Below are 113,907 nucleotides of genomic sequence, written 5' to 3'. Positions count from 1 at the left end.
ATCGACCAGCCGGCCCTTGATGTCGACGGCGCGGCCGAGTTCGTGCGCGACCAGGGCGCCGAAGCTGCCGTACTGCGCCGCTGTGTCCTGCTCCATGTCCAGGACCGGGGCCTGCAGCGCCGCGGCGGAGACGATCAGGCGGTTGTGGGCGATGTCGTAGGCCAGCGCCGGGTCCTGCGGCTGCACGCCCCAGCGGCGCTGCGCGTTGGTGCGGCCGATGCGGCGCATCTCCTCGCGGTGGTGCCAGCTCGAGGCGATCAGCATGTTGCTGCCGAAGCTGCTGCGGCCCATCGGCTGGACGCTGAAGTCGACGTCGTAGGCGGGGGCGCCGATCTCGATCCGCAGCGCGGCGAGCTTGGCTTCGGCCTCGGTGCGGGCTTCGGCCGACATCCACGTGCTGCGCGCGACCGCGCGTGCCAGCGCGTCGCGGACCTGGCCGGCGATGGCCTCGGCGCGCGAGCGGGTGGCCTCGGGCAGGTAGCGGGCGACGTACTCGCGCGCCAGCATCGGCCCGGCGGCGCGGTTGATCGCCTCCAGCACCTGCACGTCGCGCTGCGGCGGGGTGGACTGGCCGCGCAGCACGCGGCCGTGGAACGAGAAGTGGGCGTCGCGGAAGGCCTGGTTGAGGTAGGGCGCCATCGCGTTGCCGATCTGGTAGCGCAGGTAGGTCTTCCACTGGCCCGGCTTGAGCGTGCGCACCAGGTCGTCGACCTCGGTGAAGTACTCGACGTGGGCCATCGACACCTGGTCGGCGCTCACGCCCTGCGCCTGCAGGAACTGGTCGAGCTGCAGGTTGCGGAACTGCTTGGCGAAGCCGGCGGTGGATACCAGGGCGTAGTTCGCGCGCGGATCGCGCAGGGTGTCGATCGGGCGCGAGGCGCGGGCCAGCCGCGTCTCGAGGTCGAGCACCATCGCCATCTCTTCCTTGAGCTTGTCCTGCGGCGTGCCGGTGAGGGCGAGGATCTTCTCGACGTACTCGGTGTAGCGGCCGAGCAGGGCGCGGGTGTCGGCGTCCTCGCGGGTGTAGTAGGCGGGGTCGGGCAGGGCGATGCCGCCCTGGGTGAAGTACCCGACGTAGCGGTCGAGGTCGCCGAGGTCGAGGTCGGCGCTGAAGTTGAACGCCACCGGGATGCCGACCTGGTGCAGCGCGGCGATCGCGGGCGGGATGTCGCGGGCGCGGCGGATGGCGTCGATGCGCGAGAGCAGGGTGGCGATCGGCTGGGCGCCGTCGCGCTCGACCGCGGCCTCGTCGATGCCGCTGGCCCAGAAGTCGCCGAGCAGCTTCTGCACGTCGTTCTGCGGCGACAGGACGGCGTCGTCCAGCAGCGCGCGCTGCTGCAGGAGGGTGCGCTGCTGCAGCTGGCCCAGGGCAGAGACCGAGCCGGTGCCGTCGACCACGGTGTTGGCCGCGAGCCAGTCCTTGTTGACGAAGGTGTAGAAGTCGGTGCACGCGGTGAGCGCCGGTTGCGCCGGGGCCTTGCGGCGCTGGGCGTGGGCGTCGGGCGCGGCCAGGACCAGGAGCAGGCAGGTGGCGAGGGCGGCGGCAAGCGGCTTCTGCATCGGCATGGAGCTCGTCCGGGGTGGCTGGGATCGGGCCCGGATTCTAGCAAGGGGGGCGCGGGCGGCCTTCACCGCCGGCGCGGCCCCGGTCACGGATCCGGGCGGTGTCGCAGCCGGCGCTCGACGACAGGTGCCGGGATGTCGGCGAGGCTGATCCGCGTGTCCCGTCGGGGGGCTTGGCGGCGGACGGGCCGCGCCGCGGCTCAGCTTCGGTCGGGGCACGTCTTGCTTCGATGATCTGTCCGGGTGGACCGGCTCCGAGACTTGCGGCGGCGGCTGCTTTTAGGTCCTTGGCGGAGGACGGGCCACGCCGCGACTGGCGGCCCCGCTCCGCGAATGTCCTCCGGCGTGCGCACGGCGCGCGCCTCCCCCTGTAAGTTCGCTGCGCGGGACCACCAGCCGCGGCGTGGCGCGTCTCCGGTGACGTCGGCGGGGCGCAAGCCCGCATGCTTCCGAAAGAAAAAGCCCGGCGTTCGCCGGGCTTTTCCGTATGGCGCGGTTGCGCCGGATTACCAGATGATCACACGGTCGTCGCCGTCGCGCACCATCGGGTCGCCGGGCTTGCAGTCGAACGCCTCGGCGAAGGCGGGCAGGTTGGACGGGGCGCCGATGGCGCGGAACTGCGCCAGGGCGTGCTCGTCGGTCACCAGGCGCTTGCTCAGCTCCTCCGGGGTGAAGTTGCGGCGCCAGACCGTGGCCCAGTTCAGGAAAAAGCGCTGGTCCCTGGTCAGGCCGTCGGTCATCGGGTCGGGCTGGCCCTGCGTGGCCTTCTTCATCGCGTCGTAGGCCGTGGCCAGGCCGCCGAGGTCGCCGATGTTCTCGCCCAGGGTATGGGTGCCGTTGAGCGTGCGGCCATCGGGGAGCTTGTAGGCGTCGAACTGGGCGATCAGCTTGGCGGTGCGTTCCTTGAACGCGGCCGCGTCGGCTTCGGTCCACCAGTTCTCGAACTTGCCGGTCGGTCCGAAGCGGCTGCCCTGGTCGTCGTAGCCGTGGCTCATCTCGTGGCCGATCACCGCGCCGATGCCGCCGTAGTTCATCTCGTCCGGCGCGTCGGGGTCGAAGAACGGCGGCTGCAGGATCGCGGCCGGGAACACGATCTCGTTCTGCAGCGGGTTGTAGTAGGCGTTGACCATCTGCGGCGGCATCGCCCATTCGGTGCGGTCCACCGGCTTGCCGATCTTGTTGATCATCCAGCGATAGTTGAACTCCTGCGCCGCCAGCACGTTGCCCAGGTAGCTGTCGCGGCTGGTCTCAAGGCCGGTCCAGTCGCGCCACTTGTCGGGGTAGCCGATCTTGGTGGTGAACGCGGCCTGCTTTTCCAGCGCCTTGGCCTTGGTCTCGTCGCTCATCCACTCCAGGTTCCGGATCCGCTCCTTCAGGGCCTCGCCGAGGTTGGCGACCAGCGCTTCCATCCGCTCCTTGGACTCGGGCGGGAACGCGACCTTGACGTACATCTGGCCCATGGCCTCGTCGATCTGGTTGTTGATCGTGGCGAGCACCCGCTTCCAGCGCGGCTTGATTTCCTTCTGGCCGCTCAGGGTCTTGTTGTGGAACTCGAAGTGTTGCTGCACGAACTCGTCGGACAGGTACGGCGAGGCGTTGTCGACCACGTGGAAGCGCAGGTAGCTCTTCCACTGCTCGACCGGCACGTCCACCAGCATCGCGTCCACTTCGCGGAAGAAGTCGGGGACCGAGACCGAGAACAGCTTCGGCTGCTCGATGCCCTGGACCTCGAAGAACTTCGTCCACGGGAAGTTCGGGGTCAGCTTGTCGGCGTCGGCCACCTGCATCGGGTTGTAGTACAGCGACACGTCGCGCGAGAACTCGGCGCGCGACTTCGACACCTTCGCCAGGCGGGTCTCGAACGCCATCACGTCCTTGGCCTGCCGCGCGGCTTCGTCGGCCGGCACGCCGGACAGCTCCAGCACCTTGGCGATGTGGGCGACGTAGGCCTCGCGGATCGCCGCATGCCTGTCGTCGGTGTAGTAGGGCGTGTCGGGCAGGCCCAGGCCACCCTGGCCGGTGGCGGCGATGTTGATCGAGGAATCCTGGAAGTCGGGCATCGCCGCGACGCCGAGCAGGAAGCCCTGGCCCCGGGCGGCGGTGCGCTGCAGCCAGTCCACGAGGCCGGCGGTGTCGGAGAGCGCGTCGATCGCGGCCAGTTCGTCCTTCAGCGGCTCGATGCCCTGGGTGTTGATCTTCGCCTCGTCCATGCCGGTGGCCCAGAAATCACCCACCAGCTTTTCGACGCCGGTCGCATCCTCGAGGCTGGCCGCGTGCTGCGCGAGCTGGTGTTGGATCGCGGTGGAGCGCTCGTCGAGCATCTCGAACGCGCCCCAGTTGGTGCGGTCGGCCGGCACCGGGTTGGCCGCGAGGAACTTTGCGTTCACGTAGCCGGCGAAGTCGACGCAGGCGTTGATCGTGTCGTCGAGGTCGGACGGCTGGAAGCGGTTGACCGGCGGCAGGCTGGCCTCGTCGAGAACGAAGGACGGCTGCGCGGCGGTGGAATCGGTGGCGGGGGCCTGGTCCCTGCCGCAGGCGGTCACCGCGAGGGTGACGGCGAGGGACAGGAGCAGCAGGCGGGGTGCGGGTGCACGCATGGAATTCTCCGTGGAGCGGCGGAAGCGGCGGCCACGGCGGTGGCCGTGGCCGGTTGTGCGCCGCACTGTACGCCTGCGTCCTGTCCGGGAAGGGTGTCGGAGGTCATAGGCGCCCGCGGCGGCCCGGCTGCGGGAACGCGCGCGCGCAGGCAAAATCGGGACCTGTCCAGGGTGGAGGCACGGCATGCGGGTCCATTTCCACGGCGCGGCGGGCGAGGTGACCGGTTCGATGCACCTGGTCGAGGCCGCGGGCCGGCGGATCCTGCTCGACTGCGGGATGATCCAGGGCGGCCGCGAGATGGAGGCGCGCAACTTCGAGCCGTTCCCGTTCGACCCGGCCTCGATCGACGCGCTGGTCGTCAGCCACGCCCACATCGACCACGTCGGCCGCATCCCGCGCCTGGTCTGGCAGGGCTTCCGCGGCCCGATCTACATCCAGGACGCCGGCGCCGACCTGCTGCCGGTGATGCTGCTCGACGCCGCCTCGCTGGCCGAGAACGATGCCGAGCGCGAGAACCGCAGGCGCCGGCCCGGCGAGCCCGAGGCCATGCCGCTGTTCACCCGCAAGGACGTCGAGGACGTACTCGAGCGGGTGCGCCCGCTGCGCTACGGCGCGCGCACCACGATCGCACCCGGCGTCGAGATCGCGTTCCGCGACGCCGGCCACATCCTCGGCTCCTCGATCGTCGAACTGTGGGCGGAGGGCCGCAAGCTGGTGTTCTCGGGCGACCTCGGGCCGCAAGGCACGCCGATCCTGCGCGATCCCGAACTGGTCCGCAACGCCGACCTGGTGCTGATGGAATCCACCTACGGCGACCGCAACCACCGCGACCGGCTCGACACCATCCACGAGTTCGGCGACCTCCTCGAGCAGGCGTGGAACGCGCGCGGCAAGGTGCTGATCCCGGCCTTCGCCGTGGGCCGCTCGCAGGAGCTGCTGTACTGGTTCGCGCGCTACTGGGACGAATGGCAGATCTCGCGCTGGCGCATCTTCCTCGACAGCCCGATGGCGGCGAAGGTGGTCGCGGTCTACGACCGCCACCGCACGCTGTTCGACGAGGAGGCGCGCGAGGTCTGGAAGCGCCGCCCCAATCCGTTCACCCTGCCGAACCTGCACCTGACCGACAGCACTGAGGCCTCGATGGCGATCAACCGGATCGAGAACGGCGCAATCGTGATCGCCGGCAGCGGCATGGCCAACGGCGGCCGGATCCTGCACCACTTCCGCCACAACATCGAGCGCCGCGCCACCCACGTCGTGTTCGTCGGCTACCAGGCCGAAGGCACGCTCGGGCGCCGGCTGGTGGACGGTGCAGCCACGGTGCGCATCCACGGCGAGGAGTACCGGGTCAACGCACGGATCCACACCATCGGCGGCCTGTCGGCGCATACCGACCAGTCCGGGCTGCTGGCCTGGTACGGGCACTTCGAGGGCAACCCACCGGTGGTGCTGGTGCATGGCGAGGATCGCGCGCGCGAGCCGCTCGCGCGCGAGCTGCGCCGCCGCGGCGCGGGCGAGGTGACGCTGGCGCGGCCCGGGACGGCGGTCGAGGTCTGAGCGCTCAGGCCGGCGGCTTGTCCGCCGGGTCCTGCGTCGGCGCCTGCGGCGTGGCCGCCTGCTCGGCGCCGGCGTTGAGCGCCACGGAGGGCCGCTTGGGCGGCACGAACGGCGTCGGCTTCGGCGCTGGCGCGCCGCCCTGGCGCCGATTGCCGATGACCAGCCGCGCGCCGGCGCGCGAATCGTTGCTGGCCACTTCCATCTCGAAGCGCTCGGCGTCGAGTTTGCGGATCTGGGTGGAGATCGCCGCGGCCTCGTCGGCGGGCACGCCGAGCGCGCGCAGGGCCGCCTCGCCGAAGGCCACGGCCGAGCCGAAGGTCTCGCGCACCTGCACGTCGACCCCGGCCTTGACCAGCTGCAGCGCATGCTGGCGGTCGTAGGCGCGCACCAGCAGCTTGGCCTGCGGGAAGTGCCGCCGCGCCAGTTCCACGATCCGGTTGGCGGCGGCGCGGTCGTTCACGCACACCGCCAGCGCACGCGCCGTCCCCGCGCCCGAGGCGCGCAGCACGTCGAGCCGGCGGCCGTCGCCGTAGTACACCTTGAAGCCGAACTCCGACGCGCTGCGGATCATGTCGATGTCGTTGTCGATGATGGTCACGTCGACATCGCGCGCCAGCAGCGACTGGCTCATCACCTGCCCGAAGCGGCCGAAGCCGATGATCAGCACGCTGCCGGTCTGGCCGCCGGCCACGTCCACCCCGTCCAGCGACGGGGTCGTCGTCTCGCGCAGCAACGGCCGCACCGCGAGCGTGGCGAGCGGGGTCAGCACCATCGACAGCACCACGGTCGCGGTGAGGGTGTCGCTGGTCGGGCCGTCGATCACGCCCGCGGCCTCGGCCGCCGCGTACAGCACGAAGGCGAACTCGCCGCCCTGCGCCATCAGCACCGCGCGGTCGAGCGCGTCGCGGTGGCTGGTGCGCAGCAGCCGCGCGACGACGTAGATGCACGCGGCCTTGGCCAGCATCAGCGCCGGCACGGCCAGCAGCACCAGGGTCCAGCCGTCGCGCACCACCGCCAGGTCCAGCGACATGCCCACGGCGAGGAAGAACAGGCCGAGCAGGATGCCGCGGAACGGTTCGATGTCCGCCTCGATCTGGTGCCGGAACGTGGACCCGGACAGCAGCACGCCGGCCAGGAAGGCGCCCATGGCCATCGACAGCCCGCCCATCTCCATCAGCACCGCCGCACCCAGCACCACGAGCAATGCCGCGGCGGTCATCACCTCCCGCGCCTTGGCCGCCGCCAGCAGCCGGAACAGCGGATTGAGCAGGTACAGCCCCGCCACCACCAGGCCGAGCAGCGCGGCCGCGGCGATGCCCACGGCCACCAGCCCCGAGGGCGCGTCCGGATCCGCGGGCGCGTGCGACATCACCGCCACCAGCGCCAGCAGCGGCACGATCAGCAGGTCCTCGAACAGCAGGATCGACACCATGCGCTGCCCGCGCGGCAGCGCGATGTCGCCGCGCTCGCCCAGCACCTGCATCACGATCGCGGTCGAGGTCATCACGAAGCCGGCGCCGCCGATGAACGCGGCCTGCGGCGACAGGCCGAACAGCCGCAGAACCCCCACCAGGGCCGCGCCCGCGATGCAGATCTGCAGCGCGCCGAGGCCGAAGATCTGCCGGCGCAGGTTCCACAGCTGGGACGGGCGCATCTCCAGCCCGACCACGAACAGGAACATCACCACGCCCAGTTCTGCGAAGTGCAGGATCGCCTGCGGGTGCGAGAACCAGCCCAGCCCGAACGGCCCGATGGTGATGCCCGCGGCCAGGTAGCCGAGCACCGAGCCCAGCCCGAGCCGCCGGAACAGCGGCACGAAGACCACCGCCGCGCCGAGCAGGGCGACGGCGCCGACCAGCAGGTTATCGGCGCCCGCGTCGGCCGCCATGGCCTCAGCGCCGTCGCGCGGGCGCGGTCAGCGACAGCAGCAGGAAGCCGCCGACCAGGCCGGCGTTCTTCATGAAGTGCAGCAGCTGCGCACTGCGGGCCGGCTCGGCCAGGCCCCAGAACGGATGGTTCATCACAGCGTCGGCCACCAGCAGGGCGGCGGCGGCCAGGGCCAGCGCCCGGACCTTCCATCCCGCCGCCATCAGCACCCCCAGCAGCAGTTCGGCCGCGCTGAAGGTCAGGGTCGCGCCGCTGGTGGGCACGCCGCGCCAGGCGGCCCACAGGCGCCAGCTCCCCATCACGATGAACACGCTCGCCAGCAGCAGGCGGGCAAGGACGATTCCGGGACTCGGCGGGGTCGGACGGAAGGACATGCGGCGCTCGCGGGGCGGGGTCGCATGCAAGGGTGTCACAGCCGGCCGGCGGCTTTCCAGCGCGCCCGGCCGCGGGGATGGCCGGGAACGGGCGCAACGGGTACAATGACGGCGTTTGCAACACGGCTGCCCACCTGCATCCGCAGGCCACGATCCTGGCAGGCCGGCCCCGGGGGACCTCCCGGCGGCGCCTCTCCCGCACGTCTTTCGTCGCGCAGACACGGTTCCGGAAGCCTCCGGACGCCGCCAATCATTGCCCGCAACGCGGATCTGGATGGTTCCGGGCAAGCCCAGCCGAAGGCCTCGATCGATGCCCGTGCCCACGTCCGTGGCCGCATGGCGCGGCGGGACGCGGCTGCCGAGGAGCAAATCCCACATGACGCCTGACACCACCCCCTTCGCCGCGCTGGGGCTTTCGCCCGCGCTGCTGCGCGCCCTCTCCGAGACGGGCTACACCACGCCGACGCCGATCCAGGCCCAGGCCATTCCCTTCGCCCTGCAGGGCCGCGACCTGCTGGGCGCCGCCCAGACCGGTACCGGCAAGACCGCCGCCTTCGGCCTGCCGCTGCTGCAGCAGCTGGCCAAGGCCACGCCCGCCAAGGGGCCGCGCAAGCCGCGCGCCCTGGTGCTGGTGCCGACCCGCGAGCTGGCGGTGCAGGTCGCCGACAGCCTCAAGGCCTACGGCCGCCACCTGCGCCTGAACGTGACCATGGTCTTCGGCGGCGTCGGCATGCAGCCGCAGATCGACAACCTGCGCCGCGGCGTCGACGTCCTCGTCGCCTGCCCGGGCCGCCTGCTCGACCACCTCGACTCCGGCCACGCCAAGCTCGACGCGGTGGAACTGCTGGTGCTCGACGAGGCCGACCGCATGCTCGACATGGGCTTCCTGCCCTCGATCAAGCGCGTGCTCGCGCGCGTCCCGCAGCAGCGCCAGACGATGCTGTTCTCGGCCACCTTCGAGCCGCGGATCCGCGCCCTGGCGATGGAGCTGCTCAAGGATCCGGCCGAAGTGCAGGTCGCCGCGCAGAACACCATCGCCGACACCATCGTCCACCGCGTGCATCCGGTGGACGCCTCGCGCAAGCGCGACCTGCTGGTCGAGATCCTGTCGCGGCGCCACGCCGACCAGGTGCTGGTGTTCGGCAAGACCAAGCATGGCTGCAACCGCCTCGCCGAACAGCTCGGCAAGGCCGGACTGCCGGCGCTGGCGATCCACGGCAACAAGAGCCAGGCGCAGCGGCAGAAGGCGCTCGACCAGTTCAAGTCCGGCAAGGCGCGGATCCTGGTCGCCACCGACGTGGCCGCGCGCGGCCTCGACATCCCGAGCCTGCCGCTGGTGATCAACCACGACCTGCCGATGGTGGCCGAGGACTACGTGCACCGCATCGGCCGCACCGGCCGCAACGGCGCCAGCGGAGAAGCCCTGTCGCTGGTGTCGCCGGACGAGGCCGCGCTGCTGCGGCAGATCCAGCGCCTGCTCAAGGCGGGGATCGAGATGGAGGACGTGCCCGGCTACGCGCCGGCGCAGCCGCTGCGCCTCGACGGCAACCAGCCGGGCCGGCGCAACGGCGGCGGCAAGCCCGGCGGCGGGCAGCGTCCGCCACGCAAGCCCGGCCAGCGCGGCCACGGCAAGCCCGGCGGCCAGGGGGCGCACGCGCATGCCGGCAAGCCGGGTTCGCGCCCGTCCCGCGGCGGCAACCAGCGCCGCGACTCGCGCGCCTGAGGCCCGGCCGGGCACACGAAGGCCGGCCCCCGCGGGGGCCGGCCTTTTTCTTGCCCGCATTCCGCGCGCTCAGCGCGGCAGGCGCAGCCGGGTGCGGTGGAAGTTCCCGGGGGTGCCGGCGCTGCGGGCGAAATAGAGTTCGCCGCGTCCCCACAGCACGGTGGGGTGGTACTCGTCGGCGGCCGTGTTCACGCACGGGCCCAGGTTCACCGCTTCGGTGAACACGCCGTGGACCTGGCGGCTGACGTAGAGGTCGCCCCAGCCATGGCCGACGTCCTCGAGGCCGTCGTCGTCGCGGTCCAGGCGCACGAACAGCAGGGTTCGGCCGTCGGGCGAGATCTCCGGATTGAATTCCCAGCGCTCGGGCGTGTTCACGCCCGGGCCCAGCAGTTCCGGCGGACCGTAGCTGCCGTCGCGCCGCGGGCGGCTGCGCCAGATCTGCACGTCCCCGCCGGGCTCCGGTGCCTTGACCCGGGCGAAGTACAGGTTGCCGAGCAGGTCCGCGCTCGGATACAGCTCGTCGTAGCCCTCGGCGTTGACCTGGTCGCCGAGGTGCACCGGCTCGCTCCACCCGTGCGCGGTGCGGCGCACCATCCACAGGTCCATGTCCTGCCGGGGCCGGCCGTCCACCGGGCGCATGGACGAGAAGAACATCGCCGTCCCGAGCGGGGTCACGAACGGATCCATGTCGGCGTACGTGCCCGAGAACGGCACCACGGCCGGCGTGGACCAGCGGCCGCCCGGCAGGCGGCGCGAGGTGCGGATCTCGGCGCGCTCGCGCGTGCCGGGCCACCAGCCTTCGCTGTGCGACCAGTACGCCTCGGTGAGCAGCGGATTGAAGTTCAGCCGCCACTGCCAGCTGTCGGGAAGGGAAATGGTGCCGGGGGCGAACACCTCGGTCGGCGGGCAGGGCGGCGCGTGAGGGGAGGGCGACGCAGGGGAGGGAACGGGAGAAGGAGAAGGGGTCGGGGAGGGGCCGCCGCGCGCGTGCGCGCAGGCCGCGGCGAGCGCGGTGGTGAGTGCGGCGGCGAGCAGTCCGGCGGTCAGGGCATCGGGTCGGATCATGGCGCTTGCTCCGGCGACGGTGTGCCGAAGCAGAGGCCTTCAGGCGCGCACCACGCAACGACCTTGTGACGAAGCGTCCCGATCGCGGGGCGAACGCCACCTGGGCGCTTGCGGACGCAGCCGGCCCGTTCCAGCATGGCGTGCATATGCGCTTGCGTCCCTGGCCCACGCTGCTGCTGGTGACCGCCTGGTGGACGCTGTACGGCGTGGCCTCCACCAGCCAGGCACTGAGCATGGAAGGCGCCGACGGCCAGGTGATGCCGCTCGGGCGCGCGGCCACGATCGGCTTCGCCTCGGCCTGGCTGTGGATCCCGCTGACCCTGCTGCTGCTGTGGGGCGTGCAGCGTTTCCCGCTCGAGCGCGGCCGACTCGCCCGGCACCTGCCGGCGACCTTCGCCCTGGTGCTGGCGATCGTGGTGTTGCGCGCGTTGGCGGTGCTGGCGCTCAACCCGTGGGTCGGCTGGTACCACGGGCAGCCGGCGGTCGCCACGGTGCTCGCCGCGAGCCTGGCCAACAACCTGCTGCTGCTGTGGCTGATGGTCGGTGCGTGCCACGCCTGGCTGTACGCGGCGCGGGCGCGCGAGCGCGAGCGCCGGGCCGCGCGGCTGGAGGCCGACCTGGCCGGCGCGCGCCTGCAGCTGCTGGCCTCGCAGCTCAATCCGCACTTCATGTTCAACGCACTCAACTCCATCGCCGAGGTCGTGCACCTGGATCCGGATGCCGCCGACCGGATGCTGGTGGCGCTCGGCGCGCTGCTGCGCAGCAGCCTCGAGCGCCAGGCCACGCCGCAGGTGCCGCTGCGCGAGGAACTGGCGCTGCTGCGCCACTACCTCGACATCGAGTCGCTGCGCCTGGGCGACCGCCTGCGGGTGGAATGGCGGATCGGGGACGACGTGGGCGACGTGCGGGTACCGCCGCTGCTGCTGCAGCCGCTGGCCGAGAACGCGATCGTGCACGCGCTGGCGCGGCGCACGGGACCCGGGCGCCTGGTCGTCGAGGCGCGGCGCGAGGGCCCCGCCCTGCACCTGGCGGTGTGCGACGACGGCGGCGGGCCTGATCCGGAGGCGCGCCCCGGCCACGGCCTGGCCAACCTGCGCGCGAGGCTGCAGCAGCTGCACGGCACAGAAGCCTCCCTGCAGCTGCTGCCCAATGCGCTCGGCGGCACCACCGCACGGGTCGTGGTCCCGTGCGCGCCCGCGCGCGAGGTCGCGGCATGACCCCGTTGCGTGCGGCCATCGTCGACGACGAGCCGCTGGCCCGGCGGCGGCTCGAACGCATGCTCGGCGACCTGGGCGGCGTGGAGGTGGTGGGCAGTTATCGCGACGGCGCCGCGGCGCTGTCCGGGCTGGCGCAGGTGCGGCCGGACGTCGTGTTCCTGGATGTGCGCATGCCCGGGCTCGACGGATTCGAGCTGCTGGAGCGGATGCCGGCGCCGGCGCGGCCGCGGGTGGTGGTGGTGAGCGCATACGGCGAACGCGCGCTCGAGGCGTTCGCGGTGGATGCGGTCGATTACCTGGTCAAGCCGCTGTCGCCGGTGCGCCTGCGCGAGGCGGTCGAGCGGGTGCGTGCACGGATGGCGCCGGTGCCGCCACCCTCGGCGCCCCTGCGTGAACCAGCCCCGGCGGCCGGCGGATACCTCTCCCGCCTCGCGGTCCCGGACGGGCCGCGCCTGCGCGTGGTGGCGGTCGACGAGATCAGCATGCTGGTGGCACAGGGCAACTACGTCGAGCTTGTGCTCCCTGGTCGCAGCCTGCTGCTGCGCCAGCCGCTGGCCGCGCTGCTCGATCGCCTGGACCCGGCGCGCTTCGTGCGCGTGCACCGCTCGCGCGCGGTGCGCATCGACCTGGTCGAGCAGGTCGAGCCGCTCGGTGCCGGGCAGTACAGCCTGCGCCTGCGCGACGGCACCCGGCTCGCGTCCGGCCGTCGCTACCGCCAGGCGCTGCGCGCGGCGCTGGGGCTGGAGGGCTGAGTCCATCGGCCGCGGCGCGCAATGCGCGGCCGCACGCCCGCCGCGCCGTTCAGTCGAACAGCACCACCTGGCGGATCGCCTCGCCGCGGGCGAGCCGGTCGAAGCCGGCATTGATGTCGTCGAGCGCCAGCGTGTGGGTGAGAAGCCGCTCGACCGGCAGCCGGCCGGCGCGATGCAGGGCCACGTAGCGCGGGATGTCGCGGCGGGGCACCGCCGAGCCCATGTACGAGCCCTTGACCGTGCGTTCCTCCGCGACCAGGCCCACCGCCGGCACGCTGAACATGCGGTCGGGCGCGGGCAGGCCGACGGTGATCGTGCAGCCGCCGCGGCGGGTGGCGGCGTAGGCGGCGGCGAGCACGCGCTCGCTGCCCGCGGTCTCGAGCGCGTGGTCGACGCCGCCGCCGGTCGCCTCGCGCACCTGCGCGGCCACGTCGCCCTCGCGCGCGTCGATGCAGTGGCTTGCGCCGAGTTCGCGTGCCAGGGCCAGCTTTTCCGGCACCACGTCGACCGCGACCAGCGGCCAGGCCGAGCAGGCGGCGGCGCCCAGCACCGCCGAGAGGCCGACGCCGCCGAGCCCGAACACCGCCACCGATTCGCCCGGGCGCACCCCGGCGGTGTTCACCACCGCGCCGACGCCGGTCATCACAGCGCAGCCGAACAGGGCGGCGATGGAGGGCGGCAGGTCCGGATCGATGCGCACCGCGGAACGTTCGGACACCACGGCGTACTCGGCGAATCCGGACACGCCCAGGTGGTGGTGCAGCGGCGCGTCGTGCGCGTCGCGCAGCCGCACGTCGCCGTCGAGCAGGGTGCCGGCGGCGTTGGCGGCCGCGCCGGGTTCGCACAGCACCGGGCGGCCGCAGGCGCACGGACCGCAGTGCCCGCACATCGGCACGAACGAGAACACGACCTGGTCGCCCACCCGCAGGCCGGAGACGCCGTCGCCCAGTTCGACCACCTCGCCGGTGGCCTCGTGCCCGAGCAGCATCGGCATGGGGCGAGGGCGCGAGCCGTCGATCACCGACAGGTCGGAATGGCACAGGCCCGCGGCGCGCACGCGCACGCGTACCTCGCCCCGCCCCGGCGGCTGCAGCCGCACGGTTTCGATCGCGAGCGGGCGCGACCGTGCATACGGGGCCGGCGCGCCCATCGTGCGCAGCACCGCGGCGCGCATTGTGGTCATGGCGCCGCCTCCACCACCAGCGGCGCGAGGGCCGCGCGGATGCGGTCCGGGATCGGCGTGCTGCGCCGGCTCTCGCGGTCGACGAACACGTGCACGAACCAGCCTTCGGCGGCAGGCTCGTCCTCGCCGGCGCGAAACAGGCCGATGCCGTAGCGCACGCTGCTGTTGCCCAGCTTCTCCACGCGCATCCCGGCATCCACGCTGCCCGGGAAGGCGATCTCGCGCAGGAAGCGGCAATGCGATTCGGCGCACAGGCCGATCGCCGCGCCGCGGTGGATGTCGAGCCCGCCGGCGGTAATCAGATACGTGTTGATCACGGTGTCGAAGTAGCTGTAGTACTCGACATTGTTGACGTGGCCGTAGACGTCGTTGTCCTTCCAGCGGGTGGGGATGGACAGGAAGTGGCGATAGTCGGCGCGCGTGCTCATGCACGTTCCTCCGCGCTGGCGGTTGCCGTGGCCGGCTTCTGCTCGCGGCCCACCAGCAGCCACCAGCAGGCCAGTGCCGCGGCCAGCGCGATCCAGGGATCGAACAGCGACAGGGCCACGCCGCCCAGCACCGCGCTGCCGCGCTCGGCGTTGCTGCGCGGGATGCCCATGCCGATGTAGGCGCAGGCGAAGCCGGTGGTGACCAGGGTGATGGCCAGTGCGACCCCCAGCAGCGGCTGCAGCCCGGTCAGCAGAGGCAGCAGGAAGTAGATCACCGGCAGGCCCATCATGTAGTAGGAGATCAGCCCGCTGTGCAGGTCGCGCATGGCCTGCGGTCCCTGCCGCCAGCGCGACACCACCACCACGTGCACCCCTGCCCACAGCGCGCCCTGGGTGGTGAAGAACGGCGCGACCAGGCCCGCGGCGGCGTTGCGCACGGCCAGGGTCAGGTGCGAGCGGCGCGCGTCGATGCGGATCGGATCGTCCGGACGCGCGGGCTGCGCGTCTCGGATGACGGCTTCGGCGGTGACCCAGTCGCCGAACGTGATCACGTACGTCAGCAGGACCAGCGGCAGCACGTCCAGGTACATCGACAGGGGCGGCCAGCCGATGGCCAAGGGCGACATCTTCGCCAGCGCGTCGCCCACCGGCGGCAGCATCCAGCCCCACTGCACGTCGTAGCTCACTTCGCCCACCAGCGGCCCGACGACGGCGGCGGCCAGGAAGCCGGGCAGCAGGCCCAGCGCGACCAGGTGGCGCAGCCACGGCATGCGCCGCTGCAGCCGCTGCAGCGGCGCGGAGAACACGACGACCAGGCAGATCGCGCAGGCCAGCAGGATCGACACCGGCTGCTGGTGCAGGAAGCGCGGCGCGTCGGTCACGAACACCTGCCGGAACGCGGCCAGCGCCGAACCGATCAGGATGGTGGCGCGCAGCGTCGGCGGCAGCCAGGCGATCAGGCGCGGTCCGGCGCGGGTGATGCCGAGCACGAACACCAGCACGGCGAACGACAGCGACATGGCGGTCATCGCCTGGAAGCGCAGGTCCGGCGTGTCGTAGCGTGGCAGCACGAAGGCCAGCACCAGGGGCAGCGCCGGCGTGGTCCAGCCCGGCGCGTAGGGTTCGCCGAACACCCACAGCGCGATGACGATCAGGGTGCTGACCAGCAGCGAGGCGGCGATGGCCTCCTCGAACGACATGCCGAAATAGCCGACGAGGATCGGCACCAGGGCCAGGCCGGTCGCGGTGGCGACCAGCAGGCCCTGCGCGATCTCCGGCCAGTGCGGGCGCGTGTGCAGGAACGGCAGGCGGAAGGTGAACGGCCCCCAGCGCCAGCCGCTGTTCTCGACGACCGGCGGCCGCTGCGCGCCGCTCACCGCGCCCGCCCGTCTTCGGCTTCCTGCAGGGCCCGCCACTGCACCTTGCCGGTGGCGCTGCGCGGCAGCGAGGTGCGGAACTCGACCTCGTGCGGCACCTTGTAGGCCGCCATGCGGCCACGCGCCCATTCGATGATGTCCGCGGGCGTCACCTCATGGCCTTCGCGCGGCACGATCACCGCCTTGGCGCTTTCGCCGCGGTGCGGGTCGCGCACGGCGATCACGCAGGCCTCCTGGACCGCGGGATGGCCGTAGAGCATGGCCTCGACCTCGGCCGGCCAGATCTTGTAGCCGGACGCGTTGATCATGCGCTTGAGCCGGTCGACCATGAAGAAGTAGCCCTCGTCGTCGACGTAGGCCAGGTCGCCGGTGCGCAGGAAGCGCTTGCCGTCGATCTCGACGAAGGTCTCCGGATCGTCGGCGGGACGGCCGTGGTAGCCCAGCATCACCTGCGGGCCGTGGGAGACGATCTCGCCGACCTCGCCCGGCGGGAGTTCCTCGAAGGTCTGCGGATCGACCACGCGCGAATCGACGTCGAAGATCGGCAGGCCCAGGCATTGCGGCTTGGGCCGGTGCACGGGGTTGAGGTGGGTCGGGGCCATCGTTTCCGACAGGCCGTAGCCTTCCACGTAGTCGATGCCCCACAGCTGCCGGATGCGCTCGGCGACCGCCTTGGGCATCGCCGCGCCGCCGCCGGTGAGGATGTGCATCGAGGACAGGTCGAAGGCCGACAGGTCCTGGTGCAGGAAATCCATCAGCATGGTCGGGATCGCGGTCCAGGAGCCGCAGCGGTGGCGCTCGATCAGCCTGGCCGCGCAGGCCTTGTCCCAGCGCGTCATCACCACGATCGTGTTGCCGCGCCAGACCGGCGTGGTCACGCCGTTCTGCATGCCGGTGACGTGGAACATCGGCAGGTTCGCCAGCACCACGGTGTCCTTGGGGGCGAAGCACCACTCCGGCCCGGCCACGGTGGTGTGCATCACCGTGCGGTGCGTGTGCAGGCAGCCCTTCGGATGGCCGGTGGTGCCGGAGGTGTAGGGCATCACCGCGAGGTCGTCCGGTCCGGCCAGGTGCGGCGAGGGCGCCAGGCGTTCGCCCAGGGCGTCCGCCCAGGCGACGGTGCCGTCGAGGCGCTCGCGCGGCTGCGCGACCACGTCGGGCACGGGCAGGTCGGTGTCCGGATCGGCATAGTCGCAGTAGCTGGCGACGACGGCGTGGTCGAGGTGCTCGCCGCGCAGCGGCAGCATCTCGGCCGCGAGTTCCTGCGCCAGCACGGCCACGCGCGCGCCGCTGTCGCGGACGATGTGCCGCACTTCCTCGAGCCGGTTCATGCAGTTGACCGGCACCACCACCGCGTCGGCGCGCAGGATGGCATGGAAGGCGATGATGAACTGCGGGCAGTTCTGCATGAACAGCGCGACGCGGTCGCCCCGCGCCACGCCGCAGCGCTGCTGCAGGTAGCCGGCGAGCGCGTTCGCCTGGGCGTCGAGCTCGGCGTATTCGAGCGCGCGGCCGTAGTAGATCGTCGCCGGCTTGCGCGGGTAGCGGCGCGCGCTGACCGCGAGGTTGTCGTACAGCGAGGTCTGCGGCAGTTCGAGGTGGTGGGGCAGGCCGGGCGGCCAGTGCGGGGAACGTTGCATGGTCGGCTCCTGGATGGGTCGCTGGCCGGAGGCTCAGTCGGCCAGCTGCGGCAGGACCAGCAGCTTGCCCACCGCCTCGCGGGAGAGCAGGGCGGAGAGCGCGGCCGGCGCCTGCGAGAGGGGATAGCGCCGCGACACCAGCGGCCGCAGCGCGCCTTCGCGCAGCCACTGCAGCAGCTGGCGGGTGTTGGCGGCGCTGGCCGCGGGTTCGCGCCGCACGAAGTCGCCCCAGAACACGCCCAGCAGCGCGGTGCCCTTGAGCAGCAGCAGGTTGGCCGGGACTTTCGGGATCTCGCCCGCGGCGAAGCCGACCACGAGGTGGCGGCCGCCCCAGGCCAGGGTGCGCAGCGCGGTCTCGGTGAGTGCGCCGCCCACCGGGTCGTAGACGATGTCCACGCCGGCCTTGCCGGCGTGTGCGCGCACCTGGTCGCGGAAGTCCCCGGCGCCCGGGTCGACGGTCGCGTCGGCGCCGCGCGAGCGCGCCGCCTCGCGCTTGGCCTGGGTGGAGGCCGCGGCGATCACGCGCAGGCCCATGCGCTTGCCCAGCTCCACCGCGGCCAGGCCGACGCCGCCGCCGGCGCCGAGCACCAGCAGGGTCTCGCCGGCCTTCGCCTGCGCACGGTCCTTGAGCGCATGCCAGGAGGTGCCGTAGGTGAGCAGGAAGCTGGCGGCCACGGCCAGCGCTTCGTCGCCGGTGTCGGCGGGCAGCGCCACGAGGTGGCCGGCCTCGGCCACCACTTCCTCGGCGAAGGCCCCGTGGGTCGCGGTGCCGACGACCTTGTCGCCGGGGTGCAGCGTGTCCACGCCGTCGCCGACCGCGCTCACCACGCCGGAGAACTCCAGGCCCGGGGCGAAGGGCAGCTCGGGCCGGAACTGGTACTTGCCGGCCACCATCAGCGCATCCGGGTAGTTCGCCGCGGCCGCGTGCACGCGCACCCGCACCTGGCCGGGCCCCGGTTCGGGCAGGGGCAGTTCGCCGATGCGCAGTGATTCGGGTGGCCCCCATGCGTCGCAGACGACGGCTCTCATGTCCCGCTTCCTCCCCGTTGCTAGAAACGTCCCTCGGTGGCCTCGTACACGCGGTTGCGCAGCGCGACCAGCCGGGGCCCGAAGTCCTGCACCAGCTTCTCGCGCGTCATCACCGACACCCGGCCGCTGATATTGAAGGCGAAATGGCGGGTGCCGTCGGCCGAGACCATCGGCACGCCCACCGCGAACACGTCCGGGTTCCAGTCGCCCAGCGAGAACACGAAGCCGTAGGTCTCGTAGTCCTTGCGCGCGCGCTCGATGCCGGCGCGGATCTTCGGCCAGGCCTCGGGCGGCACGGTGCGCTCGAGTTCGGCCAGGCGCTGCTCGAACACCTCGCGCGGACGCGCGGCGAGGTCGGCGCGGCCCAGCGCGGTGGTGCCGTGGGGCACGCGCGCGCCCTTCTCCAGCCGCAGGTTGAACATCGCGTCGCCCTGGCAGACTTCGAGCAGCAGCATGCGCAGGCCCTCGGGCACGGCGAGCATCACCGCCGCCTGGGTGTAGTCGGCCAGCTCCTGCATCAGCGGCTGGGCGATGTCGATCACGTCGTGGCCGGCCATGTAGGCGTGGCCGAGGCCCAGCACCGCGGGCCCGAGCGCGTACTTCTCGCGCGACGGCGCGTACTCCAGGTAGCCCAGCGCGGCCAGGGTCTGGGTGAGCCGCGAGACGGTGGCCTTGGGCAGCTTGGTGCGCCGGGCGATGTCCTGGTTGCCCAGGTAGCGGCCGTCGGGGTTCCCCCGGCCGTGTTCGAAGCAGCGCAGGATCGAGAACGCGCGCACCACCGAATTGACCAGCGGCGGGCCGCCCTCGGCCGGCGCCAGCGACTTCGGATCGCGCTTTGGGTTGCCCATGTCAGGCCGCCTCCCCGCGGTACTTGCCCAGCTCGAGGCGGGCGATGGTCTCGTGGTGCACCTCGTCCGGGCCGTCGGCCAGGCGCAGGGTGCGGGTATGCGCCCAGGCCTTGGCGAGGAAGCTGTCCTGGCTGACGCCCGCGGCGCCGTGCGCCTGCACCGCCCAGTCGATCACCTGTTCGACCGCCTGCGGCGCGATCACCTTGATCATCGCGATCTCGGTGCGCGCGGCCTTGTTGCCCACGGTGTCCATCATGCGCGCGGCGCGCATCACCATCAGCCGCGCCTGATCGAGCAGGCAGCGCGAGCGCGCGATGCGTTCGCGCCAGACCGAGTGTTCGGCCAGCGCCCGCCCGAACGCGCGCCGCGACGCGAGCCGGCGGCACATCGCCTCGAGCGCGCGCTCGCCCACGCCGATCGCGCGCATGCAGTGGTGGATCCGGCCCGGGCCGAGGCGGCCCTGCGCGATCTCGAAGCCGCGGCCCTCGCCGAGCAGCAGGTTCGAGGCCGGCACGCGCACGTCCCGCAGGGCGACCTGCATGTGCCCGTGCGGCGCGTCGTCGTAGCCGTACACGTCCATCGCGCGCTCGACGGTGATCCCGGGCGCATCGGCCGGGACGAGGATCATCGAGTGGCGGTGGTGGCGGTCCGCGTCCGGGTTGGAGACGCCCATGACGATGTAGACCGCGCAGCGCGGATCGCCCGCGCCCGAGGCGTACCACTTGCGCCCGTTGATGACGTAGTCGTCGCCGTCGCGCCGGATCGCGCACTCGAGGTTGGTGGCGTCGGACGAGGCCACGTCCGGCTCGGTCATCAGGAAGGCGGAGCGGATGCGGCCGTCGAGGAGGGGGTCGAGCCAGCGCGCCTGCTGCTCCCCGGTGCCGTAGCGGGCCAGCACCTCCATGTTGCCGGTGTCGGGCGCGCTGCAGTTGAACACCTCGGGCGTCCAGTGCACCCGTCCCATCAGTTCGCACAGCGGCGCGTAGTCGAGGTTGGACAGGCCCTCGGGGGCGCGCGGCGAGTCGGGCAGGAACAGGTTCCACAGGCCTTCGGCGCGGGCCTCGGCCTGGAGCCGGGCCACGAGGGCGCTCGGCTGCCATGGATTGCCGGCGGCGCGGGCGCGGGCCGCCTCCTCCTCGTAGGCCGCCTCGTTCGGCCACACCCGGCGCTGCAGGAAGTCGCGCAGCCGGCGCTCGAGTTCGCGGCTTCGGGGGGAGGGCGTCAGGTCCATAAGTTTCGCCTGATGGAACGAGATTCCATAAAGTGCATCGATCCTATGCGGGCTTTCCGCAAGACGCAACCCGCCTGTCCATACGCGAATTCATGCTGCAATGCGGCACGCCCGGGTGTTGCATGGCCGTACGCGCCCGTCTAGAGTGGTTCCGAACTACAGAATTCAGTTCCACGATACGGAATTATACTGGATGCAGTCCGCCAGCTCCGCGCCGTCGCTTCATGTGCTCGTCCGCCGGGAGGATGTCGACCCGGCGCGGCTGGCGGGGCGGGTCGTGGTCGTGATCGACGTGCTGTTCGCCACCTCGACCATCGTGCACGCGCTGGGCGCGGGCGCCGCCGCGGTCTACCCGGCGCGCGACGACGGCGACGCGAGAGCCGCGGCCGCGTGCCGCCCTGGCGTCGTCATCGCCGGCGAGTACATGGCGCGTACCCTGCCCGGGCACGCGCCGGCCACCCCGCTGGCGCTGGCCCTGCACCTGGTCCGCGGCGGGGACCTGGTCTACCTCACCACCAATGGCACCCGCGCCATCGCGGCGTGTGCCGGCGCCGCGGCCGTTTACGCAGGCGCGCTGGGCAATGCCACCGCGCTGGCGCGGCACGTCGTCGCGCACCATCCGGGGCAGCCGGTGCTGCTGCTGTGCGCGGGGTCGCTGGGGCGGTTCAGCCTCGAGGACTTCATCGGTGCCGGCCACCTGGCGCGTGCGCTGCGTGCCGCCGGCGACTACGCGCCCACCGACGCGGCGCTGGCGGCGGAGTTCGCCAGCATGGGCATCGACCCGGGCCGGGCGCTGTCGACGTCGCGGGTCGGGCGCATCCTGGCCGGCGCGGGGCTGGAGGCGGAAATCGCGCATGCCGCCGCCTGCGACACCTGCGACGTGGTGCCGGTGCTGCGCGACGGCGTGCTGGTGAGGGTGCAGGCATGAGCGGCGCCTTTCCCGCGGTGGAGGCCAATGTCGCGCGGCTGCAGGCCTGGCTGCGCGGCCATCTCGACGGTTTCGACGGCGAGCTGCACGTCGAGCGCCTTGCCGGCGGCCGCTCCAACCCGGGCTGGCGCCTGCGCACGGCCGCGCGCGACTGCGTGCTGCGCGCGCGGCCCGGCCCGCGCGAACTGCTGCTGCCGTCGGCGCATGCGATCGAGCGGGAATTCCGCGTACAGCGGGCGCTGGCCGGCAGTGCCGTCCCGGTGCCGGCGGTACACGTGCTGTGCGAGGACGAGTCGATCGTCGGCGCCGGCTTCTACGTCATGGACTTCGTCGACGGCGAGATCTTCCGCGACCCGGCGTTGCCGGAGCTGTCCGCGGAAGGGCGCGCAGCCCGCTACGACGCGATGCTCGCTGCGATCGCGGCGCTGCACCAGCTCGACGTCGACGCGCTCGGGCTGCGCGACTTCGGGCGTCCCGGCCGGTACTTCGCGCGCCAGATCGACCGCTGGACGCGCCAGTACCTCGCCAGCCGCGACGGCGACGTCCCGGCGATGGAGAAGCTGATCGCGTGGCTGCCCGGCGCGGCGCCGCGCGAGGACGACGAGCCGGTCGCGCTGGTGCACGGCGACTTCCGCATCGACAACCTGGTCTTCGCCCGCGGCGAGCCGCGGCTGCGGGCGGTGCTGGACTGGGAGCTGTCCACCCTCGGGCACCCGCTGGCCGACTTCGGCTACCACGTGATGACCTGGCACATCGTGCCCGGGTTCCTCGCCGGGCTCGGCGGGCTCGACCTCGACGCGCTCGGGATCCCCGGCGAGCAGTCCTACGTGCGCGAGTACGAGCGCCGCACGGGCCTGCGCGCCGGCGAGCACTGGGACTTCTGCCTGGCCTACAACCTGTTCCGCCTGGCCGCGATCCTGCAGGGCGTCGGCGCGCGCGCGCGCGCCGGCATGGCGACCGATCCGCAGGCGGCGCGCTTCGCCGCGCAGGTGCCGATGCTCGCCGAACTCGGCTGGGGCTTCGCCCTGCGCGCGGGAGCCACGCCATGAACCCTTCCCCTTTCCACATGCCACGGTGCTGACAACGACATGGCCGTAACCACGACACTGCGCGACGGCATCGCCGTCGTCACCTTCGACAACCCGCCCGTCAACGGCCTCGGCCTGGAGGTGCGCCGCGGCCTGGCCGAGGCGCTGGACGCCGCCAACGCCGACGACGCGATCCACGGCATCGTGGTCACCGGCGGCGGGCGCTTCTTCTCCGGCGGGGCCGACATCAAGGAGTTCAACACCCCGCGCGCCGAACAGGCGCCCAACCTGCACGACGTGATCGCCGCGGTGGAGTCGAGCGCCAAGCCGGTCTGCGCGGCCATCAACGGCACCGCGCTCGGCGGCGGGCTCGAGCTGGCGCTGGCCGCGCACTACCGCGTGGCCCGCCGCGGCATCGAGGTCGGCCTGCCCGAGGTCAAGATCGGCATCCTGCCCGGCGCCGGCGGCACCCAGCGGCTGCCGCGCGCGGTGGGGCTGGAAACCGCGCTGAACATGATCGTGTCCGGCGCCCCGGTGGCCGCCGAGCGGCTCGACGGGAGCGGGCTGTTCGACGCGCTGGTCGAGGACGACGCGGTCGAGGCCGCAGTCGTCCTGCTGCGCGAGCGGATCGCGGCCGGCGCCGCGCATCCGCGCTTGCGCGACCGCCAGGTCGAGCACGACGACGCGCAGGCCTTCCTCGCCTGGGCGCGCATGGGCGTGGCCGCGGCGTCCAGGCACTACCCGGCGCCGCTGCGCTGCGTGGACGCGGTCGCCGCTTCGCTGCGCCCGTTCGAGGAAGGCATCGCGGTCGAGCGCGAGGGCTTCACCGTGCTGGTCAACTCGCCCGAGTCGCGCGCGCTGCGGCACGCCTTCTTCGGCGAACGCGCCGCCAGCCGGATCGACGACGTCGGCCCGGACGTGAAGCCGCGCCCGGTGGCGCGTGTGGGCATCGTCGGCGCCGGCACCATGGGCGGCGGCATCGCCATGAACTTCCTCAACGCCGGCATCCCGGTGGCGATCCTGGAGACCTCGCAGGAGGCGCTCGACCGCGGCATCGCCGCCATCCGCCGCAACTACGAGGGCAGCGCGAAGAAGGGCCGGATCACGGCCGCGCAGGTCGAGCAGCGCATGGGCCTGCTCACGCCCACGCTCGACTATGCCGCGCTGGCCGACGCCGACCTGCTGATCGAAGCCGTCTACGAGGAGTACGCGGTCAAGCAGGCCGTGTTCGAGCAGCTCGACGCGGTCGCGAAGGACGGCGCCATCCTCGCCACCAACACCTCGACGCTCGATGTCGACCGCATCGCCGCCTTCACCCGCCGCCCGCAGGACGTGCTGGGGCTGCACTTCTTCAGTCCGGCCAACGTCATGCGCCTGCTCGAGGTGGTGCGCGGCGCGAAGACGGCCAGGGACGTGCTGGCGACGGCCATGGCGGTGGCCAAGGCGATCCGCAAGACCGCCGTGGTCTCGGGCGTGTGCGACGGCTTCATCGGCAACCGCATGATCGAGCAGTACTCGCGCCAGGCGACCTTCCTGCTCGAGGAAGGCGCGCTGCCGCAGCAGGTCGACCGCGCGATGGAGGCCTTCGGTTTCGCCATGGGGCCGTTCCGCATGGGAGACCTGGCCGGCAACGACATCGCCTGGGCGATCCGCAAGCGCCGCTACGTCGAGCGGCCGGACATGGTCTACGCGAAGAACGCGGACCTGCTGTGCGAGATGGGCCGCTTCGGCCAGAAGACCGGCAAGGGCTGGTACGACTACCAGCCCGGCGATCGCACCCCGCATCCGTCCGCCGAAGTCGAGGCGATGATCCTCGAACAGTCGAAGGCGCTGGGGATCACCCGCCGCGAGATCTCCGATCGTGAGATCGTCGAGCGCCTGGTCTACGCCCTGGTCAACGAAGGTGCGCGCATCCTCGAGGAGGGCATCGCCGCGCGCGCCTCGGACATCGACATCGTCTACCTCGCCGGCTACGGCTTCCCCGCCTGGCGGGGCGGGCCGATGTTCCACGCCGACCAGGTGGGCCTCTACAACGTGCTGGCGGCGATGCGCCGCTACGCCCGCGGCCACCGCGGCGAGGCCTGGGAGCCGGCGCCGCTGCTGGTCGAACTGGCCGGCTCCGGCCGCAACTTCAACGATCCGGTCGCGCGCCCGCGCGCTGCCGCCGCATGAGTCACGCCATGAACGAAGCCGTCATCGTTTCCACCGCGCGCACCGGCCTGGCCAAGAGCTGGAAGGGCGCGCTCAACCTCAGCCACGGCGCCACGGTGGGCGGACACGTGGTGCGTCACGCGGTCGAGCGCGCCGGGGTGGACCCGGCCGAGGTCGAGGACGTGGTCATGGGCTGCGCCTGGCCCGAGGGCGCCACCGGCAGCAACATCGCGCGCCAGATCGCGCTGCGCGCCGGCCTGCCGTCCAGCGTGCCCGGCGCGACCGTCAACCGCTTCTGCGCCTCGGGCCTGCAGGCGATCGCGCAGGCCGCGCAGCGGATCGTCGCCGGCGAGCCGGGCGTGTTCGTGGCCGGCGGCGTGGAGTGCATTTCCACGGTGCAGAACACGATCAACCAGCACATGCTGGAAGACACCTGGATGCGCCGCCACCACCCGGCGATCTACATGCCGATGCTGCAGACCGCGGAGAACGTGGCCAGGCGCTACGGCATCGACCGCGAGCGCCAGGACCGCTACGGGGTGGAAAGCCAGCGGCGTGCCGCCGCCGCGCAGGCCGCCGGGCTGTTCGACGACGAGATCGTGCCGATCACCGTGCGCCAGGCGGTGGCGGACCCGGCGACCAGGGCGATGGTCACGCGCGAGGTCACGCTCTCGGCCGACGAGGGCGTGCGCGCCGACACCACATATGAAGGCGTGTCGAAGATCCGCACGGCGCTACCCGGCGGCGTGATCTCGGCCGGCAACGCCAGCCAGTTTTCCGATGGCGCCTCGGCCAGCGTGCTGATGTCGGCGGCGGAGGCCGCGCGACGCGGGATCCGGCCGCTCGGCATCTTCCGCGGCTTCGCGGTCGCCGGCTGCGAGGCCGACGAGATGGGCATCGGCCCGGTGTTCGCGGTGCCCAAGCTGCTGCAGCGCGCCGGGCTCACGGTCGACGACATCGGCCTGTGGGAACTCAACGAGGCCTTCGCCGTGCAGGTGCTGTACTGCATGGACCGGCTCGGCATCCCGCACGAGCGGCTCAACGTCAACGGCGGCGCAATCGCGGTCGGCCACCCCTACGGGGTCAGCGGCGCGCGCCTGGTCGGCCATGCGCTGATCGAAGGCCGGCGGCGCGGCGTGAAGTACGTAGTGGTCACCATGTGCGTCGGCGGCGGCCAGGGCGCGGCCGGCCTGTTCGAGGTGGCCTGAGCCGATGACGGCCCTGCTGCTCTCGCGCGAGGACCTGCGCTTCCAGCTCTACGACTGGCTGCACGCCGAGTCGCTGCTGTCGGCGCCGCGCTTCGCCGCGCACTCGCGCGAGACCTTCGACGCGGTGATCGACAGCTGCGAGCGGCTGGGCGGGGACGTGCTCCTGCCGTGCCACGCGCTCTCCGACCGCGAGGAGCCCGGGTTCGACGGCGAGGCGGTGCGCCTGCCCGACGCGGTGGTCGAAGCCGTGCGTGCGCTGGCGGCCAGCGGCCTGGTCGCCGCCACCCAGGACGACGCGGTCGGCGGCCTCCAGCTGCCGGTGCTGGTGGAGAAGGCGGCGCAGGCCTGGCTGTCGGCCGCGAACATCGGCGCCTGCGCCTATCCGATGCTCACAGCCGGCAATGCCTCGCTGCTGCTGGCCCACGGAAGCCCGGCGCAGGTGGAGGCGTTCGCGCTGCCGCAGCTGCGCGGGGAATGGACCGGCACCATGTGCCTGTCCGAGCCGCAGGCCGGTTCGTCGCTCTCGGACATCACCACCCGCGCCGAGTACGAGCGCGACACGCCGCTCGGGCCCCGGTACCGGCTGTCCGGCCGCAAGATGTGGATCTCCGGGGGCGAGCACACGATCCTCGGCAACATCGTCCACCTGGTGCTGGCCAAGGTGCCGGACGCGGACGGGCGCCTGCCGCAGGGCACCCGCGGCATCTCGCTGTTCATCGTGCCGCGCACGCTGACCGCGGACGAGGGCGGAGAGCGCAACGACGTCAGCCTCGCCGGGATCAACCACAAGCTCGGCTACCGGGCCACGGTCAACTGCGCGCTCAACTTCGGCGAGGGCAGGTTCCGGCCGCAGGGCCGCGCCGGCGCGGTGGGCTACCTCGTCGGCAAGCCGGGCGACGGCCTGGCCTGCATGTTCCACCTGATGAACGAGGCGCGCATCGGCGTGGGGCTCGGCGCGGCTGCGTTGGGCTACACGGCCTACCTGCACGCGCTCGACTACGCGCGCAACCGGCCGCAGGGGCGGCTGCCGGGCCCGGCGGGCAAGGATGCGTCGCAGCCGCAGGTGCCGCTGGTCGCGCACGCCGACGTGCGGCGCATGCTGCTGGCGCAGAAGTGCTACGCCGAGGGCGGGCTGGGCCTCGTGCTCGCCTGCGCGCGCCTGGTCGACGAGCAGCGCATCGCGCGCGAGGCGGGCGACGGCGAAGCGGCCGCATCGAAGCAGCGCCTGCTCGACCTCCTGACCCCGGTGGTGAAGAGCTGGCCCTCGCAGTGGTGCCTGGCCGGCAACGACCTCGCCATCCAGGTGCATGGGGGCTACGGCTACACCCGCGACTACCGCGTCGAGCAGTTGTGGCGCGACAACCGGCTCAATGCCATCCACGAAGGCACCCACGGCATCCAGGGCATCGACCTGCTGGGGCGCAAGGTCGCGATGCACGACGGCGCTGCGTTCGAGGCCTACGTGCGGATGGTCGAGGCCACGCTGTCGCGCGCCGCCGGCGGTGGCTGCGCGGAGCTGGCGGACGCGCTGGCAGCGCGCCTGGCGCGGCTGCGCGAGGTGACCGCCGCGCTGCTGCGGGTCGATGACCCGGTCGCGCGCCTGGCCAATGCCAGTGCCTACCTCGAGGCCTTCGGCCACGTCACCGTGGCCTGGGTGTGGCTGGACCAGGTGCTGGCGCTGGGCGGCCGCGACGACGGCTTCGCCCGCGGCAAGCGCCAGGCGGCGCGCTGGTTCATGCGCTGGGAGCTGCCGCGCGTGGATGCGTGGCTCGACCGCCTGGCCGACAACGACGACACCGCGCTGGCCATGCGCGACGAATGGTTCTGAGGGAGCGCAGCATGACCGGCCACCGCCACCTGTTCGATCTCGACGGACGCACCGCACTCGTCACCGGCGGCTCGCGCGGCCTCGGACTGCAGATCGCCGAGGCGCTGGGCGACTTCGGCGCCGCGGTGATGATCGCCGCGCGCAAGCGGCACGAGCTCGACGAGGCGCTGGCGCACCTGCGCGGCCGCGGCATCCGGGCCGAGGCCAGCGCTGTGGACCTGGCCGGGGACGGCGCGGCGGAGGCTCTGGTCGAGGCGACGCTGGCCGCGTTCGGTGGCATCGACGTGCTGGTCAACAACGCCGGGGCGACCTGGGGCGCGCCGGCCGAGGACTACCCGCTCGAGGCCTGGGACAAGGTGTTCAACCTCAACGTGCGCGCCCTGTTCGCGCTGTCGCAGCAGGTGGCGCGGCGGGCCATGCTGCCGCGCGGCAGCGGGCGCATCGTCAACATCGCCTCGGTCGCGGGCCTGCGCGGCAACGCCGGCGCCCTGCTCAAGACCGCCGCCTACAACGCGTCCAAGGGCGCGGTGGTCAACCTGACCCGCGCGCTGGCGGCGGAGTGGGGCGGCCGCGGCATCACCGTCAATGCCATCGCGCCCGGATTCTTCCCCTCGAAGATGAGCCAGGGGGTGATCGGCGCTCTGGGCGAGGACGCGCTGATGGGCCACGCGCCGCTGCGCCGGCTCGGCGGCGATGAGGACCTCAAGGGCGCCGCGCTGCTGTTCGCCTCCGACGCCGGCGCGCACATCACCGGCCAGGTGCTGGCCGTCGACGGCGGGTACACGGCGGTATGAGCGCGACCATGGCCATGGGCGACCTGCGCGGCAAGGTGGCGGTGATCACCGGCGCCGGGTCGGGCTTCGGCCGCGAGTTCGCGCGGGTGGCGGCCGGGGCCGGCATGGCGGTGGTGCTGGTGGACGTGCAGGCAGACGCGCTCGCCGAGACCGCGGCCGCGCTCGAGGCGGGGGGCACCACGGTGATGCAGCGACGCCTGGACGTCGCCGATGGCCACGCCCTGCAGACCCTGGCGCACGACGCCTGGGCGCGCTTCGGCGCGGTCCACCTGCTGTTCAACAATGCCGGGGTCGGCACCACCGGGATGGTCTGGGAAGCCAGCGTCCAGGACTGGGAGTGGGTGCTCGGCGTGAACCTGTGGGGCGCGATCCACGGCGTGCGCGCCTTCGTTCCGCGCATGCTGGAGGCGGCGGCGGGCGATCCCGGCTACCGCGGCCACGTGGTCAACACCGCCTCGGTCGCGGGGCTGGTGGATCCGCCGTTGACCGGGCCGTACAACGTCGCCAAGCACGCCGTGGTGTCGCTGTCGGAAACGTTGTACCAGGACCTGTCCCTGGTCGGCGACCGCGTGGGTTGCTCGGTGCTGTGCCCGTCGTGGGTCGGCACCGGGATCGCCCGGGCCGACCGCAACCGCGATCCGCGTGCCGTGCGCACCCGCACCCGCGCCGCCGCCGTGGGCCAGGCGCTGGTCGACAAGGTGGTGTCGTCGGCGAAGACCACCGCCGCGGACGTCGCACGGCTGACCTTCGAGGCCATCGCCGAGCGCCGCTTCTGGATCCTGCCGCACCCGCAGGCGCTCGACGCCGTGCGCGCGCGCCACGAGGCCCTGCTCGCGCACGCGCCGCCGCCCGATCCCTATGCCGCGCTGCCGCAGCTGCGGCGCCAGATCCTCGACGCGCTGCACGCGCCCTGAGCCACCGGAGCCTCCATGGACCTGAACTTCAGTCCCGAAGAACTCGCATTCCGCGACGAGGTGCGCGCCTTCGTCGCCGCCCACCTCCCCGACGACATCCAGGGCCGCGTGCGCCGCGGCGACGAGAGCCAGGTGGCCGACGACATCCGCCGCTGGCAGAAGATCCTGCACGCGCACGGCTGGGGCGCGGTGATGTGGCCGCGCGAGTTCGGCGGCACCGGCTGGGACAAGACCCGCCAGTTCCTGTTCGAGATCGAATGCGCCGCGGCCGACGCGCCGATCCAGCTGCCGTTCGGCCTGAAGATGGTGGCGCCGGTGATCATGCGCTACGGCACGCCGGAGCAGCAGCAGCGCTTCCTGCCGCGCATCCTCGACGGCAGCGACTGGTGGTGCCAGGGCTACTCGGAGCCGGGCAGCGGCTCGGACCTGGCCTCGCTCAAGACCCGCGCCGAGCGCGACGGCGACCACTACGTGGTCAACGGGCAGAAGGCCTGGAACACGCTCGGCCAGCACGCCGACTGGATCTTCTGCCTGGTGCGCACCGACCCGGACGCCAAGCCGCAGCGCGGCATCAGCTTCCTGCTGATCGACATGCGCACGCCCGGCATCCGCCTGCAGCCCACGCGCCTGCTCGACGGCACGTACGAGGTCAACGAGGTGTTCTTCGACAACGTGCGCGTGCCGGTCGGGAACCTGGTGGGCGAGGAGAACGCGGGCTGGACCTGCGCCAAGTTCCTGCTCGGCCACGAGCGCACCAACATCGCCGGCATCGGCGCCAGCCGGCGCGAGCTGGCGCGGCTGCGGCGCATGGCCGCCGAAGCCGTGCGCGACGGCCGGCCGCTGGCCGAGGACCCCGTGTTCGCCGCGCGCATCGCCCAGGTGGCGCTGGAGCTGCGCGCGCTGGAGGTGACCAACCTGCGCGTGATCTTCGCCGAGGCGCGCCAGCAGGCGCCGGGGCCGGAAGCCTCGATGCTCAAGATCCGCGGCACCGAGATCCTGCAGCGTATCACCGAACTGCAGGTCGAGGCGCTGGGCGCGCGCGCGCTGGAATACGAGGGCGACGGCGAGGACGTGCCGCGCGCCGTCGGCCAGTACATGAACCTGCGCAAGCTGAGCATCTACGGCGGATCCAACGAGATCCAGCGCAACATCATCGCGCAGATGGTCCTGCAACTCTGAGGCAACGACACGATGGATTTCTCCTTCACCGAAGAACAGCAGATGCTGCAGGACTCGATCCGGCGCTACCTGGCGTCCGACTACCCGCTCGAACACCGCGCGAGGATCCTCGCCAGCGAGGCGGGCTGGTCGCCGGAGACCTGGCGGGCGCTGGCCGAGCTCGGCCTGCTCGCGCTCGACATCGACGAGGCCGACGGCGGCATCGGTGCCGGACCGGTCGGCACCATGCTGGTGTCGCAGGCGACGGGCGCGGGCCTGCTGCTCGAACCGTTCCACTCCAGCGCCGTGCTGGCCACGCGCGTGGTCTCGCTGCTGGCCCGGGGCGAGCAACGCGCGACGCTGCTCGGGGCGCTGGCCTCGGGCGAGGCGGTCGCGGTGCTGGCCCACGACGAGGACGGCGGATGGTTCGAGCCGCGCGCCACCACTGCCGAGGCCGATGGCGACGGCTGGCGCCTGCGCGGACGCAAGGCCCGCGTGTACCACGCGCCAATGGCGCGCTGGCTGCTGGTGAGCGCGCGCACGCAGGACGGATCCGGCGTGTTCCTGGTCGAGCGCGAGGCCGCGGGCGTGCAGCTGCGGCCGCTGCGCACGGTCGACGGCCAGCGCGCCGCCGATATCGAGTTCGACCTGCGCCTGCCGGCGGACGCACGGCTGGGCGGCGAGGCGTCCGCGGCGCTCGACGAGGCGCTCGACCTGGGACTCGCGGCGCTGTGCGCCGATGCGCTGGGCGTGCTCGACCGCGCCCTGGCCACGACCGTGCAGTACGCCCGCGACCGGGTCCAGTTCGGCACGCCGATCGGGCGCTTCCAGGCGCTGCAGCACCGCATGGCCGACATGTACATGCAGGTCGAACAGGCGCGTTCGATGACCTACCTGGCCACGTCCGCCTGCGAGGGCGGCGATCCGGCCGCGCGCCGGGAGGCGGTCTCGGGCGCCAAGGTCGTGGTCGGCCAGGCGGCGCGCCGGGTCGGCCAGGAGTCGGTCCAGCTGCACGGCGGCATGGGCATGACAGACGAGCTCGACGTCAGCCACTGCTTCCGGCGGCTGCTGGCGTTCGAGCTGCGCATGGGCACGACCGACGAGCACCTGCACGCGCTGCAGGCGCTCGCGCGGGCCGGGGCGGCGTAGGCGGGACGACGGCCGCCTGGCGTCGCGCGCATGCGGCGGACGGGCGGCCAGCGGGACGGAGCGGGGTGCGCAGGGGACGCGGGAGGAAGGAGCGGCACGCAGGACAGGGACACATTCGAGGTTTCCGGGCCGCCGCAGGGGGCGGCGGCCGACGAGGACCCAACGCAGGATTACGGGAGGGTAGACCCATGAACGGCAACACGATCCATCGCAATTTGCTCGCCGCCTCGGTGGCGCTCGCGCTGTGCGGTTTCGCCACGACCGCGCTCGCGGACGACGCCTTGCAGGAGGACGGCGGCCAGGTCCCGCCACCCGCATCCAGCGAGCGGGCGTCCACGCTCGACACCCTGATCGTCACCGCGCAGAAGCGCGAGGAGGCGCTGCAGGACGTGCCGATCACCCTGAGCGTGCTGCCCGAGCAGCTGCTGCAGGATGCCGGCGCGCGCGACATCAAGGAGCTCCAGCACCTGGTCTCGGGGATGAGCGTCACCAGCACCGCGTCGGAAAGCCAGACCACGGTGCGGCTGCGCGGCATCGGCACGGTCGGCGACAACCCGGGCCTGGAATCGTCGGTGGGCGTGGTGATCGACGGCGTCTACCGGCCGCGCAACGGCGTCGGCTTCGGCGACCTGGGCCCGGTCGAGCGGGTGGAAGTGCTCAAGGGCCCGCAGGGCACGGTGTTCGGCAAGAACACCTCGGCCGGCCTGGTCAACGTGGTCACCCGGGCGCCGTCCTACAACCAGAGCGTCGAAGCCGAGGTCACCGCCGGCAACTACGGCCTGTTCGGCGTCTCGGCCAGCTACAACGACGCGCTCAGCGACACCGCCGCCTTCAGCCTCTACGGCGTCAAGCGCTGGCGCGACGGTTTCCTCGACGTCGAGACCGGCGCCGGGCCGCGCACCAGCCGCGAGGACAACAACCTCGACTTCCACGGCCTGCGCGGCCAGCTGCTGCTCGAGCCGACCGACGGCCTGCGCATCCGCATGATCGCCGACTACGCCAGCCGCAGCGAGGAATGCTGCGCCTCGGTGACCACGACGCGCGGACCGACCGCGGACATTGTCGACGCGCTGGCCGGGGGCGAGGGCGTCATCCCGGTTCCGGATCCCTCGCGGCGCCTGGCCTACAGCAACGACATCACCCGCCAGTCGGTGGAGGACAAGGGCTGGTCGGTACAGGTCGACTGGGACACGCCGTGGCTGGGCGAGGCCACCCTGACCTCGATCACCGCGATGCGCGACTGGATCAACCTCAACTCCGGCGACCTCGACTTCACCACGGCGCCGATCTGGGTCCGCCACTACGGCGCCGGCGAGAACGACGTCGGCTTCGAGACCTTCAGCCAGGAGCTGCGCCTGACCGGCTCGACCGACAAGGTGGACTGGATGGTGGGCGCCTTCTACGCGGACGAGGACCTGGTGCGCAACGACAGCATCACCATGGGCAGCGCCTACGAGCCCTACCTGTCGATCGCGCTGCTGAGCAACATCGCCGCGGCGTTCCCGCCGGGGCTGGTGGATACCAGCAACCCGTTCCTGTTCCTGTCCCAGGCGGCCGGGCGGCCCTACGGCACCACCTTCGTCGGCGGCGGCAGCCACGACCATTTCGAGCAGAACGCGCGCAGCATGGCGCTGTTCACCAACAACGTCTGGCACGCCACCGACGCGCTCGACGTCACCATCGGCGCGCGCTACACCGACGAGCGCAAGCAGCTGCGTTCGCAGCTGAGCAACCCCAACGGCGGCATCGGCTGCGCCAACGGCCTGCTCAACCCGGCCCAGGTCGGGGCGGCGCTGGCCGGCCGCGGCGTGCCGGGGCCCTACATCGCCGACCTGGTGCCGACGGTGATCGGCTACATGTGCCTGCCGTGGAGCAACGTGATGCACCACGGCCGCGACACCTGGCAGGAGCGCGACGAGAAGGAATGGTCCGGGTCGCTGCGGGTGTCCTACCGCTGGAGCGAGGCGCTGATGACCTACGTGTCGGCGGCGCGCGGCTACAAGGCCGGCGGCTTCAACCTCGACCGCGTGCAGTCGTCCAACGGCCTGTCGTCGGGTGGTGCGGGTATCACCCCGGTCGACGACACCTCGTTCCCCGGCGAGTTCGTCGACAGCTACGAGCTGGGCCTGAAGTCGACCCTGGCCGGCGGCAACCTCCTGCTCAACGCCTCGCTGTTCCAGCAGACCTTCACCGACTTCCAGCTCAACAGCTTCCTCGGCACCAGCTACGTGGTGCGCTCGATCCCGGAGCTCAAGAGCCGCGGCCTGGACCTCGACCTGATGTGGCAGACGCCGGTCGACGGCCTGTCGGTGCAGGGCGGCGCGACCTGGCTCGACGCGCAGTTCGGCGACGACCTGCTGCCCGACGCCGACCTGGTGCTGCTGCCCGGCGCCACCCCGGGCTTCATGCCGCGCTGGCAGGCCAACGCGTCGCTGACCTACGAGTGGGATGTCGCGGACCGCATGCTCGCGCGCGTGTACCTCGGCGCGCGCTATACCGGGGAACACAACACCGGATCCGACCTCGACCCGCAGAAGCTGCAGGATGCCTACACCGTGGTCGATGCGAGGGTGGTGCTCGGATCGCGCGACCGGCGCTGGGCGGTGGAGCTGTGGGGCCGCAACCTCACCGACGAAACCTACAGCCAGGTGGGCTTCGACGCGCCGATCCAGACCGGTTCCTGGAACGCGTTCCTCGGCGCGCCGCGGACCTACGGCGTGACCCTGCGCATCATGTACTGAGCCCGGGTCCGGGTGGGTGCGTCGCGCCTGGAGTGTCGCGCGCGCCCACCCGGCACCCGTTTCCGGTGCGGAGGTGCCGGGGCGGTCCGGCCGGAGGGCGGCCGCTCAGGCGCCGGCCGCGGCCGCGCGCAGTTCCCGCGCGCGTTCCGGCCCCAGGTGGGCCGCGATGGCGCGGCGCATCAGGTACAGCAGCGGGATCAGCGCGATCGCGGCCAGCATCTTCCAGGCGTAGTTGACGCTGCTCACCGCCAGGAACAGCGAGGTCGGCCACTGCTGCGGACCGAGCACGAACGCGATCCAGATCACCACGAAGCTGTCCACCAGCTGCGAGACCGCGGTCGAGCCGGTCGCGCGCAGCCAGACCATGCGTTCGCCGGTGGCGCGCCGGATGCGGTGGAACACGGACACGTCGATCAGCTGGCCGACCAGGAACGCGACCACCGAGCCGGCGATCGTCCACAGTCCCTGGCCGAACACCGCGGCGAACGCTGCCTGGTAGTCGGGCACGCCCTGCGGCCGGGCCGCTTCCACCCACCAACCGGCCGGTGCCAGCGCGATCGCGATGAAGGCGAACACGAAGCCGTACACGATCAGCCCCACCGCGATCCACGAGATCATGGTCACGCCGCGGCGGCCGAAGTACTCGTTGATCACGTCGGTGAACACGAACACCACCGGCCACAGCAGCGTGCCGGCGGTGAAGCTGAGCGAGCCGGCCTGCCCGAACAGGTTCCACTCCAGCGGCGCGATGCCCAGGGTGTCCTCGAGCGCGAAGATCTTGACCCCGATGAATTCCGCGAGCACCGCGTTGACGCAGAAGAACGCCGCCAGGGCGATGAACAGGCGGGTGGCGCGGTCGTCGAGCGGCCCGCGCGCGCTCATCCCGGGCGCGGCTCCGCACCCCCGGGCGGCGGGGCGAAGGGGATGTCGTCCGGCGCCACCGCGCCGCCGCTGATGATGAAGCTCATCGCCTGGTCCACGGTCCAGTCGGTGGGCGTGATCTTCTCCACGGGCACGATCTCGAGGTAGCCCGAGGTCGGGTTGGGGGTGGTCGGCACGTACACCGCGGCCAGTTCCCGGCCGGTGCCCGACTCGCGGATCACGCGGGTGACGAAGCCGACCGACTTCATCTGGTCGTGGGGGAAGTCGATCAGGACCACGCGCTGGGTGCCGTCGGGCTTGGTCTGCAGGATGTCGAGCAGCTTGCGCGCGCTCGAATAGATGATGTTGGCCAGCGGGATGCGCCCGACCAGGGCCTCGAGCCAGCGCAGCAGCCGCTGCCCGACCACCCGCCGCGCCAGCCAGCCCACCGCCAGGATCAGCCCCAGGGTGGCGACCATGCCGATGGTGGCCTGCACCGAAGCGACGTTGACCCAGCCGAGCGTGTCCGGCGCCCAGGCGGCGATGCGCTGCGACAGCGGCGCGACCCAGGGCCGGCTGATGTCCGACAGCAGCACGAAGACGAACTTCACCACCACCCAGGTGAGCCAGATCGGCAGCAGGGTGAGCAGTCCGGTGAGGAACAGGCGCTGCAGGCGCTGCGCCGGGGTCGGGGGATGGGACATGTCCCGGATCTTACCGGTCCGGCAGGCCTACAGCTCGCGCACCAGGCGGAACGCCACGTCGTCGTAGCCGCGCCCGGCGTCGAGCAGCCGGGCCGAATCCTCGGTGCGCCAGCTGGCGCCGACGGCGCGGCGCTGGCCGCAGTCGCTGCCGCAGTCGGCGCGCCATTCCGAGAACGCGCGCCCTGCCGCCGGCGGCAGGCGTGCGGCCTCGGCCACGGTCGGAAGCCGGTAGCGGTGGCCGTCGCGCCGGCCCAGCCACTGCGCATAGGCCTCGGCGTCGGCCACCGACACGCACACCACCGGGTCGCCCGCGGACTGTTCGAACCCCGGCCGCATCCAGTCGCGCGGCGACACCATGCGCAGCAGCGAGGCGCGCTCGCGGCACAGCGTGGCGGTGCGGCCGGTGGCGTTGGCGAACCGTTCGTACTCGGCGCGCGAGACCGGGCGCCGGAACGCGGCGAGCGGGCGCGCGGTGCCCTCGAGCAGCTGCATGCCGTCCAGGTTGCCGGGGTCGCGGCCCTGCAGGTCGGGAATCTTCGCGGCCAGCGCCTCGAGCCGCGCCACCGCGGCGGTGGGCAGGCGCGCGTCCCGGGCCCGCTGCACCGCGCGCAGCGCCGACTCGCGGTCGACCTTCGTTGCCGCCGCGCCGATCCTCGCCCGCATCGCGGCCTCGACGCGTTCGCGCCACGCGGCGTGGGCCGCGTCGCCCCCGGCGCCGCTCTCGTGCAGGCGCGCGGCGGCGGCAAGGAGCGGGTCGATGTCCTGGTCGGACGCCACCGCCCTGGCCGTCGCCTCGGCCAGGGCGCGCATCACGTCGGCGGCGGTGGCGGCGAGCTGCGGATGCGCGGGGTCGGCGCGCGCCGCCTCGACCACGCTGTGGGTGGCGTTCTCGCCGGGCGGCAGCGACAGGCGCCCGTCCTCGAGCTGCAGGCGCGCCTGCTCCAGCCAGCGGTCGGCGTCCGAGAGCGGCGCGGCGGCATCCATCGCCGGCTCGGCCAGGCCCGCCACCGCGGCCGCCGGCGGAAGCGGCGACGCCGGCGGTGCACCGGTCGCGGCCTGCGGCGACGGGGTCGACGTGCCGGGCGTGCGGACGTGGTGCAGGCCCAGGCCGAGCGCGGCGGCGACCGCCAGCCCCAGCAGCACCCAGGCCGTGGCCGGCGCGCGGCGCAGCCACCCGTTCGCGGCCGCCAGCAGCCGTGCGGGCGCGGCGCGGCCCGGTCCGCCCTGCGGCACGCGCTCGAGCGCCTCGAGCATCTGCGCCGCGTCGGCGAAGCGCTTGCGCGGCGACTTGGCCAGCGCACGGTCGAAGAAGCGCTGCCAGTGGCGCAGCGAAGGCGGCAGCCTCGGGATCGGGTTCTGCGCGTGCTGGATCGCCATCGACAGCGCGTCGTCGGCCTTGTAGGGAAGCTCGCCGACGAGCATTTCCCAGGCCAGCACGCCCACGCTGTAGAGGTCGGCGCGATGGTCGACCTGTTCGCCGCGCGCCTGCTCCGGCGCCATGTACGCGGTGCTGCCCACCGCCAGTCCGGTCATCGTGACCCGGGTGCCGTGGCCGCGGCGCAGGGCGATGCCGAAGTCGGCCAGGAGCGGTCGGTCGGCTTCGTCGAACAGCACGTTCTCGGCCTTGACGTCGCGGTGGACGACGCCGCGCGCATGCGCGTAGGACAGCGCCGAGAGCAGCGCGCGCAGGATCTCGCGCACCCGCTGCGGGTCGCCGGTGAGGTCGCGCTGGCCGACGTGGCCGCGCGGCAGCCAGGGCATCGCGTACCAGGGCAGTCCGTCGGCGGTGCGCCCGACCTCGTGGATGCCGACGATGTGCGGATGTTCCAGGCGCGCGATGGTGCGCGCCTCGTTCTCGAACCGGCGCCGCGCCACCTCGTCGGCCAGCGCCTCAGGGCGCATCACCTTGATCGCGACCTCGCGCCCAAGCGACAGCTGGGTGCCCAGGTACACGGTCGACATGCCGCCCTCGCCAACCACGCGCGCCACGCGGTAGCCCGGTACCTCGGGCAGCGGTCCTCGCACCGGCTGGGTTGGCCAATCCGTCATCGATTCCCCCTGTCGCCGGGGGAGCATACACAGCGGCGGCGCCGGGCCGGATGAATCCGCCCGTGGCGGCGCGGGTCAGCGCCGCTTGCGGCGCACGTACAGCTGCTTGCGAACGCGCGCGACCACGTCGCCGTCGCGGTCGCGCACCTCGACCTCGAACCAGTGCAGGTACTTGTCGCCATCGGCGGTCGCGGCACGCATGCGCTCCAGGGTGTCGTCGTCGAGGTGGAACTCGGCCGCGACCACGCCCCGGCCGGGCTTGACGAACTCGATCTCCGCCGCCCGGTCCCAGACAATGTAGTCGCGTCCCAGCGACTGCAACGTCAGGAACATGTGGAACGGGTCGGTCATGGCGAACAGGCTGCCGCCGAAGTGGGTGCCGACGTAGTTGCGGTTCCACGGCCGCAGGCGCAGCTCGACCCTGGCCCGGCGCCAGTCGGGCGAGAGGTGGGTGATGTGGATCCCGGCCGCCACGAACGGCGGCCACAGGTTGAACAGGTGGCGGAACAGCCTGGGATAACGCGTCATGCGCGGGAGGAAGGGAGCTGCGACGGCATCGCCGCAGCTTACCATACGCTCTGGTATGGCCAGGCCCCGCCGCGCCCGGCGCGGGCTCAGACCAGCAGCAGCGACGCCATCCGGCGCCGGTAGCGGCCGACCAGCCCGGCGTCGTCGATGATCTGGAACGCGTCGATCAGGGCCTTGCGCGGCAGTCCGTCGCCGAAGGCGCGGTCGCGCTGCAGCATCTCGATGAACTGCTCCAGCCCGGCCTCGGCGTCGCCGGCGACGATCCGGTGCACGCCCAGCAGGTGGCGCGCGCGCAGGTCGCCCGGGTCGGCGGCGACCGCGGCCTCGAGCTCGGCCGGCGGCGGCGCGTCGGCGAGCAGGGCGGCGAAGCCCAGACGCGCGCGCGCCTTCACCGCGCGGTCGTCGGTGGCGAGGTTGGCGGGCAGCGCGTCGAGCAGGCGTTCGGCCTCCTGCGCCGCGCCGGTCTGGAGCAGGGCCAGGGCGAGGTCGAGCTTGAGTTCGTCCTTGTCGGGCTCGGCTTCGACCGCCGCGCGCAGGCGCGCGACCTCGGCCGCCGGATCGAGCGGTACGGGCTCCGCCTCCGCGGCGTCGCCGCCGCCCTCGGCCGGCTCGATGCCGTGGTGGCGCAGGAACTCGCGCAGCTGGCCTTCCGGCAGCGCGCCCTGGAAGCCGTCGACCAGCTGCCCGCCCTTGACCAGGAACACGGTCGGGATCGAGCGGATCTGGAACGCGGCGGCGATCTGCGGCTCGCGCTCGGTGTCGACCTTGGCCAGCAGGAAGGCGCCGTTGTACTGGCCGGCGAGCTTTTCCAGGATCGGGCCGAGGGTCCGGCACGGGCCGCACCATTCGGCCCAGAAATCCACCAGGACCGGCACCTCCAGCGACTTGCGCAGGACTTCCGCCTCGAAGCTGGCGGTCGTGGCGTCGAAGACGTGCTTGGCGGCGTCGGCGGTCATGGGCGGTTCCGGTGCGGGGGAGGGCAGGATGGCGGCAGCGCTCCGGGATTCCAAGCCGGAGCCGGGAAAAGTTGACGCCGCGGGGCCCGGATGTAACATCCGTTTTACATGAGCCCCGCCAGCATCCGCGTGCCGGTCGCCTCGCCTCCGGCCCGCACGCCGGTCGCGAACGCGATCCGCCGCCTGCGCACGGAACGCGGCATGACCCAGCAGGCGCTGGCCGATGCCTGCGGGGCGACGCGGCAGACGATCATCGCGCTCGAGGCGGCGCGCTACGCACCGTCGCTGGAACTGGCGTTCCGGATCGCCCGCGCCCTCGGCGCCGGGATCGAGGACGTGTTCCGCTGGGAGGGCCGGTGATGCGTCCCGACCGCGTCCTGGCCGGCGCGGCCGGCGCCACCGCGCTGGTCGCGGCCGTGGGCGTCGGCGCCGCGCTGCCCGGCTGCTCGCCGGCTTGGGTTCGCGCCCGGTTCGGCTGGACGTGGCCGGCCGCCGGGCCGCTGGCGGCAGCTGCGACCCCGCCGCTAGCCGTGGCGCAGCTTGAGCGCGAGGATCACCGCCGCGAGCACGAACGTCACCGCGTTGGCCAGGATCATCGGCCAGGAGCCGAGCACGATCCCGTAGCAGAACCAGCACACGATGCCGACGATGAACACCACGTACATCCCGAGCGAGATGCCGCTGGTGTCGCGGCTGCGGATCGTCTTCACCGCCTGCGGCACGAATGCCAGCGTGGTGAGCACGGCCGCCAGGTAGCCCAGCCACTCCAGGTTCATCGCTGCTCCCGCGCGGCCCCGGGCCTCATGGCTGCGCGTACACGCGCCCGTCCTTCATCACGAAGTCCACGCCGAGTACTGCGTTGATGTCGGCCACCGGGTCGCCGGGCAGGGCGATGATGTCGGCGCGCTTGCCGGCCTCGAGCACGCCCTGGTCGTCGACGCCGAGCACGCTGGCCGCGTGGATCGTCGCCGCCTGCAGCGCATAGGCCGCCGGGATCCCGGCCTCGACCATGTAGATGAATTCGCGTGCGTTGTCGCCGTGCGGGCCGACGCCCTGGTCGGTGCCGAAGGCGATCTTCACGCCCGCCTTCCAGGCGCGGCCGGCGGTCTCCTGGATGCGCGCGCCGATGGCGGCCGCCTTGGGCCGCACGATCTCGGGGAAGTAGCCCGGTTCCTTCGCCTTGTCGGCGACGAAGCGCCCGGCGTAGATGGTCGGCACGTACCAGGTGCCGTGCTGCTTCATGAGCCGGATGACCTCGTCGCTCATGTGGGTACCGTGCTCGATGCTGGTGACGCCGGCCACCACCGCGCGCCTCATGCCTTCCTCGCCATGGGCGTGGGCGGCGACGGTGTAGCCGTAGTCCTTCGCGGTCTCGACCACCGCGCGGATCTCGTCGATGGTGAACTGCGGCGCGTCGCCTGACTTCGCGTAGCTCAGCACGCCGCCGGTGGCGGTGATCTTGATGACGTCGCTGCCGTCCTTGTAGCGCTGGCGCACGGCCTGGCGCGCGTCGTCGACCGAATTGATCACGCCTTCGGTCGGCCCCGGCGGGCCGACCAGGTGCGAGAGCATCGAGTTCCAGCCGTTGGTGGGATCGGCGTGGCCGCCGGTGGTGGCGATCGACTTGCCGGCGGCGAAGATCCGCGGCCCCTCCACCAGCCCCTGGTTGATCGCGTCGCGCAGGTGCGGGGCGACCTCGCCGCCGAGGTCGCGCACGCTGGTGAAGCCGGCGCGCAGGGTCTTGCCGGCGTAGCCGACGGCGCGGAAGGCGTAGTCGACCGGATCGAGCCGGAACCCCTCGGAATAGCTCTGCGGACCCGACTGGCTGCCCAGGTGCACGTGCAGGTCGGTCCAGCCAGGCAGGCAGGTGCGGCCGGGCAGGTCGATGGCCTGGCCGCCGTCCGCGGGCGCGATCCGGCCCGGCTGCACCGAGCGGATGCGGCCGTCCTCGACCGTGATCGTGTGCGCGCCCAGCATCCGGCCCGCGCGGGCGTCGAACAGGCGCTCGCAGTGCAGGGTGACGGGATCGGCGGCGAGGGCCGGGGCGACGCAGGCGAGCAGGGCAAGGCAGGGCAGACGGCGCATGGTCGGCAGCGGGTGGTGACGGTGGTGGCCGATTGAACCACACCGCCGCGCCGCGCCGCGCCCGGCCCGCCGGCGCATGACGGCGCCTGCCCGCTAGGGTAGGCTTGCCGGTCCCCTCGCTGCCGTACCGACGCCGTGTCCCAGGATCCCGCCAGTCCCGATTCCGCCGCCTACCAGCCAGCCCGGGTCGAGGCCGCGGCGCGCCGGTTCTGGGAGACCACCCGCGCCTACGAGGTGGTCGAGCGGCCGGACCGGCCGAAGTTCTTCTGCCTGTCGATGCTGCCGTACCCGTCGGGCGCGCTGCACATGGGACACGTGCGCAACTACACCATCGGCGACGTGATCAGCCGCTACCAGCGCATGACCGGCAAGAACGTGCTGCAGCCGATGGGCTGGGACGCGTTCGGCCTGCCGGCCGAGAACGCGGCGATCAAGAACGGCACCGCGCCGGCGAAGTGGACCTACGCCAACATCGACCACATGCGCGCTCAGCTCAAGTCGCTGGGCTACGCGATCGACTGGTCGCGCGAATTCGCCACCTGCTCGCCGGACTACTACGTGCACGAGCAGCGCATGTTCGTGCGCCTGATGAAGAAGGGCCTGGCCTACCGCCGGAACTCGGTGGTGAACTGGGACCCGGTCGACCAGACCGTGCTGGCCAACGAACAGGTCATCGACGGCCGCGGCTGGCGCTCGGGCGCGCTGGTGGAGAAGCGCGAGATCCCACAGTGGTTCCTGCGCATCACCGACTACGCCCAGGAACTGCTCGACGGCCTGGACACGCTCGAGGGCTGGCCGGAGTCGGTCAAGACCATGCAGCGCAACTGGATCGGCCGCAGCGAGGGCCTGGAGATCCAGTTCCGCGTGGACGGCGAGGACGAGCCGCTCACCGTCTACACCACGCGCCCGGACACGCTCATGGGCGTGACCTTCATCTCGATCGCGGGCGAGCACCCGCTGGCGCTCAAGGCGGCGAAGGACAACCCCGAACTGGCCGCGTTCCTCGACGAGCTCAAGCGCGGCGGCGTGTCCGAGGCCGACCTGGAGACCCAGGAAAAGCGCGGCATGGCCACCGGCCAGTGGGCGATCCACCCCGTCACCGGCGAGGACGTGCCGATCTACGTCGCCAACTTCGTGCTGATGGGCTACGGCACCGGCGCGGTGATGGCGGTGCCGGCGCACGACCAGCGCGACTGGGAGTTCGCCAAGGCCTACGGCCTGCCGGTGCGCCCGGTGGTGGTGCCGGCGGCGGTGCGCGACGCGCTGGCCGAGATCGCCTCGCACGTGGCCGACGTCGACGACCCGATGTCCGTGGCGCTGGGCGGGCACGGCCCGATCGACGTGGTCGAGATCGACGCCGCGGTCGCCGTGGTGCGCGAGTACCTCGACGGCATCGAACAGCGCGAGGCCTTCACCGAACGCGGCTTCCTGATCAATTCGGGCGAGTACAACGGCATGGACTTCGATGCCGTGTTCAACGCCCTGGCCGAGCGCTTCGAGGCCGCGGGCACCGGCCGGCGCAAGGTCAATTTCCGCCTGCGCGACTGGGGCGTGAGCCGCCAGCGCTACTGGGGTTGCCCGATCCCGGTGATCTATTGCCCCGACTGCGGCGCGGTGCCGGTGCCCGAGGACCAGCTGCCTGTGGTGCTGCCCGAGGACGTCGCCGACGCCTTCGCCAACCCCGGCGTCGTCCACTCGCCGATCAAGGCCGACCCGGGGTGGCGCAAGACCACCTGCCCGGAGTGCGGCAAGCCGGCCGAGCGCGAGACCGACACCTTCGACACCTTCATGGAGTCGAGCTGGTACTACGCGCGCTACACCTCGCCGGGCGCCGCCGACATGGTCGACGAGCGGGCCAGGTACTGGACCCCGGTGGACCAGTACATCGGCGGCATCGAGCACGCGATCCTGCACCTGCTGTACTTCCGCTTCTACCACAAGCTCCTGCGCGACGAAGGGCTGGTGGACAGCGACGAGCCGGCCACGCGCCTGCTCACCCAGGGCATGGTGATCGCCGAGACCTACTACCGCGAGCACCCGAACGGGTCGCGCGAATGGTTCAACCCGGCCGACGTCGAGGTCGAGCGCGACGAGAAGGGCCGCGTGGTCGGGGCGAAGCTCAAGTCCGACGGCCACCCGGTGATGATCGGCGGCGTCGAGAAGATGTCGAAGTCGAAGAACAACGGCGTCGACCCGCAGGCGATGATCGACCGCTACGGCGCCGACATCGTGCGCCTGTTCTCGATGTTCGCCTCGCCGCCGGAGCTGTCGCTGGAATGGAACGAGGCCGGCGTCGAGGGCATGGCCCGGTTCCTGCGCCGGCTGTGGACCCAGGTACACCGCCACGCCGAGGGCGGGCCGGCCGGGGCGTTCGACCCGGCCGCGGCCACGCCGGCGCAGAAGGCCCTGCGCCGCCAGCTGCACGAGACGATCCAGAAGGTCGGCGACGACTACGGCCGCCGCCACGCGTTCAACACCGCGATCGCGGCGGTGATGGAACTGCTCAACGCGGTGGCCAGGTTCGACGACGATTCCGGCAACGGCCGCGCCCTGCGCCAGGAGGTGTTCGAGGCGATGGTGCTGCTGCTCAACCCGATCACCCCGCACGCCAGCCACGCCCTGTGGCAGGTGCTGGGCCACCCGGAGACCCTGCTCGAGGACGTGCCGTTCCCGCAGCCCGACCCGGCCGCGCTGCAGCGCGACGCGGTGACGCTGGCGGTGCAGGTCAACGGCAAGCTGCGCGGCACCATCGAGGTGGCGGTGGACGCGACCCGGGAGGCGATCGAGGCCCAGGCCCTGGCCGAGCCGAACGTGCAGGCCTTCCTCAAGGGCCTGTCGGTGCGCAAGGTGATCGTGGTCCCGGGCAAGATCGTCAATGTCGTCGCCGGCTGAACGCGCTGCCCGGGCGCGCTTGCCGGCGCCATCGGGCTCCTCCAGACTGCGCCCATGACCCGCCTCCTGACCGCCCTGCTGCTCGCCTTCGCGCTGTCCGCCTGCGGCTTCCATCTGCGCGACGCGCTGGTGCTGCCCGATGGCGTCGACACGATCAAGGTCACCGCACGCGATCCCTACAGCCCGCTGGCGCGCTCGCTCGAGAGCGCGCTCGAGCGCGCCGGCGCGCGGGTGGTCGATGCCCGTGCGAAGGAACGCGTGGCCACGCTGGCGCTGCGTTCCGAGCGCTGGGCGTCGACGCCGCTGAGCCTGGACCAGTTCGGTCGCGCCCAGGAGTACACGCTGCGCTACGCGGTGGTGTTCGCCCTGGTCGACGCCAATGGCGACGAGATCGTGCCGCAGCAGGCGGTGGAGATGTCGCGCGACTACATCTCGGTCCCGACCGACGCTACCGGCACCGACACCGAGACCGAATTGCTCGGACGCGAGATGCAGCGCGAAATGACCGCGGCGATCCTGCGCCGGATCGACGCGGCCACGCGCGAGCTGCGCAGCGCCCGTTGAGCAGGGCGGGCGGATGGAACTGAAGCCCGACCGCCTCGCCGCCCAGCTCGCCTCCGAGCCGCTGCGCCCGGTCTACCTGGTCGCCGGGCCCGAGCCGCTGCTGGTGCTGGAAGCGGCGGATGCGATCCGCGCCCATGCCCGCGCCAGCGGCTACGGCGAGCGCGAGGTATTCGACGCCGACGGCCGCGACTTCGACTGGAACGCGCTGGAAGCGAGCTTCCGCGCCCCGAGCCTGTTCTCGCCGCAGCGCCTGCTGGAACTGCGCCTGCCGGGGGGGCGGCCGGGCAAGGAAGGCGCCGAGGTGCTGTCCACCTACTGCGCGCAGCCGCCCGAGGGCATCGTGCTGCTGGTCACCGCCGGCGACTGGAGCCAGAAGCACGGCGGCAAGTGGAGCGAGGCGATCGCCCGCGCCGGCCACTTCGTGCACGCGCCGCTGGTGCGTCCACACGAACTCGAGCGCTGGCTCGAATCGCGCCTGCGCCAGCGCGGCGTGCGCGCCGACCACGGCGCCGTGCAGCGCCTGGCCGAGCGGGTGCAGGGCAACCTGCTGGCCGCGGCGCAGGAAGTCGACAAGCTGGCCCTGCTGGCCGACGGCACGCCGCTCGACGCCGCGAGGATGGAATCGCTGGTCGCCGACGCCGCCCGCTACGACGTGTTCCGCCTGGTCGACGCCGCGCTGAACGGGAACGCCGCCCAGGCCACGCGCATGCTCGCCGGCCTGCGCGCGGAGGGCGAGGCGGTGCCGGCGCTGATGGGCATGGTGGTGATGGAGCTCAACCGGGTCGCGGCGCTGGCCCGGGTGCAGGCGCGCGGCGGCAACCTCGCCGCCGAGTTCAGGGCGCAGCGGGTGTGGGACTCCAAGCAGGCCGTGTACCGGCGTGCGCTCGGCCGGCACCCGGCCCCGCGCTGGGAACGCTTCGTGGCCATGGCCGGCGGCGTGGACCGCATCGCCAAGGGCCGTGAACGGCCCGGCGAGGAGCCGGCGGACGCCTGGCTGGCCCTGGAGCGGCTGCTGGTCGCCGTGGCCGAGCCGAAAGCGGCGGCGCTGCTGGCCTGACGCCGTGGGCATCGAGGGCCAGCCCAGGGAGGCATCGCGGTCCGCCGGGCGCGATCCGGCCGACACCGGCCTGCATCTGGTCTACGGCGGCACCTTCGATCCGGTCCATCTCGGCCACCTGGCGATCGCGCGGGCCGCGCGCGACGCGCTGGGCGCCACCGTCCACCTCACCCCCGCCGCCGATCCGCCGCACCGCGCGCCACCCGGCGCGGACGCCGCGCACCGCGCGCGCATGGTCGCGCTGGCCGTGGCGGGCGAACCGGGCCTGCGCCTGGACGCGCGCGAGCTGCACCGCGACGGCCCCAGCTACAGCGTCGACACGCTGCGCGAGCTGCGCGGCGAACTCGGGCCGGACGCGCCGGTCGCGCTGCTGGTCGGCGCCGACAGCCTGCTCGGCCTGCCGGCCTGGCACGAATGGCAGGCGCTGCCCGGGCTCGCCCACCTGGTGGTTGCCGAGCGGGAGGGCAGCGACCTGGATGCGCGCCTGCCGTCCGGCCTTGCCGAGGCGCTGGACGGGCGCTGGACCACCGAGCCGGGCGACCTGCACCGGTCCCCGGCCGGCCGCGTGCTGCGCCTGCGCCAGCCGCTGCATCCGGGCTCGGCCACCGCGGTGCGCGACGCCATCGCCAGCGGCGGGGACTGGCGCGCGCTGGTCCCCGCCGCCGTCGCCGGCCACATCCTCCGCCACGGCCTGTACGGCGTGACGGCCCCGTGACCGCCCCCCCGCTATAATCGCCCCCAGCCTCCAGAGCCCTCGTCCTTTGACCAGTTCCTCCGCGCACGTCATCAAGACCCGTCTCCCCAGTCCGCCGCCGGCCGCCGACGTGCTGCTCAAGGCGATCCATGCCGCGGTGGACGAACTCAAGGCCAAGGACGTCACCGAGATCGACGTCCGCGGCAGGACCAGCGTCTGCGACTACATGGTGATCGCGTCGGGCACTTCGACCCGGCACGTGAAGTCGATCGCCGACGAGGTGGTCCGCCACGCCAAGCAGCTCGACTGCCAGCCGCTGGGCGTGGAGGGCGAGCGCGAGGCCGAGTGGGTGCTGGTCGACCTGGGCGACGTCGTGGTCCACGTCATGCTGCCGCGGGTGCGCGAGTTCTACGCGCTCGAGCGGCTGTGGACGGTGGGCGACCAGCCGCCGGCGGACGCGGGCGACGCCGACGGGGCGTGAGGCGCGTGGCGGCCCCGGCCTGTCACGCCCGTTTCCCCCTGGACCCCGTCGATCGCGCGCGGCCCGCGCCGTGCGTGCGCGGCATGCGCGCGCCTCGATGAAGGCCAGGCTGATCGCCGTCGGCGAACGCGCCCCGGCCTGGGTGGGCGAAGGCTTCGCCGAATACCGCAAGCGGCTCTCGCGCTGGCTGCCGCTGGACCTGGTCGAGATCGAGCCCGGCCTGCGCGGCAAGGGCCGCGACCCCGCGCGCGCGGTGCAGGACGAGGGCGCGCGGGTGCTGGCGGCGCTGCCGCGCGGCGCGCACGCGGTCGCGCTCGACGTGCAGGGCAGGATGCATTCCTCCGAAGACCTCGCCAGGCGCCTGGAGCACTGGCGCGGGCAGGGCCGCGACCTCGCCTTCCTCGTCGGTGGCCCCGAAGGGCACGCGCCGGACGTGCTGGCGCGCGCCGACGAACGCTGGTCGCTGGGGCCGCTGACGCTGCCGCACATGCTGGTGCGCCTGGTACTGGCCGAGCAGCTCTACCGCGCCGCGGCCATGCTCGCCAACCATCCCTACCACCGCGCCTGAGGCGCGGGCCCGCGCGCGGCGGCACCGCTTCGCGATGCCGCCGCGCCGTCATCAGCCGCGATCGAGGCGGAATTCGATCGGCACCACGCCGATCGCCTGCACCGGGCGCCCGTCGCGCATCGCCGGCCGGAAGCGCCAGGTGCGCTGCACGTGGCGCGCCGCCTCGCGATCGAGCAGCGAATGCCCGCTGCTGCGCTCGATGCTGACGTCCAGGGGGCGTCCGTCGACGTCGACCAGCACCCGCAGCAGCACCGTGCCCTGCCAGTCGCGCTGCATCGCCAGGCGTGGATAGGCCGGCGGCGGTGCGCTCCGGTACTCCAGCGCGATGCCGGCGACGGGACCGGGCGGGTCCATCGCCGGCGCCATGTCACCGGGCGCCGGCAGTGCGGACACGGGCTCGGCCTCGAACACGCCCTGTCCGGCCAGCACCGGGGCGTCGGTCGCCGGGGTCGGCCGCTCCGTCCTGCGCGACAGGTCGGGCGGCGTCTGCGGGCGGGGCGGAACGACATGGACGACCTCGGGCGGTTCGGGCGCCGGCGGCTTGACCGGCACGTAGTCGATGACGGTCATGCCGGGCGGTCGCTCGACCGCCGCCGGAGGCGGCATGAGGGCCATCGGCATCAGCAGGAACAACAGTGCGAGGACGTTCAGCGCCAGCGTGCTGCTGATGCCGAGGATGCGGCCGGGATCGAGTCCCTGGGCCTGTCCCGTGCGGGACGCCGGATGCGATTGCTGCAACCCCATGGTCCACCTCCGCGTCTGGCGGCCGCCACGGCCGCCCGTGTGGCATGGAACGCACCGGAGGGGTCGCCGGGGTTGCCCGGGCGGAGTCCGCTCCACGCTGGCGCGCGACCGGACTGCACGCCGAACCGACGCCCGCCGGCGGGGGGCGGCAATGCGACGCAGGCCGACGGTGGCATCCGGCCGACGGCCGGGCGGAGCGGGAGCCGTGCGCGGGCGCGGGGCGCGGCGCTCCCGCGGCCTGGCGCGCGCGGGGAGCCGGGGACCGGATCAGTCGTCCCCGTCGTGGGTCCCGTCCTGTTCCGGGTCGCGGTCGAGGCCGCCCGCGTCGGGATTGGGCTGCTTCTTCGCGCCCGGTTCGCGGGCATCGCGGCCGTCGCGCGGCAACTTCTCGCGGTAGCCGGAGCGGTCGTCGGACTTGCGCGGATCCTTGGGCATGTCAGTTCCCCAGTTCGAACACGACGTCGAGGTTGGCCGAGAGCGTGGTTTCGCCCGGGGCGACCGGCGCGGACTCCATCCGCGCGTCCATCGCCATGGTCTTCATCATCGGCACCGGCGGCTGGAAGCCGCCGCCCTCGCTGATGCTCACGATGCGGCGCACCTTCATGCCGAGCGACTTCGCGTACATCTCCGCCCGCGCCCGCGCCTGCTTCAGCGCTTCCTGGCGGGCCTCGTCGTACACCGCCTCGGGCTGGTCGATCTCGAAGCTCGGGCCGTTGACCTGGTTGGCGCCGCTGGCGACCAGCGCGTCGAGCACCTCGCCCAGGCGGGCGATGTCGCGGACCTTGATCGACACGGTGTTGCTGGCCTGGTAGCCGGTGATCACCGGCGGCTGGTTGTCGCCGTAGCGGTACTGCGGATGGACGCTGATGCCGCTGGTCTGGATGTCGCGCTCGGCGATGCCGGCGGCGCGGATCGCGGCCACCACCTTGGCCATCTGCGCCGAATTGGCCTTGAGCGCGGCGTTGGCGTCCGCCGCCTGGGTCACCACGCCGGTCGAGAGCGAGGCCACGTCGGGGACCCGGCTGGCTTCGGCGCGGGCCGAGACCGACAGCAGGGTGCCGTCGCCTGCGACGGCCGGATGGCCGGGAGTCTGGGCATGGACGCTGGTCATCGCGAGGGGTCCGGTGGCGAGGCTGGCCGCGAGCAGGAGGCGGGCGAAGGCGGTGCGCAACATGGTGGTCTCCGTGGGCTGCTGGGGGAAGGGTCGTCAGGATCTGGTGAACGGCCCGTGAGCCTGAACGGGGTTGACCGGCCCCCGCGGGCCGTCGCGCGGCGGGCCGCGGGTATCCTTGTCCGGATGCTGCATCTTGCTTCCAGATCCCCGCGCCGCCGCGCGCTGCTGGCGCGCCTGGGCGTCGATTTCGGCGTGCTCGACGTGCTTGTGCACGAGGAGCGCGCGCCAGGCGAACCGGCCGAGGACTACGTGCGCCGGGTGGCGCGCGAGAAGGCCGGCGCCGGCCTGCTCGCGGTCGCGGGCGTCCCGGGTGCGGTGGTGCTGGGCGCCGACACCGAGGTGGTCCTGGACGACGAGGTGTTCGGCAAGCCGGCCGACGCGGCCGATGCCGCCGGCATGCTGCGGCGCCTGTCCGGGCGCACCCACGAGGTGCTGACCGCGGTCAGCCTGGTCTCGGCCGGTCGCGAGGCGCAGCGGCTGTCGCGTTCGCGGGTCGCCTTCGCCGCGCTCGACGAGGCGCAGATCGCCGCCTACGTGGCCAGCGGCGAACCCATGGACCGCGCCGGCGGCTATGCCATCCAGGGCGGCGCCGAACGGTTCGTCACCCGCCTGGACGGCAGCTTCTCCGGGGTGATGGGCCTGCCGTTGCACGAGACCATGCTGCTGCTGCACGAATTCGGCGTGCGGACCGGGTTCCGGGCCGGGGGGACGGACTGATGTCGGAGGAGATCCTGGTCAACGTGACCCCGCGCGAGACCCGCGTGGCGGTGGTCGAGAACGGCATGCTCCAGGAGCTGCACATCGAGCGCGGCTGGCGTCGCGGCGTGGTGGGCAACATCTACAAGGGCCGGGTGCAGCGGGTGATGCCCGGGATGCAGGCGGCGTTCGTCGACATCGGCCTGGAGCGCACCGCGTTCCTGCACGCCAACGACGTGGTCCGGCCGGGGCAGCCCGAGGTCGAGAACGAGGCGCTGCCGCCGGTGCCGGCGCCGGTGCGCCCGGTGACCGAGCTGCTGCGCGACGGCCAGGAAGTGATCGTGCAGGTGGTCAAGGACCCGATCGGCAGCAAGGGCGCGCGCCTGACCACCCAGCTGAGCATTCCCTCGCGCTACCTGGTGCTGCTGCCGCAGTCGCGGGTGGTCGGCGTGTCGGCGCGGATCGAGGACGAGGCCGAGCGGGCGCGGCTCAAGGCGCTGGTGTCGGAACTCGCGCCGCCCGACTCCGGGCTGGGCTACATCGTGCGCACCAACGCCGAGGGACAGCCGCCCGAGGCGCTGGCCGAGGACCTGGCCTACCTGTCGCGGGTCTGGAACATCGTCGGCAAGCGCGCCCGCGAGGCGCCGGTGCAGACCTGCATCTACGAAGACCTCAGCCTGCCGCTGCGCGCGGTGCGCGACCTGATCCGCAAGGACGTGGAGAAGGTGAAGGTCGATTCGCGCGAGACCTTCGATCGCCTGCAGGCCTTCGTCGCCAAGTACATGCCGGTGCTCGCCGAGCGGATCGAGCTCTACACCGGCAACCGCCCGATCTTCGACCTGTACGGGGTCGAGGACGAGATCCAGCGCGCGCTGGACAAGGAAGTGCCGCTCAAGTCCGGCGGCTACCTGGTGATCGACCAGACCGAGGCGATGACCACGGTCGACGTGAACACCGGTTCGTTCCTGGGCCAGCGCAACCTCGAGGAGACGGTGTACCGCACCAACCTCGAGGCCGCGCAGGCGGTGGCGCGCCAGCTGCGGCTGCGCAACCTGGGCGGGATCATCATCATCGACTTCATCGACATGGTCGACGAGGAGCACCGCCGCCAGGTGCTGCGCACGCTGGAGAAGTCGCTGGCCAAGGACCACGCCAAGACCACGGTCTACGACTTCTCGCCGCTGGGCCTGGTGGAGATGACCCGCAAGCGCACCGTCGAGAGCCTGCAACGCCAGCTCAGCGAGACCTGCGAGGCCTGCGGCGGCCGCGGCATGGTGCGCACGCCCGAGACCGTGACCTACGAGATCTTCCGCGAGATCGTGCGTGCGGTGCGCCAGTTCGACGCCGAGCGGCTGCTGGTGATCGCCTCGCCCAAGGTCGTGGCGCGCATCACCGAGGAGGAGTCGACCGCGGTGGCCGAGCTCGAGGAGTTCCTCGGCAAGTCGATCCGCTTCCAGGCCGACGAGCAGTACCTGCAGGAACAGTACGATGTCGTCCTGCTCTGACCTCGCGCGCGGGGCGCCGCGGCCGTGACCACGCCGCTGCGTCGCCGCCTGCGGCTCGCGCGTCGCGGCGCGTGGTACGCGGCCGCCCTGCTGCTGGTGCTCACGGCGCTGGTCGTGGGCGCGGTCAGCCGCCTGCTGCCGCTGGCCGAGCGCCATCCCGACCGGGTCGCGGCCTGGCTCGGCGAACGCGCCGGGCGGCCGGTGGCCTTCGACCGCCTCGAGACCGAGTGGACCCGCCGCGGGCCGCTGCTGCGGCTCGACGGCCTGCGCATCGGCGAGGGCGGCGAAGGAGTGCACATCGGTGCGGCCGAGATCCTGGTCTCGCAATACGCCGGCCTGCTGCCCGGCCGTTCGTTCACCGAACTGCGCCTGCGCGGCCTGCAGCTGGAACTGCAGCGGGCCGACGACGGTCGCTGGCAGGTGCGCGGCCTGCCCGGCGAGGACCAGGGCGACGGCGATCCGTTCGACGTGCTCGAGCGCCTGGGCGAACTGCAGGTGATCGGTGGCCGGCTGACCCTCGACGCACCCTCGCTCGGCATCGGGCGCGCCACCCTGGAACGGATCGACCTGCGGCTGCGGGTGGACGCCGACCGCGTGCGCACGGCGGCGCGCGCCTGGATCCGCGCCGGGGCGGCGCCGGTGCAACTGGCGCTGGACGTCGACCGCCGCGCCGGCGACGGGCGCGCGCACGCCGCGATCCTCGACGCCGATTTCGCCGCCTGGGCCCCGCTGTTGCGCCACGCCGGCGTGGGCGTGGAGGCCGGTCGCGGAACGGCCCAGGTCTGGGCCGAACTGCGGCAACGGCGCGTGCACCAGCTCACGGTGGACGCGGCGCTCGCCGACGTGGCCCTGGTCGGCACGCCGGTCGAGCCCGGCCTGGACGCGCCGCGACAGCGCATCGGCGGGCTCGAGGCGCGCGCGCGCTGGCAGGTGGAGGACCAGGGCTGGCGTCTGGACGCGCCGCGCCTGCGCCTGGCCCGTGACGGCGCGACCCAGGTACTGGACGGACTGGCGGTCGCGGGCGGCCAGCGCTTCGCGCTGCGCGCCGGCCGCATCGACGCCGGCCCGCTGCTGGCGTTCGCGGCGCTCGGCGACCGGCTCCCGTCGCGGCTGCGCGGCTGGCTGCTGGCGGCGGCGCCGGACGCGCGGATCCATGAGCTGGCCGTGGCGCGCGACGCCGGTGGACGCGTGCGTGCGCACGCGCGGCTGGAGGCGATCGGCTTCGCCAGCGTCGGCGACACGCCGGGCCTGGCCGGCCTGGCCGGCACCCTCGACGGCGATGCCGACGGTTTCAGCTTCCAGCCCGACGCGGACGCGCGCGTGCGTTTCGACTGGCCGTCCGGCTTCGGTGCGCCGCACCTGGTGACCCTGGCCGGCGACATCGTGGGCTGGCGGGAGGGTGCCGGGATGCGGGTGGGCTCGCCGGCGCTGCGGATCGAGGGAGAGGGCTACGCCGCCCACGCGCGCGGCGGGATCTGGTTCCAGCACGACGGTACCCGCCCGGTGCTGGCGCTGGCGGCGACCATCGACGAGGCGCACGTGCCGGTGGCCAAGCGGTTCTGGGTGCGCCACCGGATGCCGGAGGCGGCGCAGCGCTGGCTCGACGAGGCCCTGGTCGATGGCCGCGTGCTCGACGGCCGCGCGCTGGTGGCCGGCGACCTCGACCATTGGCCGTTCAGCGAACTGGATGGCGGCGACCGCGTCGGCCTGTTCCATGCCTCCGCCCGCCTGGAGGGCGCGGTGGTGAAGTTCCAGCACGACTGGCCGGCGGTCGAGGCGCTCGACGCCGACGTCGCCTTCGTCAACGACGGGTTCCGCGTGCAGGGCCGCGGCCGCCTGGGCGAGGTGGAGGTGCAGGACCTGCATGCGTCGCTCGCGCACTACTCGCGCGCGACGCTCGACGCGCGCGCGCGGACCCGCGGCGACGCGGCCCCGCTGCTGGCACTGCTGTCCGCCAGCCCGCTGCGCCAGGGCCTGGAGGATACCTTCGACAACCTGTCCGCGAGCGGTCCGGTCGCGGCGTCGTACGCGATGTCGCTGCCGCTGGACGGCGATGCTCGGCCGGCGATCGGCGGCGAGGTCGAGCTGGCCGGGGTGGCGCTGGCGGACGCGCGCTGGAAGATCGGGTTCGAGCAGGTGCGCGGCAAGGCCCGCTACGACCAGCACGGCTTCGACGGCAACGACCTGCAGGCCGTGCGCGGCGGCCGACCGGGCACCCTGTCGCTGCGCGCCGGGCGCGGGCACGTGCGCGATGCGGCCGCGTCGTTCGAGGCCGACATGGACGCGGTCCTGGGCGCGGCCGAGCTGCTGCAGCACGCACCGCAGCTGGACTGGCTGGCGCCGCGGATCCGCGGGCGCTCGCGCTGGGACGTCGGGCTGGCGGTGATGCGCGCGCAGCGCGGCGCGCCGGCCGCGGCGCGGCTGCGGCTGCACTCGCGCCTGGAAGGCACCGAGCTCGACCTGCCCGAACCGCTGGCCAAGCCCGCCGATGCCACGCTGCCGGCCACGATCACCACCTCGCTGCCGCTGGGCGAGGGCGAGATCCTCGTCGACCTCGGCGGCAGGCTGGCGCTGCGCGCGCGCAGCGCCGGCAGCGGCACCGGAGTGCGGGTCGCGCTTGGCGCCTCGGCGGTCGACGAGGCCCCGCCGGCGAGCGGGCTGGCCGCCAGCGGACACGCCCAGGTGCTCGACGCGCTGGGCTGGGCCATGCTCGCCGGCGGCGCGGGCGGCAGCGAGGGCGGCATGCCCCTGCGCGGCATCGACGTGACCGCGGCGCGGCTGCAGCTGCTCGGCGCGGGATTCGACAACGTGCGCCTGCGCGCCGTGGACACCGGTGCCGCGACCGAGGTCCGGTTCGACGGTGACGCGCTTTCGGGCACGCTGGCGATCCCGCGCGAACGCGCGGCCGCGGTCAGCGGCCGCTTCGCGCGCCTGCACTGGCCTGCGCCACCGGTGCGGCCCGAGGCCCAGGCGGCGACCCCGCCGCCGGCGGACGATCGCGATGCGGTGGACCCCAGCCGGGTCCCGCCGCTGTCGCTGGACGTGGACGAGTTCCGCTTCGGCGCGCTGGGGCTGGGCAGGGTGGAACTGCGCACCCGCCAGACCGCGGAAGGCATGGAGATCGAACGGCTGCAGGCGCGCTCGGAGCGGCAGTCGATCGACATCAGCGGCAGCTGGACCGGGCGCGGCGCCGCCGGCATCACCCACCTGCGGGCGCGTGCCGACAGCCGCGATTTCGGCGAGCTCATGCAGGGCCTGGGCTTCGGCGGCAGCATCGACGGCGGCGCCGGCCTGCTCGAGTTCGACGTCCAGTGGCCGCGCAGTCCAGGCGACTTCTCCCTGCCGGCGCTGCACGGCGAGCTGTCGCTGGCGATCGAGCACGGGCGCCTGGTCGAGGTCGAGCCGGGCGCGGGGCGCGTGCTGGGCCTGCTCAGCATCGCCCAGCTGCCGCGCAGGCTGATGCTCGACTTCCGCGACTTCTTCTCCAGGGGATTCGCGTTCAATCGCCTCGGCGGCCGCGTGCGCATCGGCAGCGGCCTGGCCCACAGCGACGACATGGCGATCGACGGCCCCGCGGCCGAGATCCGCATGCGCGGGCGCAGCGACCTGCGCGCGCAGACCCACGACCAGACCATCGAGGTGCTGCCGCGCACCGGCAACCTGCTGCCCGCGGTGGGCGCGATCGCGGGCGGGCCGATGGGCGCGGCCGTCGGCGCGGTGGCCAACGCGATGCTGCGCAAGCCGCTGGGCGGGATGGGCGCCCGGACCTACCGCGTGACCGGGCCGTGGAAGGAACCGCGGGTCGAGGTGGTCGAGGACGCGTCCGGGCCCCAGGCCGCGGCGGCGCGCGATCGCGCCCCGGCGCGGGAACACTGAGGGCCGGGCCTCCGGGCTTGCGCTTCACCGCGCAGGCCCCAGACTTGCCGCATGGACACGCCCGCCAATCCGCTCTCCCTCGCCCGGTCGCGCCTGCTGCTGCCGGCCGGGCTCGACCCGTCCGGCCTCGACCGCATGTTCGGCACCCTGCTCGGGCCCGGCATCGACTTCGGCGACATCTACTTCCAGCATTCGCGGCGCGAGAGCTGGAGCGTCGAGGACGGGATCGTCAAGGACGGGGCGCACTCGATCGAGCAGGGCGTGGGCGTGCGCGCGATCAGCGGCGAGAAGACCGGCTTCGCGTACTCCGACGACATCAACGGCGAAGCGCTGCTCGAAGCGGCGCGCTCGGCAAGGGCGATCGCGCGCGACGGCGGCACCCGCACCCCGCGCGCGCTGGCGGTGGGCGGCGCGCGTCCGCTGTATCCGGCGGTCGATCCGGTGGACGCGCTCGACAGCGCCGCCAAGGTCGAGGCGCTGCGGCGCGTGGACCGCGCGGTGCGCGCGGCCGATCCGCGGGTGCGCCAGGTCATGGTGAGCCTCACCGGTGGCGTGGACACGGTGCTGGTGGCGCGCAGCGACGGCGTGCTCGCCGCCGACGTGCGTCCGCTGGTGCGGCTCAACGTGCAGGTGATCGTGGAGCAGGACGGACGCCGCGAGAGCGGCTACGCCGGTTACGGCGGGCGCTATTCCTACGACGAGCTGCTCGCCGGCGGCCGCCCGGAGTCCTTCGCCCGCGAGGCGCTGCGCCAGGCGCTGGTGAACCTCGAGGCGGTGGACGCGCCGGCCGGCAACATGCCGGTGGTGCTCGGCGCCGGCTGGCCGGGCGTGCTGCTCCACGAAGCGGTCGGCCACGGGCTCGAGGGCGACTTCAACCGCAAGGGCACCAGCACCTATTCCGGACGCATGGGCCAGCGCGTGGCCGCGCCCGGCGTCACCATCGTCGACGACGGCACCCTGGACGGCCGCCGCGGCTCGCTCAGCGTCGACGACGAGGGCACGCCCACGCAGTGCACCACGCTGATCGAGGACGGCGTGCTCGCCGGCTACATGCAGGACACGCTCAACGCGCGCCTGATGGGCGTGGCGCCGACCGGCAACGGCCGTCGCGAGTCGTTCGCGCACCTGGTGATGCCGCGGATGACCAACACCTACATGCTGCCGGGGCCGCACGAGCGCGAGGAGATGATCCGCTCGGTGAAGAGGGGCCTGTACGCGGTGAACTTCGGCGGCGGCCAGGTCGACATCACCAGCGGCAAGTACGTGTTCTCGGCGACCGAGGCCTACCTGATCGAGGACGGCCGCGTCACCGCGCCGGTCAAGGGCGCGACCCTGATCGGCAACGGGCCGGAAACCATGCAGCGGGTGTCGATGGTCGGCAACGACCTGGCGCTGGACGAGGGCGTGGGCACCTGCGGCAAGGACGGCCAGAGCGTGCCGGTGGGCGTGGGCCAGCCGTCGCTGCTGGTGTCGCAGATCACCGTGGGCGGGACCCGGGCCTGAGTACGATGCGGCCGGAGCGGGATCCTGCGTCGTGCGTGGCGCCGGCGGCGTCAGTCGTCGAGTGGATCCGGTCCGTCCGTGCCGTCGTCGCCGGCGTCGGCGCCGGCGGTGCCGGACAGCAGGTCGCGCAGGGCGCGGAACAGCTCGCGGAACGCGCGCGGCGGACGGTTGCGACGGCGCTCCTCGAGCGCGTTGCGCACCAGCTGGCGCAGCTTCTGGCGGTCGGCGTGCGGGTATTCGTCGAGCAGTTCGCCCAGCGCCGCGTCGCCGTCGTCGAGCAGGCGTTCGCGCCAGTGCTCGGCGCGGTGCAGCAGCGCGGTTTCCTGCTTCGCCGCCTCGCCACCGGCGTCGAGCGCGTCGCGGATCGCGTCCAGCACCTCGTCGTCCTCGCGCCGCATCTGCTTGGCCAGGAACGCGAGCTGGCGCTTGCGGGCGATGTGCGAGGTGATGCGCCGCGCCTCGGCCACGTGCGGCAGCAGGTGTCCGGGCACCGGCAGCTTCGCCAGGCGCCCCGGTTCCAGCCCCGCCAGCGTGGTCGCCAGCGCCAGCACGTCCAGCGCCTCGCGCCGCCGCTGGCTGCGGCTCGGCGCCAGGAATTCGCCGGTGTCTTCGTCCCGTCCTCTCATCGCCACAGGATAAGCCATTGAACAGCGTCGCCGTTCCCGCCACCGACGACAGCCAGGCCCGGCTCGACGAGCTGCAGGGGCTGGCGCTGCGCCTGCTCGAGGCCTGCCGCGCCCGGGGCGCCGACCAGGCCGAGGTCTCCTGCACGCAGGAGCGCGGCCTGAGCGTGAACGTGCGCATGGGCGAGGTGGAAACGGTCGAGTCCACCCGCGACCGCGGTATCGCGGTGACGGTGTACTTCGGCCAGCGCAAGGGCAGCGCCAGCACCGCCGACCTGCGCGCGGACAGCCTCGAGGCCACGGTGGCCCAGGCCTGCGCGATCGCGCGCCACACCGAGCCCGATCCCGCCGCGGGGCTGGCCGATCCGGAACTGATGGCGCGGCCCGGTCCCGACGGCTGGCCGGACTTCGACGACTGGCACCCCTGGGACCTGGACGCCGCGCGCGCGGTCGACATCGCCCTGGCCTGCGAGGCCGCGGGGCGCGAGGCCGACCCGCGCATCAGCAATTCCGACGGCGCGTCGGTCAGCAGCAGCGCCTCGCTGGGCGTGTACGCCAACTCGCACGGCTTCGTCGGCGCCGAACGCGGCACCCACCACAGCATCGGCTGCGCGCTGATCGCGGGGAAGGGCGAGGCGATGCAGCGCGACGGCTGGTACAGCTACGCGCTCGCCGCCGACGACCTCGAGGCGCCGGCCGCGATCGGCCGCCGCGCCGCCGGGCGGACCCTGGCCCGGCTGCAGCCGCGCCGGGTGGCGACCGGCAGCTACCGGGTGCTGTTCTCGGCCGAGGTGGCGCGGTCGCTGGTCGGCCACCTGCTGGGGGCGGTGTCGGGCGGTGCGCTCTACCGACGCGCCAGCTTCCTGCCCGACAGCGTCGGCACCCGCCTGTTCCCGGACTGGTTCTCGATCCACGAGGACCCGTTCCTGCGCCGCGGCCTGCGCTCGGCCGCCTGGGACGACGAGGGGGTGGCGACCCGCGCCTCGGCCCTGGTCGAGGGTGGCGTGCTGCAGCGCTACGTGCTCGGCAGCTACTCCGCGCGGCGCCTGGGACTGCAGACCACGGGCAATGCCGGCGGGGTGCACAACCTGCTGGTGGCGGCCAATGCCGGCGGGTTCGATGACCTGGTGCGCGGCATGGGCGACGGCATCGTGGTCACCGAGCTGATGGGACAGGGGGTGAACCCGGTCACCGGCGACTATTCGCGCGGGGCGGCGGGGTTCCTGGTCGAGGGCGGGCAGGTGTCCTGCCCGGTGGACGGGATCACGATCGCCGGCAACCTGCGCGACATGTTCCGGGCGATCGAGGCCGTGGGCAGCGACGTCGACCCGCGCTCGCACATCCGCACCGGCTCGATCCTGGTGGGCGCGCTGACCGTGGCGGGGTCGGATTGACCGCCCAACCCGGTTATGCTCTGGCCCGCACACGGCTGCGCCCACCGTCTGCACCGTTCCAGGGGGCGCGAGGGGAATCAAATGACTGAAGAACACAATGTCCAGCCGCCACCGGCCGAGGGTGCAGCTGGCGGGATCGCCGCCGAGGAGCGCCAGTGGGCGATGTTCGCGCACCTGTCGGCCCTGGCCGGTGGGCTCGTGACCGCCGGCTGGGCGTTCAGCATCGGCTGTTTCCTCGGCCCCCTGGTCATCTGGCTGATGAAGCGCGAAACGATGCCGTTCGTGGACGACCAGGCCAAGGAAGCGCTGAACTTCAACATCACCGTGGCCGCGATCATGCTGGTGCTGTTCCTGGTCGGGATCCTGACCCTGGGCATCGGCTTCCTCGTCGCCATGCCGCTGATGGCGCTGATCGGCCTGGCCGCGCTGGTGTTCATCATCATCGCGGCGATCAAGTCGAACGAGGGCAAGGCGTACCGCTATCCGTTCGCCATCCGCCTGATCAAGTAGCACCCGGGCCTGGATCCGGACGCGGCGCACCCGCGTCCGGGTTCCATCCCGGGCGGCGAGCGCGGCGTCGCCGGCGCACCAGGCCATCAGTTGGGTTGAGATCCGGCGCGGCGGGCGCATGATCGGGACAGGGCGGACGGTTTCCCGCCCGGGAGGAGCCGGATGCATGCGATGCCGCACCACGAAGACACCACCCTGGGCGAGCGCCAATGGGCCGCGGGTGCCCACGTCGCGGCGGTGGCGCTTGCGCTGCTGACCAGCTGGACCGCCGGCTTCGCGGGCATGCTCGCCGCGGGCGTGGTCTACCTGCTCAAGCGCAACGACAGTCCCTTCGCCGCGGAGCACGCGCGCGAGGCGTTCAACTTCAACCTCACCATGTTCCTGTACGCCTGCGCGCTGTGCGTGGTCGCGATCCTGCTGCTCGGGGCGACCGTGTTCACCCTCGGCATCGGCCTGGTCCTGACCCTGCCCGCGGGCCTGCTGCTGGGCGTGGCCGCGGTGGCGATCGCGGTGGCGTGGCTGGTGTGCAGCATCGTGGCCACGGTGCGCGCGCTCGACGGCGAACCGTACCGCTATCCGATGACCCTGCGCCTGCTGTGAGGCCGGGCGCGGCCACTCAGCGGTCGCGCTCGATCGCCAGCCGCGCCAGCGCCGCCAGCGCGGAAGTGTCGCCGGGCACCGTCCGCAGCGCCTCGTCCATGCCGGCCGCCAGCTCGCGCAGCCGCGCGTGCGAGGCGTCGGCGCCGATCAGGGCCGGGAAGGTGGCCTTGTCCTGGGCCAGGTCCTTGCCGGCGGTCTTGCCGAGCGTGGCGCTGTCGCCCTCGATGTCGAGCAGGTCGTCGCGGATCTGGAAGGCGAGGCCGAGCGCCCCGGCGTAGGCGTCCAGCGCGCGCCGCGCCGATTCCCCAGCGCCGGCCGCGATCGCGCCCAGCCGTACCGCCGCGCGCAGCAGCACGCCGGTCTTCATCGCGTGCAGCCGTTCCAGCGCGGCCAGCGGGATGCGGGTGCCGGTCGCCGCCAGGTCCAGCGCCTGGCCGCCGCACATGCCGGATGCGCCGCTGGCGGTGGCCAGCTCGGCCAGCATCGCCACCCGCGCGGCGTCGCCGGCCCGGGCCTGCGCCAGGGTGGCGAAGGCCAGCGCCTGCAGCGCGTCGCCGGCGAGGATCGCGGTGGCCTCGTCGAAGGCCACGTGCACGGTCGGCTGGCCGCGGCGCAGCGCGTCGTCGTCCATCGCCGGCAGGTCGTCGTGGACCAGCGAGTACGCATGGACCAGCTCGACCGCGGCGGCCGGCGCGTCGAGCGCCTCCTCGGCCGCGCCGCAGGCCACGCCGGTGGCGTAGGTCAGCAGGGGGCGCATGCGCTTGCCGCCGAGCAGAACGGCGTGGCGCATGGCCGACAGCAGGCGCGGCTCGGTGCCTTCCAGCCCGTCCAGCGCCGATCCCAGCGCCGCGTCCACGCGCGCGCGCCAGCGGGCCAGTGCGGGATGGGCGCCGTTGCCGCGGGGCTCAGGACTCGCCATCGTCCAGACCCGGGAACGGCTCCGCCCGCTCCGGGGCCTCGGGGTCGGTCAGCAGGCGCACGCGCAGTTCGGCCTGTTCGAGCGCCTCCTGGCAGCGCCGGTAGAGGCCCACGCCGCGCTCGTAGGCGGCCAGGGATTCCTCCAGGCTCATGTCGCCCTGTTCCATCTTCGCCACCAGCTGCTCGAGCTGGTCGAGCGAGGCTTCGAAATCGGCGACCGGCGAGGTGTCGTTGTCGGGGTTGCGGGCCATGGCTCCAGTGTAAGCCAGCGCGTGCGCGCGGGGTCAGTCGCCGTGCGTCCCGGTCCAGAGCAGGCGACGCCCGGTCGCGCGCAGCCAGCCGTCCAGCGCCGCCGACAGCACCAGGTCGCCCGCGGCCAGCAGGGTGCCGTCGGGGTGCGAGAGCAGGGGCAGGCGTTCGCGGACCCAGGGCGGCACGCCCAGCTCCTGCAGCACGTGCTTGAGCGCGTGCGAATGGGCGCGGCCCGGCAGGGTGATGCGCTCGCCGCCCGCGCGCGGATGCACGACGAAGGGTGGTGCGGGGGGATCGGCCGATCCATCGTCGCCAGGCGCTGGCGCCAGCCGCAGCGTGCCGCCGCCGGGCCAGGCCAGCGGCGTGCGCCCGTCCCAGTCCAGGCGGGTACCGCCAGGCGGAAGCGGTCGCCGGCGGCCGGCCCAGAGCAGGCCCCGCCAGCGCCGGACCTCGGCGTCGCGCCAGCCGAAGCGCGCGGCTTCGCCCGGCGCTTCGGCCAGCAGTTCGCGTTGGATGCGGGCCACGCCTTCGGCCGGCAGCGGCGGCAGTCCCGCTTCCGCGATCCAGCGGCGCAGCACGCGGGCCCGGCGTGGCGGCCCGAGGGCGCGCAGCGCGTCGGCGTCGAGGCAGGCCGGATCGAGGCTGCGCACCCGGGCCAGCGCCTCGGCGTCGCCCTGGTCCAGCAGTTCCGTCGCCTCGCGCTGCAGGGCCGCCGCCTGCGCCAGCGCGGCGGCCGCGCGCGGCCAGCGCGCCGCCAGGCGCGGCAGGACCTGGTGGCGCAGGTAGTTGCGGTCGTGCGCCTCGCAGGCGTTCGACGGATCCTCGATCCAGCGCAGGCCCACGCGCCGGGCGTGCGCGAGCAACGCGTCACGCGGCAGGTCGAGCAGCGGCCGCCACAGCCAGCCGCGGCCGTATTCGCGCCAGGGCCGCATCGCGCCGAGGCCGTCGCTGCCGGAACCGCGCAGCGCGCGCAGCAGGAACGTTTCGGCCTGGTCGTCGCGGTGGTGGGCCAGCGCCAGGACCTCGCCTTCTCCCAGCGCCGCGCCGAAGGCGTCGTGGCGCACCCGCCGCGCCGCGGCTTCCAGCCCTTCGCCGCCGTCGCGCGGGACCGTGGCGCGGACCATCGTGAGCGGGATGCCGAGCGCGGCGCATTCGGCGGCGCAGTGCGCGGCCCAGTCGTCGGCGCGGGGATCGAGTCCGTGGTGGACGTGGATGGCGCGCAGGCCGTGCGCGCGCAACCCGGCGTCCGCGGCCAGCAGGTGCAGCAGCACGGTGGAGTCGAGGCCGCCGCTGTAGCCGACCAGCAGCGGGGCGGCGCGCGGCGGTCGCGGCAGGACGGGAGTAGCGTCGGCCGGCATGCGGCGGGCCCCGCGCCTGCGTCAGCCGGCGTCGCAGGCCGGGGGCTTGCGCGCCACCAGCGCGATCGAGTCGTGGCGGGTGTCGCCGGACACGGGGCGGCCGTCGAGGTCCCAGGCCTCCGCGTCCGGGGCGAAGCCGGCGTCCACCAGCTGCCGGCGCTGCTGCTCGAGGGTGACGTAGTAGAGCATCGTGCCGTAGTCGTGGCATACGTCGTTGATCACCGCGTAGTCCTGCGCGTGCACTTCCATGGGGCGGAAGCGGCGGCGGTTGCGCAGCCGGCGGACCGTATCGCGGCCGAAGCGCGTCGCCCGCACCAGCAGGCGCAGCGGGTTGGGCGACCACTGCATCCGCGGGAAACGGAAACCGCGCCGGTATTCGGGCGAGTTGCGGTTGTGGGTGGAGAACACGAACGACCCGCCGGGGCGCAGCACGCGGTGCACCTCGCGCAGGATCCGCAGCCGGTCGGCGTGCGGGACCATGCCGATGCCGTTGCAGCTGAACACCGCGAGCTGGATCGAACCGTCGGCGAGCTGCGGCATCGCGCGTGCGTCGGCGTGCTCGAAGCGCACGCCCGGGAAGCGGCGGCGGCACGCCTCCACCATGCCGGGGCTGTAGTCGATGCCGAGGTAGTCGCGGCTGATGCCGAGCAGGGCCTGCACGGTGCGGCCGCCGCCGACGCCGATGTCCAGTACCGGCTGGTCCTTCGCTTCGGCGGCGACGCGGCGGAAGGTGGCTTCTTCGGCCGGGCTCAGGCCCCAGGGCCGCGCGTAGTGCGCGACCACGGCGGCGTCCGCCATGGTGCGCATGTTGATGCTGTCGATCGACTCGACCATTCCCCTTCCCCTGCCAGGCCGGTCGCGCGGCCGCGATCGCGCGCCCGTCAGGCGGCGGCGTAGGCGCCGTAGCCGCGCAGGCGCCGGTAGCGGCGTTCGAGCAGCTCCGGCAGCGGCACGTTCCGGAGCGCGTCGAGTTCATTCATCAGCAGGGTCTTGAGCCGGATCGCGGTCTGGCGCGGGTTGCGGTGCGCGCCGCCGATCGGCTCGCGCATCACCCGGTCGACCAGGCCCAGCTCGTGCAGCCGGCGCGCGGTCAGGCCCAGCTGCTCGGCGGCATCGCGCGCCTTGCCGGCGTCCTTCCACAGGATCGAGGCGCAGCCCTCGGGCGAGATCACCGAGTAGGTGCTGTACTCGAGCATGATCGTGCGGTCGCCGACGCCAATCGCCAGCGCCCCGCCCGAGCCGCCCTCGCCGATCACCGTGCACAGGATCGGGGTGCGCAGCTCGGCCATCTCCAGCAGGTTGCGCGCGATCGCCTCGGACTGGCCGCGCTCCTCCGCACCGATGCCGGGGTAGGCGCCCGGGGTGTCGATGAAGGTCAGCAGCGGGAGCCTGAACCGCTCGGCCAGCTTCATCAGCCGCAGGGCCTTGCGATAGCCCTCCGGGCGCGGCATGCCGAAGTTGCGGCGCACCTTCGACTTGGTGTCGCGGCCCTTCTGGTGGCCGATGATCACCACCGGGCGGCCGTCGATGCGGCCCAGCCCGCCGACGATGGCCGGGTCGTCGGCGTAGGCGCGGTCGCCGGCGAGCTCCTCGAACTCGTCGCACATCACCCGCACGTAGTCCAGGGTGTACGGGCGCATCGGATGGCGCGCCAGCTGCGAGACCTGCCAGGGGCTGAGGTCGCGGAAGATGTGGGCGGTGCGCTTGCGGAGCTTATCCTGCAGCGCCTGGATCTCGGCGTCGATGTTCACCGCCGGGCCGTTGCTGGCCTGGCGCAGCTCGTGGATCTTGGCTTCGAGGTCCGCGATCGGCTGTTCGAAGTCGAGGTAGTTCGGGTTCATGCTCGGACGACGGTCGGCGAAGGTCGCAGTCTAGCCGACCGGGACAGGCTGGACCGTACCCTTGCGTCCGGCGCGCCGGAGGCCCGGTCAGCGGCCGGGGCAGTCCACGGGCGCGGCCGGCGCCGCGCACACGCGGCCCGCGACGCCGGCCAGGTAGCTGGCGACCGAGGGCGTGGCCGGCCTGGCGGCCTCCTGCAACTGGCGCGCGCGGCGCAGGGCGGCCACCGCGCCAGCCGTGTCGCCGGTGGCCAGGCGGGCCTCCGCGAGCGTGCCCCAGGTGCTGGCGTGGCGACTGCTGGGGCCAGTGTAGACGCGGTCGGCCATCGCCGCGCCGCGTTCGGCGGCCTCGAGCGCGGCCGCGGGATCGCCGGTCTCCAGCTGGAGCCGGGCGACGTTGCCCAGGCCGACGACGACGCTGGGGTGGTCGCCGCGGAACATGCGCTCGCGCATCGCCAGCGACTGCCGGTACAGGGCCAGCGCGCCTCCACGGTCGCCGGTCTCCTCGGCCAGCTGGCCGCGGTTGCCGAGCACGATCGCCAGGTCCGGGCTGCCGTCGGGGAACAGGGATTCGAGCTCGGCCTGGGCCTGGCGGTAGAGCTGGTCGGAGCGGGCGTGTTCGCCCTTTCCGTGCGCGACCTGGGCGAGGTTGGACACCAAGTTGGCATGGTCGCTGTCGGGCTTCCCGGTGTCGTGGGAGGCGGTCCACAGGCGTTGGGCCTCCTGCAGCATGGTGTCGGCTTCGTCGTAGCGGTCCTGGGTCATGTAGAGCATGCCCAGGTTGTTGACGAGGTAGAGGTGGATCGGATCGTCCTGCAGTCCCGTCCGGGCGCTGCGCGCGATGCCGTCGCGGTACAGGGCGATCGCCTCGTCGATGCGGCCCTGCTCGTGGCGCAGCCCGGCCAGGCCCTCGATCACGCGCAGCGTGCGCACGTCCTCGACGCCGAACACCGACTCGCTTTCCTGCAGCGCGCGCTCCAGCTGCGCCTGCGCCTGTTCCAGCCGGAACCGGCTGAGCATGCTGTAGCCGATGCCGAAGCGCACGTCCGCGGACAGGTCCGGACGGCCGGAGAAATGCGCATCGATGCGTCCGGCCGCCGCATCCAGCGCCTGGCTCAGGGTGAGTTCGCCGCCGCTGTTGTACGGGTCCGACATCGACAGCACGTCCATCAGGAAGGCGTTGACCTGGCGCATGTCCTGGGCCGCGCGCGCGGCCTGTCGCGCCTGCCAGGCGGCGACGCCGGCCGCGCCCAGCACCGCCGCCGTGGCCAGCGCGGCGAGCGCGGTGCCCAGGCGGTGGCGGCGCATGAACTTGCCGGCGCGGTAGCCGAGCGAGTCGGGGTGGGCGAGCACCGGACGGCCGTCGAGGCGGCGGCGGACGTCGTCGGCCAGCTCCTGCGCCGACCCGTAGCGGCGTTCCACGTCCTTGTGCATCGCGCGCGCGACGATGCGCTCGAGGTCGCCGTCGATCTGGACGAGCCTGCGTTCGCGCACGGCATCGTCGAGGGGCGCCTGGTCGACGGCCACGCGCAGCGGCCGCGGCTGCGTCTCGCAGACCGTGCGTTCGGCTTCGGCCGGGCTCAGGCCAGCCAGTTCATAGGGGCGCACGCCGGTCAGCATCTGGTACAGGAGCACGCCGAGCGAATACACGTCCGAACGCGTGGTCGCCGGCTGGCGTCGCACCTGCTCGGGGCTGGCGTAGGCGGGGGTCATCGCGGTGAGCGAGGTGAGCGTGGAGTCGGCCTGTTCGCCGTCCTCGAGCATCCGCGCGATGCCGAAGTCCAGCAGCTTCGGTTCGCCGTCGGCGCCGACCAGGATGTTCTCGGGCTTGAGGTCGCGGTGCACGATGAGGTGCCGGTGCGCTTCCTGCACGCCATCGCAGACCTTGCAGAACAGGCGCAGGCGCGCCGGGACGTCGAGCGCGCCGCTGTCGCAGTATTCGACCAGCGAGCGGCCCGGCACGTATTCCATTGCCAGCCAGGGGATCCCCGAGGCGGTGCTGCCCCCGTCGAGGATGCGGGCGATGTTGGGATGGGCCAGCCGGGCCAGCAGGCCGCGTTCGTTCTCGAAGCGCGCGATCAGCTGGCGGCGGAACGCCGCGCTCGCGCCCAGGTGCAGCGGCCGGATCAGCTTGAGCGCGACCTGCTGCTCGTAGGCGCGGTCCGCGCGGCGGGCCAGGTAGACCACGCCCATGCCGCCGCTGTCGATGCGCTCGACCAGTTCGAAGCTGCCCAGGCGTTCGCCCAGCTGCGGGAATCCGTCGGGCTCGGGCGTCGCCGGCGGCTGTTCCAGGAAGCCGCCCATCGACTGCTCGGCGTCGAGCAGCCGGACCACGCGGGCGTGCAGCCACGGCGGCAGCGACTGCCGGCCGAGCCACGCGCGACGCTGCGCGGGGGGCTGGTCGAGTGCGCGCTCGAACCACTGGAGGACGTCGCCCTCGGACGGATTCATGGCATATCCCCGGGCCGGCGCGGGTGCCGCCGGAGCGTCGACCCTAGCAAAAGCACCGGCCCCTGGGCACGGTTGGAGGCCCGCCCGCCGCTGCTAGACTCGCCGCAGTGAACGGGGAATTCACCGCATGGCTCGCGGCGTGGCGACAGGGCGACCTGTCGGCACGCGACCGCCTGGTCGACGCCGTCTATCCGGAACTGCGCGCGATCGCGCAGCGCCAGCTCGGCGGCGAGCGCCGGGGCCATACGCTGCAGGCCACCGCCCTGGTCAACGAGGCCTACCTGCGCCTGAGCGGACTGGACCGCATCGAGTGGCAGGACCGGGTTCATTTCATGCACATGGCCGCGCGGGTCATGCGCGAGGTGCTCGTCGACCATGCGCGGCGACGCGCGGCCTCCAAGCGCGACGGCGGCGAGCGCGTGTCATTGACCGGGCTCGACCTGGCCGCGGGCGATGCCGGCGGCATCGACGTCGCCGCGCTCGACGGCGCCCTCGACGCGCTGGAGCGGCTGGACCCGGACAAGGCGCGGATCGTCGAGCTGCGCTACTTCGGCGGGCTCACCATCGAGGAGACCGCCGAGGCCCTGGGCCAGTCCCCCGCGACGATCAAGCGCCACTGGCAGGTCGCGCGCACCTGGCTGTTCGAGGCTCTGTCGGATCAGGGCTGACCACGCCTCGCGCAGGCGCTGGTAGTCGCTGCGTCCCGCGCTCACGATGTCCGCTCCGCCGGCGCCTGCGCCCGCGACCGGAGCAGCAGTCGCTGCAGCAGCCGAGCGGTCGCCGCGCCGGACCAGCCGCGTTCGAGCCCGCGCAGCAGCAGTCGCTCCGCGCGGCGGATATCGGCGTCGCACGCGGTGGCCGCGATGCGCGCGTACAGCACCCGCCGGCTGGAGGCCGGGTCGAGGTCGTCGATGTCCGCGGTGATGCCCATGCCTGTCCCCCGTCCCCGGCGCCGGCCAGGTCGTCCTGCTGGTAGGCGCAGGACGGCGCCATTCCGGCTCACGCGATCCATCGCCCTGCACGGTGAGCCGGTTTCCCCGCCTCCTGCGCCTTCCGGGGTGGAGAGGGCATTCCGCCCCGGGGACACGACATGCGACAGCGCAACCTGGTTCCGGCCCTGACGGGCGTGGTGTTGTCGGCGGCCCTGGCCGCCTGCAGTGGTGGAACGGCGCCTACGCCCGCCCAGGGCGGCTACGGCGGCGGTTGGCCGCAAGGGCCGGTCGGCCAGGGCGACCAGGACGGTCCGGCCGTGCCGCTGCCGCCGGAGATGCAGCAGGCCGAGGGGCCGTCGGGCAACGCGGCTGCCGCGCCCGCAGGGGCGCAGGGCGCCGCGGCGGGCGGGCTGCCGGCGCTGCGGACCGACCAGCTGCAGCAGGTGCGGATCATGGACAGCGCCGGCTTCGGCCAGCCGATGGTGGCCGCGACGGTCGAGATCCCGGCCGGCTGGCAGACCGTCGGCGGCGTCGGCTGGAACGACTCCAGCAGCTGCGTGGCCAACCAGCTGCAGATCACCTGGTCGGCGATCGCGCCCGACAGCCTCACCGCGCTGGAGATCATGCCCGGGTTCAACTGGCAGGTCGCCGGCACCGAGGTCCAGTTCAATCCCTGTCCTTCGGCGCCGTACCGCTCCACCCGCGAACTGCTCGAGGCCACCGTGCAGCGCGCGCGTCCCGGCGCGCGGGTGCTGGACTACCAGCGCATGCCCGAGGTCGAACAGAAGATGGCGCAGATGGCGCAGGGCCAGGGCGGCGCGCAGGCCCAGGTCAGGCCCGACGCCGGCCGCCTGCTGGTGGCCTACGAGAAGGACGGCGTGGACATGCGCGAGATGTTCACCGCCGCGGTGACCTTCAGCCAGGCGCAGGGCAACCTGGTCGGCGGCACCGGGCTGATCCATGCCGCGCGCGCGCCCAACGGCCGCCTCGACTTCTCGCTCACCGAGCGCATCGCCAACAGCATGCAGCCCGATCCGCGCTGGATGGAGGCGATGAAGCAGCGCAGCATGGCCAACATCCAGCGCATCGGCAGCGCGCAGAGCGCGGCCATCAACGACTGGCACAACCGGCAGATGGCGATCATCAACGCCAAGGGCGCGGCCGACCGGCACGCGGAGCGCATGCGCGGCAACCAGCAGGTCGCCGACATCTACAGCGGCATCGCCCGCAACACCTCCGACACCAGCGACCGCATGCAGCAGCGGGCGGTGGCCGCGATCAACGAGGTCAACAACTACACCGGCGTCGACGGCGGCCGCGTGAGCTCGAGCATCCACGGCGGCAACCAGGTGTTCCAGGACACGAGCAACCCGAACAACGCGTACAGCACCAGCGCGCCGTACCCGAACCCGCCGTCGGGCTACGTCGAGCTGCAGCGCGAACCCTGAGCGGCGCAACGCCCATCCGCCCATCCACACCGCGCTGCTCGCCTGGCCGCCGCCATCCGGCCGCCCGCGCCGCGCTTCCATGGAGACACACCATGAATCGAATTCCGATACGCGCGCGAGATGCGCTGGCGGTGGCCTGCACGCTGCTGCTGGCCGCGTGCGGCAGCGACGGCGGCGCGGCCGCGACGGCAGGCGGCGCGCAGGATGCGTTCCCCGGGCCGGGCGCGGGGATGGTGCAGGCCGGCGCGCCGGGCGTCGCCGCGGGCGCGCAGCAGGGCGGCTATCCGCAGGGCCAGTACGCGCAGGGCCAGTACGCCCGGGATCCGTATGCGCAGGAGTATCCGCAGGGCCAGCCTGCGCAGGGCTACCACCCGCAGCAGCAGCCTCCGGCACAGGGCGCGCAGGCGTTTCCCGAGGCCCACGCGGCGCAGCCGGCGGGATATCCCGATCCCTACGCCCCGCAGGCCCGGTACAGCGGTGTGGACCCGGTCATGCCGCAGCAGTCCGGCCAGGGCCAGGCTCCGCAGCAGCCCAGCCAGCAGGAGCTGGAGCGGCGCTATCCGGAAGCGGAGTCGCAGGCGCAGCGGGACCACCAGTCGATCATCGATTCGATCCGCTCGGAGAACGGCCTGCGATGACGCGCCGACCGCGCGGGCGCGCCGCCCGCGCCGGCGCGGAGTCGCCGCCTTCATGCATCCGCCATCACGCCCCTTGCGGGCACCGAAAGGAGTCACCCATGAACCACATCCACCGCATCCGCCGGCTGGGCCTCGTCCTGTCCCCGATGCTGCTGCTGGCCGCAGGCGCGGCGGGCGCGCAGGATTCCTTCGGCCAGTCCCGGGGGCAGCAATACCCGCAGCAGCAACAGCAGTACCCGCAGCAGCCGCAGCAGTATTCGCAGCCGCCGCAGCAGTACCCGCAGCAGCCGCAGCAATACCGGCCGCAGCCGCAGCAGGCGCCCTACAGCGACCAGCCCTACAGCAACCAGAGCGCAATGCCGGCGCCGATGGCGAGCGCGTCCAGCGAAGGACAGGATTTCGGCGTGGCGCCGACCAGCCAGCTGCGGCCGACCCAGCAGCTGCACGGGCCGACGCCGACGTCGATCCCGGGCGGCCGCGTGATCGCGACCCAGCAGCTGGTGCAGCTGCTGCAGGGCGGGCAGCCGGTGGTGCTGCTCGACGTCCTCGGCGGCCCGCAGCTCATCCCGGGCGCCGTCCCGGTCGTGCCCGCGGCCCAGGGCGGCGGCTTCAGCGACGAGGTGCAGCAGGGCTACGGCCAGTACCTGGCCCAGGTCACCGGCGGCGACACCTCGCGCCTGCTGGTGACCTACTGCGGCGGCGTGCAGTGCTGGAGCTCGTACAACGCGGCGCTGCGCGCGATGAAGCTCGGCTACCGCAACGTCGCCTGGTACCGCGGCGGCATCGAGGCCTGGCAGCAGGCGGGCCTGCCGCTGCAGGGCGCGGGTGGACCGGCAGCGCAGCCGCAGCAGCCGCCTTCCGGCCAGCGCCAGTGGTGAGCGCGCGGGGCCATCGCACGCGTGAGGCGGTTCGCCGTCGTTGCGACGCCTTGAACAGTCATGAGGCCGATCGGCCGCGGGGGAGACCGGGGATGAAGCAGCTGGGAGTCGTGGCAGTCGCGCTGGCGTGCGCCACGCTGGCCGCGTGCGCGGCGCAGGACGGGGCTGCGCACGCGGCGCAGGCGGATGCGTCGCGGCAGGTGTCGGCGGACGCGCCCGCGGACCGCGGCGTACCGCCGCCGCTGCTCGATACCAGCCGCCTGGTGGCGACGGAAATCGTCGACCAGGCCGGCTTCGGGCGGCCGGTGGCGGCGTGGCGCCTGCAGGCGCCGGCCGGCTGGCAGACCACCGGTGGCGTGACCTGGAATGATGGCGCCAACTGCCACTCCAACATGGTCCAGACCGGCTGGTCGGCGATCGCGCCCGACAGCGTCAGCATCATCGAGGTCATGCCGGGCTTCGCCTGGCAGGTGGCCGGCAGCGAGATCCGGACCGATCCCTGCCCGGTGGCGTCGCACCGCACGGCGCGCGAGTTCCTGGAGGCCGCCGCGCAGCAGTCGCGTCCCGGCGCCAGGATCCTGGACTACGTCGAACAGCCCGACTGGGCGCGGCTGGCGCAGCAGCGCAGCGACGAACAGATGCGCAGGATGGGCGAGGCCCTGGCACCGGGCCAGACCCGCACGGTCGAGGCGGGCAGCGTGCTGCTGGCCTTCCAGCAGGACGGCATCGAGATGCGCGAGGTGCTGTCGGCGGTGGTGAGCTTCGTCAGCCTGGGCGGCCACCGCAACGGCAGCGCGGGCACGGTCGTGTCGTACCGGGCGCCGCACGGGCGGCTCGACATGGCGCTGGCCGAGCGCGTCGCCACGACGCTGGAGCAGGATCCGCAGTGGCTGGACCTGGCCCTGCCGCGGCTCAAGCGCAACGTCCAGGCCTACTTTTCCGGCCAGCGGCGCCAGATCGACGAATGGCACAGCCGGCAGATGGCGATCATCAACGCCCGCGGCATGGCCGACCGCCACGCCATCCGCATGCGCAACAGCCGCGAGGTCGCCGGCATCTACAGCGCCATCGCCGCCAGCACCAGCGCGACCAGCGATGCGATCCACCGGCGCGGCCTGGAGGCGGTGGGCGAATACGACACCTACGTCGGCTCGGCCGGGACGACGGTGCAGTCGAGCATCCACGGCGGCAGCCGGGTGTTCCAGGACACGCACGATCCGGGCCGGGCCTACAGCACGGACGATCCGCGTCCGGACCCGCCGAGCGGCTACGTGGAGCTGGAGCGGATGCCTTGATGGAGGGCTGCCGCGATCGTGGTCATGGCCTTCGCGCCTGCGTGACGTTGGTCTGGCTGTGCGGCTGGCTGCTGTCCGGCTGCGGCGGCCACGCGCCCGCCGCTGCGACGGTCGATGCGGCGGCGTCCGTCGCCGCGCTGCCGGGCCAGGACCGGTTTGCCGGCAGCTGGCAGGTCGCGGCGGACGCGGCGGTCGTCGCATCGGTGCCATTCGCGACCGCCGCACGCGGGCGGGTGGCCGTGCACGAGTCGATCACCGGGGCAGGCCAACCGGTCGAACTGGGCAGCATCGAGATTCCGGAAGGGTGGCTGGTCGCGACCCCTCTGCCGGCCTGCCCGGCCTGGGGAGAGTGCCTGCTGTGGCGCGCCCACTCGCCCGACGGTCGGGCGGAGATCGCGCTGCTGGCGCCGCTGCGCGAATCCGGCGGCACGCCGCCGGCGGGCGCGGGCCCGGCGCCGGCGCGCGTCGCGGCGTCGTGGCTCGAGCGCGGCGCCGCGGCCGGGGATGGGGTGGAGCAGGTGGACGCCGGCCAGGTCGAAGCGGTCATGCCGGCCACCCGCAGGCGCTGGTCGAGCGGCGGCGCGTGGCGGTGGCTGGCGCACGATGTCCCCGACGGGCGCCTGCACGAATGGCTGGCGCTGGACGTGGAGAGCGCGGCCACCGGCGGCCGCCATCGCGACGCGCAGAGCGGTCCCCTGCTGCGCATCCGCGCGCCGGCGGGCCAGTTCGATGCCGATGCCGCGCAGGCCGTGCGCGCATCGCTGCGCTACCGCGACGCATGGTTCCCGGCATGGTGGCTGGCCTGGGAGCTGCGCCAGGTGCGCGCGACCTGCGAAGGCGGGTTCCACGACGGCTTGTGCCGCCGCCAGCCCTCGCCGTATGTCGACTACTTCCAGGCGCCGTCCAGCATCGGCGTCTGGGATCTGCGCGCCCGGGGCTACGACGCGCCTGACGCGCGCTACGACCGCTGAGGCCGCGCGGTGTCGGGCGGCGCAGTCGGCATCGAAGGCGTGGGCGGGCGGGCACCGCTGCTGCGGACCGAGGCCTGGCTGCTGCGCGGGCTGTCGGCCATTCCAGGCGAACTGGTCCTGGACCGGGACGGCATCGCCTTCCTCGCCACCGGGCCGGGCAGTGCCGGCCCGCGCGCGCTGCGAACGCTCGAACGCCAGCTGCGGTCGCCGTGGCGTGTGGCCGACGCCGGACACGGCCATGCCGGTGCGCAGCTCTTCCACTGGCCGCTGCGGCGCGTGTCGGTGCAGGTGCCCTGGTACTACTTCTCCGGCGGCCTGAAGCTGGGCCACGGCGGCGTCGTGCTGCGCTTCAGCTTCGGCCGGCCGGGCAACATGGAGTTGGCCCGGGACCTGGCTTCGGCCTGGGACGCGCTGCGCACCGTGCACGCGATGCGCCGCTGCGGAAAGGCATGGCTGCATGCGCTGGAGCGGGCGCGGTCGGCGGCCGGGGACGAGGCGACCGGATCGAGGCGCGTCCGGCTGCGCGCATCGCGATGATCGGGTGGGCGGGCAGGCGCCGGCTGATGCACGGCCGCGTGCGCCGGCGACGCAACGTGGCCGGCCGCGCTCAGTTCACCCAGGGTCGCGCCAGCGACAGCTTCACCTGGCGCACGCCGGGCAGGCTGCGCAGGGTGGAGGGCAGGTCGGGGGCGACACGGATGCCGTGCGCGCCGTTGACGTCGAGCTTGCCCGCCGCGCCGGCAGGCAGCAGCAGGTCGTAGCGCAGCGGGGTCTTGCCGGGGCGGTGCTGGGCGAACAGCGATTCGACCCGGTCGAGTGCGCCGGGCACGCGCAGGTCGAGCTGCAGCGCCAGGCCGTTGGCGTGCTGCTGGCAGACCTGCTCGAAGTCCCAGCAGCGGCGCGCGCGCAGCGAGAAGCCGCCGCTGAATTCGTCCTCGCGCAGGCCGCCCTCGATGATCAGGATGCGGTCGCGGGTGAGCAGGGTGGAATTGGCGTAGTACTCCTCGGCGAAGAACGCGCATTCCAGCCGGCCGCGCCCGTCCTCGATCAGCACGAAGGCCTGCGAGTCGCCGCGCTTGCGCATCGACAGCACCTGGCCGGCGACGACCACGGTGGTCTCCGGTCGCCAGCCGCGCGATTCGGATTCGCTGCGCGCCGCCCACAGCTGGTCGAGCTGGCCCAGGTCGTGGCCGACCAGCGCGCGCAGCTCCTCGCGGTAGGGGTCGAGCGGATGGCCGCTGAGGTAGTGGCCCAGGGTCTCGCGCTCGCCATCGAGCTTCTGCTTGAGCGGCCATTCCTCGCAGGTCGGCAGGTCGATCTGGATGTCGGCCTCGCCGCCGCCGCCGAACATGTCGAACATGCCCGCGGCGCGGTTCTTCGCGATCTGGTCGGTGGCCTTGAGCACCTCGGGCAGCTGCAGCATCAGCGAGGCGCGGTTGGGCGCGAGCGCATCGAGCGCGCCGGCCTGGACCAGGGCTTCGAGCGCGCGCCGGTTGAGGCGCGAGGAGTCGACCCGCTTGCAGAAGTCGTACAGGTCGCGGTAGCCGCCCCCGCGCGCCTCGACGATCGCCTCGCAGGCGCCGCGGCCCACGCCCTTCACCGCGCCCAGCCCGTAGCGGATCGTGGTGCGCCGGCCCTGCGCGTCTTCGTCGCCGTCGATCGCCTCGAACATGTAGGCCGAGGCGTTCACGTCCGGCGGCAGCACGGTCAGGCCCATGGCCTTGGCCTCGTTGAGGAAGCCGACCACCTTGTCGGTGTTGTCCATGTCCGAGGACATCACCGCGGCCATGAACTCGGCCGGGTAGTGCACCTTCAGCCACGCGGTCTGGTAGGCGACCAGCGCGTAGGCGGCCGAGTGCGACTTGTTGAAGCCGTATTCGGCGAACTTCTCCATCAGGTCGAAGATCTGGGTCGCGGTCTTCGCGTCGACCCCGTTGGCCGCGGCGCCGGCTTCGAACTTGGCGCGCTCCTTGGCCATCTCCTCGGGCTTCTTCTTGCCCATCGCGCGGCGCAGCAGGTCGGCGCCGCCGAGCGAATAGCCGGCCAGGACCTGGGCGATCTGCATCACCTGTTCCTGGTACACGATCACGCCGTAGGTCGGCTTGAGCACCGGCTCCAGCGCCGGGTGCGGGTAGCTGACCTCCTCGATCCCGTGCTTGCGGTCGCACCATTGGCGGTCCATGCCCGAACCCAGCGGGCCGGGCCGGAACAGCGCCGCCAGCGCGATGATGTCCTCGAAGGTGTCGGGCCTGGCGCGCTTGAGCAGTTCGCGCATGCCGCGCGACTCGAACTGGAACACCGCGACCGTGTCGCCGCGCGCGAACAGCTCGTAGGTGGCCCTGTCGTCGAGCGGCAGCGCGCCGATGTCGAGCGGTTCCTCGCCGGCGGCCGCGCGGCGGCGGTTGATCGCCTTGACCGCCCAGTCGATGATCGTGAGCGTGCGCAGGCCGAGGAAGTCGAACTTCACCAGGCCCACCGCCTCGACGTCGTCCTTGTCGAACTGGGTGACCGGGTTCTTGCCGCGGCCGCCCTCGTCGTGTTCGGCGAACAGCGGGCAGAAGTCGGACAGGGGCGAGGGCGCGATCACCACGCCACCGGCGTGCTTGCCGGCGTTGCGGGTCAGGTCTTCCAGCTGCAGTGCGAGGTCGACCAGGTCGCGGACCTCGTCCTCGGTCTCGTAGCGCTGCTTGAACTCGGCGACGACGTAGCGCTCGTCCTTCTGCGCGCGCTTGCTGCGGCCGATCGCGTCCTCGAGCGAGAGCGGGTCGGCCGGCTGCAGCGGGATCAGCTTGGACAGGCCGTCGACGAAGCCGTAGGGATGGCCCAGCACGCGCCCGGCGTCGCGCAGCACCGCCTTCGCGGCCATGGTGCCGTAGGTGATGATCTGGCTGACCCGGTCGCGGCCGTACTTGCGCGCCACGTACTCGATCACCTCGTCGCGGCGGTCCATGCAGAAGTCGATGTCGAAGTCGGGCATCGACACGCGTTCGGGGTTGAGGAAGCGCTCGAACAGCAGGTCGTAGGGCAGCGGGTCGAGGTCGGTGATCTCCAGCGCCCAGGCCACCAGCGAGCCGGCGCCCGAGCCGCGCCCCGGACCCACCGGGATGCTGTGCTCCTTGGCCCAGCGGATGAAGTCCGAGACGATCAGGAAGTAGCCCGGGAAGCCCATCGAGACGATCACGTCCAGCTCGCGCTCGAGCCGTTCGGCATAGCTCTCGGGAGTGTGGCCCGGCGCCAGCGGGGCACGGGCCAGGCGCCGGGCCAGACCGTCGCGGGCCTCGCGCCGGATCCAGGTGTCCAGGGTCTCGCCTTCCGGCACCGGGTAGGCCGGCAGGAAGTACTTGCCCAGCCGCAGTTCGATGTTGCAGCGCTGGGCCAGGGCGATGGTGTTGTCGATCGCGTCGGGGACGTCGGCGAACAGCTCCGCCATCTCCTCGCTCGACTTCAGGTACTGCCCCGGCGCGTACTCGCGCGGGCGGCGCGGATCGTCCAGCACCCGGCCCGAGGCGATGCACACGCGGGCCTCGTGGGCCTCGAAGCCGTCGGCATGCAGGAAGCGGGCGTCGTTGCTGGCCACCACCGGGATCGAGCGCGTGCTCGAGGCGTGCAGGGCGAAGGCATTGAACAGCTCCTCGCCCTCGAGCCCGCAGCGGGTGAGTTCGAGGAAGCAGTGTTCGCCCCAGGTGCGCTGCAGGTCGGCGAGCGCGGCGCCGGCCAGGTCCTCGCGGCCGCCGGCCAGGAGCTGGCCCACCCGGCTGTTGCGCCCGGCCAGGGCGAACAGGCCCTGGGTGCCTTCCGCCAGCCACTGCGGCCGTACCACCACGCCATCCTGGCGGTGGCCTTCCATCCACGCCCGGGTCAGCAGCCGCGACAGCGACAGGTATCCGGCGTGGTCGCGGCACAGCAGGGTCAGCAGCGAGGCCGGCTCGTCGCCCTCGGCGACCATCACGTCGGCGCCGGCGATCGGCTTGAGCCCTGCCGCCTCCGCGGCCCGGTAGAACTTCACCAGCGCGAACAGGTTGTTGCGGTCGGTCACCGCCACCGACGGTTGCCCCAGTTCGGCGCAGCGACGCACGAGATCCGGGATCCGGATCGTCGAATCGACCAGCGAGTACTCGCTGTGGACGTGGAGGTGGACGAAACGGGACATCGTGGCCACGGCAGGCAGGCCCGGGCAGGGTAGGGGCCGCGGGAGGGCCGGACAAGGCTTGACACGGGGTCCCCGGCGCCGGCCGGGTCCCCGGGGCCGACCCGCCCGGGGTTTGCCTTCGGTCCCGGTTGCCGGCACTCTTGGTAGCGCTATCACTGCGGCCTGGCGATGCCTGCGAAGACGGGCGCCAGGCCCCCGGGAGGACCATGCAGGACGATCGCGGCAAGACACGGCCAGGCGAAGTGCTGTCCCTGCGCGAAAAGGCGGGCTACGGCATCGGCGACTTCGGCTTCAACCTGTACTGGGCCAACATCTCGGCCTTCCTGATGTACTTCTACACCGACGTCATGGGCCTGGCGGCCGCCGCCGTGGGCACCATGATGCTGGTCACCAAGCTGGTCGATGCGGTCACCGACCCGCTGATCGGGGCAATAGCCGACCGCACCCGCACCCGCTGGGGCCGGTTCCGGCCCTACCTGCTGTCCGGCGCGCTGCCGCTGGCCTTCACCGGGGTGCTGACCTGGACCGTGCCGGACTTCGGGCCCACCGGCAAGCTGGTCTGGGCCTACGCCACCTTCAGCCTGATGATGCTGGCCTACACCGTGCTGAGCATGCCGTACTCGGCGCTGAGCGGGGTGATGACCGCCGACAGCCAGCAGCGCACCACCCTGGTGAGCTTCCGCTTCATCGCCGCCTTCGCCGGCACGACCGTGGTCAACGCGCTCACCCTGAAGCTGGTGGCGACGCTGGGTGGCGACGACGCCCGGCTGGGCTGGCAGCTGACCCTGGCGGCATACGGCGCGGTCGCGTGCCTGGCCTTCCTGGTGGTGTTCGCCAGTACCCGCGAGCGGATCCAGCCGCCCCCGCAGCAGCGCAGTTCGGTCCGCGGGGACATCGGCGACCTGCTCCGCAACCGCCCGTGGCTGGTGCTGTTCGTGCTGGCCCTGGTCATCATGGTGACGATCGTGATGCGCAGCGGCTCGCTGGTGTACTACCTCAAGTACTACGTCGAGCGGCCCGAACTGATCCCGCGCTTCCTGACCTGGTACTCCGTCGGCCTGGCCGTGGGCGCGGCCCTGACCCCGGTGCTGACCCGGTTCCTGGACAAGCGCGCGGCGATGATGTGGCTGATGATCGGCGCCGGGCTCGTCTCGTGCGCCATGTTCCTGGTGCCGCGCGAGCAGGTCGGGACCATGCTCGTGCTCAACACCCTGGTCGGCCTGCTGCTCGGGCCGAAGTCGCCGCTGGCATTCTCGATGTACGCCGACTGCGCCGACTACACCGAGTGGAAGACCGGGCGCCGCGCCACCGCGATGACCTTCGCCGCAGCCACGTTCTCGCAGAAGCTCGGCGGGGCGCTGGCCTCGGCGGTCATCGGCTGGGTGCTGGCGGCGATGGGCTACGTCGCCAACCAGGCCCAGTCCGACGCCTCGCGACTGGGCATCATCCTGCTGCTGACCGTGATCCCCGGGGTGGTGGCGCTGATGGCCGGGCTGCTGATGCGCGCCTATCCGCTGGACGACGCGACGCTGGCGCGGCTGCAGGCCGACCTCGCGGCCAGGCGGGCCGCAACCGCATGAGCGCTCCCTGCGCGTTCGAGGACCACGGCCGCCGCTGCGTGCTGCGCAGCCCGCTGGCGATGCCGCACGCATCGACCTTCCTGTGGAACCGGCGCATGCTGCTGCAGCTCGGCTGCCGCGGCTACGCCACCGCGCAGTTCATGCAGCCCGAGCCGGCCAAGTACGCGCACGCGCCCGTGCTCGAGGCCAGGACCTTCATGCAGCCCGAGCAGCCGACCTACGCCCACCACCCGGGCCGGTTCTGCTACGTGAAGGACGAGGACGCCGGGCTGCTGTTCTCGGCGCCGCATGCGCCGGTCAACCGGCGTCCCGACGAGTTCGCGTTCTCGGTCGGCGCGGCCGACGTCGAATGGACGGTGCGCTGCGACGGGATCGAGGTCGCGATGTCGGTCGCGCTGCCGCCCGACGACGTCGCCGAACTGTGGACCATCCGCGTGCGCAACCGCTCCGGGCGCGCGCGCCGGCTGTCGCTGTACCCGTACTTCCCGGTCGGCTACATGTCGTGGATGAACCAGGCCGGCAGCTACCGCGCCGACCTGGGCGGGATCGTGTGCACCAGCGTCACCCCCTACCAGAAGGTCGAGGACTGGTTCCGCCAGCGCGACTTCCTCGACCGTACCGTGCTGCTGCACGACCGCGCCCCCGCGGCGTGGGAAGCCAACCAGGCCGCGTTCGAGGGCGAGGGCGGGCTCGCGGCGCCGGACGCGATCGTCTCCCGCGCGCGCCTGGCCTGCGGCGACGCGCTGTACGAGACGCCGACCGCGGTGCTGCAGTACCCGCTGGAGCTGCTGCCCGGCGCCGAGGAGCCGTTCCGCTTCGTGTTCGCCCCCGCGCGCGACGACGCCGGCGTCGAGGCGCTGCGCGCGCGCCACCTGGGCGCGGGGGGCTTCGAACGCGCGGCCTCGGGCCAGCAGGCGCGCCTGTCCGCCGCGCGCGGTTGCATCGAGGTCGAGACGCCCGATCCCTGGTTCGATGCCTTCGTCAACCACTGGCTGCCGCGCCAGGTGTTCTACCACGGCGACAGCAACCGCCTGACCACGGACCCGCAGACCCGCAACTACCTGCAGGACCACATGGGCATGGCCTACCTCGACCCGCAGGCGGCGCGCGCGGCGCTGCTGCGCGCGCTGTCGCAGCAGGCGGCGGACGGGGCGATGCCCGACGGCATCCTGCTGGTGGAAGGCGCGCAGTTGAAATACATCAACCAGGTGCCGCACACCGACCACTGCGTGTGGTTGCCGGTGTTCCTGGAGGCCTACCTCGACGAGACCGGCGACCTCGCCGTGCTCGATGCCGCGGTGGCCGACCGCGAAGGCGCGACCCGCAGCGTGGCCGAACGCATCGACCTGGCGATGCGCTGGCTGCTCGCCCGGCGCGACGGGCGCGGGCTGAGCTACATCGCCCAGGGTGACTGGTGCGACCCCATGAACATGGTCGGCTGGAAGGGTCGCGGGGTGTCGGGCTGGCTGTCGCTGGCCTCCGCGCACGCGCTGCGCCTGTGGGCGGGCATCTGCCGGCGGCGCGGTCGCGATGCCGAGGCCGGCGAGTTCGCCGCCGGCGCGGAGGCGTTCAACGCGGCGGTCAACGAGTGGCTCTGGGACGGCGACTGGTACGCGCGCGGGATCACCGACGACGGGGTCGTGTTCGGCGCCCGCCACGACGCGGAGGGCCGGATCTACCTCAATCCCCAGAGCTGGGCGCTGCTCAGTGGCGCGGCCGACGACGAACGCCGCGCGCGCATGGTGGCCGCGGTCGAGGCGGAGCTGGCCTCGCCCTGGGGCGTGGCCATGCTCGGCCCGCCCTACACCGGCATGCGCGAGGACGTGGGCCGGCTGACCCAGAAGTTCCCGGGCTCGGCCGAGAACGGCGCGATCTACAACCACGCCGCCGCGTTCTGGATGCACGCACTCTACCGGGTCGGCGAGTCCGACCGCGCCTGGCGCACGCTGCGCGCGATGCTGGCCGGTCCCGATGCCGATGACTGCATCCGCCGCGGCCAGCTGCCGGTATTCGTGCCCAACTACTACCGCGGCGCCTGGCGCCTGCACCCGCGCACCGCGGGGCGGTCCAGCCAGCTGTTCAACACCGGCACCGCCGCGTGGATGTACCGCTGCACGGTGGAGTCGCTGTTCGGCCTGCGCGGCGACGGCGACGGGCTGCGGATCGCCCCGCAGCTGCCCTCGCACTGGCCGCGCGCGCGCGCGCTGCGCCGCTTCCGCGGGGCGGAGTTCGACGTGCAGATCACGCGCGAGCCCGGCATCGTGGCGACGCGTGTGGAGGTGGACGGCAGGCCGTTGCCCGGCGGGCGCCTGGCCGACGTCGAAGCCGGGCGCCGCTACCGTGTGGCGGCGTGGCTGCCGGAGGCGGGAGGCGCGGGATGAGCGACGTGCGGGTGGCGGTGGTGATGGGCGTGTCGGGCAGCGGCAAGACCACGCTCGCGCGTGCGCTGGCCAGCGCCTGGGGCGCGGTCTTCCTCGACGCCGACGACTTCCACAGCGAGGAGGCGCGTGCACACATGGCCAGCGGCCGGGCGCTCACCGACGAGATGCGCCAGCCCTGGGTCGAGCGGATCGTGGCCGAGCTGCGCCGGCGCGTGGACGCCGGGGAACGCGTGGGGCTGGCGTTTTCCGGGCTGCGCCGCCGCCACCGCGACATGCTGCGCGAGGCGGGCCTGCCGCTGCGCTTCCTGTTCCTGCACGGCGACCGCGGGCTGATCGCGGCGCGGATGCGCGCGCGCAGCGGCCACTACATGCCGGTCTCGCTGCTCGACAGCCAGTTCGCCGCGCTCGAGCCGCCGCAGGGCGAGCCGGACGTTCACGGGATCGAGATCGACGCGCTGCCGGCGCGGATCCTGCAGCAGGCGCTCGACGCACTGGGTTGACGCGGCGCCTCGCGCGCCCCGCCGGTAGCTCAGAACAGCGCCAGCTGCGCGACCGGGGCGAAGCTGCGCCGGTGGTGCGGACAGGGGCCGTGCTCGCGCAGGGCCGCCAGGTGCGAGGGCGACGGATAGCCCTTGTGCCGGTCGAAGCCGTACTGCGGGAACTGCGCGTGCAGTTCCAGCATCGCCCGGTCGCGGGCGACCTTGGCCAGGATCGACGCGGCCATGATCGCCGGATCCTGCGCATCGCCGCCGACCACGGCCTCGGCCCGGCAGGGCAGGTCCGCCGGCAGGCGGTTGCCGTCGATGCGGGCGCGCGTCGCGGCCGGGTCCAGCGCGCACAGGGCGCGCCGCATGCCGGTCAGGCGCGCCTGCAGGATGTTGAGGGCATCGATCTCCTCGACCCGCACGAACTCGATCCGCCACGCGTAGGCCGAGGCGATGATCTGCGGGTACAGCGCCTCGCGCCTGGCCGGGCTGAGCTTCTTGGAGTCGTCGAGACCGTCGATCGGGCGGCGCGGATGGAGGATCACCGCGGCCACCACCACCGGCCCGGCCAGCGGCCCGCATCCGGCCTCGTCGACGCCGGCCACGCGCCAGCTCACCGCGGCGCCTCCAGCAGTCCGGCGACGGCTTCGGCGGCGGTGGCCGAGGCGTTGCGGCGCAGGGCGATGTGCAGGTCGCGGTACACCGGTTCCAGCGCGGCGGTCGCCGCCGGGTCGGAGAACCACTGCACGACCGCCCCGGCCAGCCGCTCCGGCGTGCAGTGGTCCTGCATCAGCTCCGGGGCGATGGTCTGGCCGGCGAGCACGTTCGGCAGCGCGTAGCGGTCCACCTTGAGCAGGCCCAGCGTGCGCACGATCCGGTAGGTGGTCGGGGCGATCCGGTATCCGACCACCATCGGCCGCTTGGCCAGCATGGTTTCCAGGGTCGCGGTCCCGGACGCGAGCAGGACCACGTCGGCGGCGGTGATCGCCTCGCGCGCGCGACCCTCGAGCAGGCGGACGCTGCCCGGAGGCAGGGGGGCGGCCGCGAGCAGTTCCCGGATCGCCTGTTCGCAGGCGGGCGTGGCCGCCGGTACCAGGATCCGCAGGCCCGGCACCGCGCGCGCGACGCGCCCGGCGGCGTCGAGGAACACCGCGCCCAGGCGTTCGATCTCGCCCAGCCGCGAGCCCGGCAGCACCGCCAGCACCGGCCCCTCGTCGTCGAGGCCGAGTTCGGCGCGCGCACGCCGCCGGTCGGGGTTGAGCGGCATGGCGTCGGCCATCGGATGGCCGACGAAGCGGGCGTCCACGCCGTGGCGGGCGTAGATCGGCGGCTCCATCGGGAACAGGCACAGCACCAGGTCCGCGCTGCGCCCGATCTTCGCCGCGCGTCCCTCGCGCCAGGCCCAGACCGACGGGCTCACGTAGTGGACCGTGCGCACGCCCCGGCGCTTGAGCCAGCGCTCGACGCCGAGGTTGAAGTCGGGGGCGTCGACGCCGATGAACACGTCCGGGCGCCAGTCGAGCAGCCTGCGGCGCAGGCGCCTGCGCAGGGCGAGCAGCCGTGGCAGGTGGTGCAGCACCTCGCTCAGGCCCATCACCGCCAGCTCCGAGGCGTCGTGCCAGGTGTCGACGCCGGCCTCGCGCATCCGCGCCCCGCCCACGCCGGCGAACTCCGCGCCCGGCAGGCGCGCCGCGAGCTCCGCCACCAGTCCGGCGCCGAGCAGGTCGCCCGAGGCCTCGCCGGCGCACAGCGCGATCCGCGGCGGGCGCGCGTCGGCTGCCGCAAGGGACGGGACCTCGCCGGCCGCCGCTGCGTGGACCCTCATCGTGTCGTCGCCGCCGCCGGCCATGGCCTTCAGCGCAGCAGCGGACGCTCGCCGTGCTCGATGAAATCGAGCATCGCCCGCACGTCCTCGCTGCCGGACGCGGCGATCTCGGCCAGCTCGGCGCGGGCTTCCTCGAGCTTGGCGTCGCCCAGGTAAAGCGCGCGGTAGGCCCGGCGGATCGCGGCAATGCGCGCGGGATCGAAGCCGCGGCGCTTGAGGCCTTCGGCGTTGATGCCGCGCGGACGCGCGTACTTGTCCTGGGCCACCATCAGGAACGGCGGCACGTCGCCGTTGACGAACGCGCCCATGCCGATGAAGGCGTGGGCGCCGATGCGGCAGAACTGGTGCACGCCGGCGAAGCCGCTCAGGATCACGTGGTCGCCCACGTGGACGTGGCCGGCGAGGCTGGCGTTGTTGGAGAACACGCAGTGGTTGCCGACCACGCAGTCGTGTGCGACGTGGGTGTAGGCCAGGAACCAGTTGTCGCTGCCGATGCGGGTGACCCCGCCGCCGTCGCCGGTGCCGCGGTTGAAGGTGACGAACTCGCGCACCAGGTTGCGGTCGCCGATCTCCAGCGACACGGTCTCGCCGCGGTACTTCTTGTCCTGGGGGTCGCCGCCGATCGCGGCGTGGCCGACGATGCGGTTGTCGCGCCCGATCCGGGTCGGGCCGTGCACGCTGCAGTGCGGGCCGATCCGGGTGCCGTCCCCGATCTCCACCCCGGGACCGATCCAGGTGAACGCGCCCACCGACACCCCTTCGCCAAGCCGCGCCGATGGATCCACGACCGCGGTGGGATGGATGTCCGCGGCCATGTCAGGTGCGCACCTCGGCGCAGAGGATGTCGGCGCAGGCCACCTGCTCGCCGTCGACGCGCGCCACGCCGCCGTACAGGGTCATGTTGCGGATCTCGCGCTTGATCTCGACCTCGAGGTCGAGCCGGTCGCCGGGCACCACCATGCGCGAGAACTTCGCGTTGTCCACCTTGACCAGGTACGACAGCCGGCCCTCGAGACCGCCGCCGTGGGTGAGCTGGGTCAGCACGCCGCCGGCCTGGGCCAGGGCCTCGATCACCAGCACCCCGGGCATCACCGGGCGGTGCGGGAAGTGGCCGGTGAAGAACGGCTCGTTGGCGCTGACGTTCTTGTAGCAGAGCACGCGCTTGCCCGGCTCGGCCTCGACCACGCGGTCGACCAGCAGGAACGGGTAGCGGTGCGGGAGCAGCTCGCGGATGCCGGGAATGTCGATGGGGAACGTGACCTGTTGGTTCATCCTGTGTCCTTGGGCGACGTGCCCACCCGCCGGGCGAGCGCGTCGAGCTGCTTGAAACGGACCGCGTTGCGCCGCCAGCTGCGGCTGTCCATCAGCGGCGTGCCGGAAGAATACTCCCCAGGCTCGCGGATCGAATGGGTCACCAGGCTCATCGCGGTGACCACGACGTTGTCGCAGATCTCCAGGTGCCCGGCGATGCCGGCGGCGCCGCCGATCATGCAGTATCGCCCGATCGTGGTGCTGCCGGCCACGGCGACGCAGCCGGCCATGGCGGTGTGGGCGCCGACGCGGACGTTGTGGGCGATCTGGATCTGGTTGTCCAGGCGCACGTCCGGGCCCAGCACGGTGTCCTCGATCGCGCCGCGGTCGATGGTGGTGTTGGCGCCGATCTCGCAGTCGTCGCCGACCTGCACGCCGCCCAGCTGCGGCACCTTGATCCAGTGGGGTTCCCCCTCGCCGCGCTCGAGCGCGAGGCCGAAGCCGTCCGCGCCCAGCACCGCGCCCGGATGCACCAGCACCCGGCGCCCGAGCCGGACCCGGCGCACCAGGGTCACCCGGGCCACGAGGTGGCAGCCGGCCCCGACCTCGCAGTCCTCGCCGACCACGCAACCAGGTCCGATCCGCGCCCCGGCCGCGATCCGGCTGCCGGCGCCGACGCAGGCCAGCGGCCCGACGGAGGCCGCGGGGTCGACCTCGGCCGCGGGGTCGACCACGGCGGTCGGGTGGATGCCGGGTTCATGCGCCGGCGCCTCGTCGAACAGCGCGGCGATGCGGGCGAAGGCCACGTACGGGTCGCGCGCCAGCAGCACGTCGCCGTCGTGGCCCTCGACGTCGCGTTCGCGCGCCACCACCAGTCCGGCCGAGGTGGTCGCCAGCTGGCCGCGGTAGCGCGGGTTGGCGAGGAAGGACAGCTGCGAGGGGCCGGCGCCGGCGAGGGTGCCGACGCCTTCGATGGTGCGCCCGGGGTCCCCGCGCAGCGCCAGCGCGAATCGCTCGGCGAGGTCCCCCGCGCGGATCTGGACGGCCCGGCGCGCCATCGTCCGCGAAGGCGGCTAGAACGCGCCGCCGAAGGTGAACTGCAGGCGCTCGAGCTCGTCGCCGTGCTCGATCACCCGGCCGTTGGCGTCGCGCACCTGGTCGCGCGAGCGCAACGGGTAGGCGTAGCTGATCGAGATCGGGCCCACCGGCGCGCGCCACATCAGGGCGACGCCGGCCGATGCGCGCAGCTCGCTGCTCTCGAAGGCGTCGATGTCGCGGAACACGTTGCCCACGTCGACGAACGCCGACACGCGCGCGGCCGGCGACTTGATCAGCTGCGGGAAGAACATCTCCAGCGAGCCGACGGTCTTGAGCGAGCCGCCCATCGGCTGCAGGTAGGCGCTGTTGAACGCGGACTCGCGCGGGCCGAGGGTGTTGTCGCGGAAACCGCGCACCGAGCGCGCGCCACCGGCGTAGAAGTTCTCGAAGAACGGCAGGCCGCTGGCGACCAGGGTCTTGTCGTACACCGATCCGTCGCGGCAGGTGCCGTCGGGCCCGGGCGTGGTCAGGTCGTCGGCGAGCGTCGTCCCGGGCGGCGGCAGCGGATGCGAGCCCTGGGCGCGGCAGAACACGCGCACCAGGTCGTCGCCGTAGCTGTCGCCGTAGCCGACCTCGAAGCGGGTGTTGAGCACCAGGTGGCGGTTGATCGGCCAGTACTTGGAGAACTCGTAGTTGATCTTGTAGTACTCGACCGTGGAGCCGGGCAGGGTGGTCTCCAGCGAGACGCGCTGCAGGGTGCCGCGGGTCGGCTGCAGGTAGTCGTTGCGCGAGTCGCGGGCCCACGCCAGTTCGGCGCGCCAGGCGTGGAAGGTGCGCTGGCCGACCGCATCGATGTAGTCGACGATCGACTGCGGCGAGGAGCCGCGCCAGGCGAAGATCTGGTTGCGGTCGATGCCGAACAGCGCCGAGATGGTGTCGGATTCGGTGATCGGCAAGCCGAGGAACACCTGGCCGGCGGCGTTGGTCGAGGAGAACTGCGCGGTGTTGAACTCGGAGTTGTCGAACTCGCGCCACCACAGGTTGTAGCCCAGCGACAGGCCTTCGTCGGTGAAGTACGGGTTCAGGAACGAGAACGAGTAGCGCTGCAGGTAGACGTTGCGCTGGGCCTCGACCGAGACGCGGTTGCCGCTGCCGAGGAAGTTGTTCTGCGACAGCTGGACCGACGTGGTCACGCCGGCGAGCTGCGAGTAGCCGAGGCCGAAGATGAAGCTTCCCGAGGTGGTCTCGGTGACGTTGAACACCACGTCGACCTGGTCGTTGCTGCCGGGCACCGGCACGGACTCGACGTTGACGCTGCCCGACTCGAAGTAGCCCAGCCGCTGCAGGCGGACCTTGGAACGGTCGATCGCCGCCTGCGAGTACCACGCGCCCTCGAACTGGCGCATCTCGCGGCGCAGCACCTCGTCGGAGGTGCGGGTATTGCCGCGGAACACGATCCGGCGCACGTTCACGCGCGGGCCCGGCACCACCTGCAGCTTGATCCCGACCGTGCGCTTCTCGCGGTCGATGTCGGGGATGGTGTTGACCTGGGCGAAGGCGTAGCCGATGTTGCCGAGCGTGGCGGTGATCGAGTCGGCGGTGAGCTCGAGCAGGACGCGCGAGAACACGCTGCCCTCGCGGATCGCGACCAGGCGCTCGAGGTCCTCCTTGGGCAGCACGGTGTCGCCGGTCAGCTCGACCGAGGAAACGGTGTAGATCTCGCCCTCGGACACCCCGGCGCTGATGTACATGTCGCGCTTGTCGGGGCTGATCGAGACCTGGGTACTGTCGATGCTGAAGTCGACGTAGCCGCGGTCGAGGTAGAAGTTGTGCAGCTTCTCCAGGTCGCCCGACAGCTTCTCCTTGGAGTACTGGTCGTCGCGACGGTACCAGCTGAGCCAGTTGCTCTCCGCCGACTCCCAGCTGTCGGTCAGCTCTTCCTGCTCGAAAAGCTCGTTGCCGACCAGGTTGATGTGCCGGATCTTGGCCGCCTTGCCTTCCTTGATCGCGATCGTCACGTCGACGCGGTTGCGGTCGAGCGGGCTGACCGTGGGGGTGATCTCGACGTTGTACTTGCCGCGGTTGTTGTACTGGCGGGTGAGTTCCTGGGTGACGCGGTCCAGCGCCAGCCGGTCGAAGGTCTCGCCCTCGGCCAGGCCGATGTCGCGCAGGCCCTTGGCCAGGTCCTCGGTCTTGATGTCCTTGTTGCCGGTCAGGGTCAGCTTGTTGATCGCCGGGCGCTCGGTGACCGTGATCACCAGGATGTCCCCCTGGCGCCCCACCTGGACGTCCTCGAAGAACCCGGTCCGGTACAGCGCGCGGATCGCCTCGCCGATGCGGTTCTGGTTGACGGTGTCGCCGCGCTCGATCGGCAGGTAGGTGAACACGGTGCCGGCGCCGATGCGCTGCAGCCCGTCGATGCGGATGTCGCTGACCGTGAAGCTGCCCGGCGCGCGCGCCAGCGCCTGCGGCGGGGCCGGGAACGCCCCCTGCGGATCGGCTGCCTGCTGGGCCCAGGAAGGCGCGATGACCGCCGCGAGGGCGAGTGCGAGCATGTGGCGGGCAGGGATACGCGTCATCGATCGGTCCGGATTGGGGAAGAGCTCCGCTGCTGCCGCAGCGGCGGTCGGAAGGCGGGCATCAGCGCACCAGCTGGAGGATGTCGTTGTAGAACGCCAAGCCCATCAAGCCGGCCAACAACACCAGGCCCACATACTGCCCGGCGGCCATCGCACGTTCGCTTAACGGACTGCCTTTGACCAACTCGATAAGGTAATACAACAGGTGTCCCCCGTCCAAGAGCGGGATCGGGAGCAGGTTGAGGACGGCGATGCTCAGCGACAGCAGGGCGAGGATGGTCAGGTACCACGCCACCCCCTGGCTCGCATAGGCATTGGTGGCCCGGGCGATGGTCAGCGGCCCGGCGACCGTGTTCTCCAGCGCCAGCCGGCCGGTGACGGCGCGCCGGACCATGCCGAACAGCTGGCCGGTGAGGTGCACCATCTCGCGCGCCGCGGCCGGCACCGCCGCGACCGGGCCATAGCGCTGGACCGCGTCGCGGGGCGGCAGCTCGATGCTGCCCGGCGCCTCGATGCCGAGCACCCAGCGCCGGTTGCCGGCGTCGTCGGTGATCTCGCCGGGCCGCAGCGGGAAGGCCAGGCGCTCTCCGTCGCGCATCACCTCCACCATCGCCTCGCCGCCGCGCTCGCCCAGGGCCTGCACCAGCGGGCCGATGTCGGCGAAGCTCTCCACCGCACGCCCGTCGATGGCGGTGATCCGGTCGCCCTCGGCCAGCACCCCCCAGGCGGCGCCGTCCGGGCGGACCCGGCCGATGTCGGGGGGCACCACGAAGTGGCGCGGGGTCAGGCCGATCTCGCGCAGGACCTGGCGCTGGTCGAAGTCCGGGGCCAGCCGCGACAGCCGCAGCACCACCTGGCGTTCGGCGCCGGCGGCGTCGAGCACCCGCAGCGGCACGTCGGCGCGGTCGAGCGCGGCCGGCAGCAGGGCCATCTGCAGTTCCATCCAGGTCGGGGTGGCGCGGTCGCCGACCGCCACCACCTGGTCGCCATTGCGCAGGCCCGACTCGGCCGCGATCCCGGTCGCGGGCCCCAGTGCCGGGGCGTAGTCGGGCCGGCCGACGACGAACATCGCCCACAGCAGCAGGAAGCACAGCGCCAGGTTGGCCGCGGGGCCGGCGGCGACGATCGCGATCCGCTTCCACACCGACTGGCGGTTGAAGGCCTGGCCGGCCTCGGACGCGGGGACCTCGGCCTCGCGCTCGTCGAGCATCTTCACGTAGCCGCCGAGCGGGATCGCGGCGATCCGGTACTCGGTGCCGTCGCCGCCCACGCGCCGCCAGAGGGCGCGGCCGAAGCCGATCGAGAAGCGCAGCACGCGCACGCCGCAGCGGCGCGCGACCCAGAAGTGGCCGAACTCGTGGATGGTCACGAGGATGCCGAGGCTGACCACCAGCCACCAGGCGGAGCCCAGGAACTCAGTCATGGCGGCGGTTCATCGGATGGCACCCGTGGCAATGGCCTGTTCGGCGTGGCGGCGCGCGCGCGCGTCGATCCCGCGCAGCGCCTCCAATGATGCGGCCGGTTCGACCGCGATCGCCGCGAGCGCGTCCTCCACCAGTGCGGCAATGGACAGGAAACCGATCCGGCCCTGAAGAAAGGCTGAAACCGCCACCTCGTTCGCGGCGTTGAGGGTGGCCGGGGCGGTGCCGCCGGCGCGCAGCGCCTCGCGCGCCAGGCGCAGGCAGGGGAAGGTCTCGAGGTCGGGCGGGCCGAATTCCAGCGGCCCCTGGGTGGCCAGGTCCAGCGGGCCCACGCCGGAGGCGAGGCGTTCCGGCCAGCCCAGGCCGACCGCCAGCGCCGTGCGCATGTCCGGCAGCCCCAGCTGGGCCAGCACCGAGCCGTCGATGAACTCGACCAGCGAATGGACCAGGCTCTGGGGGTGGACCAGCACGTCCAGCCGCTCCTCGGGCAGGTCGAACAGGTGCCGGGCCTCGATCAGCTCCAGTCCCTTGTTCATCAGCGTCGCCGAATCGACCGAGATCTTCGGCCCCATCGACCACTTCGGGTGCGCGACCGCCTGGGCGGGGGTGACCGCGGCCAGCTCGGCCCGGGTCCGGCCGCGGAACGGCCCGCCGGACGCGGTCAGGACCACCCGGCGCACCTGGGCGCCGGCCTCGCGCCCGTGCAGGCACTGGAAGATGGCGTTGTGCTCGCTGTCGACCGGAACGATGGTCGCGCCGCCGGCATGGGCGGCCTGCATCAGCAGTTCCCCGGCGAGCACCAGCGACTCCTTGTTGGCCAGCAGCAGGCGCTTGCCGGCGCGGGCCGCGGCGAGGGTCGATTCGAGCCCGGCGGCGCCGACGATCGCGGCCACCACGGTGTCGCAGCCGTCGCCGGCGACCAGGTCCGAAAGCGCCGCGTGGCCGGCGTGGGCGACGGTGTCGCATCCGGCCGCGCGCAGGCCATCGCGCAGCGCCGGCAGCGCCGATTCGTCGCCGATGACCGCGTGCTCGGGGCGGTGCGCGGCGCACAGCGCGACCAGCGCGGCGACGTTGCGGCCCGCGGCCAGCAGGCTGGCGCGCATCGCGCCCGGATGGCGCGCGATCACGTCGAGGGCCGAGCCGCCGATCGACCCGGTGGCGCCAAGGACGGCCACGCGCTGCATCAGCGGGTGCTCCGGTCCGCCCGGCCGGGGCCGGTGTGGGAATTCGCTGCCGTCGCGGCCATCGTCAGAACCCGAGCCAGAACTTCGCGACCGCGAAGGCGGGCAGCGCGGCGAGCACGCTGTCGATCCGGTCCAGCACGCCGCCGTGGCCGGGGATCAGCGCCCCGGAATCCTTGGCCCCGACATGGCGCTTGAGCAGGCTCTCGAACAGGTCGCCGACCACGGAGAACAGCACCGTGGCCAGTGCCGCCAGCGCCACCAGCGGCAGCTCCGCCGCCCTGGCCCCGGCCAGCGGCGCCATCGCCAGCGCCACCAGCACGCCGAGCACGATCCCGCCGGCCAGCCCCTCGAAGGTCTTGTTGGGGCTGATCCGGGACGCCATGCGCCGCGCGAACCAGCGGCCGCCGAAGCGGCGCCCGGCGAAGTAGGCGCCGGTGTCGGTGGCCCACACGATCATCAGCGCGGTCAGCAGCCAGACGTGGCCGTCCGGCACCAGTCCGGTGTCGCCTCCCGGGTCCCCGGCGTGGATCACCGCCATCGCGCACCACGCCGGCACCACCGCCAGGGTGCCGGCGGCGAGCTTGAACACGCGCGCGTGGGTGTCGTGGTCGGAGGCGAAGTCGTAGTGGCGCAGCCACAGCATCGCCAGCAGCCACCAGACCACGCCGAACATGCTCACCAGCTTGAACAGCACCAGCGAGCCGCCCGAGCCGGTCGGCGAGGCCCAGACCAGCGCCGCCATCACCAGCAGGTTGGCCAGCAGCAGCAGGGTGCGCTGGAGGGTGTCCTCGACCTCGCACAGGCGGAACCACTCCCACATCGCGGCCAGGAACACCACGGCGCCCAGCGCGACCAGCCACGGCGTGGGCAACAGCAGCACCGCGGCGATCGCCAGCGGCGCCATCAGCAGGGCGGTCAGGACGCGGGTGCGGGTCAAGGCGTGCTCCGGTTCGATGCGGGCACGCTGCCGGACACCTGCTCGCCGGTCAAGCCGAACCGGCGCTCGCGCCCGGCGAAGGCGCGCATCGCCTCCTCGAGGGTGGCCACGTCGAGGTCGGGCCACAGCGTCGGGGTGAACCAGAGCTCGGTGTACGCCAGCTGCCACAGCAGGAAGTTGCTGATCCGGTAGTCGCCGCCGGTGCGGATGAACAGGTCCGGCGGCGGCAGGTCGGCCAGGGCGACGCGGGCGCCGACGGCGGCCTCGTCGATCTGCTCCGGGCGCAGGCGGCCGGCGGCGACGTCCTCGGCCAGCGCGCGCGCCGCGGCGGCGATGTCCTGGCGTCCGCCGTAGCTGGCGGCGATGCTCAGGGCCAGGCGGGAGTTGCCGCGGGTCAGCGCCTCGGCGGCCTGCATCCGTGCGCGGATGTCGGCCGGGAACCGGGAGCGGTCGCCGATGAAGCGCACCTCGACCCCGCGCCGGTGCAGTTCCTCGACCTCGCGGTCGAGCGCGGCCAGGAACAGCTTCATCAGCGCCCCGACCTCGTCCTGCGGCCGCCCCCAGTTCTCGCTGGAGAACGCGAACAGGGTCAGCGCGCGGATGCCGCGCTCCAGGCAGAAGTCGATGCACACGTTGACCGCGCGGGCGCCGGCGCGATGGCCCACGGCGCGCGGGCGGCGGCGGCGCGAGGCCCAGCGGCCGTTGCCGTCCATGATCACGGCCACGTGCCGGGGCAGGCCGGCAGGACCCGCGGTCCCGAACCCGTGACCGGGTGACGGGGCGTCCCCGCTTGCGACGTCATTCAATGGCATGGCCCCTCCCGCGCCGTGGCCCGTGGCCGGATCCCGGAAGCCCCCCGTCCACGACGGCCACGGACCGGTCGCCCTGCGGAGTCCTGGTCCGGCCGCGGGGTCAGACCGCCATCAGTTCCTGTTCCTTGGCCTTGACCACCTCGTCGACGTCCTTGATCGCCTTGTCGGTGATCTTCTGGATCTCGTCCTCGGCGCGGCGCTCGTCGTCCTCGGAGATCTGCTTCTCCTTGAGCAGCTCCTTGACCTGCTGGATCGCGTCGCGGCGGATGTTGCGGATCGCGACCTTGGCGTCCTCGCCCTCGCCGTGCACGACCTTGGCCAGGTCGCGGCGGCGCTCCTCGGTCAGCGCCGGCAGGTTGAGCCGGATCGTGGTGCCGGCGGTGTTCGGGGTCAGGCCGAGGTCGGAGGCCAGGATCGCCTTCTCCACCGCGCCCACCAGCTGCTTCTCCCACGGGGTGATCGTGAGCGAGCGCGCGTCGCTGACGGCCACGCTGGCCACCTGGCTCAGCGGCACGTCCGAGCCGTAGTAGTTGACCTTGAGGTGGTCGACCAGGGCGGTGGACGCGCGCCCGGTGCGCACCTTCTGCAGCGCGTGGCGCAGCGCGTCGACGCTCTTGGCCATGCGCGTCTGGGCGTCCTTCTTGATCTCGTTGAGCATCGCCGGCTCCGGGTCTTCGTGCGGTTGAACTGCGGGATTATAGGCGCTGGCGCGCGCCCGATCCCGGGAGGGTGGGAGGCGGGGCGCGGCCGGACCGGCCCGGCGACCCTGCGCCGCCGCGGGTGGCGCGGCGGGGAGGGAAGGGATCAGCCGCGGCCGTGGACCAGGGTGCCGATCGGCTCGCCGCGCAGGATCCGCAGCAGCACCCCGGGCTGCGACATGTCGAAGATCCGCAGCGGCAGCTCGCTGTCGCGGCACAGGGCGAAGGCGGCGGTGTCCATCACCTGCAGGTCGCGGGCGATGACCTCGTCGTAGCTCAGGCTGTCGTAGCGGACCGCGTCGGGATGCTTCTTCGGGTCCTTGTCGTAGACGCCGTCGACCTTGGTGGCCTTGAGCAGCAGGTCGGCGCCGATCTCGATCGCGCGCAGGGCGGCGCCCGAGTCGGTGGTGAAGAAGGGGTTGCCGGTGCCGGCGGCGAAGATCGCGATCCGGCCCTTCTCCAGGTGGCGGATGGCGCGGCGGCGGATGTAGTCCTCGCACACGTCGTTGATCTTGATCGCGCTCATCACCCGGACCTTGCCGCCGAGCTTCTCCAGCGCGTCCTGCATCGCCAGCGCGTTGATCACGGTGGCCAGCATGCCCATGTGGTCCCCGGTCACGCGGTCCATGCCGCCGGCGGCAAGGCCGGCCCCGCGGAAGATGTTGCCGCCGCCCACCACCAGGGCGATCTCGGCCCCGGCCTGCTGGGCCTCGATGACCTCCCGCGCCAGGCGCCCGATCACCTTGGGATCGATGCCGTAGTCCTCGTCCCCCATCAGCGCCTCGCCGGACAGCTTCAACAGGACGCGGCGGTAGGCGAGTTGGGACATGGGAGGCTCCGTTGTGCAGGCGGGGAAATTCTAGCCGATGCGCGTGACGGGCTGGCGCCGGCCGGGGCGCCTGCCGGGCACGCCGCGCCTCGCCGCCGGGGTCCCGCGGCGACGCGCCGGCGGCCGGGACGGGCAGGGCGCCGCCGGGGCCGGACGTGCCGCGTGGGCCCGCGCGTTGCCTGCGCGCCTGCGCCGGCGGGCGGCGGCAAGAAAAAAGGGCCGCGGATCGCCCCGCGGCCCTGGATCGTCGACTGCGATGGACGATCAGGCCAGGCCGGCCTGCTTCATCACTTCCGCGGCGTAGTCCTCGACCACCTTCTCGATGCCCTCGCCGACGGCCAGGCGCTGGAAGCCGATGACCTCGGCGCCGGCGGCCTTGAGCACGGCCTCGACGGTCTTGTCGGTGTCGAGCACGTACGGCTGGCCGTACAGGCTGACCTCGTTGACGATCTTGTTGATCTTGCCGCCGATGATCTTCTCGAGGATCTCGGCCGGCTTGGCGCGGTCCTTCTCGCTCAGCTTGGCCAGCTCGATCTCCTTTTCCTTGGCGATGAACTCGGCCGGCACGTCGGACTGCTTGTTGTGCGGCGGGTTCATGGCCGCGACGTGCATCGCCAGGCCGCGGGCCAGCTCGGCGTCGCCGCCCTTGAGCTCCAGCAGCACGCCGATGCGGCCACCATGGACGTAGGCCGCGACGTGGTTGTCGCTGTCGATGCGGGCCATGCGGCGCACCTGCACGTTCTCGCCGACCTTGGCGATCACAGAGGCGCGGGCCTCCTCGACGGTCTCGCCGGACGGCAGCTTCGCGGCCTTCAGGGCCTCGATGTCGGCGGCCTCGAGCGCGGCCTGGGCCACGGCATTGGTGAAGCTGGCGAAGTTCTCGTCCTTGGCGACGAAGTCGGTCTCGGAGTTGACCTCGACCAGCACCGCCTTGCCGACGGCCTGGGCGGCGGCGACGCGGCCCTCGGCGGCCACGCGGTCGGCCTTCTTGTCGGCCTTGGCCAGGCCGGACTTGCGCAGCGTCTCGGCCGCGGCGTCGATGTCGCCGTTGTTCTCGGTGAGCGCCTTCTTGCACTCCATCATGCCGGCGCCGGTGCGCTCGCGCAGCTCCTTGACCAGGGATGCGGTGATTTCCATCTGGGGACCTCGGATTCGTGAAGATTCGGGCGGAGGGCGGGGGCCTTCCGCGTAAGTCGGGGCGGCGGCGCGGACGCCGCCGTGGCGGCCGCGCCGGGCGGGCGCGGCCACGGGGCCGGCCGGTCAGCTGGCGGCCTGGGCCTCGTCGGCGGCGGCTGCGCCTTCCTGGGCGGCGGGCTTGCGCGGGCGGCGGGCGGGCTGGGCGTCGGCCTCGACGAACTCGTCCTCGCGCACGGTGGCGGCGTTCGGCGCGGCGGCCTTGCCCTCGAGCACCGCGTCGGCGGCCGCGCGGGCGTACAGCTGCACGGCGCGGATCGCGTCGTCGTTGCCCGGGATCGGGTAGTCGACCAGGTCGGGGTCGTAGTTGGTGTCGACCACCGCCACCACCGGGATGCCGAGCTTCTTGGCTTCCTTGACCGCGATGTCCTCGTGGCCGATGTCGATCACGAACAGCGCGTCGGGCAGGCGGTTGAGGTCCTTCAGGCCGCCCAGCGAGGCTTCCAGCTTCTCGCGCTCGCGGCGCAGGCCCAGCACTTCGTGCTTGACCAGCTTGTCGAAGGTGCCGTCGGTCTCGGCCGCTTCCAGCTCCTTCAGGCGCGCCACCGACTGCTTGACGGTGCGGAAGTTGGTCAGCGTGCCGCCCAGCCAGCGCTGGGTCATGTACGGCATGCCGCAGCGCTCGGCCTCTTCCTTGACCGCCTCGCGGGCGCTGCGCTTGGTGCCCACGAACAGTACGATGCCGCGCTTCTGGGCGATGCCCGAGATGAAGTTCATCGCGTCGTTGAACAGCGGAACCGTCTTCTCGAGGTTGATGATGTGGATCTTGCCGCGGGCGCCGAAGATGTACGGGGCCATCTTCGGGTTCCAGTAGCGCGTCTGGTGGCCGAAGTGCACGCCGGCTTCCAGCATCTGGCGCATGGTGATCTGGGGCATGGATCTGACTCCTGGAGGGGGAACCGGCCGCCACGGATCGGGAAATGGGCGGTGCGGCCCGCGGCGCGGGCGCGTGGTTCCGGGGTTGGGCCTCCCCGCCGCCTCCGTGGCCAGATCCCCTCCGGGGAGGGGACACCCCGGGCACGGGTGTCTGCAGCGGGTGTGTATTCGCCTGGTTCGCGGATGCGATGCCCGGCGTGGGCAGCCGGCTACCGGGGAACCCGGGAGCACAGCCGGCGAATGATAGCCCGGACGGCGGTCCCGGGGCAAACCGGGGCCCGGGCGACGGGGACGGCGCGCCGCCCGCGCCGGCACGGCAGGCCGGGGTCGGCGATAATGCCGGCATGACCATCCAGCTCAAGACCCCAGAGCAGATCGAGAAGATGCGCGTCGCCGGCCGCCTGGCCGCCGAGGTGCTCCAGGTCGTGGCCGAGCACGTGAAGCCCGGCGTCAGCACCCTGGAACTGGACCGTATCTGCCACGACCACATCGTCAACGTGCAGAAGGCGGTGCCGGCCAACCTCGGCTACAAGGGCTACCCGCGCACCACCTGCATCTCGGCCAACAACGTGATCTGCCATGGGATCCCGAGCGAGTCGAAGGTGCTCAAGGACGGCGACATCATCAACATCGACGTCACCGTCATCAAGGACGGCTGGCACGGCGACACCAGCCGCATGTACTACGTCGGCACCCCGTCGGTGATGGCGCGGCGGCTGGTGGAGACCACGCGCGAGGCGCTGTTCCGCGGCATCCGCGTGGTGCGCCCGGGCGCGACCCTGGGCGACATCGGCCACGCGATCCAGGAGTTCGCCGAAGCGCAGCGGTTCAGCGTGGTGCGCGAGTACTGCGGCCACGGCATCGGGCAGGTCTACCACGAGGACCCGCAGGTGCTGCACTACGGCCGCCCGGGCGAGGGCCTGGTGCTGCGGCCGGGGATGACCTTCACCATCGAGCCCATGATCAACGAAGGCTCGCGCCACACCCGCCTGCTGCCCGACGGCTGGACCGTGGTAACCAAGGACCGCAAGCTCTCCGCGCAGTGGGAGCACACGGTGGCGGTGACCGAGGACGGGGTCGAGATCCTGACCCGGCTGCCCGGCGACGACAACGACCTCTGACCGTGGGAGCGAGCCCCGCCAGCGACGTGTCGCCGCTTCCGGACGGGGACTCCGCCTGGGCGGCGGCGGCGGCGGAAGGCCTGCGCATCCAGGACGCCGCCTTCGCCCAGCGTTTCGACGCCGACGGCGACATCGAGCGCCTGCTGATGGCGCGCGTGATCGCGGTCGACGCCCTGGTGCGCCAGGCCTGGGCCCGCACGATCCCGGCCGGCGCCGACCTGACCCTGTTCGCGATCGGCGGCTACGGCCGCGGCGAGCTGTACCCGCGTTCGGACATCGACCTGCTGGTGGTGGTGGGCGAGGGCGCCGGCGAGTCGGACACCGCCGCCCTGTCGCGCCTGTTCGCCCTGCTGTGGGACGCGGGGCTGCCGGTCGGCCACGCGGTGCGCACCCTGGGCGAGTGCACGCGCGCGGCGGCCGAGGACCTCACGGTGATGACCTCGCTGATCGAGGCGCGGCCGCTGGTCGCGACGCCGGAGATGGCGGCGCGGCTTGAGGACGCGATCTCGGTGGAGCGGGTGTGGCCGGCGGGCGAGTTCTTCGCCGCCAAGCGCGAGGAGCTGCGCCAGCGCCACGCGCGCTTCGGCGACACCGCCGACAACCTCGAGCCGAACATCAAGGAAGGCCCCGGTGGCCTGCGCGACATCCAGACCCTGCGCTGGATGGCGCGGCGCGTGTTCGGCACCCGCGACATCGAGTCGCTGATCCCGCTTGGCCACCTCGGCCTCGACGAATACTCCGCGCTCGAGCGCGAGTGGCGCGTCCTGGCGCGGCTGCGCTACGGCCTGCACCTGGTGGCGCGCAAGCGCGAGGAGCGCCTGCGCTTCGACTACCAGAAGGCGCTGGCGGCGCGGCTGCAGCACGTGGAGGACGCGGACAACGACCGGGTCGAGCGGATGATGCAGGAGTTCTACCGCAGCGCCGCGATCGTGCTGCGGATCGGCGAGCGCCTGCTGCAGCGGTTCGAGGAGCAGATCGAGGGCGACGCCGAAGCGGTGCCGCTCGATGCCGAGTTCGCGATGAAGCGCGGCTACCTGGTGGCCCGCGACGAGTTCTGGCCCGGCGCGGACATGGCCCGGGTGTTCCACCTGTTCGCGCTCTGGGCCGACCACCCCGAGGCCAAGGGCCTGCACTCGCGCACCGCGCGCGCGCTGGCCGAGTCGCTGCACGCGCTGCCGGCCTACGACGAAGCGTCGCAGGAGCTGCGCGACGGCTTCCTCGCACTGCTGCGCGGCCCGGTGCCGGTGCGCACGCTCGAGCGCATGGCGCGGCTGGGCGTGCTCGGGCGCTGGATCCCCGCGTTCGCGAAGGTGACGGGCCGGATGCAGTTCGACCTGTTCCACGTGTACACGGTCGACCAGCACACGCTGGCGGTGCTGCGCAACCTGGCTTCGTTCTCCACCGGGATCCCGGACGAGCGTTTCTCGACCGCGCATGAGGTCTGGCCGCGGCTGCGCAAGCCGGAGCTGCTGCTGATCGCCGGCCTCTTCCACGACATCGCCAAGGGCCGCGGCGGCGACCACTCCGAACTCGGCGCGGTCGATGCGCGGGAGTTCTGCGAGGCGCACGGCCTCGGGCCCGCCGATACCGCGCTGGTCGAGTGGCTGGTGCTCAAGCACCTGCTGATGTCGGTGACCGCCCAGAAGCAGGACATCTCCGACCCGGCGGTGATCCACCGCTTCGCGGTCGAAGTGGCCGACCGCGAGCGTCTGGACTACCTGTACCTGCTCACCTGCGCCGACATCGCCGGCACCTCGCCGAAGATGTGGAATGCGTGGAAGGACCGGCTGCTGGCCGAACTGCACGTGGCCACCCGCTACGCCCTGCGCCGCGGCCTCGAGCACCGGATCGGCGCCACCGAACGCATCGCCGAGACCCGCGACAAGGTCCGCGGCCTGCTGGCGGCCGAGGGCGTGGACGACGTCGACGCACTGTTCGCGCGCATGCCCGAGGCCAGCTTCCTGCGCGCGCGCGCCGAGCACCTGGTGTGGCAGGCGCTGGCCCTGCGCCAGGCCGGACCCGGCGCGACCGTGGTGCGAGTGCGCCGGGTGGCCGGGGCGGGCGATGCGCTTGAGGTGTTCGTGCACGCGCCCGACCGCGACGGGCTGTTCGCCGCGATCGTGATCACCCTCGACCGGCTGGGCCTGGCGATCCAGCGCGCCCGCGCGCTCGACGGCCCCGGCCAGACCATCTTCGACACCTTCCAGGTGCTGTCGGTCGACCAGCGCGAGGCGCCGGACATCGCCGCGATCGAACGCAAGCTTGCGGTGGTCCTGGCCGGTTCGCTCGACGTGCGCCCTGCGCGGCGCGCGCAGCCGCGCCACCTGCGCCACTTCCGGGTCGCGCCGCAGGTGGATTTCGACACCAGCCCGGACGGCCGGCACACGGTGATGAGCCTTGTCTGCACCGACCGGCCGGGGCTGCTCGCCGACATCGCCCAGGTGTTGCGCCAGCAGCGCATCCGCGTCCACGACGCGCGCATCGCCACCTTCGGCGCGCGCGCCGAGGACGTGTTCCTGGTCAGCGACCGGCAGGACCGGGCCCTGGACGAATCGCAGTGCGCCGCGCTTCGCGAGGCGCTCCAACATGGCATCGAAGGAGAACAGCAGGCATGACCGCAGCGGGACTGGCCGCCACCCGGCAGGCGATCGAACAGGCATGGGAGCGCCGCGCGGCGCTGTCGGCGGACGAGGTCCGGGCACTGCGCCCCGCGGTGGAGCAGGCCATGCTCGGCCTGGAGTCGGGCGCGCTGCGCGTGGCCGAGCCGAAGCCCGAGGGCGGTTGGCAGGTCAACGAGTGGCTGAAGAAGGCGGTGCTGCTCTACTTCCGCGTCAACGACATGGCCGTGGTCGACGCGCAGCCGGCGCCGTTCTGGGACAAGGTCGAGGCCCGCTTCGCCGGCTTCGACGCCGAGCGGTTCCGCGCCCTGGGCGTGCGCGTGGTGCCGGGCGCGGTCGCGCGCCGCGGCACGTACTTCGGCCGCGACGTGGTGCTGATGCCGAGCTTCGTCAACATCGGCGCCTACGTGGGCGAGGGCACCATGGTCGACACCTGGGCCACGGTCGGCTCCTGCGCCCAGATCGGCCGCCACGTGCACCTGTCCGGCGGCGCCGGCATCGGCGGCGTGCTCGAACCGCTGCAGGCCAGCCCGACCATCATCGAGGACCACTGTTTCATCGGCGCCCGCTCCGAGGTGGTCGAAGGCGTCGTGGTGGGCCACCACAGCGTGATCGGCATGGGCGTGTTCCTCGGCCAGTCCACCCGCATCTACAACCGCATGACCGGCGAGATCAGCTACGGCTACGTGCCGCCGGGCAGCGTGGTGGTGTCGGGCCAGCTGCCGGCGAAGGACGGTTCGCACTCGCTGTACTGCGCGGTGATCGTCAAGCAGGTGGACGAGAAGACCCGGAGCAAGACCTCGGTGAACGAACTGCTGCGTGGCCTGGCCGACTGAGTCCCCGACCCCGCAGGAGCGGCTTCAGCCGCGACCGGCGACCCGGCACCGGCCACGGACCGGGTCGCGGCTGAAGCCGCTCCTGCAAGGGGCGCAAACCTTCGAAATGGATCCGCGATGACGACCCTGTATGGACTGAAGAACTGCGACACCTGCAGGAAGGCGATGAAGTGGCTCGACCGTTTCGGCGTGCCCTACACCTTCGTCGACTACCGCGAGCAGAAGCCGTCGCCGGAGACGCTGGTGGGGTGGGCGGGCAAGGCCGGCGGCTTCGACGCGCTGGTCAACAAGTCGTCGACCACCTGGCGCCAGCTCCCGGACAATCGCAAGTCGCCCGGCAGCGAGGCGGAGTGGAAGCTGCTGCTGCGCGAGTACCCGCAGCTGGTGCGCCGGCCGGTGGTGGTGACCGACGACGGCGGCTTCAGCCAGGGCTTCACCGACAACGGCTTCAAGAAGCGTTTCGGCCTCTGACCGGATGCGCGGGGGAGTGGCGGACATGGGCGACGGGAGCGACGTTCTGCGGCTGGCCTGCGAGCTGATCTCGCGCCCGTCCGTGACGCCGGACGATGCCGGCTGCCAGGCGCTGGTGGCCTCGCGCCTGGCGCGCGCGGGTTTCGGCGTGGAGCACCTGCGCTTCGGCGAGGTCGACAACCTGTGGGCCACGCACGGCGGCGGCGGCCCGGTCCTGGTCCTGCTCGGCCATACCGACGTGGTCCCCCCCGGCCCGCGCGAGGCCTGGGCGAGCGACCCGTTCGAGCCGAGCGTGCGCGACGGCATTCTCTACGGCCGCGGCGCCGCCGACATGAAGGGCAGCGTGGCCGCGTTCGTGGTCGCGCTCGAACGCTTCGTGGCCGCGCATCCCGACCATCCCGGCACCGTCGCCCTGCTGCTGACCTCGGACGAGGAGGGCGACGCGATCGACGGCGTGCGCAAGGTCGCCGAGACCTTCCGCGCGCGCGGCACCCGGATCGACTGGTGCATCACCGGCGAGCCGTCCTCGACCGCGCGTCTGGGCGACCTGCTGCGGGTCGGCCGCCGCGGGAGCCTGACCGGCACGCTCACCGTGCACGGGGTGCAGGGACACGTGGCCTATCCGGACAAGGCGCGCAATCCGGTCCACGAGGCCGCGCCCGCGCTGGCCGAACTGACGGCGCGCACGTGGGACGCGGGCTACGGGAGCTTTCCGCCGACCAGCCTGCAGGTGAGCAACGTGCACGCCGGCACCGGCGCCAACAACGTCATCCCGGGCGAGCTGCAGGTGGTGTTCAACCTGCGCTACAACCCGCACTGGGACGCGCCGCGGCTGGAATCGGAGGTCGCCGCGATCCTCGATCGACACGGCCTGGACTACGCGCTGGACTGGCACCGCAGCGGCGAGCCCTTCCACACGCCCGAGGGGCCGCTGCGCCAGGCCGCGCGCCAGGTGCTGGCGGACTTCGCCGGCGCCCCGCCGGAGGAGAGCACCGGCGGCGGCACCTCGGACGCGCGCTTCATCGCGCCACTGGGGGCGCAGTGCATCGAGGTCGGCCCGGTCAACGCCAGCATCCACCAGGTGGACGAGCACGTGCGCGTGGCCGACCTGGAGGCGCTGCCCGGCCTGTACCTGGCCCTGCTGGAGCGGCTGTTGAACTGAAGCGCCTCGCCGCAAGGCGGGCGGGGGCTACTCGGTGCCCGAACGCTCCACCGGCCGCGCCAGGCGGTCGCGGCGCATCGCGCTGACCACCAGCATGAGACCGAGCACCGCGGCGACCAGGAACATCAGCATCGCCAGCGCGGGATAGCCCAGCAGGCGCGGGCCGCCCTCCAGCCGCATGATCTGGGTGGACGACAGCAGCAGCGCCGCGATCACCACCGCCGAGGCGATGCGGTTGGCGATCTTCTGCAGGTTCTCCATCAGCCGCGAGTCGTCCAGGCCCGCCAGGCGCACCTGCAGGCGGTTGGCCGCGACCAGCGACAGCGCGTCGGACAGCTTGCGCGGCGCTTCGCGCACCAGCTCCTGCAGCTCCATCGCCTCGGCGGCGAGGTTGGTCGGCGAGAGCGACTGGCGCAGGCGCTCGCGCATCAGCGACTGCAGGTGCGATTCGATCTCGCGGCGCACGTCCACGCCCGGCGCCAGCGCATCGACGACGCGTTCGAGGTTGAGCAGGGTCTTGCCCAGCAGGCTGATCTCCGGCGGCGTGCGCAGCCCGCATTCGGTGGAGCGGCGCACCAGTTCCAGCACCATCCGGCCTTCGGACGTGGGGCGGGCGGAGCCGGAATAGCGCGCCACCACCTGCGACACCTCGCGCACGCAGGCCGACTCGTCGAAGTCCTCCAGCCGCGTGCCCAGCGCCACCAGTTCGCGCTCCACGTCCTCGCCGCGGCCGTCGACCGCGGCGAACACCAGCTTGAGCAGCCGCTCGCGCTGGCGCGGCGGGATGGTCGCGACCATGCCCAGGTCGATCAGGGCGATGCGCCCGTCCGGGCACAGCAGCACGTTGCCGGGATGCGGGTCGGCGTGGATGTCGCCGTGCACGAACACCTGGTCGAGGTAGGCGCGCAGCAGCTCCACGGTCGCCGGGGCGGTGTCCTCCTCGGTGCGCCGCAGGCCGCTGATCCTGGTGACGTTGATGCCGTCGATCCATTCCATCACCAGCAGCCGGGGCGTCACGTAGTCCCACAGCGGGCGCGGCACGCGCAGCCGCGCGTAGCCGGCGAGGTGGCGTGCGAAGCGGTCCAGGTTCTCGGCCTCGATCCGGTAGTCGAGCTCGTCGAGCATCGCCTTGCGGAATTCGGCGATCCAGTCCGCCAGGCGCATGCGGCGGCCGGCGTCGGTGAGCGCGTCGGCGGTGCCGGCGAGGCCCGCCAGCACGTCCAGGTCCACGCGGCAGGCGCAGGCCACGTCCGGGCGCTGGATCTTCAGCGCCACCACCCGGCCGTCGCGCAGCACCGCGCGGTGCACCTGGGCCAGCGACGCGGCGGCCATGGGCTCCGGGTCGATCTCGGAGAACACCTTGCTGGCGCGCACGCCCAGCTCCTTCTCCAGCAGCGCCTCGATGTCGTCGACCGGCGCCGGCGTGGCGTCGTCCTGGGTGCGCTCGAGCGCGGTGATCCAGCTGGCCGGGACCAGGTCCGGCCGGGTGGACAGCGCCTGGCCGAGCTTGACGAAGGCCGGACCCATCGCCTCGAGGTCGGCGACGAAGCGCTCGGCCAGCTCGTCGGTCTCGCCGTCGATGGGGTCTTCCTCCGCCTCGCCGAGGTCGAAGCCGGTGAGGATGCCGGCGCTGCGGTAGCGCGCGAGCATCGCGATCACCTGGGAAGTCCTGGACAGTCGTTGCATGGTCTCGCTCAAGGTGGCGTCTCCGGTTGGCCCGGGACCGGCACGGCGGTCCCCGGACGAGTATTCCGGCGGGGCGGTGACGGTTGTGTCTGCAACTGTTGCGCGGCCCGGTCTCGCCGCGGTACGGTCGCGCCATGGCCATGCAGTCCGCCCGCAACGCGAATGCCGGCAACCGCAACAACGCGGGCAACAATCGCGTGCGCGACGCGGGCCGCAGCCGGGCGTAGTACCCCCTACAACGCCGACAACGCAGGCCCGCATCGCAAGGTGCGGGCCTTTTTCGTGTGCGTCCGGGCCACCGGACCTGACCAGGAGTTCGTGTTCGATGTGTTCGATCTTCGGCATGTTCGGGCTGCAGCCCGGAGACGACGTCCCCGCGCTGCGCCGGCAGGCGCTGGACCTGTCGCAGCGGCAGCGCCACCGCGGCCCCGACTGGAGCGGCGTGTACGTCGATGCGGGCGCGATCCTGGTCCACGAGCGCCTGGCCATCGTCGATCCGGCCGGTGGCTCGCAGCCGCTGCTGTCGGAGGACGGCGGGCTGGCGCTGGCGGTCAACGGCGAGATCTACAACCACAAGCTGCTGAAGGACGAGCTGCGGCAGTCGTACGCGTTCCAGACCGCGTCGGACTGCGAGGTGATCAACGCGCTGTACCGCGAGGACGAGCCGGCCTCGTTCCTCAACAGGCTCAACGGCATCTTCGCCTTCGCCCTGTGGGACAAGGCCAGGGGCAGGGCCATCATCGCCCGCGATCCGATCGGCGTGGTGCCGCTGTACTGGGGCCATGACCGCGAAGGCCGCCTGCGCGTGGCCTCGGAGATGAAGTCGCTGGTGGAGGAGTGCGCCGACGTCGCCCAGTTCCCGCCTGGCCACTGGTACGACACCGCTACCGGCGAACTCGCGAAGTACTACGAGCGGCCGTGGCGCGACTACGACGCGGTCGAGGGCGTGGAAGTCTCGCCGCAGGAACTGCGCGAGGCGTTCGAGGCGGCGGTGCACCGCCAGCTGATGACCGACGTGCCCTACGGCGTGCTGCTGTCCGGCGGCCTGGATTCGTCGCTGGTCGCGGCGGTGGCCGCGCGCTACGCCCGCCATCGCGTCGAGGATGGCGACCAGACCGAGGCCTGGTGGCCGCGCCTGCACTCGTTCGCTATCGGCCTGGAGGGTTCACCCGACCTGGCAGCGGCCAAGGTTGCCGCCGAGGCGCTGGGCACGGTGCACCACGGCTTCGAATACACCTTCGAGGAAGGCCTGGACGCGCTGCCGGAGGTGATCCGCCACATCGAGACCTACGACGTCACCACCATCCGCGCCTCCACACCGATGTTCCTGCTCGCACGCCGGATCAAGGCCATGGGCGTGAAGATGGTGCTGTCGGGCGAAGGCAGCGACGAGGTGTTCGGCGGTTACCTGTACTTCCACAAGGCACCGAACGCGCGCGAGTTCCACGAGGAGCTGGTGCGCAAGCTCGACGCGCTCAACTTCTATGACTGCCTGCGTGCCAACAAGTCGATGATGGCCTGGGGCGTGGAGCCGCGCGTTCCGTTCCTGGACCGCGAGTTCCTCGACGTGGCCATGCGCATGGACGCGAAGTACAAGATGGTGCTCAAGGGCAGCGACGGCCCGCAGCGGATGGAGAAGGGCATCCTGCGCGAGGCCTTCGACGGCTACCTGCCGCCGGAGATCCTGTGGCGGCAGAAGGAGCAGTTCAGCGACGGCGTCGGCTACGGCTGGATCGACGGCCTCAAGGCGCACGCGGAAAGCCAGGTCTCCGATCGCGAGCTGGCCGCCGCCGGCAGGCGCTTCCCGGTCAACCCGCCGCTGACCAAGGAGGCGTACTTCTACCGCACCATCTTCGAGCGCTACTTCCCCGGCCAGGCCGCGGCGGAGACGGTCCCGGGCGGCAAGTCGATCGCCTGTTCCTCGCCGGCGGCGATCGCCTGGGACGCCAGCTTCGCGAAGATGGCCGATCCCTCCGGCCGCGCCGTCGCCGGGGTCCACGCCCAGGCGCTGGCGGGCACCTGAAGCGGCGCGCGCGCAGGCGCCACGCCTTACGGCACCTGTACGGCATGCGGCGGCTGGCGCGCCGCGGGCGGCCATTTCGGCGCCCCGTGCGACAATCCGGGGCTGTTCCGGAGAAGTGCCCGCCCGATGTCGCCCAAGTCCAGCCTCCTGCTCTCCGTCCTGTGCGTCGCCAGCCTGTCGGCCTGCGCCAAGGCGCCCGACGCGCCGGTCGCCGGGGTGGCGGACGCCGCCGGTGCGCCCGCCGCCTTCGAGCAGATCCACACCGAGCCCGGCACGCCGGAGGACCGGGTGCGCCAGGCGATCGAATCGATCAATCCCGACATCCAGATCGACTCGATCGCGCCCGCGCCGCTGGAGGGCTTCCGCGAGGTGGTGGTGTCGGGCCAGGCGCTCTACGTCAGCGACGACGGCCGCTACCTGCTCCAGGGCAGCCTGTACGACGTGGAGGCCAAGCGCGAGGTGAGCCGCACGGCGGTGGCGGCGGTCCGGCGCCGGCTGCTGGCCGAGGTGCCGCGCAGCGAGAAGATCGTGTTCTCCCCGCCGCAGCCGCGCTACACCGTGACCGTGTTCACCGACGTCGAATGCGGCTACTGCCGCAAGCTCCACCAGGAGATCGAGGAGTACAACCGGCGCGGGATCGCGATCGAGTACCTGGCGTTCCCGCGGATGGGGCCGGACACGCCCGACTTCGCCCTGATGGAGTCGGTCTGGTGCGCGCCCGACCGCCGCAAGGCGCTCACCGACGCCAAGAACGACCGCCCGGTGCCTGCCCGTCGCTGCGCCAACCCGGTGGCCCGGCACTATGCGCTCGGCCAGCGCGTGGGGCTGACCGGTACGCCGATGATCGTGACCGAAGACGGCCTGCAGATGCCGGGCTACCTGCCGCCCGACGCCCTGCTGGCGGCGCTGCAGCAGGCCGAGAATGTCTCCGGGGCCGCGCCCGCGCCCGGCGGCTGAGGCGCGACCGGCGGGGCGGCGCTTGGGCGGCGCGGCGCAAAGCCCATTACAATAGGCGGCCCGCTCCCAGCCACCTCCGGACATGATCGTCCTCGAGGGCCTTCCGGCCCTGTCGCCGTTCCGCCGCGAACGGCTTGAGCTCCGCCTGCAGTCGATTTCGCCCGAAGTCCGGATCGCCGGCGCCTGGCACGTGTACTGGGTCGAGCCCGAGCCCGGGGCGTCCCCGGACCGGGCGGTGCTCGAGCGCGTGCTCGAGGCCGGTTCCGGCCACGCCCCTGCGCAGCCGGGCACGGTGACCCGGTTCGTCTCGCCGCGCCTGGGCACGATCTCGCCGTGGGCGAGCAAGGCCAGCGACATCCTGCGCGGCGCCGGCCAGCCGGTGCGGCGGGTCGAGCGCGGCACCCGGATCGACCTGGCCGGATGGCCGCAGGCGCCGGAGGCGGCGCAGGCCCTGGCCCGCCTGCTGCACGACCCGATGACCCAGTCGCTGCTGGCCTCGCACGAGGAAGCCGCTGGCCTGTTCGCGGTGCCGCGGCGCGGCGAGGTCGAGCGGATCCCGCTGGCGCGGCTGGAGGAGGCCAACGCGCGCCTGGGCCTGGCCCTGGCCGACGACGAGATCGACTACCTGCGCGAGCGCTTCGGCGCGCTGGGCCGCGAGCCCTCGGACGTCGAGCTGATGATGTTCGCGCAGGCGAACTCCGAGCACTGCCGGCACAAGATCTTCAACGCGTCGTGGACCGTGGACGGCGAGGAACAGCCGCTGTCGCTGTTCCGGATGATCCGCAACACCCACGCGCGCACGCCGCAGCACACGCTGTCGGCCTACAGCGACAACGCCGCCGTGGTCGAGGGTTACCCGGCGAGCCGCTTCCGCCCCGATCCGGCCAGCGGCGAGTACCGCAGCGAGCCGGTGTCCGAAAGCGCGTTCTGCATCAAGGTCGAGACCCACAACCACCCGACCGCGATCTCCCCGTTCTCCGGCGCCAGCACCGGCGCGGGCGGCGAGATCCGCGACGAGGGCGCGACCGGCCGCGGCGGCAAGCCCAAGGCCGGCCTGACCGGCTTCAGCGTCTCGCACCTGCGCATTCCCACGCTGCCGCAGCCCTGGGAATCGCCGCGCCCGCTCAACCCGCGCATGGCGCCTGCGCTCGAGATCATGCTCGACGGCCCGCTGGGCGGCGCCGCGTTCAACAACGAGTTCGGGCGCCCGAACCTGCTCGGCTACTTCCGCAGCTTCGAGCTCCAGCACGATGGCGAGCCGGTGCGCGCCTACGACAAGCCGATCATGCTCGCCGGCGGGCTGGGCGCGATCGACCGGCCGCTGGTGGCCAAGCTGTCGCTGCGTCCGGGCGATGCGGTGGTGGTGCTCGGCGGACCGGCGATGCTGATCGGCCTGGGCGGCGGCGCGGCGAGCTCGGTGGCCTCGGGCGAAAGTTCGGAGGACCTCGACTTCGCCTCGGTCCAGCGCGAGAACCCGGAGATGGAGCGCCGCTGCCAGGAGGTCATCGACTGCTGCGTGGCGCTGGGCGAGGCCAACCCGATCCTGTCGATCCACGACGTGGGTGCGGGCGGCCTGTCGAACGCGATCCCGGAGCTGCTGCACGACTCGAACGTCGGCGGCGTGATCGACCTCGACCGGGTGCCCAGCGACGACCCGTCGCTCTCGCCGATGCAGCTGTGGTGCAACGAATCGCAGGAACGCTACGTGCTCGGCGTGCCGCAGGACCGGCTGGCGGAGTTCGCCGCGCTGTGCGCGCGCGAGCGCTGCCCGTTCGCGGTGGTCGGCGTGGCCACCTCCGAGCAGCACCTCACCGTCGGCTACGGCACGCTGGCCGGTGCGGGGCAGGGTGCGCACGATCCGCGCGTGGCGCCGGCGCAGGTCGCGGGCCCGCATCCGATCGACCTGCCGATGGACGTGCTGTTCGGCAAGCCGCCGAAGATGCACCGCGACACCGTGCGCCCGGCGCCGGTGCGCTGGCGCATGCTCAACACCAACGTGGTCGACCTGCGCGAGGCGGGCCTGCGGGTGCTGGCGCATCCGACCGTCGCCGCCAAGCAGTTCCTGGTCACGATCGGCGACCGCGCGGTCGGCGGCCTGACCGCCCGCGACCAGCTGGTCGGGCCGTGGCAGATGCCGGTGGCCGACTGCGCGCTGACCCTGTCGGGCTACGACGGCCACGCCGGCGAGGCGATGGCGATCGGGGAGCGCACGCCGCTGGCGCTGATCGATTCGGCCGCCGCCGCGCGCATGGCGGTGGGCGAGGCGATCACCAACCTGTGCGCCGCGCCGGTGGAATCGCTGGACCGGGTCAAGCTGTCGGCGAACTGGATGGCCGCGGCCGGCCACCCCGGCGAGGACGCGAAACTGTTCGACGCGGTGCGCGCGGTGGGCATGGAGTTGTGCCCGGAGCTGGACCTGAGCATCCCGGTGGGCAAGGACTCGCTGTCGATGCAGGTGCAGTGGCAGGAGCCGTCGGCGGGCGCGCAGCACAAGTCGGTGTCGCCCGTCTCGCTGGTCGTGACCGCGTTCGCGCCGGTGCCCGACGTGCGCGCGCAGCTGACTCCGCTGCTCGAGGACGGCATCGAGAGCGAGCTGTGGCTGATCGGCCTGGGCGCGGGCAAGCAGCGCCTGGGCGGTTCGATCCTGGCGCAGTGCTACGACGCCTTCGGCGGCGCCTGTCCCGACCTCGACGATCCCGCGCGGCTGCGCGCGTTCTTCGAGCTCGTGCGCGACGCGCGCGAGGCCGGCCTGCTGCGCGCCTACCACGACCGTTCCGACGGCGGCACGTTCGCCACGCTGTGCGAGATGGCGTTCTGCTCGCACCGCGGCCTCGACATCGACCTCGACGGCTGGGGCGAGGACCGCGCCGAGGACGCGCTGCGCACGCTGTTCTCCGAGGAGCTGGGCGCGGTGGTGCAGATCGCCGCCGAGGACCGCGCGGACTTCGCCGACCTGGTCGCGCGCCACGGACTGGTCGAGTGCGCGCAGCGCATCGCCCGGCCCACGGGTTCGGGCCGCATCCGGGTGATGCACGCAGAGCAGCTGCTCGCCGAATGGCGCTGGGAGGAGCTGTTCGACGCGTGGTGGTCGGTGACCCACGCGATGCAGCGCCTGCGCGACAACCCCGAATGCGCCGACGAGGAGCGCGACGCCGCGCGCGCGTTCGACGCACCGCCGCTGGCGCCGGTGCTCGCGTTCGACCCGGCCGACGACGTCGCCGCGCCGTACATCGCCACCGGCGCCAGGCCGAAGGTCGCGATCCTGCGCGAGCAGGGCGTCAACAGCCAGGTGGAGATGGCGTTCGGATTCGACCGCGCCGGCTTCGCCGCGGTGGACGTGCACATGAGCGACCTGATCGCGGGGCGCGCGCGGCTGGACGGCTTCGCCGGCCTGGTGGCGTGCGGCGGCTTCAGCTATGGCGACGTGCTCGGCGCGGGGCGTGGCTGGGCCACCTCGATCCTGGAACACGCCGATCTTCGGGACCAGTTCGCCGCGTTCTTCGGGCGCAGCGGCACGTTCACGCTCGGCGTCTGCAACGGCTGCCAGATGCTGTCGCAGCTGCGCGACATCATCCCCGGCGCGGGCCACTGGCCGCGCTTCCTGCGCAACCGCAGCGAGCAGTTCGAAGGCCGCCTGGGCATGCTCGAGGTGCCCGCGTCGCCGTCGCTGCTGCTCGCCGGCATGGCCGGGTCGCGGATCCCGGTGGTGGTCGCGCACGGCGAGGGCCGCGCGGCCTTCGATGACGACGGCGACCGCGGCCGGGTGCAGGTCGCGTTGCGCTACGTGCGCGGCGACGGGTCGGAGGCGACGCGCTATCCGGCCAACCCCAACGGCTCGACCGACGCGATCGCCGGCGTCACCAGCGCCGACGGCCGGGTCACGATCCTGATGCCGCATCCCGAGCGCACCCTGCGCAGCGTCAACTTCAGCTGGGCACCGGCCGGATGGCCGGACGAATCGCCCTGGATGCGCATGTTCCGCAACGCCCGCGCCTTCGTGGGCTGACCGGGGCCGGCGGCGCCCCTACGCCTCACCCCACGCATTGCAAAGATCCTGCGTCCCGGCGCGACTGTCGCCGGGATTCGTGCGCGCGCGCGGCAGCCGCACGGGCTCCACCGTGCGCCGGATCAACCGCTTTCAGTCCTGACCTGCGAACTCCATCGCGGTTGCGCCTGCAACCCGCTGATAACAGGGTCAAATGTTGCTCTCATTGGTCAGAAAGTGCCCCGTTCTTGCCAAGGTACTTGACGTAATTTGTCAATCGCGGCGAGTATCCGTCACAGTCGAAAGTGTTCAGAGGAGCGTCAGGAAGCGCTACCGGTTCCGCCAGGGAATGGCCGCCCCTTCGACGGGCGTTCCCGGCGTTTTCCAAGGCGCCCACTTCTCCCCCCTGCACAACCAGACAGTTCCGGGCGGCCGCAGCGCGGTCGCGCGGTCGCCGTTGCCGTCGGATTCCGCACTTCACGTCAAGAGGGAGCTTTTCGATGAACCGCATCTACACCCGGATCTGGAACCAGTCGACCGGCCAGGTGGCCGTGGCCTCCGAGCACGTCCGTGCCAGGGGCAAGGGCAAGGGGGCGCGCCTGCTGCAGGCGGTCGTGATGGCCACCGCGCTGACCGTGTCGGCAGGGGCGCTGGCCCAGGGTCCGGGTGCGGGGAAAGGCGGACCGCAGTCGGGCCCGCCGCCGCATGCGCACGGACCCGGCAACGGCAACGACAAGCCGGATCCGAAGGGTCCGCCGCCGCATGCGCACGAGCCCGGCAACGGCAAGCCCGATCCGCAGGGGCCGAAGGGGCCGGCGGAGGCAGTGAATCCGTGCGGCACCGCGTCGGCCACGGGCACCGCCGCGCTGGCCTGCGGCGACGGTGCCGTCGCCAGTGGCGCCGGTTCCACCGCGATCGGCAATGCCGCGAGCGCCACCCACACCAGTTCCACCGCGGTGGGCAACAACGCCCGGGCGCTGCAGGGCAACGCGACTGCCGCCGGCTCCAACGCGCTGGCGTCGGGCACCGCTTCGACCGCGCTCGGCAGCTCCACCCAGGCGCTCGGCCTGCGCAGCACCGCGGTCGGGCAGGGCGCGCAGGCGCATTCGGAAGGCGCGGTGGCGATGGGCTTCAACGCCTACGTCGCCCCCGCCGCGACCGGCAGCGTGGCGCTGGGTTACGGCGCGCGCGCCACCGAGGCCGGCGTGTTCTCGGTCGGCAACGGCGGCGGCGCCGGCACCATCGGCCCGGCCACGCGCCGGATCGTCAACGTCAGCGACGGCATCGCGGCCAGCGACGCGGCCACGGTCGGCCAGGTCAACGCCGTGGCCGATTCCGTGGGTGAACTCGCCGGTACCGTGGAAGGGCTGGCCGGCGACGTGCAGGACCTCGCCGGTACGGTGGACGAGGTCGCGGAGGTCGCCGAGCACACCGACCGCTACTTCAAGGCCAACGGCGCCGACGACGGCAGCGACGACGCCAGCGTCGATGGCGAGGGCGCGATCGCCGCGGGCGCCGGTGCGGTCGCGGAGGGCGACGGCACCGCCGCGTTCGGCGCCGGTGCGCAGGCCGTCGCGCCGTATGCCACCGCGCTGGGCAGCGAGGCCAACGCGTCTGGCGTCCAGGCCACGGCCACGGGTTTCCGCTCGAGCGCCGAAGGCAATGGCTCCGCCGCGTACGGCGGCTACAGCCTTGCCAGCGGCTTCGGCACGAGCGCGCTCGGCTACGGCGCCGAGGCCCTGTTGGAGGGCGCGACGGCAGTGGGCTTCGGTGCGTTCGCCGGCGGTTACGACTCGGTGGCCGTGGGCGAGTACGCCATCGCCAGCGGCGAGAACGCGGTGGCGGTGGGCGGTGCGTTCTTCGGCCTGCTGCCGACCGAAGCGGCAGGCGACTACTCGACCGCAGTGGGCGGTGCGGCGTACGCGGGCGGCTACAACAGCACCGCGCTGGGCAACTTCAGCGCCGCGGTGGGCGAGGACAGTCTCGCGCTGGGGTCGGATGCGACCGCGGTGGCCGATGGCAGCGTGGCCCTGGGTCAGGGCTCCTACGCCGACCGCGCCAACACGGTGTCGGTAGGCGACGCGGGCGCCGAACGCCAGATCACCAACGTGGCCGCGGGCACCGAGGCGACGGACGCGGTGAACCTGGCGCAGCTGGAAGACGCCACGGCGAGCAACCGCTACTTCCAGGCGACCGGCGACGACGAGGATCCGGGCGACGACATCGGTGCGTACGCCGAAGGCGCGTATGCGACCGCGTCGGGCGAGGCGGCGAACGCGTTCGGCCAGGGCGCGTCGGCCTACGGCAGCGGCGCGTACGCCGACGGCCAGTACGCGACCGCGTCGGGCTTCAACGCGACGGCGACGGCCGACAGCGCGACGGCGGTGGGCGGGAG

92 protein-coding genes and 1 pseudogene (1 of these 93 only partly in view) are annotated in these 113,907 nt (G+C 72.7%); 47 read left to right on the top strand and 46 right to left on the bottom strand.

The genetic code is table 11. From position 1 onward, the window contains the following. Together LUTJ29_RS0103385 and LUTJ29_RS0103380 are read right to left on the bottom strand one after the other, a co-directional pair. Window positions 1-1,566: the 5' portion of a M13 family metallopeptidase gene (locus LUTJ29_RS0103385; RefSeq protein WP_027071314.1), read on the bottom strand. The gene continues 450 nt to the left of window position 1, outside the view; the window shows 1,566 of its 2,016 coding nt (coding positions 1-1,566); its start codon is at window positions 1,564-1,566; its stop codon lies beyond the left edge, outside the window. A gap of 503 nt (window positions 1,567-2,069) precedes the next feature. Beyond that, window positions 2,070-4,136, bottom strand: coding sequence for a M13-type metalloendopeptidase (locus LUTJ29_RS0103380; protein WP_027071313.1), 2,067 nt, complete (start codon window positions 4,134-4,136; stop codon window positions 2,070-2,072). A gap of 208 nt (window positions 4,137-4,344) precedes the next feature. Here LUTJ29_RS0103380 and LUTJ29_RS0103375 point away from each other — a divergent pair, with 208 nt between their 5' ends. Beyond that, window positions 4,345-5,718, top strand: coding sequence for an MBL fold metallo-hydrolase (locus LUTJ29_RS0103375; RefSeq protein ID WP_027071312.1), 1,374 nt, complete (start codon window positions 4,345-4,347; stop codon window positions 5,716-5,718). A gap of 4 nt (window positions 5,719-5,722) precedes the next feature. Here the strand turns inward: LUTJ29_RS0103375 and LUTJ29_RS0103370 are convergent, their stop codons facing one another. Together LUTJ29_RS0103370 and LUTJ29_RS0103365 are read right to left on the bottom strand one after the other, a co-directional pair. Further along, window positions 5,723-7,606 (bottom strand): monovalent cation:proton antiporter-2 (CPA2) family protein, encoded by a 1,884-nt coding sequence (locus LUTJ29_RS0103370; protein WP_027071311.1) that lies wholly within the window; start codon window positions 7,604-7,606, stop codon window positions 5,723-5,725. A gap of 4 nt (window positions 7,607-7,610) precedes the next feature. Next, the gene (locus LUTJ29_RS0103365; RefSeq protein ID WP_027071310.1) at window positions 7,611-7,979 is read right to left on the bottom strand and encodes a hypothetical protein; all 369 of its coding nucleotides are present in this window, start codon (window positions 7,977-7,979) and stop codon (window positions 7,611-7,613) included. A 376-nt stretch (window positions 7,980-8,355) separates the two neighbouring features. On the opposite strand from LUTJ29_RS0103365, the gene LUTJ29_RS15975 reads away from it, so the two are divergent. Continuing rightward, window positions 8,356-9,702, top strand: coding sequence for a DEAD/DEAH box helicase (locus tag LUTJ29_RS15975; RefSeq protein ID WP_043740315.1), 1,347 nt, complete (start codon window positions 8,356-8,358; stop codon window positions 9,700-9,702). Window positions 9,703-9,771: 69 nt separating this feature from the next. Here LUTJ29_RS15975 and LUTJ29_RS15970 read toward each other — a convergent pair whose 3' ends face one another. Continuing rightward, window positions 9,772-10,767 (bottom strand): PD40 domain-containing protein, encoded by a 996-nt coding sequence (locus LUTJ29_RS15970; protein WP_144774223.1) that lies wholly within the window; start codon window positions 10,765-10,767, stop codon window positions 9,772-9,774. 146 nt (window positions 10,768-10,913) lie between these two features. Between LUTJ29_RS15970 and LUTJ29_RS0103350 the strand changes: the two genes are divergently transcribed. Then, window positions 10,914-11,984, top strand: coding sequence for a histidine kinase (locus LUTJ29_RS0103350; protein WP_027071309.1), 1,071 nt, complete (start codon window positions 10,914-10,916; stop codon window positions 11,982-11,984). Then, window positions 11,981-12,736, top strand: a complete 756-nt coding sequence (locus LUTJ29_RS0103345; RefSeq protein ID WP_027071308.1) for a LytTR family DNA-binding domain-containing protein — start codon at window positions 11,981-11,983, stop codon at window positions 12,734-12,736. Before LUTJ29_RS0103350 ends, LUTJ29_RS0103345 begins: the two co-directional genes overlap by 4 nt. 49 nt (window positions 12,737-12,785) lie before the next feature. On the opposite strand, the gene LUTJ29_RS0103340 is transcribed toward LUTJ29_RS0103345, so the two are convergent. The 7 genes from LUTJ29_RS0103340 to LUTJ29_RS0103310 are packed head-to-tail and all read right to left on the bottom strand — an operon-like array spanning window position 12,786 to window position 20,471. After that, a complete protein-coding gene (locus LUTJ29_RS0103340; protein WP_027071307.1) occupies window positions 12,786-13,919 on the bottom strand; it encodes a zinc-dependent alcohol dehydrogenase family protein in 1,134 nt (377 codons plus the stop codon). Next, window positions 13,916-14,347 (bottom strand): thioesterase family protein, encoded by a 432-nt coding sequence (locus LUTJ29_RS0103335; protein WP_027071306.1) that lies wholly within the window; start codon window positions 14,345-14,347, stop codon window positions 13,916-13,918. The genes LUTJ29_RS0103340 and LUTJ29_RS0103335 overlap by 4 nt, the downstream gene beginning before the upstream one ends. Continuing rightward, window positions 14,344-15,723, bottom strand: coding sequence for a hypothetical protein (locus tag LUTJ29_RS0103330; RefSeq protein WP_027071305.1), 1,380 nt, complete (start codon window positions 15,721-15,723; stop codon window positions 14,344-14,346). Before LUTJ29_RS0103330 ends, LUTJ29_RS0103335 begins: the two co-directional genes overlap by 4 nt. Then, the gene (locus LUTJ29_RS0103325; RefSeq protein ID WP_043740312.1) at window positions 15,720-17,363 is read right to left on the bottom strand and encodes a long-chain fatty acid--CoA ligase; all 1,644 of its coding nucleotides are present in this window, start codon (window positions 17,361-17,363) and stop codon (window positions 15,720-15,722) included. Before LUTJ29_RS0103325 ends, LUTJ29_RS0103330 begins: the two co-directional genes overlap by 4 nt. 33 nt (window positions 17,364-17,396) lie before the next feature. After that, on the bottom strand, window positions 17,397-18,392 hold the full coding sequence (locus LUTJ29_RS0103320; protein ID WP_027071303.1) for an NADPH:quinone oxidoreductase family protein: 996 nt from the start codon (window positions 18,390-18,392) through the stop codon (window positions 17,397-17,399). 20 nt (window positions 18,393-18,412) lie between these two features. After that, window positions 18,413-19,240 (bottom strand): IclR family transcriptional regulator, encoded by an 828-nt coding sequence (locus tag LUTJ29_RS0103315; protein ID WP_051322659.1) that lies wholly within the window; start codon window positions 19,238-19,240, stop codon window positions 18,413-18,415. 1 nt (window position 19,241) lies between these two features. Beyond that, window positions 19,242-20,471, bottom strand: a complete 1,230-nt coding sequence (locus tag LUTJ29_RS0103310) for an acyl-CoA dehydrogenase family protein (protein WP_027071301.1) — start codon at window positions 20,469-20,471, stop codon at window positions 19,242-19,244. A gap of 193 nt (window positions 20,472-20,664) precedes the next feature. Between LUTJ29_RS0103310 and LUTJ29_RS15965 the strand changes: the two genes are divergently transcribed. The 10 genes from LUTJ29_RS15965 (at window position 20,665) to LUTJ29_RS15960 (ending at window position 34,370) form a co-directional block, all read left to right on the top strand. After that, window positions 20,665-21,399, top strand: a complete 735-nt coding sequence (locus tag LUTJ29_RS15965; protein ID WP_051322658.1) for a 2-phosphosulfolactate phosphatase — start codon at window positions 20,665-20,667, stop codon at window positions 21,397-21,399. Next, window positions 21,396-22,448, top strand: a complete 1,053-nt coding sequence (locus LUTJ29_RS0103300; protein WP_027071300.1) for a phosphotransferase family protein — start codon at window positions 21,396-21,398, stop codon at window positions 22,446-22,448. The genes LUTJ29_RS15965 and LUTJ29_RS0103300 overlap by 4 nt, the downstream gene beginning before the upstream one ends. Window positions 22,449-22,487: 39 nt before the next feature. After that, entirely contained in the window at window positions 22,488-24,599 is a 2,112-nt protein-coding gene (locus LUTJ29_RS0103295; protein ID WP_027071299.1) for a 3-hydroxyacyl-CoA dehydrogenase NAD-binding domain-containing protein, read from the top strand. A gap of 8 nt (window positions 24,600-24,607) precedes the next feature. Continuing rightward, window positions 24,608-25,786, top strand: a complete 1,179-nt coding sequence (locus LUTJ29_RS0103290) for an acetyl-CoA C-acyltransferase (protein ID WP_027071298.1) — start codon at window positions 24,608-24,610, stop codon at window positions 25,784-25,786. A gap of 4 nt (window positions 25,787-25,790) precedes the next feature. Further along, complete coding sequence (locus LUTJ29_RS0103285; protein WP_027071297.1) at window positions 25,791-27,614, top strand: acyl-CoA dehydrogenase; 1,824 nt, start codon at window positions 25,791-25,793, stop codon at window positions 27,612-27,614. 11 nt (window positions 27,615-27,625) lie between these two features. Then, the gene (locus LUTJ29_RS0103280) at window positions 27,626-28,408 is read left to right on the top strand and encodes an SDR family oxidoreductase (RefSeq protein ID WP_027071296.1); all 783 of its coding nucleotides are present in this window, start codon (window positions 27,626-27,628) and stop codon (window positions 28,406-28,408) included. Beyond that, window positions 28,405-29,322, top strand: a complete 918-nt coding sequence (locus LUTJ29_RS0103275) for an SDR family NAD(P)-dependent oxidoreductase (protein WP_198012650.1) — start codon at window positions 28,405-28,407, stop codon at window positions 29,320-29,322. The genes LUTJ29_RS0103280 and LUTJ29_RS0103275 overlap by 4 nt, the downstream gene beginning before the upstream one ends. A 15-nt stretch (window positions 29,323-29,337) precedes the next feature. Next, window positions 29,338-30,501: an acyl-CoA dehydrogenase family protein gene (locus LUTJ29_RS0103270; protein ID WP_027071294.1), complete on the top strand. Its 1,164-nt coding sequence runs from the start codon at window positions 29,338-29,340 to the stop codon at window positions 30,499-30,501. A gap of 12 nt (window positions 30,502-30,513) precedes the next feature. Next, a complete protein-coding gene (locus LUTJ29_RS0103265) occupies window positions 30,514-31,629 on the top strand; it encodes an acyl-CoA dehydrogenase (protein WP_027071293.1) in 1,116 nt (371 codons plus the stop codon). A 188-nt stretch (window positions 31,630-31,817) separates the two neighbouring features. Next, window positions 31,818-34,370, top strand: coding sequence for a TonB-dependent receptor (locus tag LUTJ29_RS15960; RefSeq protein ID WP_084524598.1), 2,553 nt, complete (start codon window positions 31,818-31,820; stop codon window positions 34,368-34,370). A gap of 105 nt (window positions 34,371-34,475) precedes the next feature. On the opposite strand, the gene LUTJ29_RS0103255 is transcribed toward LUTJ29_RS15960, so the two are convergent. The 5 genes from LUTJ29_RS0103255 to trxA form a co-directional block, all read right to left on the bottom strand. After that, window positions 34,476-35,252: a queuosine precursor transporter gene (locus LUTJ29_RS0103255; RefSeq protein WP_027071292.1), complete on the bottom strand. Its 777-nt coding sequence runs from the start codon at window positions 35,250-35,252 to the stop codon at window positions 34,476-34,478. After that, window positions 35,249-35,935: a DUF502 domain-containing protein gene (locus LUTJ29_RS15955; RefSeq protein ID WP_051322657.1), complete on the bottom strand. Its 687-nt coding sequence runs from the start codon at window positions 35,933-35,935 to the stop codon at window positions 35,249-35,251. The genes LUTJ29_RS0103255 and LUTJ29_RS15955 overlap by 4 nt, the downstream gene beginning before the upstream one ends. Before the next feature lie 27 nt (window positions 35,936-35,962). After that, window positions 35,963-37,984, bottom strand: a complete 2,022-nt coding sequence (locus LUTJ29_RS17985) for a bifunctional serine/threonine-protein kinase/formylglycine-generating enzyme family protein (RefSeq protein ID WP_186441939.1) — start codon at window positions 37,982-37,984, stop codon at window positions 35,963-35,965. Between the two features lie 75 nt (window positions 37,985-38,059). Next, window positions 38,060-38,512, bottom strand: coding sequence for a DUF4442 domain-containing protein (locus tag LUTJ29_RS0103240; protein WP_027071291.1), 453 nt, complete (start codon window positions 38,510-38,512; stop codon window positions 38,060-38,062). 86 nt (window positions 38,513-38,598) lie between these two features. Continuing rightward, window positions 38,599-39,468 (bottom strand): thioredoxin, encoded by an 870-nt coding sequence (gene trxA / locus LUTJ29_RS0103235; RefSeq protein WP_027071290.1) that lies wholly within the window; start codon window positions 39,466-39,468, stop codon window positions 38,599-38,601. Between the two features lie 108 nt (window positions 39,469-39,576). Here trxA and LUTJ29_RS19095 point away from each other — a divergent pair, with 108 nt between their 5' ends. Beyond that, complete coding sequence (locus LUTJ29_RS19095) at window positions 39,577-39,828, top strand: helix-turn-helix transcriptional regulator (RefSeq protein ID WP_051322655.1); 252 nt, start codon at window positions 39,577-39,579, stop codon at window positions 39,826-39,828. Between the two features lie 164 nt (window positions 39,829-39,992). On the opposite strand, the gene LUTJ29_RS0103225 is transcribed toward LUTJ29_RS19095, so the two are convergent. Both LUTJ29_RS0103225 and LUTJ29_RS0103220 read right to left on the bottom strand, forming a co-directional pair. Beyond that, window positions 39,993-40,244 carry a SemiSWEET transporter gene (locus LUTJ29_RS0103225; protein WP_027071288.1) on the bottom strand — a complete coding sequence of 84 codons (252 nt, stop codon included), beginning with the start codon at window positions 40,242-40,244 and terminating at the stop codon, window positions 39,993-39,995. Between the two features lie 25 nt (window positions 40,245-40,269). After that, a complete protein-coding gene (locus LUTJ29_RS0103220; protein ID WP_027071287.1) occupies window positions 40,270-41,553 on the bottom strand; it encodes an amidohydrolase family protein in 1,284 nt (427 codons plus the stop codon). A 135-nt stretch (window positions 41,554-41,688) separates the two neighbouring features. On the opposite strand from LUTJ29_RS0103220, the gene leuS reads away from it, so the two are divergent. The 6 genes from leuS (at window position 41,689) to rlmH (ending at window position 47,809) form a co-directional block, all read left to right on the top strand. Continuing rightward, window positions 41,689-44,445 carry a leucine--tRNA ligase gene (leuS, locus tag LUTJ29_RS0103215; protein WP_027071286.1) on the top strand — a complete coding sequence of 919 codons (2,757 nt, stop codon included), beginning with the start codon at window positions 41,689-41,691 and terminating at the stop codon, window positions 44,443-44,445. Between the two features lie 54 nt (window positions 44,446-44,499). After that, on the top strand, window positions 44,500-45,009 hold the full coding sequence (lptE, locus tag LUTJ29_RS15945) for an LPS assembly lipoprotein LptE (protein WP_051322654.1): 510 nt from the start codon (window positions 44,500-44,502) through the stop codon (window positions 45,007-45,009). 13 nt (window positions 45,010-45,022) lie between these two features. After that, window positions 45,023-46,066 carry a DNA polymerase III subunit delta gene (gene holA / locus LUTJ29_RS0103205; RefSeq protein ID WP_027071285.1) on the top strand — a complete coding sequence of 348 codons (1,044 nt, stop codon included), beginning with the start codon at window positions 45,023-45,025 and terminating at the stop codon, window positions 46,064-46,066. A gap of 10 nt (window positions 46,067-46,076) precedes the next feature. Further along, window positions 46,077-46,781 carry a nicotinate-nucleotide adenylyltransferase gene (nadD, locus tag LUTJ29_RS0103200; protein ID WP_144774229.1) on the top strand — a complete coding sequence of 235 codons (705 nt, stop codon included), beginning with the start codon at window positions 46,077-46,079 and terminating at the stop codon, window positions 46,779-46,781. Window positions 46,782-46,827: 46 nt separating this feature from the next. After that, window positions 46,828-47,241, top strand: a complete 414-nt coding sequence (gene rsfS / locus LUTJ29_RS0103195) for a ribosome silencing factor (protein WP_027071283.1) — start codon at window positions 46,828-46,830, stop codon at window positions 47,239-47,241. Window positions 47,242-47,338: 97 nt separating this feature from the next. Next, on the top strand, window positions 47,339-47,809 hold the full coding sequence (gene rlmH / locus LUTJ29_RS0103190; RefSeq protein ID WP_027071282.1) for a 23S rRNA (pseudouridine(1915)-N(3))-methyltransferase RlmH: 471 nt from the start codon (window positions 47,339-47,341) through the stop codon (window positions 47,807-47,809). 51 nt (window positions 47,810-47,860) lie between these two features. Here rlmH and LUTJ29_RS0103185 read toward each other — a convergent pair whose 3' ends face one another. From LUTJ29_RS0103185 to LUTJ29_RS0103175, 3 genes are all read right to left on the bottom strand, one after another. Continuing rightward, window positions 47,861-48,553: an energy transducer TonB gene (locus LUTJ29_RS0103185; protein WP_144774221.1), complete on the bottom strand. Its 693-nt coding sequence runs from the start codon at window positions 48,551-48,553 to the stop codon at window positions 47,861-47,863. 267 nt (window positions 48,554-48,820) lie between these two features. Beyond that, window positions 48,821-48,988, bottom strand: coding sequence for a hypothetical protein (locus LUTJ29_RS18590; protein WP_156911535.1), 168 nt, complete (start codon window positions 48,986-48,988; stop codon window positions 48,821-48,823). Window position 48,989: 1 nt separating this feature from the next. Beyond that, window positions 48,990-49,727 carry an SIMPL domain-containing protein gene (locus LUTJ29_RS0103175; RefSeq protein ID WP_043740309.1) on the bottom strand — a complete coding sequence of 246 codons (738 nt, stop codon included), beginning with the start codon at window positions 49,725-49,727 and terminating at the stop codon, window positions 48,990-48,992. 123 nt (window positions 49,728-49,850) lie between these two features. Here LUTJ29_RS0103175 and LUTJ29_RS0103170 point away from each other — a divergent pair, with 123 nt between their 5' ends. From LUTJ29_RS0103170 to tldD, 4 genes are read left to right on the top strand one after another with little or no spacing between them, the layout of a single operon-like run. Beyond that, entirely contained in the window at window positions 49,851-50,444 is a 594-nt protein-coding gene (locus tag LUTJ29_RS0103170) for a Maf family protein (RefSeq protein WP_027071279.1), read from the top strand. Then, complete coding sequence (rng, locus tag LUTJ29_RS0103165) at window positions 50,444-51,928, top strand: ribonuclease G (protein ID WP_027071278.1); 1,485 nt, start codon at window positions 50,444-50,446, stop codon at window positions 51,926-51,928. The genes LUTJ29_RS0103170 and rng overlap by 1 nt, the downstream gene beginning before the upstream one ends. Before the next feature lie 24 nt (window positions 51,929-51,952). After that, window positions 51,953-55,804, top strand: a complete 3,852-nt coding sequence (locus LUTJ29_RS0103160) for a YhdP family protein (protein WP_027071277.1) — start codon at window positions 51,953-51,955, stop codon at window positions 55,802-55,804. 51 nt (window positions 55,805-55,855) lie between these two features. Continuing rightward, the gene (gene tldD / locus LUTJ29_RS0103155; RefSeq protein WP_027071276.1) at window positions 55,856-57,307 is read left to right on the top strand and encodes a metalloprotease TldD; all 1,452 of its coding nucleotides are present in this window, start codon (window positions 55,856-55,858) and stop codon (window positions 57,305-57,307) included. Between the two features lie 50 nt (window positions 57,308-57,357). Here tldD and yjgA read toward each other — a convergent pair whose 3' ends face one another. After that, on the bottom strand, window positions 57,358-57,933 hold the full coding sequence (gene yjgA / locus LUTJ29_RS0103150; RefSeq protein WP_027071275.1) for a ribosome biogenesis factor YjgA: 576 nt from the start codon (window positions 57,931-57,933) through the stop codon (window positions 57,358-57,360). Between the two features lie 17 nt (window positions 57,934-57,950). Between yjgA and pmbA the strand changes: the two genes are divergently transcribed. The 3 genes from pmbA (at window position 57,951) to LUTJ29_RS0103135 (ending at window position 60,434) form a co-directional block, all read left to right on the top strand. Continuing rightward, complete coding sequence (gene pmbA, locus LUTJ29_RS0103145; protein ID WP_027071274.1) at window positions 57,951-59,324, top strand: metalloprotease PmbA; 1,374 nt, start codon at window positions 57,951-57,953, stop codon at window positions 59,322-59,324. Between the two features lie 81 nt (window positions 59,325-59,405). Further along, window positions 59,406-59,834, top strand: coding sequence for a DUF4870 domain-containing protein (locus LUTJ29_RS0103140; RefSeq protein WP_084524594.1), 429 nt, complete (start codon window positions 59,406-59,408; stop codon window positions 59,832-59,834). A 171-nt stretch (window positions 59,835-60,005) separates the two neighbouring features. Then, window positions 60,006-60,434: a DUF4870 domain-containing protein gene (locus LUTJ29_RS0103135; RefSeq protein ID WP_027071272.1), complete on the top strand. Its 429-nt coding sequence runs from the start codon at window positions 60,006-60,008 to the stop codon at window positions 60,432-60,434. 16 nt (window positions 60,435-60,450) lie between these two features. Here the strand turns inward: LUTJ29_RS0103135 and ispA are convergent, their stop codons facing one another. The 6 genes from ispA to LUTJ29_RS0103105 all read right to left on the bottom strand — a co-directional run bounded on the left by ispA (window position 60,451) and on the right by LUTJ29_RS0103105 (window position 67,251). After that, window positions 60,451-61,353, bottom strand: a complete 903-nt coding sequence (gene ispA / locus LUTJ29_RS0103130; RefSeq protein ID WP_051322652.1) for a (2E,6E)-farnesyl diphosphate synthase — start codon at window positions 61,351-61,353, stop codon at window positions 60,451-60,453. Then, the gene (locus LUTJ29_RS0103125; RefSeq protein ID WP_027071270.1) at window positions 61,340-61,603 is read right to left on the bottom strand and encodes an exodeoxyribonuclease VII small subunit; all 264 of its coding nucleotides are present in this window, start codon (window positions 61,601-61,603) and stop codon (window positions 61,340-61,342) included. The genes ispA and LUTJ29_RS0103125 overlap by 14 nt, the downstream gene beginning before the upstream one ends. Window positions 61,604-61,636: 33 nt before the next feature. Beyond that, window positions 61,637-62,962, bottom strand: coding sequence for a tRNA lysidine(34) synthetase TilS (gene tilS / locus LUTJ29_RS0103120; RefSeq protein WP_051322651.1), 1,326 nt, complete (start codon window positions 62,960-62,962; stop codon window positions 61,637-61,639). A 21-nt stretch (window positions 62,963-62,983) separates the two neighbouring features. Next, on the bottom strand, window positions 62,984-63,796 hold the full coding sequence (locus tag LUTJ29_RS15940; protein ID WP_051322650.1) for a class I SAM-dependent methyltransferase: 813 nt from the start codon (window positions 63,794-63,796) through the stop codon (window positions 62,984-62,986). Between the two features lie 47 nt (window positions 63,797-63,843). Further along, window positions 63,844-64,803 (bottom strand): acetyl-CoA carboxylase carboxyltransferase subunit alpha, encoded by a 960-nt coding sequence (locus tag LUTJ29_RS0103110; protein ID WP_027071268.1) that lies wholly within the window; start codon window positions 64,801-64,803, stop codon window positions 63,844-63,846. 87 nt (window positions 64,804-64,890) lie between these two features. Then, window positions 64,891-67,251: a serine/threonine-protein kinase gene (locus LUTJ29_RS0103105; protein WP_027071267.1), complete on the bottom strand. Its 2,361-nt coding sequence runs from the start codon at window positions 67,249-67,251 to the stop codon at window positions 64,891-64,893. Window positions 67,252-67,358: 107 nt separating this feature from the next. On the opposite strand from LUTJ29_RS0103105, the gene LUTJ29_RS15935 reads away from it, so the two are divergent. Beyond that, window positions 67,359-67,919, top strand: a complete 561-nt coding sequence (locus LUTJ29_RS15935) for a sigma-70 family RNA polymerase sigma factor (RefSeq protein WP_043740306.1) — start codon at window positions 67,359-67,361, stop codon at window positions 67,917-67,919. A 41-nt stretch (window positions 67,920-67,960) separates the two neighbouring features. Here the strand turns inward: LUTJ29_RS15935 and LUTJ29_RS0103095 are convergent, their stop codons facing one another. Beyond that, the gene (locus tag LUTJ29_RS0103095) at window positions 67,961-68,182 is read right to left on the bottom strand and encodes a hypothetical protein (RefSeq protein WP_027071266.1); all 222 of its coding nucleotides are present in this window, start codon (window positions 68,180-68,182) and stop codon (window positions 67,961-67,963) included. 159 nt (window positions 68,183-68,341) lie between these two features. Here LUTJ29_RS0103095 and LUTJ29_RS0103090 point away from each other — a divergent pair, with 159 nt between their 5' ends. From LUTJ29_RS0103090 to LUTJ29_RS0103065, 6 genes are all read left to right on the top strand, one after another. Continuing rightward, window positions 68,342-69,631: a hypothetical protein gene (locus LUTJ29_RS0103090; protein ID WP_027071265.1), complete on the top strand. Its 1,290-nt coding sequence runs from the start codon at window positions 68,342-68,344 to the stop codon at window positions 69,629-69,631. Between the two features lie 92 nt (window positions 69,632-69,723). Then, complete coding sequence (locus LUTJ29_RS0103085; protein ID WP_144774394.1) at window positions 69,724-70,269, top strand: hypothetical protein; 546 nt, start codon at window positions 69,724-69,726, stop codon at window positions 70,267-70,269. Window positions 70,270-70,367: 98 nt separating this feature from the next. Beyond that, the gene (locus LUTJ29_RS17980) at window positions 70,368-71,147 is read left to right on the top strand and encodes a rhodanese-like domain-containing protein (RefSeq protein ID WP_051322649.1); all 780 of its coding nucleotides are present in this window, start codon (window positions 70,368-70,370) and stop codon (window positions 71,145-71,147) included. Between the two features lie 92 nt (window positions 71,148-71,239). Continuing rightward, window positions 71,240-72,442: a hypothetical protein gene (locus LUTJ29_RS0103075; RefSeq protein WP_027071263.1), complete on the top strand. Its 1,203-nt coding sequence runs from the start codon at window positions 71,240-71,242 to the stop codon at window positions 72,440-72,442. Between the two features lie 41 nt (window positions 72,443-72,483). Continuing rightward, complete coding sequence (locus tag LUTJ29_RS0103070) at window positions 72,484-73,413, top strand: hypothetical protein (protein ID WP_156911533.1); 930 nt, start codon at window positions 72,484-72,486, stop codon at window positions 73,411-73,413. Between the two features lie 9 nt (window positions 73,414-73,422). Beyond that, the gene (locus tag LUTJ29_RS0103065) at window positions 73,423-73,950 is read left to right on the top strand and encodes a hypothetical protein (RefSeq protein WP_144774397.1); all 528 of its coding nucleotides are present in this window, start codon (window positions 73,423-73,425) and stop codon (window positions 73,948-73,950) included. A 70-nt stretch (window positions 73,951-74,020) separates the two neighbouring features. Here LUTJ29_RS0103065 and dnaE read toward each other — a convergent pair whose 3' ends face one another. Further along, window positions 74,021-77,563 carry a DNA polymerase III subunit alpha gene (gene dnaE / locus LUTJ29_RS0103060; RefSeq protein WP_027071260.1) on the bottom strand — a complete coding sequence of 1,181 codons (3,543 nt, stop codon included), beginning with the start codon at window positions 77,561-77,563 and terminating at the stop codon, window positions 74,021-74,023. A 206-nt stretch (window positions 77,564-77,769) separates the two neighbouring features. On the opposite strand from dnaE, the gene LUTJ29_RS0103055 reads away from it, so the two are divergent. The 3 genes from LUTJ29_RS0103055 to LUTJ29_RS0103045 are packed head-to-tail and all read left to right on the top strand — an operon-like array spanning window position 77,770 to window position 82,024. Continuing rightward, complete coding sequence (locus tag LUTJ29_RS0103055; RefSeq protein WP_051322648.1) at window positions 77,770-79,143, top strand: MFS transporter; 1,374 nt, start codon at window positions 77,770-77,772, stop codon at window positions 79,141-79,143. After that, entirely contained in the window at window positions 79,140-81,524 is a 2,385-nt protein-coding gene (locus LUTJ29_RS0103050; RefSeq protein WP_027071258.1) for an NdvB protein, read from the top strand. Before LUTJ29_RS0103055 ends, LUTJ29_RS0103050 begins: the two co-directional genes overlap by 4 nt. Next, window positions 81,521-82,024 (top strand): gluconokinase, encoded by a 504-nt coding sequence (locus LUTJ29_RS0103045; RefSeq protein WP_027071257.1) that lies wholly within the window; start codon window positions 81,521-81,523, stop codon window positions 82,022-82,024. Before LUTJ29_RS0103050 ends, LUTJ29_RS0103045 begins: the two co-directional genes overlap by 4 nt. Before the next feature lie 29 nt (window positions 82,025-82,053). Here LUTJ29_RS0103045 and LUTJ29_RS15925 read toward each other — a convergent pair whose 3' ends face one another. The 14 genes from LUTJ29_RS15925 to rpsB form a co-directional block, all read right to left on the bottom strand. After that, entirely contained in the window at window positions 82,054-82,626 is a 573-nt protein-coding gene (locus tag LUTJ29_RS15925) for a ribonuclease HII (RefSeq protein ID WP_043740303.1), read from the bottom strand. After that, a complete protein-coding gene (gene lpxB, locus LUTJ29_RS0103035; protein ID WP_232221143.1) occupies window positions 82,623-83,834 on the bottom strand; it encodes a lipid-A-disaccharide synthase in 1,212 nt (403 codons plus the stop codon). The genes LUTJ29_RS15925 and lpxB overlap by 4 nt, the downstream gene beginning before the upstream one ends. Before the next feature lie 29 nt (window positions 83,835-83,863). Continuing rightward, on the bottom strand, window positions 83,864-84,649 hold the full coding sequence (lpxA, locus tag LUTJ29_RS0103030; RefSeq protein ID WP_027071255.1) for an acyl-ACP--UDP-N-acetylglucosamine O-acyltransferase: 786 nt from the start codon (window positions 84,647-84,649) through the stop codon (window positions 83,864-83,866). A gap of 1 nt (window position 84,650) precedes the next feature. Further along, window positions 84,651-85,106, bottom strand: coding sequence for a 3-hydroxyacyl-ACP dehydratase FabZ (fabZ, locus tag LUTJ29_RS0103025; RefSeq protein WP_027071254.1), 456 nt, complete (start codon window positions 85,104-85,106; stop codon window positions 84,651-84,653). Continuing rightward, window positions 85,103-86,143, bottom strand: a complete 1,041-nt coding sequence (gene lpxD / locus LUTJ29_RS0103020) for a UDP-3-O-(3-hydroxymyristoyl)glucosamine N-acyltransferase (protein ID WP_043740299.1) — start codon at window positions 86,141-86,143, stop codon at window positions 85,103-85,105. The genes fabZ and lpxD overlap by 4 nt, the downstream gene beginning before the upstream one ends. Before the next feature lie 15 nt (window positions 86,144-86,158). Beyond that, the gene (gene bamA, locus LUTJ29_RS0103015; RefSeq protein ID WP_027071252.1) at window positions 86,159-88,702 is read right to left on the bottom strand and encodes an outer membrane protein assembly factor BamA; all 2,544 of its coding nucleotides are present in this window, start codon (window positions 88,700-88,702) and stop codon (window positions 86,159-86,161) included. A 61-nt stretch (window positions 88,703-88,763) separates the two neighbouring features. Further along, on the bottom strand, window positions 88,764-90,125 hold the full coding sequence (gene rseP / locus LUTJ29_RS0103010; protein ID WP_027071251.1) for an RIP metalloprotease RseP: 1,362 nt from the start codon (window positions 90,123-90,125) through the stop codon (window positions 88,764-88,766). A 9-nt stretch (window positions 90,126-90,134) separates the two neighbouring features. Further along, window positions 90,135-91,307 (bottom strand): 1-deoxy-D-xylulose-5-phosphate reductoisomerase, encoded by a 1,173-nt coding sequence (locus LUTJ29_RS0103005; protein WP_043740297.1) that lies wholly within the window; start codon window positions 91,305-91,307, stop codon window positions 90,135-90,137. Between the two features lie 64 nt (window positions 91,308-91,371). After that, window positions 91,372-92,244 carry a phosphatidate cytidylyltransferase gene (locus LUTJ29_RS0103000; protein ID WP_027071249.1) on the bottom strand — a complete coding sequence of 291 codons (873 nt, stop codon included), beginning with the start codon at window positions 92,242-92,244 and terminating at the stop codon, window positions 91,372-91,374. Beyond that, the gene (gene uppS / locus LUTJ29_RS15920; protein ID WP_043740401.1) at window positions 92,241-92,981 is read right to left on the bottom strand and encodes a polyprenyl diphosphate synthase; all 741 of its coding nucleotides are present in this window, start codon (window positions 92,979-92,981) and stop codon (window positions 92,241-92,243) included. Before uppS ends, LUTJ29_RS0103000 begins: the two co-directional genes overlap by 4 nt. Before the next feature lie 175 nt (window positions 92,982-93,156). Further along, entirely contained in the window at window positions 93,157-93,714 is a 558-nt protein-coding gene (gene frr, locus LUTJ29_RS0102990) for a ribosome recycling factor (protein ID WP_027071248.1), read from the bottom strand. 146 nt (window positions 93,715-93,860) lie between these two features. Next, window positions 93,861-94,583, bottom strand: a complete 723-nt coding sequence (gene pyrH, locus LUTJ29_RS0102985) for a UMP kinase (protein ID WP_027071247.1) — start codon at window positions 94,581-94,583, stop codon at window positions 93,861-93,863. Between the two features lie 264 nt (window positions 94,584-94,847). Further along, on the bottom strand, window positions 94,848-95,720 hold the full coding sequence (tsf, locus tag LUTJ29_RS0102980) for a translation elongation factor Ts (protein WP_027071246.1): 873 nt from the start codon (window positions 95,718-95,720) through the stop codon (window positions 94,848-94,850). 123 nt (window positions 95,721-95,843) lie between these two features. Beyond that, window positions 95,844-96,653, bottom strand: coding sequence for a 30S ribosomal protein S2 (rpsB, locus tag LUTJ29_RS0102975; RefSeq protein WP_027071245.1), 810 nt, complete (start codon window positions 96,651-96,653; stop codon window positions 95,844-95,846). A gap of 344 nt (window positions 96,654-96,997) precedes the next feature. Between rpsB and map the strand changes: the two genes are divergently transcribed. The 5 genes and pseudogenes from map (at window position 96,998) to dapE (ending at window position 102,861) form a co-directional block, all read left to right on the top strand. Continuing rightward, complete coding sequence (gene map / locus LUTJ29_RS0102970; RefSeq protein ID WP_027071244.1) at window positions 96,998-97,774, top strand: type I methionyl aminopeptidase; 777 nt, start codon at window positions 96,998-97,000, stop codon at window positions 97,772-97,774. 2 nt (window positions 97,775-97,776) lie between these two features. Further along, window positions 97,777-100,389 (top strand): [protein-PII] uridylyltransferase, encoded by a 2,613-nt coding sequence (gene glnD, locus LUTJ29_RS0102965; protein WP_051322647.1) that lies wholly within the window; start codon window positions 97,777-97,779, stop codon window positions 100,387-100,389. A 32-nt stretch (window positions 100,390-100,421) separates the two neighbouring features. After that, window positions 100,422-101,228: pseudogene (dapD, locus tag LUTJ29_RS0102960) on the top strand (2,3,4,5-tetrahydropyridine-2,6-dicarboxylate N-succinyltransferase); the annotation flags it as partial. 117 nt (window positions 101,229-101,345) lie between these two features. After that, window positions 101,346-101,699, top strand: coding sequence for an arsenate reductase (locus LUTJ29_RS0102955; protein WP_027071241.1), 354 nt, complete (start codon window positions 101,346-101,348; stop codon window positions 101,697-101,699). A 25-nt stretch (window positions 101,700-101,724) separates the two neighbouring features. Then, window positions 101,725-102,861, top strand: coding sequence for a succinyl-diaminopimelate desuccinylase (gene dapE, locus LUTJ29_RS0102950; protein ID WP_043740294.1), 1,137 nt, complete (start codon window positions 101,725-101,727; stop codon window positions 102,859-102,861). 27 nt (window positions 102,862-102,888) lie between these two features. On the opposite strand, the gene LUTJ29_RS0102945 is transcribed toward dapE, so the two are convergent. Next, the gene (locus tag LUTJ29_RS0102945) at window positions 102,889-104,547 is read right to left on the bottom strand and encodes an AarF/UbiB family protein (protein ID WP_051322645.1); all 1,659 of its coding nucleotides are present in this window, start codon (window positions 104,545-104,547) and stop codon (window positions 102,889-102,891) included. 325 nt (window positions 104,548-104,872) lie between these two features. Here LUTJ29_RS0102945 and asnB point away from each other — a divergent pair, with 325 nt between their 5' ends. The 4 genes from asnB to LUTJ29_RS15915 all read left to right on the top strand — a co-directional run. After that, on the top strand, window positions 104,873-106,570 hold the full coding sequence (gene asnB / locus LUTJ29_RS0102935) for an asparagine synthase B (RefSeq protein ID WP_027071238.1): 1,698 nt from the start codon (window positions 104,873-104,875) through the stop codon (window positions 106,568-106,570). 126 nt (window positions 106,571-106,696) lie between these two features. Beyond that, entirely contained in the window at window positions 106,697-107,527 is an 831-nt protein-coding gene (locus LUTJ29_RS0102930; protein ID WP_051322644.1) for a thioredoxin fold domain-containing protein, read from the top strand. Window positions 107,528-107,609: 82 nt separating this feature from the next. Beyond that, entirely contained in the window at window positions 107,610-111,533 is a 3,924-nt protein-coding gene (gene purL / locus LUTJ29_RS0102925) for a phosphoribosylformylglycinamidine synthase (protein ID WP_027071236.1), read from the top strand. Window positions 111,534-112,012: 479 nt separating this feature from the next. After that, the coding region (locus LUTJ29_RS15915; RefSeq protein WP_255327194.1) for an ESPR-type extended signal peptide-containing protein at window positions 112,013-113,907 on the top strand (1,895 nt) is incomplete at its 3' end.

This window comes from Luteimonas sp. J29, from assembly GCF_000472505.1.
Taxonomy (GTDB): Bacteria; Pseudomonadota; Gammaproteobacteria; order Xanthomonadales; family Xanthomonadaceae; genus Luteimonas.
This window is presented reverse-complemented; position numbering and strand designations above follow the sequence as displayed.

What these genes read in the sequence shown, in the direction of transcription:
- ispA (WP_051322652.1), bottom strand. Translation starts at nt 61,353, where the DNA reads ATGGCGAGTCCTGAGCCCCGCGGCAACGGCGCCCATCCCGCACTGGCC.
- LUTJ29_RS0103280 (WP_027071296.1), top strand. Translation starts at nt 27,626, where the DNA reads ATGACCGGCCACCGCCACCTGTTCGATCTCGACGGACGCACCGCACTC.
- LUTJ29_RS0103265 (WP_027071293.1), top strand. Translation starts at nt 30,514, where the DNA reads ATGGATTTCTCCTTCACCGAAGAACAGCAGATGCTGCAGGACTCGATC.
- LUTJ29_RS15955 (WP_051322657.1), bottom strand. Translation starts at nt 35,935, where the DNA reads ATGTCCCATCCCCCGACCCCGGCGCAGCGCCTGCAGCGCCTGTTCCTC.
- rseP (WP_027071251.1), bottom strand. Translation starts at nt 90,125, where the DNA reads ATGACTGAGTTCCTGGGCTCCGCCTGGTGGCTGGTGGTCAGCCTCGGC.
- LUTJ29_RS0102955 (WP_027071241.1), top strand. Translation starts at nt 101,346, where the DNA reads ATGACGACCCTGTATGGACTGAAGAACTGCGACACCTGCAGGAAGGCG.
- LUTJ29_RS0103335 (WP_027071306.1), bottom strand. Translation starts at nt 14,347, where the DNA reads ATGAGCACGCGCGCCGACTATCGCCACTTCCTGTCCATCCCCACCCGC.
- rlmH (WP_027071282.1), top strand. Translation starts at nt 47,339, where the DNA reads ATGAAGGCCAGGCTGATCGCCGTCGGCGAACGCGCCCCGGCCTGGGTG.
- LUTJ29_RS0103105 (WP_027071267.1), bottom strand. Translation starts at nt 67,251, where the DNA reads ATGAATCCGTCCGAGGGCGACGTCCTCCAGTGGTTCGAGCGCGCACTC.
- tsf (WP_027071246.1), bottom strand. Translation starts at nt 95,720, where the DNA reads ATGGAAATCACCGCATCCCTGGTCAAGGAGCTGCGCGAGCGCACCGGC.
- LUTJ29_RS0103345 (WP_027071308.1), top strand. Translation starts at nt 11,981, where the DNA reads ATGACCCCGTTGCGTGCGGCCATCGTCGACGACGAGCCGCTGGCCCGG.
- LUTJ29_RS0103170 (WP_027071279.1), top strand. Translation starts at nt 49,851, where the DNA reads ATGCTGCATCTTGCTTCCAGATCCCCGCGCCGCCGCGCGCTGCTGGCG.
- fabZ (WP_027071254.1), bottom strand. Translation starts at nt 85,106, where the DNA reads ATGAACCAACAGGTCACGTTCCCCATCGACATTCCCGGCATCCGCGAG.
- dnaE (WP_027071260.1), bottom strand. Translation starts at nt 77,563, where the DNA reads ATGTCCCGTTTCGTCCACCTCCACGTCCACAGCGAGTACTCGCTGGTC.
- yjgA (WP_027071275.1), bottom strand. Translation starts at nt 57,933, where the DNA reads ATGAGAGGACGGGACGAAGACACCGGCGAATTCCTGGCGCCGAGCCGC.
- tilS (WP_051322651.1), bottom strand. Translation starts at nt 62,962, where the DNA reads ATGCCGGCCGACGCTACTCCCGTCCTGCCGCGACCGCCGCGCGCCGCC.
- LUTJ29_RS0103110 (WP_027071268.1), bottom strand. Translation starts at nt 64,803, where the DNA reads ATGAACCCGAACTACCTCGACTTCGAACAGCCGATCGCGGACCTCGAA.
- LUTJ29_RS0103075 (WP_027071263.1), top strand. Translation starts at nt 71,240, where the DNA reads ATGAAGCAGCTGGGAGTCGTGGCAGTCGCGCTGGCGTGCGCCACGCTG.
- lptE (WP_051322654.1), top strand. Translation starts at nt 44,500, where the DNA reads ATGACCCGCCTCCTGACCGCCCTGCTGCTCGCCTTCGCGCTGTCCGCC.
- LUTJ29_RS0102945 (WP_051322645.1), bottom strand. Translation starts at nt 104,547, where the DNA reads ATGCAACGACTGTCCAGGACTTCCCAGGTGATCGCGATGCTCGCGCGC.
- pyrH (WP_027071247.1), bottom strand. Translation starts at nt 94,583, where the DNA reads ATGTCCCAACTCGCCTACCGCCGCGTCCTGTTGAAGCTGTCCGGCGAG.
- LUTJ29_RS0103090 (WP_027071265.1), top strand. Translation starts at nt 68,342, where the DNA reads ATGCGACAGCGCAACCTGGTTCCGGCCCTGACGGGCGTGGTGTTGTCG.
- LUTJ29_RS0103295 (WP_027071299.1), top strand. Translation starts at nt 22,488, where the DNA reads ATGGCCGTAACCACGACACTGCGCGACGGCATCGCCGTCGTCACCTTC.
- trxA (WP_027071290.1), bottom strand. Translation starts at nt 39,468, where the DNA reads ATGACCGCCGACGCCGCCAAGCACGTCTTCGACGCCACGACCGCCAGC.
- LUTJ29_RS0103175 (WP_043740309.1), bottom strand. Translation starts at nt 49,727, where the DNA reads ATGTTGCGCACCGCCTTCGCCCGCCTCCTGCTCGCGGCCAGCCTCGCC.
- LUTJ29_RS0103005 (WP_043740297.1), bottom strand. Translation starts at nt 91,307, where the DNA reads ATGCAGCGCGTGGCCGTCCTTGGCGCCACCGGGTCGATCGGCGGCTCG.
- LUTJ29_RS0103320 (WP_027071303.1), bottom strand. Translation starts at nt 18,392, where the DNA reads ATGAGAGCCGTCGTCTGCGACGCATGGGGGCCACCCGAATCACTGCGC.
- tldD (WP_027071276.1), top strand. Translation starts at nt 55,856, where the DNA reads ATGGACACGCCCGCCAATCCGCTCTCCCTCGCCCGGTCGCGCCTGCTG.
- LUTJ29_RS0103325 (WP_043740312.1), bottom strand. Translation starts at nt 17,363, where the DNA reads ATGCAACGTTCCCCGCACTGGCCGCCCGGCCTGCCCCACCACCTCGAA.
- rpsB (WP_027071245.1), bottom strand. Translation starts at nt 96,653, where the DNA reads ATGCCCCAGATCACCATGCGCCAGATGCTGGAAGCCGGCGTGCACTTC.
- LUTJ29_RS0103275 (WP_198012650.1), top strand. Translation starts at nt 28,405, where the DNA reads ATGAGCGCGACCATGGCCATGGGCGACCTGCGCGGCAAGGTGGCGGTG.
- LUTJ29_RS15975 (WP_043740315.1), top strand. Translation starts at nt 8,356, where the DNA reads ATGACGCCTGACACCACCCCCTTCGCCGCGCTGGGGCTTTCGCCCGCG.
- LUTJ29_RS0103315 (WP_051322659.1), bottom strand. Translation starts at nt 19,240, where the DNA reads ATGGGCAACCCAAAGCGCGATCCGAAGTCGCTGGCGCCGGCCGAGGGC.
- LUTJ29_RS17985 (WP_186441939.1), bottom strand. Translation starts at nt 37,984, where the DNA reads ATGACGGATTGGCCAACCCAGCCGGTGCGAGGACCGCTGCCCGAGGTA.
- LUTJ29_RS15960 (WP_084524598.1), top strand. Translation starts at nt 31,818, where the DNA reads ATGAACGGCAACACGATCCATCGCAATTTGCTCGCCGCCTCGGTGGCG.
- LUTJ29_RS0103340 (WP_027071307.1), bottom strand. Translation starts at nt 13,919, where the DNA reads ATGACCACAATGCGCGCCGCGGTGCTGCGCACGATGGGCGCGCCGGCC.
- LUTJ29_RS17980 (WP_051322649.1), top strand. Translation starts at nt 70,368, where the DNA reads ATGAACCACATCCACCGCATCCGCCGGCTGGGCCTCGTCCTGTCCCCG.
- purL (WP_027071236.1), top strand. Translation starts at nt 107,610, where the DNA reads ATGATCGTCCTCGAGGGCCTTCCGGCCCTGTCGCCGTTCCGCCGCGAA.
- dapE (WP_043740294.1), top strand. Translation starts at nt 101,725, where the DNA reads ATGGGCGACGGGAGCGACGTTCTGCGGCTGGCCTGCGAGCTGATCTCG.
- LUTJ29_RS19095 (WP_051322655.1), top strand. Translation starts at nt 39,577, where the DNA reads ATGAGCCCCGCCAGCATCCGCGTGCCGGTCGCCTCGCCTCCGGCCCGC.
- LUTJ29_RS0103310 (WP_027071301.1), bottom strand. Translation starts at nt 20,471, where the DNA reads ATGGACCTGACGCCCTCCCCCCGAAGCCGCGAACTCGAGCGCCGGCTG.
- LUTJ29_RS15970 (WP_144774223.1), bottom strand. Translation starts at nt 10,767, where the DNA reads ATGATCCGACCCGATGCCCTGACCGCCGGACTGCTCGCCGCCGCACTC.
- lpxB (WP_232221143.1), bottom strand. Translation starts at nt 83,834, where the DNA reads ATGAGGGTCCACGCAGCGGCGGCCGGCGAGGTCCCGTCCCTTGCGGCA.
- rng (WP_027071278.1), top strand. Translation starts at nt 50,444, where the DNA reads ATGTCGGAGGAGATCCTGGTCAACGTGACCCCGCGCGAGACCCGCGTG.
- LUTJ29_RS0103370 (WP_027071311.1), bottom strand. Translation starts at nt 7,606, where the DNA reads ATGGCGGCCGACGCGGGCGCCGATAACCTGCTGGTCGGCGCCGTCGCC.
- LUTJ29_RS0103290 (WP_027071298.1), top strand. Translation starts at nt 24,608, where the DNA reads ATGAACGAAGCCGTCATCGTTTCCACCGCGCGCACCGGCCTGGCCAAG.
- LUTJ29_RS0103050 (WP_027071258.1), top strand. Translation starts at nt 79,140, where the DNA reads ATGAGCGCTCCCTGCGCGTTCGAGGACCACGGCCGCCGCTGCGTGCTG.
- LUTJ29_RS0103085 (WP_144774394.1), top strand. Translation starts at nt 69,724, where the DNA reads ATGAATCGAATTCCGATACGCGCGCGAGATGCGCTGGCGGTGGCCTGC.
- LUTJ29_RS0103045 (WP_027071257.1), top strand. Translation starts at nt 81,521, where the DNA reads ATGAGCGACGTGCGGGTGGCGGTGGTGATGGGCGTGTCGGGCAGCGGC.
- LUTJ29_RS0103255 (WP_027071292.1), bottom strand. Translation starts at nt 35,252, where the DNA reads ATGAGCGCGCGCGGGCCGCTCGACGACCGCGCCACCCGCCTGTTCATC.
- frr (WP_027071248.1), bottom strand. Translation starts at nt 93,714, where the DNA reads ATGCTCAACGAGATCAAGAAGGACGCCCAGACGCGCATGGCCAAGAGC.
- LUTJ29_RS18590 (WP_156911535.1), bottom strand. Translation starts at nt 48,988, where the DNA reads ATGCCCAAGGATCCGCGCAAGTCCGACGACCGCTCCGGCTACCGCGAG.
- lpxD (WP_043740299.1), bottom strand. Translation starts at nt 86,143, where the DNA reads ATGGCGCGCCGGGCCGTCCAGATCCGCGCGGGGGACCTCGCCGAGCGA.
- LUTJ29_RS15965 (WP_051322658.1), top strand. Translation starts at nt 20,665, where the DNA reads ATGCAGTCCGCCAGCTCCGCGCCGTCGCTTCATGTGCTCGTCCGCCGG.
- LUTJ29_RS0103240 (WP_027071291.1), bottom strand. Translation starts at nt 38,512, where the DNA reads ATGACGCGTTATCCCAGGCTGTTCCGCCACCTGTTCAACCTGTGGCCG.
- LUTJ29_RS0103095 (WP_027071266.1), bottom strand. Translation starts at nt 68,182, where the DNA reads ATGGGCATCACCGCGGACATCGACGACCTCGACCCGGCCTCCAGCCGG.
- LUTJ29_RS0103055 (WP_051322648.1), top strand. Translation starts at nt 77,770, where the DNA reads ATGCAGGACGATCGCGGCAAGACACGGCCAGGCGAAGTGCTGTCCCTG.
- LUTJ29_RS0103270 (WP_027071294.1), top strand. Translation starts at nt 29,338, where the DNA reads ATGGACCTGAACTTCAGTCCCGAAGAACTCGCATTCCGCGACGAGGTG.
- LUTJ29_RS0103285 (WP_027071297.1), top strand. Translation starts at nt 25,791, where the DNA reads ATGACGGCCCTGCTGCTCTCGCGCGAGGACCTGCGCTTCCAGCTCTAC.
- holA (WP_027071285.1), top strand. Translation starts at nt 45,023, where the DNA reads ATGGAACTGAAGCCCGACCGCCTCGCCGCCCAGCTCGCCTCCGAGCCG.
- LUTJ29_RS0103225 (WP_027071288.1), bottom strand. Translation starts at nt 40,244, where the DNA reads ATGAACCTGGAGTGGCTGGGCTACCTGGCGGCCGTGCTCACCACGCTG.
- LUTJ29_RS0103300 (WP_027071300.1), top strand. Translation starts at nt 21,396, where the DNA reads ATGAGCGGCGCCTTTCCCGCGGTGGAGGCCAATGTCGCGCGGCTGCAG.
- asnB (WP_027071238.1), top strand. Translation starts at nt 104,873, where the DNA reads ATGTGTTCGATCTTCGGCATGTTCGGGCTGCAGCCCGGAGACGACGTC.
- LUTJ29_RS0103140 (WP_084524594.1), top strand. Translation starts at nt 59,406, where the DNA reads ATGACTGAAGAACACAATGTCCAGCCGCCACCGGCCGAGGGTGCAGCT.
- LUTJ29_RS0103350 (WP_027071309.1), top strand. Translation starts at nt 10,914, where the DNA reads ATGCGCTTGCGTCCCTGGCCCACGCTGCTGCTGGTGACCGCCTGGTGG.
- LUTJ29_RS0103125 (WP_027071270.1), bottom strand. Translation starts at nt 61,603, where the DNA reads ATGGCCCGCAACCCCGACAACGACACCTCGCCGGTCGCCGATTTCGAA.
- map (WP_027071244.1), top strand. Translation starts at nt 96,998, where the DNA reads ATGACCATCCAGCTCAAGACCCCAGAGCAGATCGAGAAGATGCGCGTC.
- LUTJ29_RS0103375 (WP_027071312.1), top strand. Translation starts at nt 4,345, where the DNA reads ATGCGGGTCCATTTCCACGGCGCGGCGGGCGAGGTGACCGGTTCGATG.
- LUTJ29_RS0103220 (WP_027071287.1), bottom strand. Translation starts at nt 41,553, where the DNA reads ATGCGCCGTCTGCCCTGCCTTGCCCTGCTCGCCTGCGTCGCCCCGGCC.
- lpxA (WP_027071255.1), bottom strand. Translation starts at nt 84,649, where the DNA reads ATGGCCGCGGACATCCATCCCACCGCGGTCGTGGATCCATCGGCGCGG.
- LUTJ29_RS0103185 (WP_144774221.1), bottom strand. Translation starts at nt 48,553, where the DNA reads ATGGGGTTGCAGCAATCGCATCCGGCGTCCCGCACGGGACAGGCCCAG.
- LUTJ29_RS0102930 (WP_051322644.1), top strand. Translation starts at nt 106,697, where the DNA reads ATGTCGCCCAAGTCCAGCCTCCTGCTCTCCGTCCTGTGCGTCGCCAGC.
- bamA (WP_027071252.1), bottom strand. Translation starts at nt 88,702, where the DNA reads ATGACGCGTATCCCTGCCCGCCACATGCTCGCACTCGCCCTCGCGGCG.
- LUTJ29_RS15940 (WP_051322650.1), bottom strand. Translation starts at nt 63,796, where the DNA reads ATGGTCGAGTCGATCGACAGCATCAACATGCGCACCATGGCGGACGCC.
- LUTJ29_RS0103365 (WP_027071310.1), bottom strand. Translation starts at nt 7,979, where the DNA reads ATGTCCTTCCGTCCGACCCCGCCGAGTCCCGGAATCGTCCTTGCCCGC.
- LUTJ29_RS0103135 (WP_027071272.1), top strand. Translation starts at nt 60,006, where the DNA reads ATGCCGCACCACGAAGACACCACCCTGGGCGAGCGCCAATGGGCCGCG.